Consider the following 112757-nt stretch of genomic DNA (forward strand, 5'->3'; position numbering starts at 1 on the left):
GCCTTTGCCGACGGCACCCCGATTCATATGATCAATCCCGAGGTTGCCCCCTAACACACCGACCGGATTGTCTGTTTCAGCGCAATTGCGGCGGGTGTTTCGGTTTGCCCGATGCGTGACAGCAGCCCGATGGGGCGTGATATGGCGGGTGCTGCCAGCGTACAGACCCCAACCCGATCTGTGTCGATGGCGGACTGGGGCAAAAGCGCCATCCCCGCGCCGCCCTGCACCAGATCAATCGCCGTCGTTGATCTTCCCACCTCATAGATCCAATGCAGCGGTAACCGCGCGCGTGCCATGGCTTCGTCAATCAGCAGCCGGTTCCCGGTGCCACGCGCAGGCAAGATCAACGGTATAACATTGAGTTCGCTCCAGCTCACGCCGACCCGTTTGTCCAGATCATGCCTTTTCGGGACGGCAAGAACGATTTGGTCGTCAAACAGAGGCTCGAACTCGGTAGTCGGTTCCAGCATCGGGATCGAACACAGGCCGAAATCGGCCTCTCCTGCAGCGACGGCCTCGGCCACGTCATTGGCGGACCCGTCCAGAAATCGAAGCCGCGCCTTCTGGCCCGCTTCCCGAAAGGCGTCTAGGGCGGGCGATATAACACGGGTCACAATCGTTGGAATGGTCGCTACGGTTACAACCGCGCCCCGCTGATGGGACAGCGCGACACTTTCGTCTCGCATCGCGCGCGTGGTTTCATTTGCGTCTTCTAGGATCGCCTCTGCCCGTGCCTGAAGACGTTTCGCGGCAAGTGTCGGCTTGACCGCCCGCGTTGTGCGTTCGAACAGCACGGAATCCAATGCCGCTTCAAGTTTTTGTACACGGCGCGTCACGGCAGATTGCGACAGGTTCAGCTTTTCTGCCGCCAGATGAAAAGACCCCGTCTCTTTGACAGCGAGAAAGGCCTCAAGATCGTTGAAATCATAATTGATGCGCATATCGCATCAATTCCAGAAAAACTGTCATTGGTCAAATTAAAGCGGGCACTTTAGTCAGGGATGAGCAAAGGACATCCCATGACCACATCCTATGACATCGCAGTAATCGGAGGCGGCAATGCAGCCCTGTGCGCCGCTATGACCGCTGCCGAAACAGGCGCCAAAGCACTGATCCTTGAGACCGCGCCAAAGGCCTATCGCGGCGGCAACTCCCGCCATACGCGCAATTTCCGCTGCATGCATACCGGCCCACTTGGCCCGCTGGTCGAGGATTACAGCGAAGAGGAATATCTGGCCGATCTGCTGAAAGTCACGGGCGGAAAAACGGACGAACATCTGGCACGGTTGGCCATCCGCACGTCCGAGGAATGCTTGCCATGGATGCAGGAACACGGGGTTCGCTTCCAACCTTCGTTGTCCGGCACACTGTCGCTTGCACGAACCAATGCGTTCTTCATGGGTGGGGGCAAAAGCCTTGTGAACGCCTATTACCGCACCGCTGAAAAACTGGGCGTCGATGTGCTCTATGAAGCTGCCGTTACCCACTTGGAACTCGACGGCGATCAGATCACGCGCGTGGACTATACGCATGAGGGGCAGATGCACAGCATCTCGCCCAAATCCGTGGTGGTTGCCTCGGGTGGATTTCAAGCGGACACCGATTGGCTGACCCGCGCATGGGGACCAGCAGCACAGAATTTTCTGATCCGCGGCACCCCTTACAATCGCGGCGCCGTCTTGGCGGATCTGCTGGAACAAGGCGTACAGTCCGTGGGCGATGCTGACCAATGCCACGCGGTCGCCATCGATGGGCGTGCGCCAAAATACGACGGCGGTATTGTCACGCGGCTGGATTGTGTGCCGTTCTCCGTCGTCGTGAACAAGCACGCCGAACGGTTCTATGATGAGGGCGAAGACGTCTGGCCCAAGCGCTATGCGATCTGGGGCCGCCTTGTTGCCGCGCAACCCGATCAGGTGGGCTATGTGATCATCGATGCCAAGTCGCTGGAGCTGTTCATGCCCTCGGTGTTTCCGCCTCTGAAAGCGGACACGCTGGAAGGGCTCGCTGACATGATGGACCTGCCCGCGGACAAGCTGCGCCAAACCGTGGACCGCTTCAATGCGGCCTGCGGCGACACTTCGAATTTCCACCCAACCGAACTGGATGGCGTGACCACTTCCGGGATCACCCCGCCCAAGACCAATTGGGCGCGCCCGATCACCGAGCCACCCTTCTATGGCTACACGCTGCGCACCGGCGTGACCTTCACCTACCTTGGTCTGAAGGTGGACGATAACGCACAATGTTCGACCAAGACCGGCCCGATCCGCAACCTTTGGGCGGCGGGCGAAACCATGGCCGGGTCGATCCTTGGTCAAGGGTATTTGGCGGGGTTTGGCATGACAATCGGAACCGTCTTCGGACGCATCGCAGGACGGGAGGCCGCAGCCCATGCAAACCAATGACCTAATCCAAGAAGCCCGTCGCCAGGCGGAAATCTGCAATGCCTGTCGCTATTGCGAAGGCTATTGTTCGGTGTTCCCGTCCATGCATGCGGGCCGGGCGTTTTCGGATGGCGACATCACGCAGCTAGCCAACCTGTGTCACAACTGCCGGGGGTGCTTCTATGCCTGCCAATACACGGCTCCGCATGAGTTTGACCTGAACCTGCCCAAAGCGCTGGCCGAGGTACGGCGCGACTCGTGGGAGGTCCACGCTTGGCCACAACCGCTGGCCCGGCGCTTCCACACACATGGCGGCGCGATCGCCCTGTCGTTGGTGGTTGGGTTTGCGCTGATCCTGTTCGCATTGCAGGCATTGGGCGGCGGCGGCGAAGGGTTCTATGCCGCGCTTTCTCACAACGCGATGGTGGCGATTTTCCTGCCGGCTTTCGTGCTGCCTCTGGTCAGCCTTGCCATTGGGTTGCGCCGCTATTGGCGCACTGTCGGGGGCGAACCAATCCGCCTGTCCCACCTCACCGCCAGCTTCGGCATGGCGGCCAGAATGAAAGACCTCGCGGCCGGACACGGGGACGGTTGCAACTTTGAAGACGAAGACCGCTTCAGCCACGCGCGCCGCCATGTGCATCAAGCAATCATGTATGGCTTTCTGCTGTGTTTTGCCGCCACGTCGATAGGGACTGTGATGCACTATGTCTTTGACATGCCCGCACCCTATCCGCTCTTCACTCTGCCCAAAATATTTGGCCTGTCAGGAGGAATCCTGCTGACCCTTGGATGCACAGGGATGGTAATGCTGAAACGAAAGTCGGACCCCGCCCTAGGCGACCCGAAGGCTTGGGGTGGAGATATCGGCTTTGTGCTTCTGCTGGGTTTTGTCGGCTTGTCTGGACTAGTACTATATGCACTTGGGGCGACGGTCCTGATGCCGACGATGTTGGCCCTGCACCTTGGCGCCGTTCTCACCTTCTTCCTGCTCACACCATTCACCAAGATGGCACATGGGTTCTATCGTTTGGCGGCACTGGTCCGGGATGCCCAGCGTCGTGAGATACGCTAATGCGCAAGTAGGTTGGTCACGGCTGCGATTGGCTTCATCCTGCGTCTCTGGCTTCACATGTGACAATACGCGCTGCAATCGGCTGGGTTGCCTAGATTGGGCAGCGATCGCCTAGTTCCGCAATTTGAACGTCGGCTTCCGATGTTTCGGTCTAGTTGGTTTCGCACTCTCAGCGATTGACAGATTTCCACCCTTGCAGCGTTTCGCTGCAATTCCAGCATTTGAAAATGCAGTCGTTGGCTAATCAGACGGCAAAGTCTGTTTTGTCCCGCGTTGTGTTGATTGACTTGTGCTGCCTTGAATGACGGCTCAACCGAAATAGCCCCTGTCTGATTGTTACTACTCCGTGCTCAATAAACAACAGCGCTGCGTTGAAAGCTAATGATCGTCGAGCCCCTGAGAGGCATTAGATTTCAGAAGTGTCGGGTGTTTGGTGCTGTTCATAATATTCAGTCGATACCACTACGAACTCCCGGTTTTCTGAATCAATAAAGAAGACAGGTTCTCTGTTCGCCACCGATAGAACATCTTCGGTCTGCCTTTTCAGAAATCCGGTCGAAATAGGCTTCTCTCGTGATGAAGGATTAAAACCAACTTTCAAAGTAATCATCTGGCGGGTCAGTGCTTCCGCATCGGTCCCTTCATCTTCGGCAATCTCGCAAAGGCGTTTGTGGAGCGCATCCGGTAAATCAATAGTCAAATCTGGCATTTTCTCATCCGCAGATAAACCGCATACTTCTCGACAGTGAGCATGCACGATCGAAATGCAAGGGTCTTTTATGTGTCGTGAGGCGTGCTGGGTGTGCCGCCCGTTTATCATTGAGCCTAGTTGAAGCATTGAACCAATTTCAACAATCAAAGCGATTTTACCAAGGGGCGGCGTTATTGACCGTGTCAATAATGGTCGTTTTTGTCTCTGTGTGACCTGCCACGGAAAATCAAGAGCTTGGCCGGGACAAAACCCTGAGACAAAACCCTTGCTCTTTTGGCACGTTTCTGTCCCTAGTTTCACTATGTTTATTGGTTACGCAAGAGTCTCTACTAATGAACAGAGCCTCGACAGCCAGCTTGATTCTTTGAACGCTGCGGGCGCTGAACGCATCTTTTCCGACCAAACAACCGGATCCGTGCGCTCCCGTCCTGAGTTGGATCGGATGCTCGACCAGGTCAGGGCTGGTGACGTAGTGGTTGTGACGAAGTATGATCGGCTTTCCCGTTCACTCAAAGATTTGCTCGACATCGTGGAAATGATCCGTGAACGCGGTGCCGGGTTTAAATCACTGGCCGAAGATATCGACACCACGACACCGGCTGGTCGTTTGGTCTTCCACGTTTTTGCCTCCATTTCTCAGTTCGAGCGCGAACGCATCTCGGAACGAACGAAGGAAGGACTTGCTGCGGCCAGAAAGCGTGGACGCATTGTGGGCAGACCTCCTGCCTTATCATCTGCTCAAAGGGCTGAGGTGCGCCGGATGCGTGACCAGGATGGTAGGCCGCTGCAAGAAATCGCAGAACTGTTCGAAGTCAGTGTGAAGACTGTGCGACGAGTTCCAGCAAAGTCCGATGCTATCGCTGCCTTGCAAGACAAGGTGGATAAGATCGGCCCAAGTCAGGAAAACTTCGATATGAAGGCCTACACTGACGAAATGTGGGGTGAATAGTCTTACGAACCTAGAGGCCCAAAGCTGCCACCCACCTGCTGGTCCAGATGCTGCAGTCGCAGCCCGCATTGTCGCCATTCGCCGCAGGCGCGAAGGTGCAACCCAATGTGGTGTTCACGTCGACAAAATATCCGTGGAGCGCACCTCTGAGGCGCGTGTTTTTCGTTTGATGGTCTCGCGGTTTCCAGCCGCTCGATTGAGAATCCAGTCAACACCGCGGAGATAGTCTTCAGTCGTTAGCGAATTGTTTGCTCCGCTGGAAGCTGAGAGCACAAACCCGTGCGCATAGTCGATCAGCAAGTGAACAAGAACATCACCACCATCGCTGTATTCAAGCTGGTCCGTGCTGGCCTTCAAGTTCGCCGCTACGTCTGACAAATCAGCGCTCATCAGCGTTACATCCTCAAGGAGCACGCGCAGAAGGTTGGCGTTCTTCAACGCGTATCCATAATAGGTCGCCATGATGCTTCGGGCCCGCTCAATCGGCGTGTCCCCATCCACACCATCCAGGACGCCAGCGAATGCGTGTTCCACCAGATCGGACAGAAGCTGCTTCTTGTTGCCAGCATGATAGGTCACCGCCATCGGGGTGACCTCAAGGCGATCCGCAAGCATGCGAAACGACAACGCGTCAACGCCCTCGTCTTGGACAATTGGCAAGGCAGTCTTCACGATCAGCTGTCTCGAAAGACGTTGATTGGCCTTCGACGGCCGCCCGGGTGAAGCGGCTTTCGTCACGCGGCTTTCAGCCTGTAGTTCAGATCCACCAGACCCGAAGGAAAGCTGTTGGCCGACACTAACTCCAGATGAACGTCGCCCTTGGTTTCGCCGAAAATGCGGATACCCGCACCGATCAGGATGGGAACCAGGGTGATCCGCATGTCTTCCACCAGCCCGGCCTTCAGGAACGAGCGAATAATCGCACCGCCATCCACATAGACGCGTTTGAAACCGCGCGCGTCAAAGCTCTTCATCAAGTCTTCAGGCGCCATGTCTGAAACTTCCACGTTGTCGCGTAGATCGTCCGGGATGTCGTCGGCGTTCATCGTCCGACTGAGAACCACAACCGGTTTGGAATAGGGCCAGGCTCCGAATCCCCGCACTGTCCGATAAGAGCCCGAGCCCATTACGATCACATCGACACTATCCTGAAAGGCGACAAACCCGTGATCTTCATCCGTAGTCGGTTGCTTTTCCAACCAGTCCAACCTGTGATCAGGCCGGGCGACAAAGCCGTCCAGGCTCATTGCCATCATGATATGTCCTGTGGGCATGTTCCGGGTCTCCAGTCTATTATTTATACGGCATATAATAAAAGTTAGAACGACGCTCAAGAGGGAGTCGTCAATTCTAGCTCTGAAGACAGACTGAAAAGCCTTGCATTCGGCCCCGAACTGCCGCAGGCCACCGGTCTGCTCTGCAGCGGTGCGGCCGTCGAACCTGCCGTTCTCTGCAAGTGCAAATTCTAGTGTTGCTCGAACTCACAGACTGCGGACAAAGCGCCGTTTCGCTGCAGTTGCACCGAGGTCTGGTTTTGACAGATATTGACTAAGGACCCGTGCAGAAAGTGACAACTAGGCGCGCAAGGATTTGAGGGCTCTCAGTTAAACCCCGAAATAAGAGCCCTAAAATTAGTCGGTAGAGTGCCTGACGCATATGAGTCCCGCCATTCACTCCTACTTGGTTCCCAGTTAGGAGACTTGGAGTTGGTCAGCCAAACAGCTCCTTGAAGCGGTCGATGCAACGGCGGAACCCCTCTTCGAAGCTACCGTTTCCGGGGTGATAAACACTTTCGAATGAAATTACCCCGGCATAGCCGTCTGCTCGCAGCGCTTGCGCCATCGGTTCGAATTGATCAGCCAATTGCCCCTCGCCCATCCGGCGGACTTCCAGCGTAGCACGTGGCGTATCGACTTGAACGTCCTTGATATGGATGTGACCAAGATAGCCATCTTTGACTTCGTCATACCCATCAGGAAAAGCCCGTTCGTGGCACCAGCAATTATTAGCCGGATCCCACAGCACTTTAAGAACACCTTTGGCGCCTAGATCGTCGATCAGTTTACGTCCAGTGTAGTTGGAATTGACCATTGTGCCATTGCCGGTCTCTACCACTAATGTCACACCGGCATCGCGCGCGACATCACATGCGGGCGCAATCAAAGGCAATATCTTGTCCCAGGCACCATGAGCGACATTCCATTTTTCGGCGCCGTTGTAGCCCCACAGGATCTGCTCCTTCTTCGGCGTCATTATGCGCACCAATGGGCTGCCAACCGTATGCGCCATGTCGATCACGCGTTTGAGTGCGTCCATATGCTTCGTATGGAGGTCGTCCCCGGGCGTATTCGCACTGGTCATGCCCGCAAATATGTGGCGAGACAGACAGGAAACTGGCTTACCACGATCACGCAGCAACTTGTCGATCTCGGCGATCTCTTCTTTCGAATGATCCCCGACCTCGGCGTCGCCAACAAATTGCAGTTCGGCATATTCGAGGCCGAACTCGTCCATCACATCAACCGCATGTTTGAGGTCGCGGCTGATGCCATCACAAATCACACCTAGTTTCATAGCCTAACCCTCCCGGTGCAACGCAGCACCCACAATTTCTTCAATCACTTTCGTGCAAGCCCAGTTGTCCCCGTCGGGGTATTTCGACTTACCCGCATGAAAGATCTGCATAGCGGTGGATGCCATTTGCATGGGCACTTCAAGCTCTTCGGCCAGCCCCATAGAAATCGTCAGGTCTTTATGCATCGTCCCAATCCCCGACCCAGTATTTTCGAAACGGCGGTCAATGATGTTTTCCAGAGCCGTGTTGGTGCAGCCGCACCCTGCCCCAGATGTCGAGAAAACCCTGTAGAGAGCGTCGCCACTAACACCGGCTTTTGCCGCCAATACCGAGGCTTCGAAGGTTGCAGAAAAAATCGAGCCAATCAGCGTTTGCAGACAGGCTTTTACTGTCTGCCCCATCCCTGCAGTTTCACCAACACGGTGGATGGTGCCGGAAACCGCCTCCATCACTGGTTGGAACTTATCAAGCACAGAAGTAGGCGCCGATGCCATCATGGTGAGCGTTCCGCCCTGTGCACCCGGAAACCCGCCCGAAACAGGGGTATCAATAAGAGAAACACCCGAACCTTCCATCGCGGCACCAATCTCACGCGCTTCCGAGGGTTTGATGGTCGCGGTCAATATTACCGCGCCTCCTTTTGGCATGTGATTTATCAAACCATCTTCGCCAAGAATGACCGACTTAGCCTGATTGCCATTCATCACCATGACATACACGGCGTCTGCATTGGCGCCGACATCGGCGACGCTGATCGCCTCTTGCCCACCCATATCGGTAAACGCCTTCATTCTTGGTTCTGACATGTCGAAACCCGTTGTCTGAAACCCATTTTTTAGGAGGTTCTTGGCGAGGCCGCTCCCCATATCTCCTAACCCAATGACACCTGCTTTCAGCATTACTGTCTTCCCATTGTTTTCCCAGATCGCTCTGGTTTGCAGTTTGGCACCCTAAATGAGTGTCGGTTTGCGCGGGGATTTCGAATGCCTGCCCCCAAGAGGGAAGGCACCGGGCGGGTCCGGAAGACACCCCGCTGCCCGTGTTCTTCGCCGTTCAGAAGAAGGCCGCCGGGATCCACAGCACCAATTGCGGAAACAAGCAGATCAGTATCAACACGACGACGTTGGCCAAAAGGAACGGGGCCGCGCCAAGGAAGATCTGCCCGATGCCCATCCGCGCGATCGCCGCCGCAACATTGAGACAATTGCCCACCGGAGGCGTACATGCTCCGACCGCCAGACCCGAGACCAGAACCACGCCGAAATGCACACCTGACACGCCGACTGACTGTGCTGCCGGCAACAACACCGGCGTCAACAACAGGATCGCTGGGCTTACATCAATAAAGGTGCCTGAGATTAGTACGAGCAGTGCAATTACCAGCATCAAACCAGTCGGCCCAAGCCCCAAACTGACAACATAGTCTGCCAGTTGGTCCGGGATGCGCTCTAGCGCGAGAACCCAGATGTAGAGTTGCGAGAAGGCGATAATCATCATGATCTTGGCAGATGTGATGATCGCATGGCGCATCAGATCCGGCATTTCTTTCAAAACCGAGGGTCCGGTTATGAACAGCCCAATCAAAAGCCCATACGCCACCGCTAAACCCGCCGTTTCAGTCGGCGAAGCAATGCCAAACACCACAGATCCGACAATCAGAAGCGGCATGACAAGAACCACCGCTGATCGCTTAAACTGACGGAAGCCCTCTTCGTACGTAAACGGTATGTCTTCTGTCGGGTAGTTCTGGCGTTTGGCCACAAACCAGACCAAGAACAACTGAAACACTCCCACCATGACGCCCGGAATAATTCCACCAAGGAACAGCTGCCCCACACTCTCTTGCGCAACAATGGCATAGAGGATCATTGGAACGGATGGAGGAATAATCATGCCCATCGTGGACGACGCCACGGTAATTCCAGCAGCAAAGCTTTTGGGATAGCCGCGCTTTTCCATTTCAGGGATCAAGACAGATCCGATAGAGGCCGTATCTGACGCCGAAGAACCTGATATCCCGCCAAAGATCATCGAGGCCATAACGTTCACCAGACCCAACCCACCCTTGAGTCGCCCAACAAAGAACATCGAGAAATCGAGCAGCCGTTGCGTGATGCCGCCGGAGTTCATCACCAGTCCCATCAAGATGAACAGTGGCAGCGACACCAACGCAAAACTGTCCATTCCGGCGAAGAATTTCTGTGGCAGAATACCGGCAAGCGCTGGTTGCTCAATCAGGAAATAGGCCATGGCTGAGAGGCCAAGCGCAAAGGCAATTGGCACACCAACAACAAGCAAAACAAGGAGGCTAATAAGCAGAATGAGCATGCCTTCAGTCCTCCGGCAACCAGACGATGTCGATGTTTTCACGCCCGCCGACTGTGAGGATTATCTTGATCACACAAAAGATAACGGCAAGACCGCAGCCAATCGGAATAGCCGACGTCACAAGCGATTTTGGTAAGTTAAACGGTTGCCAGGGGAAGGAGCCAGTCGTCGCGATCCAGTCCCATGCATACCAAATCATCGCGGCGTTCACTAAAGCGACAAGAGCCAAACCCAACACATAGAACATCATCTTTATGGGGCGCGGCATACTGTCGATAAAGAACGTGATCGCGATATGTTCGTGACGCGCGATCCCGACCGCGCCACCTATGGCACTGGTAAACAGGAATGACTTCCGCACCAGTTCGTCGCTTCCTATGATCCCATAGTTGAAACCAAACCTGAGCACCACGATCATGACCGTGAGGATCAGGAAGAAGCCAAACAGGCCGACCAACACCCACTCGAGAATGCGCGCAAGCCTTTGCTCGATTAATTTGAGAGTTTCCATGCCATCTATGACCTAGTTGTCGAAAGCTTGAACCTGGCCCCGCTGATCACCATGCAGGGCCAGGCCTTGGTGGCGGACCAGCCTGCTTAGTTGCAGGACTTGGCTGCCGCCATTGCAGCATCCAGGTCCGCTTGGGAGTAGTGTCCAGCGTCGATACCAGCCTGATAGACCGGCTGCACTGCCGATACGAAGGTGGCGATACCTTCGGGCGACAACGTATTGATCTCCATCTCAGCGCCCAACTTGTCCAGCAGGTCAAACTCAGCAGCCTGCGCCAGCTCATCATTGAGCTTCAACGCCTCGTCAGCGACCTCATTAACGATCTGTTGCAGATCCTCGGGTAATCCGTTGTACCAATCAGCATTGATCAGCAACGGGTCCGGGCCCGTCATGTGATTGGTGACGGACAGGTATTTCTGCACTTCATAGAACTTTGCGTTCCAAATATTTGCAGGCGGATTGTGCTGACCATCGATGACCCCGGTCTTGAAGGCTTGATAAAGCTCTGAGAATGCCATCGGCACGATATTCGATCCCATGGTTTCGGCCACAGAGATGAAAAAGTCGGTCTGTGGCTCGCGGATTTTCAATCCAGCCAAATCGCCAACCTCGTTGATCGGACGTACGTTGTTTGTGTACATGCGGAAACCTTGGCTGATGCCGGTTGCGGGAACATGCACTCCGTTGCCAGCAGCCGCTTCGACACTATCGGTGAATTCTGACCCGACTAGGCAGCGCATCTCGTCCCAGCCCGACGTCAGGAACGGTAGCAAGAAGATGTTGAATTGCGGGTTGGCATTAGCGAAGAAACCGCCGCGAGTCCCCTGTATCAAGCCAGTGGCCATCTGGTCATACATTTCCTGTTCTGTGCCGAGAACGTTGTCAAAGAAGTTCTGCACATCAATTCGGCCACCCGAGCGGGCCTCGACTTCCTTTTCAAAGAACACCATCGACTGCCCGCGCGACGAGCTTTCGGGCTGCGATTGGCCATACTTGAAGGTGAAATCAGCAGCACTTGCCGCAGCTGCCGACATGGCAATCCCAGCAAGTCCCGCGAACATCATTTTGGTAAGTTTCATGTTTTCCTCCCTAGACAGAGCTGTTTCGCTCGTTCTGTGGCAGCGATTGTCACCACGGCCCCCTGTGCCACAAGAATATTTGCGTCGACGGAATAGTATTGATGTGTTTTGATGTTGCCGCAGCGCAAAAAGAGAGGATTCTTGATGGATTTTGATGAAAAAAACGCACCATCCACAGTTTCTCCACCTGTCCTACGCCGCGCGCGATTCTCCGAGATCGCGCGTCTTGCTGGGGTTGGAACAGCAACGGTTGATCGGGTGCTGAACAACCGTCCCAATGTTAGGGCCGAGACGCGCCAACGCGTTCTTCAAGCCAAACATGCGATTGAAACTGGCGCCGATTTGAACCACCAAGTCCGGCCCTGGCGACTGAAGGTTTTTCTTCCCGAAGAGGCTGGGCCCTCGACTGAATTTCTTGCGGATTGCTTTCAGAACGTGAACACAGGTGGGCGGGCGATCATTGAATGCGTTTTCTCGACCAAACTGGAACCTACGGTCTTGGCGCGGCGGTTACGTGCATGCGCTGGACAGGGTATCGACGCGGTTGGGTTTCAGGCGCTTGACGATCCGCGCGTGCGCAGCGCTATCGAGGAGTTGGCGGGCTTCAACATCCCTTGCGTGCCAATCGTGTCGGGCATGGTCAGCCAACACCTGACCGGTTTCATCGGTATCGATAACATGTCTGCAGGCAAAACAGCCGGATTCCTGATGGGGCGGATGGTGCGGCAAGCCGGGCCCGTCGCGATCATCTCGGGCGGCGAGCTATATCGCGTCCACACGGACCGCGAAATGGGATTTAGGGCGGTCCTACGGAAAGACTTCCGGCATCTTGAAGTCGTCGGCACGTTTACCGGTCACGACGACAACGAGGGCAATCGCGAAACAGTGGCCGACATTCTGCGACGCCACCCTGATCTGGTCGGTATCTATAATGTGGGTGGCGCCATAACTGGCATTGTAGAGGCCTTAAAAGACCAGCAACTTGACGGGGAAGTCATGTTTATCGGTCATAACCTGACACCTACGACCTCGACTTATCTGTTGGACGGATCAATGGATGTCGTTGTGCATCAGAACATGCGCCGGGTCGCCGAGCAGACAGTACAGACGCTGATCGCTCGGCTTGAAAATCGATCATATGAAATGGAGATGATCCCGGTCGAGGTGATCACCCGTGAAAACATTCTGGGCGCCACTTTTGGCTAAACATTCTCAGATGTAATCAGGCGAAACTCAGGGGGATGAATTGCGCTGGGATCGATGGATTCCCCCAAAACACTCTGCGTCATGGATCTGACCACCAGATCGGCGACTTCGTAAATCGGGGTCGCAATCACGAGATCTACAAGGCCCTTCGTCAGAGCCTGTTGCGTCGCTGGGCTGTTCTCGTGACAAATATAAGTCACATCCTTTGCACGCCCGCTTTCTTCAAGAGCCTTGATCACACCGCGAACCCCACCGCCCACGTGGTAGAGCCCGCCCAGATCGGGGCGCGAAGATAGCAACTCGGACGCGGCCTCATAGGCGACGGCGCTGTCATCAAGATATACGATGCTTTCGCGCAGCCTTCTCTCTGGAGCGTACTCGCGCATGGCACTGCGGAATCCAGCCTCCAGCGCCTCATGGCCAAGATAGCGGTATGATCCCACTAATATCCCCACATCGCCGACCCCGTGTGACAACCGCGCCATGGCCCAACCGGCGGTACGCCCAGCCCTCTGGCTATCGATCCCGACATACCCCGCAACGCCGGGTGCTGTTAGCGGGCTGAGCAAGGCAAATACTGGGCCGCGCCGGTTTTCCGCCGCATTGATCGCCGCACTTACTTCGGGATGATCGATGGATACCACGGCAACCGCATCGTTGCGTTCGGTCATTCGGGCGATCTCGTGGCTGAGTTCACCAGGTGCCAGGCTTTCGACAAACGTGATTTCAGCCTTGGCGCGGATTGCCACCTGCGCGCGCGCGGCCAGATGGATTGCCTGCGCCAATTCTTGATAGAACCATTTGCTCTGCTTCTGAAGGACAAAGCCCAGTCGTTTGAGCGGCACAAGGTCTTGCAGACGCTGCCGCATCAACACGCGGCCATGATAGCCCAACGCCTCGGCCGCGGCCATCACACGAGCTGCTGTGTCCTGTGACACCCGTGCCCGTGCATTCAGCACCCGGTCGACGGTGGCAACTCCCACCCCTGCGTGCTGGGCGACATCAGCCAGTGTTACGCGTTTAGTATTCGGCATTGATAGATCTATCACGTCATATTTCCTTCTATTCTGAGGTTAATGATAAAAACTATCAAGCGACGATTGACGCTTAGGCTGCGTAACCGCACCATTTTGGACAAGCCAATACGGAGCGCGAAAATGCCACAGGACACCTTACCCCGTGACTACACCCTGACGGGCAAGAACCGGCACACCGGCTTTGACCTCGCCGACTGGTACACTACTCCCGTAGACCGAAAACGCCTTAAGACCCTGATGAAGCGGGACGATCAAACCGCATTGATCAACTATGCGATCTGGCTAGGCAGTATCATACTGCTCGGCTCACTTCTTGTGATCACTTGGGGAAGCTGGTGGGCCGTTCCCGTCGCTATCCTCTATGGCGTGTTCTACGGTTCGGGTGGCGATTCCCGCTGGCACGAAACCGGGCATGGTACCGTCTTCAAGACGCGGTGGCTGAACGATGTCTTTTATCAGCTCGCTTCGTTCATGTCGCTTCGCAACCCTCATGTTTGGCGATGGAGCCACACCCGACATCACTCTGAAACAGTGGTTGTGGGTCGCGATCCAGAGATTGCCTTTCCTCGCCCGCCCAGCCTTTGGCAATGGGCGTTGAACCTGATCTATGTTCCCACGCTGGTAGGCGAACTTCAAAAAATGGTTCGGATCTCTTTCGGCAGCCTGACCGAAGCCGAGAAGAGCTACACTCCTGAGATTGATAGGGGAAAGGCCGTCTGGGCATCGCGCGCGCAGCTTGCCATCTTGCTTGCCACCGTTGGACTGTCGCTGTCACTGCAAAGCTGGCTGCCGTTAATGCTGATCGGATTGCCAACCTTTTATGGCTCCTGGCTACACCACCTGATGGCGACCACCCAACATGCTGGGCTCGCCGAGGACCTGCCCGATCACCGGCTGAACTCTCGCACAGTACTGATGAATCCGTTTTTCCGCTTCATCTATTCCAACATGAACTACCACGTTGAGCATCACATGTTCCCCAACGTGCCCTTCTATGCGCTGCCCGCACTGCATGACGAAATCAAACACGACTGCCCACCACCCTATCCGTCTCTTTGGGCAGCATATCGAGAGATCATCCCCACTGTGATCCGCCAGCAAAAGGATTACGGCCACTTCGCCGCGCGCCCGCTGCCCGAGGGCGCGGGACCGACACCAGACACACAACGCCACCCAATGCCCATGGCTGCTGAGTAAGGAAACACCAATGAGCAACTGGATACGCGCCTGCGCCGCTGACGATATCGACAACGAAGATGTTATCCGTTTCGATCACGAAGGAAGGACCTTTGCGATCTATCGAAGCCCGGACGACCAATATTTCTGCACAGACGGGTTCTGCACCCACGAGGCCATTCATCTTGCCGACGGCTTGGTAATGGATCACATCATCGAATGCCCCGGTCATAATGGTCAGTTTGATTATCGCACCGGTGAGCCAAAACGCTCGCCGGTTTGTGAGGCCTTGCGCACATACCCGGTGAAACTCGAAAGTGGTGATGTCCTGGTCGAAATAGGAGAGGCTTGATGAAGCGCATCTACGATTGGGACGCAAAACTCTCTCGACGCAATTACACCGCCGCCGATCTGCGCGCGCTCAAGGGGCAGAAAAAGCTGACCCAAACAACCGCAAACACCGAAGAGGAGGCTGCGGCGGCTCGCGACGCTGGGATAGACCTGATCATGGGAAATGCCCAGAACACTTCAGACGTTCGCAAGGGCGCACCTGATATGTTCTTCACAGCAGCCCTCGGCCTACCCGATTTCCCCACCGAATCAGACATTCTCAAAGCGGCCTTCGCTGCAATGAAAGCTGGTGCCGACAGCGTCTATACCGCCCGCGGACCGCATATTGTCGAACTGCTTGCGCGCGAGGACATTCCGGTAATGTGTCACCTAGGTCTTGTGCCCCGCAAATCCACCTGGCGCGGGGGGCTTCGGGCAGTCGGTGGCACCGCAGAGGAAGCGCTAGAGCTGTGGCAGGAATTTCGCAGGATGGAAGACGCGGGCGCCTTTTCGGTTGAAGCGGAAGTGATCGTTGCAGAGGTTATGTCCGAGATCAGCAAACGCACCTCGCTGGTGACAAGTTCACTTGGATCAGGAGGTGGTGCCGATGTCATCTACCTGTTTCAGAATGATATCTGCGGCGAACAGCCTGAACGCCCCCGGCACGCGCGCGTGTTTGGAGATATCCATTCGCTGAACGAACAAATCAAAGCGGAACGCCGTTCGGCACTTGCCGCCTTTCACACAGCTGCCAATGAGGGCGGTTTTCCAGCCAAAAAGGAAGTGGTCGGAATGAAGGAGCGTGAGTATCGGAGCTTTCTCGACGCCATCAGCAAGGCATGAGTTAACACCGCAAATTCGAAAGCAAGCCCATGTATGATAACATCTTGATCCCTATCGCACCCGGCGACGCCGCTTCCTCGTCGCCTGCATTTGATGTCGCGCGCCGCCTGTTGCGTGACGGTGGAACGATCACGGCCATTACAGTCCTTGAAGTGCCCCCAGCCTATGTGGCCGACTATTTATCGCAGAGCCAATCGAACGACGTTCAGGCAAAAGAGAAGGCGCGGCTTGATGCCGAGCTGAGCGAGGTCGCCGGGGCAGAAGTCCGCGTACTCAAAGGGCACCCTGCGCGTGCAATTCTAGACGAAGCAGCCCGAATTGGCGCAGATTGCATCGCAATCACCGCACAGCGCTCAAGCGCCCGCGAGTTCCTACTTGGCTCAACCGCTGCACGGGTTGCCAGACGTGCGAGTTGCACAGTGGTCGTGGTGCGTTAGAAGCGAATGTCAATGCCACACCTGATTTCTTCTCGCTCCTTATTGGAGCGCCACCGAAAGTAAGGTGCCCTCAGATTGGCGCTCGCTCAATAACCATTCCGACCAACAATTATTCCGAGGGCTCAGCAAGCTTTGAAAAACCGATCAAATGCGAGACAGCGGATAGCCGCCACAAACGCCTCTTTCCAGACAAAGTAGCAGTTCTCACAAGTTACTCGCAACTTTTGCTCAAAGCGGCCATTCGACCACATTGCAGCTTCAGTTTCTTTGGGCTCTTCCGACACCTTCGCCGCGTGCTGACCGAAGGGCCGGTTCTCGCGAAAGGGTCAGCGGTGCTGCTTGAAAAAACAATCTATGTGGCCAAAAGGGTCAAAGTGCTGTCCATAGGGGTCAAACTATGTGGCCACTTACATAAATGCCCCATGCAGGGGCACCCTTCCGGTGCGACCCGAGCAGAGATCGATGCAATCGCAAGGCTGTTGCCAAACGGTTTCCCGCTGACGCTTTGCCTCTGATCCAAATCTGCGTGAGGGATTTGGTGGAGCCTAGCGGGGTCGAACCGCTGACCTCTTGCATGCCATGCAAGCGCTCTACCAACTGAGCTAAGGCCCCAACCTTTTCAGCGCCGCGTCACCTGCATTTGCGTGGTGACAGTGTGTCGCTGTCTGTGCGGCGGTATTTAGGCAAAGGCGCGGGGGGGTGCAACCCAAAAAACGCGCCTTCGCCGATTTTTTTATCCGGTGACGGAACCGGTGAACTTAGTCGTCGTCATTTGCCGGCATATCGGCAATTTCGTCCAGCGACACATCATCGTCGTCGTCATCATCAAGCACGTCATCGCCCAGATCCACGTCGGACGCGTCGTCGTCATCTTCCAGAACCGCATCGGCGTCATCGACCAGATCCTCGGCCAGCGATGCCTTGTCTTCCTTGTCGGCCACCATGGTGCGGGTGCCTTTACCGGTGTCCAGATTGATCACCTCGCCCGTATAGGGGCTGACGATCGGGTTGGCGTTCAGGTCATAGAAACGTTTGCCTGTCGTCGGGCAGACACGCTTTACGCCCCATTCTTCCTTGGGCATCGTTGTCCCCTTTCCGTTGTCATCTCTTCGTGCGAATTTGTCGCCAGTTGCCACATGTCGGCCCAGCTGTCAAAGGCTTTTGCCATGCAATGGCGGAAGGGCCGGTTTGACGCCGTGTCGAACAGTGGACCAAAGGTCTAAAGAAAGGATGTAGCCCGTGTTTGGGTCACGGATCAAGTCGTCTGAAAAGGTAAGTCTCTCAGGCACACCAGAGGTCGAGCTTCTGCTGCGGCCTTCGGCACGCGCACGCCGCTTGTCCTTGCGGGTGTCCCGTCTTGATGGTCGCGTGACCCTGTCGGTGCCCACCGGAACCCCGCGCCGCGAAGCTCTGCGCTTTGCCGAGGAGCGCGCCGATTGGATTCGTGGCCATCTGGCCGACATTCCGCAAGACATCTCACCTGAACTCGGCGACGAAATTCCCTTTCTCGGACAAAACCACCGCCTGGTTGCGGGCCCCGGGCGCAGCCTGCGCGCGGCGGATAGATGCATCTTTCTGCCCCCGTCGGCACAGACCAACCCCGGCCCGCGCCTGATGGCTTTTCTGAAACACCAAGCCCGCGGCCAATTGGATCAGGCCAGCCGCCATTACGCCACCCGGATCGGCCGCGACTTTGGCCGCCTCACCCTGCGCGATACCCGCTCTCGCTGGGGGTCGTGCTCGTCTGACGGCAACCTGATGTATTCCTGGCGGCTGATCATGGCCCCGCCCGAAGTGTTGCAATATGTCGCGGCACATGAGGTCTCGCATCTGGTGCATATGGACCATTCCCCAGACTTCTGGGCACAGGTCGAAGAGATCTTCCCCAACCATAAAGCTCCCCGAACCTGGCTGCGAGAAAACGGCCATTCTTTACACCGCTTCCGGTTCCGCGATTGACCCGCCTTCGTATTTGTGATCACATTTCACGCGCACCTCTTCTGAACCCGGATACCCGCCATGATCACCGCCGCGCCCCGCCCCCAACCTGATGTCGGAGCCGCCCACGAGCGTGTGTATCGCACCCTACGCACGCAGATCATGCATGGTGAACTGAACCCCGGCGAGGCGCTGACCATTCGCGGGATTGGCAAACAGTTTGACGTCTCAATGACCCCGGCCCGCGAAGCTGTGCGGCGGCTCGCAGCCGAAGGCGCGCTGACCCTCTCAAGCTCCGGTCGTGTGTCGGCCCCCGACCTGTCGCCGGAGCGGATTGAAGAACTTGCGGCCCTGCGGTCCCTGCTCGAACCAGAACTGGCCGCACGCGCCCTGCCCCGCGCCCATATGGCCCTTATCGACCGGTTGCGCACCATCAATGCGCGCGTGTCGGAATTTGTCGCGAAACAGGATGCCGTGGGCTATCTGCGCACCAATCTGGAATTTCACCGCACGCTTTATCTGCGCGCCCACGCGCCTGCGATGCTGGCCATGGCGGAAACGGTCTGGCTGCAGCTGGGCCCCACCATGCGCGCGCTTTATGCCCGCAAGCACCGACCCGACCTGCAAAAACACCACCGGATGATCCTTGCGGCCCTCTCGGCTGGCGATGAACCGGCCCTGCGGCTCGCCGTGCGCACGGATGTGACCCATAGCCTCAAGATGATCGGGGATTGATTTTGCGCAAGACACGGCCCCTATCCCTTATTTTCTAATCAAAAATATCCTGGGGTGAGGACGCAGTCCGAGGGGCAACGCCCCTACTTCCCCCCAAACAAAAAGCGCGCCCGGATGGACGCGCTTTCTGATACTCCTGATGATCCGGACTACGAGTGGATCGGGCCATCGCCGCAGGCCAGCGCCGCTTCGCGCACCGCTTCCGAAAACGTCGGGTGAGCGTGGCAGGTGCGGGCCAGATCTTCGGCAGAGCCGCCAAATTCCATCAGCACACAGGCTTCGTGGATCAGCTCGCCCGCCGCGGGGCCCATGATATGTACGCCCAGCACGCGATCGGTGGCCTTGTCGGCGAGGATTTTCACAAATCCTTCTCCCTGGAACACGGCTTTCGCGCGGCCATTGCCCATGAAGCTGAACTTGCCGACTTTATAATCGACACCTTCGGCTTTCAGCTGCTCTTCGGTCTTGCCAACCGCAGCGACCTCGGGTGCGGTGTAAACGACCCCCGGGATCACGTCATAGTTCACATGGCCCACCTTGCCCGCGATGGCCTCTGCCGCCGCCATGCCTTCATCCTCGGCCTTGTGCGCAAGCATCGGGCCTTCGGTCACGTCGCCAATGGCCCAGACGCCATTGATGGAGGTTTTCCAGTGATCAGTTGCAATTTGCCCGCGCTCGGTCATCTTGATGCCCAGTGCATCCAGACCCAGCCCTTCGGTGAAGGGGCGACGCCCGGTCGCGACCAGAACGCAATCCGCGTCCAGCGTCTCTTCCTTGTCGTTCTTCTTCAGCTTGTAATGCACCTTGGCCTTGGTCTTGGTCGCCTCGACCTTTTGCACGGCCGCGCCCATCACAAACTTCAGACCCTGTTTTTTCAGGCTACGGGCGAAGGTTTTCGACAGGTCGCCATCCATTTCCGGGGTGATCTGGTCCATGAACTCCACCACGGTCACGTCGGACCCAAGGCGCGCGTAGACCGAGCCCATTTCCAACCCGATGACACCCGCGCCGATCACGACCATCTTTTTCGGGATCTTGGGCAAGCTGAGCGCACCGGTGGAGGTCACGACGACCTTTTCGTCCACCTCAACACCCGGCAGCGCGGACGGTTCTGACCCGGAGGCGATCACGATGTTTTTCGCTTCGTGGATCTCGTCGCCCACCTTGACCTGACCGGCGGCGGGCACCGAGGCCCAGCCTTTGATCCAGTCGACCTTGTTCTTTTTGAACAGGAACTCAATGCCCTTGGTGTTCTGGCCGATGACGTCATCTTTATAGGCCAGCATCTCTTTCCAATCGACGGACGGGGATTTGCCCTTCAGGCCCATCTTGGCAAAATTGTGCTCGGCCTCATGCAGGCTGTGCGAGGCGTGCAGCAGCGCCTTGGACGGGATACAGCCCACGTTCAGGCAGGTGCCGCCCAGGGTCTCGCGCCCTTCAACACACGCGGTTTTCAGGCCCAGCTGGGCGCAACGGATCGCGCAGACATAGCCGCCGGGGCCGCCACCGATTACGATTACGTCATATGATGCCATTGGGATCTCCAGTTGATTTCATACATCATCAAATTGATAGGCCCACCCGAACGGGCGGACCAGACCGTGGGTCCGGGGTCAGACCGGGGTCAGCAGTTTCATCTTCACATGGGCCACACCATCGCGTTCCAGGTGCATGGCCAGTTCATCCGATTCGAGAAACGCACGCGCCTTATCGAGGTCGAAGACTTCAAACAGCGCCACCGCGTGGTTTTTGCTTTCCGGGTCCTGCCAGACATGCAGTTCGCGAATGCCCGCGGACTTTCGGTTGAACTTGTCTTGCTTGAACACGTCGTACCAGACGTTGAAATCCGCGACATCCGCCTGCCACAAGATATGAGTTGCCATGTTGCGTTCCTTTGTCCGAAGGGAATGGCCCTTCTTACCGGACTATTTCTGAACAGAAAATAAGGCCCGGAGAATGTCCCCGGGCCATGAATGCGTTACAGATCCATCAAAAGGCGACGCGGATCTTCCAGCGCCTCTTTTACGCGCACGAGGAAGGTCACGGCACCTTTGCCGTCCACGATGCGGTGATCATAGCTGAGCGCCAGATACATCATCGGGCGGATCACCACCTGGCCGTTGATCGCCATCGGGCGGTCCTGGATTTTGTGCATGCCCAGGATCCCCGATTGCGGCGGGTTCAGGATCGGCGAAGACATCAGAGAGCCATAGACACCACCGTTGGAGATGGTGAAGGTGCCGCCCTGCATCTCTTCCATGCTGAGTTTGCCATCACGGGCTTTGCGACCCTTTTCGGCAATCGCTTTTTCGATCTCGGCAAAGGACATGCTGTCGGCATCGTTGATCACCGGAACCACCAGACCGGTGGGCGTGCCCGCGGCGATGCCCATGTTCACGTAGTTCTTGTAAACAATGTCGGTGCCGTCAATCTCGGCGTTCACTTCCGGCACTTCTTTCAGCGCATGACAGCAGGCCTTGGTGAAGAAGGACATGAAGCCCAGACGTACGCCGTGCTTCTTCTCAAACAGGTCCTTGTATTCCTTGCGCAGCGCCATCGTCTCGGTCATGTCCACCTCGTTATAGGTGGTCAGCATGGCCGCGGTGTTCTGGCTGTCTTTCAGACGCTTGGCGATGGTCTGGCGCAGGCGGGTCATTTTCACGCGCTCTTCGCGCGATGCGTTATCCGCCGGCGCTTTGGCCGAAGCCGGGATGGCAGCAGGGGCCGGCGCAGCCGCCGGTTTCGGTGCCGCCATGGCCGCCTGGACATCATGCTTCATCACGCGGCCATCGCGGCCCGTTCCGTTCACCGAACCGCTGGCCAGACCGGCCTGGGCCATCATCACCTTGGCCGAGGGCGCATCTTCCACATCCTTTCCGGTCGACGCGGTGGACGACGCGGCGGCAGGTGCGGCAGGAGCAGCTGCGGGCGCAACGGCCCCATCTGCGCCACCACCGATCACGGCGAGCTTGGCAGAGGCATCCACGGTGGTGCCTTCGGGGGCGACGATCTCTGTCAACACACCGGCGGCAGGCGCGGGCACTTCAACAGACACTTTGTCCGTTTCCAGCTCACACAGCATTTCGTCGGCGGCGACGGTGTCCCCTACCTGTTTGAACCAGCTGGCAACCGTGGCTTCGGTCACGCTTTCGCCAAGGCTCGGCACCATCACGTCAACCGATGCAGCGGCATTGTTCGACCCGCCCGAGGCGGGGGCTGCGACGGGCTCCGCCTTTGGGGCTGCTGCCTCGCCAGCGCCTTCGCCGATTGTGGCCAGCAGGGCATCCACCCCAACGGTCTCACCTTCACCGGCGACAATCTCGCCCAAAACACCGGCCGAGGGCGCGGGCACTTCGACGGTGACTTTATCGGTTTCCAGCTCACACAGCATTTCGTCTGCAGCCACCGCGTCGCCCGGTTTCTTGAACCAGGTTGCAACGGTTGCTTCTGTCACGCTTTCGCCCAGAGTGGGCACCCTTACTTCGATGCTCATGGGTTATTTCCCTTCCAAGTTCAGCGCGTCGTTCACCAGCGCTTCCTGTTGTGCTTTATGTTGCGAGGCCAGCCCGGTTGCGGGCGAGGCCGAGGCCGGACGACCGGCATAGATCGGGCGGGTGTGCTTGGCGCCAATGCGCGTCTGCACCCATTCGATGTTGGGTTCGACAAAGGACCAGGCGCCCTGGTTCTTCGGCTCTTCCTGACACCAGACGATGTCGGCGTTCTTGAACCGCTCCATTTCACGGACCATCGACATGGCCGGGAAGGGATAGAACTGCTCCAGCCGCATCAGGTAGATGTCGGTGATCCCGCGCGCATCGCGCTCTTCCAGCAGGTCGTAATAGACCTTGCCCGAACACATCACCACGCGCTTGATCTTGTCATCCGCCACCAGTTTCGTGTCGGAATTGCCCTTCTGCGCGTCATCCCAAAGGACACGGTGGAAACTGGATCCATCGGTGAAATCTTCGGCGGTCGAGACACACATCTTGTGACGCAAAAGCGATTTCGGCGTCATCAGGATCAGTGGCTTACGATATCCACGGTGCATCTGGCGACGCAGGATGTGGAAATAGTTCGCAGGGGTCGAGCAGTTGGCGACAATCCAGTTGTCCCCGCCACACATCTGCAGGAACCGTTCCAGACGGGCCGAACTGTGTTCCGGCCCCTGCCCTTCGAAGCCATGCGGCAGAAGGACGGTCAGGCCTGACATGCGCAGCCATTTCGATTCGCCCGACGAGATGAACTGGTCGAACATGATCTGCGCGCCGTTGGCAAAATCACCAAACTGCGCTTCCCACATGACCAGCGCATTGGGTTCCGCCAGCGAGTAGCCATACTCAAAACCCAACACCGCGTATTCCGACAGCATCGAGTCGATCACTTCGTAATGCGCCTGACCTTCGCGAATGTTGTTCAGCGGATAGTAACGTTCTTCATTGTCCTGATTGATCAGGCCCGAATGACGCTGCGAAAACGTGCCGCGGGTACAGTCCTGACCGGCCAGTCGCACCGGGAAACCTTCGGTCAGAAGCGAGCCAAAGGCCAGCGCCTCGGCCGTGGCCCAGTCAAAGCCCTTGCCGGTTTCGAACATTTTCGCTTTGGTATCAAGCAGACGCCCAACCGTCTTGTGCAGCGGGTAACCTTCCGGCGCCGTCGACAAAGCCTTGCCAACCTCGGCGAAGGTTTCCGGTTTGATCGCCGTCTGACCGCGCTGATATTCCTCGGCTTTTTTATCGAGATGTGACCAACGGCCATCCAGCCAATCCGCCTTGTTCGGCTTGAACTCCTTGCCCGCTTCGAACTCTTCGTTCATGCGCGCCTGGAACGACGCCTTCATGTCCTCGATTTCGCCGGACGGGATCAGCCCTTCATTCACCAGACGGTCGGTATAGATCTGCAACGTGGTCGGCTGTTTCTTGATCTTCTTGTACATGACCGGGTTGGTGAACATGGGCTCGTCGCCCTCGTTGTGACCAAAGCGGCGGTAGCAGAAGATGTCCAGAACCACGTCCTTGTGGAACTTCTGGCGGAATTCGGTGGCAACGCGGGCGGCATGCACCACGGCCTCCGGATCATCGCCGTTTACGTGGAAGATCGGGGCCTCCACCATCAGGGCAATATCGGTCGGATAGGGGCTTGAGCGCGAGAAATGCGGCGCAGTGGTAAAGCCGATCTGGTTGTTCACCACGATGTGCATCGTACCGCCAGTCTTGTGGCCAACAAGGCCTGACAGGCCAAAACATTCTGCCACAACACCCTGACCGGCAAAGGCCGCGTCGCCGTGCAGCAGGATCGGCAGAACCTGTTCACGGTTCACATCCCCCAACTGCTCTTGCTTGGCGCGTGCCTTGCCCAGAACCACCGGGTTCACCGCCTCGAGGTGCGAGGGGTTGGCGGTCAGGCTGAGGTGCACATTGTTGCCGTCGAACTCACGATCCGAACTGGCGCCAAGGTGGTATTTCACGTCACCCGAACCATCCACCTCTTCGGGTTTAAAGCTGCCGCCCTGAAATTCGTTGAAGATCGCCTTGTAGGGTTTCTGCATCACATTGGCGAGCACCGACAGGCGGCCGCGGTGCGGCATGCCGATGATGATGTCTTTCACGCCCAGCGCACCGCCACGTTTGATGATCTGTTCCATGGCGGGGATCAGCGCCTCGCCCCCATCCAGACCAAACCGCTTGGTGCCCATGTATTTCACATGCAGGAATTTTTCGAACCCCTCGGCCTCGACCAGCTTGTTCAGGATCGCGCGTCGCCCTTCACGGGTGAACTGGATCTCCTTGCCCAGCCCCTCGATCCGCTCCTTCAGCCATGCGCTTTGTTCGGGATCCGAAATGTGCATGTATTGCAGCGCGAAGGTGCCGCAATAGGTGCGCTTCACGATCTCGACGATCTGGCGCATCGAGGCGATTTCCAGCCCCAGCACGTTGTCGATAAAGATCGGGCGGTCCATGTCGGCCTCGGTGAACCCGTAGGATGCCGGGTTCAGTTCCGGGTGGTTCGTCGCCTCGCGCATGCCAAGCGGGTCGAGGTCGGCAGCCAGATGGCCCCGGATCCGGTAGGCGCGGATGATCATCAGCGCGCGAATACTATCGAGCACCGCCTGTTTGATCGCCTGATCAGAAACTTCAACACCCTTCGCCGCGGCCTTTTCGGCAATCTTCTTGCCCGCGGCCTTACCTTCCTTGGCGGTGTCCTCATCGGGCCACATACCGTCCAAAGAATGCACCAAATCGCCAGTGGGTGTGGGCGGCCAATCGGTCCGCGCCCAACTGGGCCCTTCTGCCTCGGCAATGGCGTCACTGCCATCGTCCCCCATTTCGGCAAAAAACGCAGCCCAGGCTGCGTCGACCGCCGATGGGTCCTTGGCATATTGTGCGTAAAGCTGTTCCAGATACTCGGCGTTATGGCCTTGCATAAAGCTGGACGCGTGGAAGATATCGTTGGGGCTTTGATCCGTCATGGGTGTCGGTCTCAACTGAAATTGGAATGCAGGCGCCCGGACCATACCGGGCGCCTGCGTTTTAAATGATTACTTGCCAATGGCTTCCAGAACCGCCTCGCCCAGCGTGGCGGGGCTGTCGGCGACCACGATGCCAGCAGAGCGCATGGCTTCGATCTTGTCCTCGGCGCCACCTTTGCCGCCGGCCACAATCGCACCGGCATGGCCCATGCGACGGCCCGGAGGGGCGGTGCGGCCTGCGATGAAACCGGCAACCGGCTTCCAGCGGCCTTTTTTCTTCTGCTCGGCCAGGAATTCAGCAGCTTCTTCTTCTGCCGAGCCACCGATTTCACCGATCATGATGATCGATTGGGTCTCATCGTCGTCGAGGAACATGTCGAGGACGTCAATGTGCTCGGTGCCTTTGATCGGGTCGCCACCGATACCAACAGCAGTCGACTGACCCAGGCCAATGTCCGAGGTTTGCTTCACAGCTTCATAGGTCAGGGTGCCGGAACGGGACACAACACCAACCGAGCCACGCTTGTGGATGTGGCCGGGCATGATGCCGATTTTACACGCATCCGGGGTGATCACGCCGGGGCAGTTCGGGCCAATGAGGCGCGACTTGGACCCTTCCAGCGCGCGCTGCACGCCCATCATGTCCAGCACCGGAATGCCTTCGGTGATGCAGACAATCAGCTCCATCTCCGCGTCAATCGCTTCGAGGATTGAATCCGCGGCGAAGGGCGGCGGCACGTAGATCACCGATGCGTTGGCTTCGGTCTTGGCTTTCGCCTCGTGGACCGAGTTGAAAACGGGCAGGTTCAGATGCTCCATGCCACCTTTGCCCGGCGTCACGCCGCCGACCATTTTGGTGCCATAGGCAATCGCCTGTTCCGAGTGGAAGGTGCCCTGCGAGCCGGTGAAGCCCTGACAGATGACCTTGGTGTTTTCGTCAATAAGAACTGCCATTGTCTTAACCCTTCACCGCTTTCACGATTTTCTCTGCACCGTCCGACAGGTTGTCGGCTGCGATCACATCAACGTCGGAGTTATTGATGATGTCTTTACCGGCTTCCACATTGGTGCCTTCCAGACGCACAACCAGCGGCACCTGCAGGCCCACTTCTTTCACGGCCGCAACCACGCCCTCGGCGATCACGTCACAGCGCATGATGCCGCCGAAGATGTTCACAAGGATGCCCTTCACGTTGGGGTCCGAGGTGATGATCTTGAAGGCTTCGGTCACTTTCTCTTTGGTGGCACCACCGCCAACGTCAAGGAAGTTGGCAGGCTCTGCGCCATACAGCTTGATGATGTCCATGGTGGCCATCGCCAGACCCGCGCCGTTCACCATGCAGCCAATCTCACCGTCCAGAGCGATGTAGTTCAGGTCGTATTTCGACGCTTCCAGCTCTTTCGGGTCTTCTTCGGTTTCGTCGCGCAGGGCGGCGATATCCTGGTGGCGATAGATGGCGTTGCCGTCAAAGCCGACCTTGGCGTCGAGCACTTTCAGGTCGCCGCCATCGGTCACGATCAGCGGGTTGATCTCCAGCATCTCCATGTCTTTCTCAACGAAAGCCTTGTAGAGCTGACCCATCAGCTTCACGCATTGCTTGACCTGTGCGCCTTCGAGGCCCAGCGCAAAGGCGATGCGGCGGCCGTGGAAGCCCTGATACCCGGTGGCCGGATCGACCGAGAAAGACAGGATCTTTTCGGGGGTGGCCTCGGCCACTTCCTCAATGTCCATGCCGCCTTCGGTCGAGCAGACGAACGAAATGCGCGAGGTTTGACGGTCGACCAGCAGAGCGAGGTAAAGTTCACGCTCGATGCCGGACCCGGCTTCGATGTAAATACGGTTGACCTGCTTCCCTGCCGGGCCGGTCTGGTGGGTCACAAGCGTGCGGCCCAGCATCTTCTTGGCTTCTTCAGCAGCTTCTTCCACCGACTTGGTCAGGCGCACACCGCCCTTTTCGCCAGCGTCCGCTTCCTTGAAGGACCCTTTGCCGCGGCCACCTGCGTGGATTTGCGCTTTCACCACCCAAAGGGGGCCATCGAGTTCACCTGCGGCGGTCTTGGCGTCTTCTGCTCTCGTTACGGCGCGGCCCTCGGAAACGGGGGCACCGTAGGATTTCAGAAGGGCCTTCGCCTGGTATTCATGAATGTTCATGAAATCATCCTATCCAGTTGGTCGAGTGTGTTCTCGGTCAGAATGCACAACCGAACATGTAAAGAAACGGTTTTCCGTTTAAAAATTGGTTTTTTCGACCCTTTTAGCGTTTTTGTGATCACAGCACCAAAACGTGTGATCACAAAAATGGGGAAATACCGAATCTGACGCGTTCCACTCGCAATATGTCGCGGATCACCCCTGCGGTTTTGCCTTCCCTTCGCAACGTCAAAAGCAATGGGGGTTTGTCCGGTGGAAAAAAGGCCTGTCGCCCAAACAATCGTGGCAGGAATGCCAACCACCAGAACGCGATTGCGCCAATGGCTTGCAATTTACCGCAACTGTTCACACAGTCAACGCAGGCACGGCCCAACAAGAGGCTGGCCATCACGTTGAGCAGGTCATTCGCATGAAACACAACAGCTGGGCTGTCGTTTGTACATGCCACGAACCCACGCCACTGGTTGTGGCATTCGTGGCCCATTATCTCGCGCTTGGCGCATCAGAGATTCAGATATATCTGGATAAGCCACAGCCGCGCAGCCAGGCCCTTCTTGCGCATTTGCCCAAGGTGCGTTTCATCACATGCGATGACGATTATTGGTCAACCTTCAAATTTGGCCGACGCCCCAACGTGGTCACGAAACGTCAGTTGAAAAACGCTTTTCGGGCTTATAACACCACAGAATGCGATTGGTTGCTGCACGTAGATACAGACGAGTTTCTGACCACGCGGTTTCCCCTGGATCAGTCTCTGGCGCAAGTATCCCCCGAAATCCGACAGGTGCGCTTTAAAAACTTGGAACGCAGCCTGACCCCGGGCAAACAACAATCAATCTTTGACGGAGTTTTTCGCACTGCGCCACCACATGCCGAGATCCCGCATAGCTGGCTTGTGTCTCATGACCAGGAATTCACGGTACGCGGTTTTACCGGGCATGTGCAGGGCAAATCGATGTACCGCACGCGCAGCAATGTCACGCCTGGCATTCATTCCGGCTGGCCGTCGAGCGCGGACACTAGCCCATGGGAGCATGAGTTCTATCTGCCAACCGGGACGCTGTTGCATTTCGACGGAATGACCCGCCGCCACTGGACTTCAAAACTGTTAAGATTGGCGCAGCATAAAAGCAATTACCGATGGTTGAAAAGAAACATGCCCGAACGATACAACCAGGTCGCGGCCATTTTGCGGGCCCGCTCACCGGAAAGAGCGGCGCGGCATCTTCATGACCGGCTGAAAGTTCTGAATGCAGAAAAGCGGCATCATCTAAAGGCCCTGGGCCTGTTGGACGACACCCCATTTACGCCTGAAGATGCAATTTCAGCGCTGAATCTTCCCGAAAAAATCGACCTGTCGCCCGAAGCGTTTGATGCAGAAGTTGCCGCGATGCGCGAAGGTGCAGGTGACGCTGCGGTCAAAGAGTCCGACGAGAAAGCTGCCAATTAGCCTCACAAGCTGCAGCTCGTATCGTAAAGAGGGGGGGGCCCAATCCAGTAGGCCTAACACCCGTGCATGGACGAAAAAGGGCCGACACATCGTGCCGACCCCCTTGAATTTTGTATGTCGAGGGATCAGGCCAGCGACGGATCGATCTCTTTACAGGCGGCGACCAGGCCCTTCACGGCGTCAACCGACTTGTCGAACATAGCTTGTTCGTCTTTGTTCAGCTCGATGTCGACCACTTTTTCGATGCCATTGGCCCCGATCACGGTCGGCACGCCGACATAGAACCCGTCCAGGCCGTAAGCGCCGTCAACATACGCCGCGCAAGGCAGCAGGCGTTTCTGGTCATTGAGGTAAGCCTGCGCCATTTCAATCGCCGAAGCGGCCGGGGCATAGTAGGCCGAGCCGGTTTTCAGCAGGCCAACGATCTCGGCGCCACCGTCACGGGTGCGCTGCACGATCGCGTCCAGTTTTTCCTGGCTGGTCCAGCCCATTTTCACCAGATCCGGCAGCGGGATGCCGCCAACGGTCGAATAACGGGTCAGCGGCACCATGGTGTCGCCGTGGCCCCCCAGAACAAAGGCGGTCACGTCGCGCATCGACACGTCGAATTCCACCGACAGGAAGTGACGGAAGCGGGCCGAGTCCAGAACGCCAGCCATGCCGACAACTTTCTCGTGCGGCAGGCCCGAAAACTCGCGCAGGGCCCAAACCATGGCGTCCAGCGGGTTGGTGATACAGATCACAAAGGCGTTCGGCGCGTGTTGGGCAATGCCTTCGCCGACCGATTTCATGACTTTCAGGTTGATGCCCAGCAGGTCATCGCGCGACATGCCCGGCTTGCGCGGCACACCGGCGGTCACGATGCAAACGTCTGCGCCTGCAATGTCTTCATAGCTTGTGGTGCCCGACATGGCGGCGTCAAAGCCTTCCACCGGACCGCTTTCAGCGATGTCCAGGGCCTTGCCCTGCGGGATGCCGTCGGCGATGTCAAAAAGGACAACGTCGCCCATTTCTTTCAGTGCTGCGAGGTGCGCCAGGGTGCCACCAATCATACCCGAACCGATAAGGGCGATTTTGGGTCGTGCCATGAGAATGATCTCCATCCATTGAATTTTGACGCTATCCGTAGTCGCTCTGTCGCATTCGCGCAAGTGCGCTGCATCGCGGCATATCTTGCCGCTTGCGTGTTTCAACGCGAGGCGATAGCGCTAAAGTGACAAAAAACATGCGGTTTGCAGACATCTCATGCCGGAAATTCTGGATTTCACATTCTTTGCCTTTGCCATCCCGGCGGTGCTGTTTGCGGGGATTTCGAAAGGTGGATTTGGCTCCGGCGCGGCGTTTGCGGCCACCCCGCTGCTGGCGCTGATTCTGGAACCGGGCGCAGCGATTGGACTGATGCTACCGCTTTTGATGCTGATGGATGTGACCGCCCTGCGGCCCTATTGGGGCAAGTGGGATGGGTTGTCGGCCAAGGCGCTCATCCTGGGGGCAATACCCGGCGTGCTGCTGGGCGGTGTTTTGTACAGGATTGCCAACCCGGACGTATTTCGCGTGATGATCGGATTGATCGCTGTCGGGTTTGTCGGCTTTCAGATCACCCGAACACGAGGCTGGCTGCACCCGGCTGCGGCCCCTATGGGACAGAAACCGGGGCTGTTTTGGGGAATGATGGCCGGGCTGACCAGTTTCATCAGCCATGCGGGTGGCCCACCGGCGGCTGTATATCTACTGTCTCGGCGGCTCGACAAGCTGACCTTTCAAGCCACCACCGTGATTGTCTTTTGGGCCGTGAACGGGATGAAATTCATTCCCTATGCCTTTCTGGGCATTTTCACATGGCAAACCGCAAAGGCCGATCTGTATCTGGCGCCCTTTGCGGTGATTGGCATTTGGATGGGGGTCAGGCTGCATCATATGGTGCCGGAGCAGCTGTTTTTCCGCCTGACCTATGCCTTCCTGCTGGTCACAGGCGCCAAACTGATCTGGGACGGGTTGACCTGATCCAAAGGCCATCCCGTCAGTACCTCAGGTCGGTTCGCCCAACATGGCCGGGGTCGGTTCTTCGTCCAGCGTTTCAAAGCTGCGCCCTGCGGCCACAAGGCAGGTCACCCCTTGCGGATTGGTCACGGTAATGGTCCAGGTGCCACTTTCGTTAGATGCGAATACTTCGACCACCATATTGTTGGTGGCCAACCCAATGGATTGGCGCGTTTCACCATAGGTGTCGGTCAGGCGTTCCACCACGGCGGGGCGCGGGGCACAGTTTTGACGGGTCTGGGCCATGGCGTGCTGCATGGACACAAGGACACCGCCGGTGATCAGGGCAAATGCAAGGATTTGCTGTTTCATGGGTCTTCCCTTTCTTACTGGGGGCCATGCGCCGGGCCATCCGTATCACGGCGGCGCGTCTTCCCCGGTCCGATCAGGTGTCGAGCTGCTTCCCGTTTTGCGCACAATCGGAATGTGCTTTCGGCGGCCATCCGCGGGCCCTCCCGTCGCTCGACGGATAAGACAAGCCTGCGCTGCAAGCCCGAAGAACTGGTTAACGGCCCGTACCGGGGTGGGGCGCTGGCGGAATGATCCTTTCCGCTTCGGGCGACGCAGCGGAAAAATTCTGCATTGCAGCAAATCCCCCCTTGCGAAATGCTGCGCAATCGCGATGCTGTGCGCAAGAATATTGCGGAGAACCAGAATCATGTCGACCACCCAAGCCTCGCGCCCTTATCGTTCCGTCCTCTACATTCCCGGCTCGAAAGAGCGCGCCTTGGAAAAGGCCCGTGGCCTGGCCTGTGACGCGATCATCTTTGATCTGGAAGACGCGGTGGCCCCGGATGCCAAGGTCGACGCCCGCGCCACTCTGCGTGCGGAGCTGGACAAGGGCGGTTATGGCAACCGCGCCAAGATCGTACGGATCAACGGGTTCGACACCGAATGGGGCAAAGAGGATGTGGCCGCGATGATCGGGGCCGATATCGACGCGATCCTGATGCCGAAAGTGGGCAGCGCCGCGCAGCTTGACGAACTGGCCGCGCTCATTCCCGATGTGGACCTTTGGGCAATGATGGAAACGCCGCTGGGGATGCTGAATGCAGCCGAGATTGCCGCCCACCCGCGCCTGAAGGGGTTTGTCATGGGCACCAATGATCTGGCCAAGGAACTCAACACCCGGTTCCGGGCCGATCGCCTGCCGATGATGGGCGGGCTGCACCTGTGCCTGATCGCCGCCAAGGCCCATGGGGTTGTGATTGTCGATGGCGTTTACAACGCGTTCAAGGATGACGAAGGCCTGAAAGCGGAATGTGATCAGGGTCGCGATATGGGCATGGACGGCAAGACGCTGATCCACCCCGCACAGCTGGCGATTGCCAACACCGCCTTTGCCCCGTCCGAGGGCGAGATTGACCTCGCCCGCCGCCAGATCGCCGCCTTTGAAGAGGCCGAGACGTCGGGGCAAGGCGTGGCGGTTGTGGATGGTAAAATCGTCGAAAACCTGCATGTTGTGACGGCAAAAGGCATCCTGGCCAAAGCCGAGGCGATCAACGCGCTTGAGGGCTAAGGCCCAACCCGTTCGGAGACCCACCATGACCATCCTCATCCTCGGCCTCGCCCTGTGGTATATCGGCCATTTCTGGAAACGCGCCCTGCCCGACCGCCATGCCGCGATGGGCGATAAGGCCAAAGGCGTGTCCGCGCTGGTCGTGCTGGCCGGCGTGGTCCTGATGGTGATCGGATACAAGATGTCGGAGAGTTATGACCTCTTCGCCTATCCAAGCTTCTTCAATCACATCAACAACCTTGCCATCCTGATCGCGATCTATCTGATGAGCCCCGGCCCATCGAAAGGCGCGATCCTGTATAAAATGCGTCACCCGATGCTGACCGGCATGATCGTTTGGGCCGTCGCGCATATGATGGTGAACCCCGACCCGGCCTCTTACGTGCTGTTTGGCGGGCTGACCGTCTGGGCGGTGGCCGAGATGAAAGTGATCAACACGGCAGAGCCCAACTGGACCCCGCCCGCCAAGGGCAGCATCGCCAAGGACGCGATGTTCCTTGTGGCGTCGGTGATCCTGCTTGCCGTGATCGGATATATTCATGGGCTGGTTGGCCCGATGCCCTTCGGGGCCTGAACTCATTATCAGGAGATAAACCATGGCCAAAACCAATCCGGGCCGCTTCTTTGAAGACTACAAACTGGGGGACGTGATCGAGCACGCCGTGCCGCGCACCGTGGCCGAAGGCGAGCGCGCGCTGTATCACGCGCTCTACCCGGCCCGCCACGCGCTCTATTCGTCCGACGAGTTTGCCGGGGCCTGCGGGCTGGAAGGGTCGCCGCTGGATGATCTGATCGCGTTTCACGTGGTGTTTGGCAAAACCGTGCCGGATATTTCGCTGAACGCGGTGGCGAACCTGGGCTATGCCGAGGGGCGTTGGCTGAAACCGGTGTATCCGGGCGACACGCTGCGCTCGGCCTCGAAAGTGATTGGTCTCAAGCAGAACTCCAACGGGAAATCCGGCGTGGTCTGGGTCCACACGGTGGGGTTCAACCAGACCGGCGAAGCAGTGCTGGAATATGTGCGTTGGGTGATGGTGCGCAAAGGCGATCTGGATGCGCCCGCGCCCGAAACCGTGATCCCCGAGCTGAAATCGACGCTCGAGGTTGAGGATCTGGTGATCCCCGAGGGGCTGACATTTGAGGATTACAATTTCACCCTTGCGGGCGAGCCGCATCGCTGGGGCGATTATGAGATTGGCGAAAAGATCGACCATGTCGATGGCGTGACCGTCGAAGAGGCCGAGCACATGATGGCCACCCGCCTGTGGCAAAACACCGCCAAAGTGCATTTCGACGCCACCTTCCGCCCGGACGGTCAGCGCCTGATCTATGGCGGACATGTGATTTCGATGGCCCGCGCGCTATCGTTCAACGGGCTGGCCAACGCGCAGATGATTGTCGGCCTGAATGGCGGGGCCCACGCCAACCCCTGTTTTTCGGGTGATACGATCCGGGCTTGGTCCGAGGTTCTGGACAAGGCCGAAACCGGCGTTCCCGGCGTGGGTGCCATCCGCCTGCGTCTGGTCGCGGTGAAACATGGTGCGGAGGACTTTGCCCTGAAAGGCGAGGACGGCAAATACCTGCCCGAGGTGATGCTGGATCTCGACTACTGGGCCTTGATGCCGATGTAAGACCTGCCCCCCTGTCGCGTCGCCGGGATTTACGGCAGGGATTTCGGTGTACATCCGCATACAAACCAGAGTTATTCCCTCGGATTTAAACCCCCGCATTCTGTGATCACATTTTTCAAAATTGTGATCACAGAGGTGTTTTTTCGCATCTGTTAGCGCAAATTACGCATTTTTATCCCCTGTCAATGGGTGACTCTGTGCCGCAAAAGGGGCTATTCCTGTCGCTAAAGCGTTTTGGCAATCCCTGTTGGCATCCATTTTTGCAGGGCATGTTCGGAACCTAAGTCGAAACAGACAAGAGGAGGCCGCCATGGCCGATGTGAACAGAGGCAACCGCCCTCTTTCCCCACACTTGCAGATTTACCGTCCGCAGCTGACCTCCATCTCCTCCATTTTTGCCCGCATCACCGGCGTGGCTCTTCTGGGCGGGGCGGTGCTCGTGGCCTGGTGGTTCTTTGCCGCCGCAATGGGGGCCGGGTACTATGACTTCGTCAACGGATTGATGACCTCGTTCATCGGCGATCTGGTCATGTTCCTGGCGCTTTGGGCGCTGTGCTATCACGCGCTTTCGGGCCTGCGCCACCTGATCTGGGACATCGGCATCGGGCTTGAGGTCGAGACCGCCGAAAAGATGGGCATTGCCGTGATCATCGGGTCGGTTGTTCTGGCGATCCTTGTCGCCGTGATTGTGTAAGGAGCCTGACATGCAGTTTCTGACAGACCGCAAACGTGCCATTGGCAAAGGATCTTCCGGCTCCGGCACCGATCATTTCTGGGGGCAGGCGATTTCCGCGCTTGGCCTTTTGCTGTTGATGCCGCTTTTTGCGCTGACCTTCGGCCACGCGCTGGGGATGAGCTATGACGAGGCGATCGCCTATTACCAGCGCCCCTTCCCCGCCATTATCGCCGCGATGACCATCGTCACCGCCATGGTGCACTTCCGCCACGGCATCCAGGTTGTGATCGAGGACTATTCGCGCGGCGTGACCAAGAAGGTGCTGGTCGCCGGCTGCACCGCCATTTCCTACACCATCATCGCCACGGCCCTTTATGGCCTTGGCCGCATTGCATTCTAAGACCGGAGCACCCCAATGGCAGCTTACGAATACGAAACCCACGAATATGACGTGGTCGTGGTCGGTGCCGGTGGCGCCGGTCTGCGCGCAACCCTTGGCATGGCCGAACAGGGTCTGCGCACGGCCTGTGTGACCAAGGTGTTCCCGACCCGCTCGCACACCGTGGCCGCACAGGGCGGCATCGCCGCGTCCCTGTCCAACATGGGCCCGGACAACTGGCAGTGGCACATGTATGACACGGTGAAAGGCTCTGACTGGCTGGGCGACACCGACGCAATGGAATACCTGGCCCGCGAAGCGCCCAAGGCGGTTTACGAGCTGGAACATTACGGTGTGCCGTTCTCGCGCACCGAAGAAGGCAAGATCTATCAGCGCCCCTTTGGCGGCCACACCACCGAGTTTGGTGAAGGCCCCCCCGTACAGCGCACCTGTGCCGCCGCTGACCGCACCGGTCACGCGATCCTGCACACGCTTTACGGCCAATCGGTCAAGAACAACGCCGAGTTTTACATCGAGTATTTCGCCATTGACCTTCTGATGTCTGACGATGGTCAGTGTCAGGGTGTGGTGTGCTGGAAGCTCGACGATGGCACCTTCCACGTCTTTAAGGCGAAGATGGTTGTGCTGGCGACCGGCGGGTATGGCCGCGCCTATTTCTCGGCCACCTCGGCCCATACCTGCACCGGCGACGGTGGCGGGATGGTGATGCGCGCGGGCCTGCCGATGCAAGACCTTGAGTTCGTGCAGTTCCACCCGACCGGCATCTACGGCTCTGGCTGTCTGATCACCGAAGGGGCCCGCGGCGAAGGCGGCTACCTTGTGAACAGCGAAGGCGAACGGTTCATGGAGCGGTATGCGCCCCAGTATAAAGACCTCGCCCCGCGCGATTACGTATCGCGGTCCATGACCATGGAAATCCGCGAAGGGCGCGGCGTGGGTAAAGATGGCGATCACATCTTCCTGCACCTTGACCACCTGCCCGCCGACGCGCTGGCCGAACGCCTGCCGGGCATTTCGGAAAGCGCCAAGATTTTTGCAGGCGTGGACGTGAACAAGGAACCGATCCCGGTTCTGCCCACCGTGCACTACAATATGGGTGGCATTCCCACCAACTATTGGGGCGAAGTGCTGAACCCGACCGCAGACAACCCGACCGCTGTTGTGCCGGGTCTGATGGCAGCGGGCGAAGCGGGCTGTGCCTCGGTGCATGGTGCAAACCGCCTGGGGTCGAACTCGCTGATTGACCTCGTGGTGTTTGGCCGCGCGGCAGCGATCCGGGCTGGCAAAGTCGTCGACAAGGATGCCGCGCATCCCGAGCTGAACACCGGTGCCGTTGACAAGATCTTTGAACGGTTTGACGGTCTGCGCTATGCGCAGGGCGCGATCCCGACCGCCGACCTGCGTCTGGAAATGCAGAAGACCATGCAGCGTGACGCTGCTGTCTTCCGCACCGCCAAGACGATGAAGGAAGGCGTGGTCGCCATGACCGAGATCGCCGGCAAGATGGGTGACCTGAAGGTTACCGATACCTCGCTGGTCTGGAACTCGGACCTGATGGAAACGCTGGAACTGACCAACCTGATGCCCTCGGCCATCTCGACCATCGTGTCGGCAGAGGCCCGTCAGGAAAGCCGCGGCGCCCACGCGCATGAGGATTTCCCGACCCGCGACGATGAAAACTGGCGTGTTCACACCGTCTCGCGCATCGATGAAACCGGCACCAAGGTGGACCTGTCCTACCGCCCGGTGATCACCGACCCGCTGACCAACGAAGACGAAGGCGGCATCGCGTTGAAGAAGATCGCACCGAAGGCGCGGACGTTCTAAACATGTCGCAGCGTTTGGCCACAGATCAGCTTGAGACGTTGAAGGCACAAAATGTGCTTTCGACATTTCAGGACGTGACGATCGTGCCCACACAACGGTTCCATCAACGGATCCATTGTGGTGGGCCGATCTGGCCGGACTTCGAGAACCGCCACTTTGAACGTCAGTGCCGCAAAGGCGCGCCCGTGGACACCTGCCCAACGGCCCCCGACACGGTTCAGTTGCGCCGTGAAGAAGGGGTATGGGGTGGGTTTCTGGACCGTCAGTTTGGTCACCTTGTTGCCGAGCACCTTTCGCGCTTGCCGATTGCAAAATCGGCCTGGCCCGAGAAACGCTTTTTCTTCACCATCGAACCGGGCCTCGCTGTCTCCGATATTCCCAATTATGTTTGGGATCTTTTGGCGTGGTTTGGCGTGGAGCAGGATGCGGTTGATATCGTGACCCAGCCGATCCGTGTCGAGACCCTTCACGCCTGTGCCCAGGGGGAAACCCTGCCTGCGGAAACACCTGTTGATGGGTATCTCGACCTGCTGGAAACGATCACGTCACAGCAGGGGCTGAAGCCTGATCCCCATCAGATCACCTATGTCTCTCGCGAGGGGCAGTTGGCGAAAGGCGGTGGCGGACATCTTGGCGAAGACTATCTGATCAAGTGCCTTGTTGATCTGGGCGTGCATGTTCTGGATCCCGCGCGCGTGACCCCGAAACAGCAGATGCAGACCTATGCCGGGTCAAAGACGCTGATCTTCGCCGAAGGCTCAGCGCTGCATGGCCGCCAGCTTCTTGGGCGTTTGGATCAGGACATTCACGTGCTGCGTCGCCGGAAAAACAGGTGGATGGCCCAGCGTGTCCTGGCCCCAAGGGTTGCGAAGCTGGAATATCACGATACCGCAGATAGCGAACTGGCATTCTATCGCAAAGACGGCCACAAGAAAGTGGACTGCACCGCCGCACTCTACAATGTCCCGGTGCTTCTGGATCTGTTCGAAGATCTGGGTGTGCCCCTGCGCAGCGTCTGGGACCAGGCCGCTTATGAAAACACCGTTGCCGCCGAAGCACTGAACTGGCTGCAACAACACAACCTGCAGCCCGAACATATGCTGGAAAATCTGGATCGCTTATCTGGCGCGGGCATCACGATCATGGAAAAAACTTCCACACCTAGCTCGCCCTTCGCGGCGACAGGCACCCACTAGGGAAGGACCGATAATGGTACAATTCAAACTCCCCAAAAACTCGACCGTTCGCGTCGGCAAGACCTGGCCCAAGCCCGAAGGCGCCACCAATGTCCGCAAGTTCCAGATCTATCGCTGGAACCCGGATGATGGCGAAAACCCGCGGGTGGACAGCTATTTCGTCAATATGGACGAATGCGGCCCGATGGTTCTGGACGCGCTGATCAAGATCAAGAACGAGATTGATCCGACGCTCACCTTCCGCCGCTCTTGTCGCGAAGGGATCTGTGGGTCCTGTGCGATGAACATCGACGGGATCAACACGCTGGCCTGTATTTATGGCATGGACGAGATCAAGGGCGACGTGAAGATCTATCCGCTGCCGCATATGCCGGTGGTGAAAGACCTGATCCCGGATCTGACCCACTTCTACGCGCAGCACGCGTCGATCATGCCGTGGCTGGAAACCAAGACCAACCGCCCCGCGAAAGAGTGGAAGCAGTCGATTGAAGACCGCAAGAAGCTTGATGGTCTTTATGAATGCGTGATGTGCGCCAGCTGCTCGACCTCTTGCCCGAGCTACTGGTGGAACGGCGATCGCTACCTCGGCCCGGCCGCGCTGCTTCATGCCTATCGCTGGCTGATCGACAGTCGCGACGAGGCCACGGGCGAGCGTCTGGACAATCTGGAAGATCCGTTCAAGCTGTATCGCTGCCACACCATCATGAACTGCGCCAAAACCTGCCCGAAAGGCCTGAACCCGGCCAAGGCAATTGCGTCGATCAAGAAGATGATGGTGGAACGCCACCTGTAATCGGGCCTACCGAAATGGGTGACCTGACCTCTGCAATCCTGTTGGCCGCCCTTGCCGGGGCGGCCATTCCTTTGGGCGCCTGGCTGGCCCGCTTTGACCGACTGTTGCCCGGCCCGATCCGCCATCAGGCCAATCACTGGATCATGGCCTTCGGCGCGGGCGCTTTGCTGTCCGCCGTGGCGCTTGTCTTGATCCCGGAAGGGACCGAGCGCCTTCACGGGCTTGTCGCGTTGCTGCCCTTCCTGATGGGCGCCGTGATCGCTTTGTCGGTCGATGTGATCCTGTCGCGAAACGGTGGCTCGAAAGCGCAGCTTCTGGCAATGCTGATGGACTTCATTCCCGAAACCATCGCCTTGGGCGCGATCCTGACGGCAGATCCGAAAATGGCCCTGCTGCTGGCAGCAATGATCGGCGCGCAGAACCTGCCCGAAGGGTTCAATGCCGATCGCGAACTGGCGGATGGATCTGTCTCGCGCGCAAAACGGCTTGCCCTCTTCATCGCACTGATCCCGCTTGGCCCCATCGCCGCCCTTGCCGGGCTCAGCTTTTTCGCCGACAGCCCGACCATCCTCGGCGGGCTGATGCTCTTTTCCGCAGGCGGCATCCTCTACCTGATCTTTCAGGACATCGCCCCGCAGGTTCCGATCAAACACATCTGGTCCCCGCCCCTTGGCGCTATTCTTGGCTTTGTGTTGGGGCTGGCCGGGCATATCCTGACCGGATGACAGGATATTCGCGCACACCCCTCGCAAAGAAACTTGGCCTCAAGGACGGGCAACGCGTGGCATGGATCAATCGCCCCACTGCCCATGATCCCCTGACCACCAGCCGTGCGTTCAAGCTCGTGGACGACACCACGCCGGATCACCTCTCCGGTCCCTATGACGTGATCCATATGTTCACAGATGACCGCGCCACGTTTGAAACCGCCCTGCCCCTGCTCCTCGCAAACCTCGATCGCGACGGTATGATCTGGATCTCCTGGCCCAAGAAAGCATCCAAAGTCCCTACCGACATGAGCGAAGATGTGATCCGCAACGCGGCCCTGAAAACCACCTTGGTGGACGTGAAGGTCTGCGCGGTGGATGAGGTCTGGTCCGGCCTCAAACTCGTCATCCGCAAAGACCTCCGCGCCTCACACACAATGTGATGCCCCCATCTTTGGTCCCCAAATATCCCCGCCGGAGGCACAGGCTCATCCGCAGGATGAGCCCCCCCCCAAGCCGGTTGACCGTTAGGGAAAAACGGCACGGGAGAGTTCCCCCAAATCAGTTTAGTCCCGCGCCCGCAAAACCCGCGCAGGCCGCACTGACAAAGGCCGCCACGCATAGAAAAGCCCGGCCAGAATGGTGGCCACCACCCCGCCGGTGACAATGGCAATCGCCGACCAGGGCTCAAACACAAAATCCGCTTCCATGATGTAATGGGTCACCGCCCAGCCCGCGATGCCCCCGGCCAGCACGGCCACCACGCCCGCCGCCGCGCCAAGAACCGCTGAACGCAGGGCAAAGCTGGTCAGGATCTCGGCCCGCGTGGCCCCCAGCGTTTTCAGAACGGCCGCCTCATAGGTCCGCGCGCGTTCGCCCGCAGCAGCCGCCCCCATCAAGACAACAAATCCAGTGACCAACGTCGCCATCGCCCCATAGGTTACTGCCGCAGCAACTTGCCCCATCAACCCGGTCACGCGGGTGATCGCGTCCCGGACAGAGATCAGCGTGATATTTGGATATGCCTTTCCTATGTCGCGCAAAATCGCCGCCTCCGCCGCCTGATCGGCATAGATGGTGGCAAGCCAGGTATGCGGGGCACCGGCCACGGCGGACGGGTTCAGGGTCATCACAAACCCCATGCCCGCCTGACTAAAATCCACCTCGCGCAGGCTGGTGATCTCGCCGGTGATATCCCGTCCCAAAATATTCACGGTAACGCTGTCCCCCAGCCCAAGCCCCATCTCATCGGCTTCTTCGGCGGCAAAGGATATCTGCGGCGCGCCTTGGTAATCCTCTGGCCACCATTCCCCGGCCACCACATGGGTGCGGGTCGGTTGCGCAGAATAGGTCAGGCCCCGGTCGCCTTGCACCACCCAATGATTGCCTGCAACCTCTTTGGCGGCTCGATCATTGATCCGGGTGATCACTCCGCGCAGCATCGGAGCGGTGTCCAGCCGCGATACACCGGGGTCGCCCTTCAGCCGCGCCCGCACCCCATCGATCTGATCGGGCTGGATATCCACCACAAAAAAGCTGGGTGCCACGGCGGGCAGTTCACGAGAGATCGCGCCGCGCAGGTTGTTGTCGATCTGACCAACCGCCGCGAGGACAGCCAGGCCAAGCCCCAAAGACAGCACAACCGCCCCGGCTTCTCCGCCCGGGCCGCCCACAGCCGTCAACGCCATGCGCGACACGGGTTTGCCCCGGAACCACACACGATGCCCCAACCAGCGGGCCAGATGCCGGATCGCAAATCCGGTCAGGACAAGTGCTGCAAACGCCCCGGCCAGTCCGACAAAGGTCCAAAGCGCCAAATTCACCATGCCCGACAACACTGTTGCCGTGATCACCAACAACGCAAGCACCGCAAGGGTCAACACAATGAAGATCGGGCGGGGCAGTCGCCCCTGCCCTAATGCAGCATCGCGGAACAGGGCTGCGGGGCCAACCTCTTCTGTCTGTGCCAGCGGCCACAAGGTGAACAGCAGGGCCGCAAGGCCGCCGTAAAGCGCGGCTTCGGCCAGAGGTCCGGGATAGACCGAAATCGCGGCGTCAACCGGCAACGCCCCGGCGATCACCGGGGCCAGCAAGATCGGGATCGCGGCCCCCAGCGCCAGGCCAAGCAGCAGCCCCAACAGGGTCAGCACGGCGATTTGCATAAAATAGACAAGAAAGATCACACGCCTTGTGGCCCCAACCGCGCGAAAAATCGCAATCGTTTCGGTCTTGCCATCCAGATAGGCGCGCACAGCCGCAGAAATGCCAACCCCGCCCACGGCCAAACCCGCCAGTCCGACCAATACAAGGAACGAGGACAGTCGTTCGATAAAGCGACTGATGCCCGGCGCCCCTTCGCGGGCATCCTGCCAACGCGCGCCTTTGGCTTCGAGCGCCCCCATCACCCTGCGCTTTTCAAGGCTCAGATCCTGCCCCTCCGGCAATCGAATGCGATACTCGCTGTCGAACAACGTGCCTTGTGACAACAGCCCACTGCCCGTGAGCGCATCACGCGCCACCAGGGTTCGTGGGCCAAGTCCAAAGCCGCCGCTGGCATTGTCCGGTTCCGTGACAAGTTCCGCCATAAGGATCAGGTCAACCCCGCCCAGTTTGAACACATCCCCTGCCCGAAGACCCAATCGATCCATCAGCAGGTCATCCATCACCGCTCCGGGGAGGTCATTTTGACCTGCAAATGCCCGAGAGAGATCCATTGGCGGATCCAGCACCACCTGGCCGTAGAGCGGATAGTGATCGTCAACCGCCTTCACCTGGGTCAGGCCGCGTTCCTCGCCCAAAACAGCCATCGAGCGGAAGTCGGCAATGACGGACACAGCGTCCGCTTGCTCAGAGAGAACAGCCAGCTCATCTTCTTCGGCGAAACGATAGGTGAAGGAGACTGAGGCATCCCCCCCTAACAGCACCGCACCCTGATCTGCCAGCCCTTCCTGCAGGCTTTCGCGGACCGATCCGATGGCGGCAATGGCGGCAACACCCAGCGCCAGACAGGCCAGAAAGATGCGAAACCCCCGCAGCCCACCGCGCAGGTCACGACGAGCAAGGCGCGCAGCCAGCTGCAACGTCGCGATCATGCCAGCACCCCGTCGGTGATATGCGCCACACGGTCACACCGCGCAGCCAGTTCCGGGGCGTGGGTCACCATGATCAGGGTCGATCCATGACGGTCCCGCAGCCCAAACAGCAGGTCCATGATTGCCTCGCCCGTGGCACCATCAAGGTTCCCGGTGGGTTCATCCGCCAGCAGGATTTCGGGCCGAGGGGCCGCGGCGCGAGCAAGCGCCACGCGTTGCTGTTCCCCGCCTGACATCTGACTGGGGTAATGGTGCATCCGGTGGCCAAGTCCGACAGCGACCAATTCCTCTTGCGCGCGCTCAAAGGCATCTTTCGCCCCGGCCAATTCCAGCGGTGTCGCGACATTTTCCAAGGCGGTCATTGTCGGAATAAGGTGGAAAGATTGGAACACCACCCCCATATGATCTCTGCGAAACCGGGCCAGCTGATCTTCGCCCATCGCCCCCAGATCCTGCCCCAGCGCGGTGACGGTGCCCCCGGTGGCCCGTTCCAACCCGCCCATCAACATGAGGAGCGAGCTCTTGCCCGACCCCGAAGGCCCCGTCAGCCCCAAAGTCTCGCCTCGGTCGACGGACAGATCAATCCCCTTGAGGATTTCGGTGCGACCGGCATTATGGCCCAACGTCAGATGGGCGTCGGCAAGGGTAAGAACGGTATCGGTCATCAAGCACCTGTCGGGAGAAAAGCAATGAGTTTAAAGGCATATGGGGTGGGTATGGCGCAACGCAAGAGGGCGGGTTTCGCCAAATTCAGACATTTGGTGGCCACAGCCCTGATGGCGATCATGCCGCTTTCAGGGGTCATGGCGGAGCCCATCACAATGCTGGCGCTGGGGGATAGCCTGACTGCCGGCTACGGGTTGGACCAAGGACGGGGGTTTGTTCCCCAGCTGGAAGCCTGGCTTCGGAAAAACGGTAAAGATATCAATCTGGTAAACGGGGGGGTCTCTGGCGACACCACGGCCGGCGGATATGCCCGGCTTGGCTGGTCCCTGTCAGATGAGGTGGATATGGTCATGGTCAATCTGGGCGGCAACGATATGCTGCGCGGACTTCCGCCTTCGGAAACCCGCCGCAATCTGGCCGCCATCATGGCCGAGCTTGAGGGGCGCGATCTGCCCGTGATCTTGATACGCGTGCCCGGATCTTTGAATTTCGGGCCGGATGACAAAGCGGCCTATGACGCCATTTTCCCCGACCTGGCCCAGCAGCATCAGGCGCTGTTCATTCCGAACTTCTTCGCCGCCCTTGAGGAACAAGCAGAGGCCAAGGCGGCGATGCAGGATCTGATGCAACCCGATGGTTTGCACCCCACGGCCCGGGGCATTTCGTTGATTGTGGAACAGATTGGACCGCAGGTTTTGGACTGGATCAACAAAGCAGAGAATTCCCACTGATTCTCCTACAGATTGAGCCGACGCATTCACCGGCTCAGCAGCGCGTTCTTTGCAAAATAGCACCGTTGCTTACGGCACAACCTCTGTTTGTTTGCAAATTGCGATGCCGAATGAAAAACCCAATGAAAACCTATCCTTATTGATAGGTATGCCAAAGCAGGTCCATGTGACACAATTTTTCAGTAGTATTTAGATCAATTGCGTTAGGCATGGACCCCAAATTGAAAATTCTTGTTGCGGCTGAAAAATCTGAGCTTTCCAAACGCATAGCCGCCGCAGTCTCTGACCGGTCGGATGCCATTTATGTTCCCGCGAAAAACTTTGCAGAAATCAACGAGCTTACGCGCTCTGCGGAACCGACTGATCAACCCATTTCATTGGCTGTCTTGGATTACGAGCTGCCCGGCTTGGGTGGCTTAAAGGGGGTGGGTCAGATTGCCAGCAACCTGAACCGCGTTCCCCTTGCCCTGGTCCTCAGAGGCGCTTCCCTGGAATTTGCACAGCGCGCCTATCGCGCAGGGGCAAACAGCCTTATCGCCCATGACGTTTCAGCCGAAGATATGTCAATGGCCCTGCGCCTCGCAGAACGTGGGCTCTACGTGACCGTGCTGTCTGAGGTGATGCATAGCGAAACAAACCCGACCTTCTCGCAGCTGTCGGAACGTGAACTGCAGGTTCTGCGAGGACTGTGTGATGGGCTGCAAAACAAGGAAATCGCCCACGCGTTTTCCATTCAGGAAGTCACGGTGAAAATGCATATGCGCGCTGTGGTGCGCAAGCTGGGGGCGAAGAACCGCACCCACGCGGCCATGATTGCGCGCGATCAGAACCTGATCTGAGTGCAGTGTTCACCCGGCCTTCGCGCGTCACAACTCACTCTTCCGGCGGCTCGTCATCCCAGCGATCTGACAGGATGCGTTGGCTGTTGCCATCCGGATCGTCATATTGTTCGCTTTTCAGCGTCCAGAAAAACGCCGCCAACCCCGCCCCCCCCAACAGTAGGGAAATCGGGATCAGATAGACCAGGACATTCATGGATCAGCCTTTCTTCAGGCGCAGCGCATTCAGGCTGACTGTAATCGAAGACAGGGACATCGCCAAGGCGGCCGCCAAGGGGGTGGCCAGTCCGATCAGCGCAATCGGGATGGCCACGGCGTTATAGGCGGCGGCAATGCCGAAGTTTTCCTTGATCCGGCGGGTGGCGGATTTCGCCAGCACGGTTGAACGCCCCAGGGGCTCCATCGACTTGCCCAGCAACACGATGTCGGACACAACCCGCGCCGCTTCCAACGCAGAGGCCGGCGAGATCGACACATGCGCCGCGGCCAGCGCCGCTGTGTCGTTCAACCCATCGCCCACCATCAGCACCTTCTTGCCCGCCTTGCCCAGACGCGCCACGTATTCGGCCTTGTCTTCCGGCAGCTTGTCGGCCTGCCAATCGGTGATCCCAACCCGACCCGCCAGTTCACCAACCGCGGCGGGCACATCGCCCGAGACCAGTGTGATCCCCATGCCTTGCGCGGTGAGCGCGGCGATTGCCTCTTCCACACCCTCGCGCAGATTGTCGGTGAAGGTGAAGGCCACCGGGCGGGCGCCCGACACGGCCAGATAGGTGGCGGTTTGCCCCACGGCATTCGCGCCCAGCCATTCGGCACGGCCAAGGCGCACGGTTTTGTTGCCCCATTTGCCTTCGATGCCCTTGCCCGGCACTTCACTGACCTGGGTCACCTCGGCGGGGGTGATCCCCTTGGCGCGTGCGGCCTGGGTCAGGGAGGCGGCGAGCGGGTGGCTCGACCCCTCCGCCAGCGCCAGCGCGATTTGCAAATCCTGATCGCGATGTTTGTCGATCCCGTCCATCACCGGTTTGCCTTGTGTGAGCGTTCCGGTCTTGTCAAAGACCACGTGATCGACCTCGGCCAGACGTTCCATCGCGGTGGCGGATTTGAGCAGCATCCCCTGTTTAAAGAGCGTGCCAGATGCGGCTGTGGTCACCGCAGGCACCGCCAGCCCCAGTGCGCAGGGGCAGGTGATGATCAGGGTCGCCACGGCAATATTCATCGCCATGCGCCAATCCCCGCCCGTATACCAGACCCAGAAAAGGAACGCCGCCAGTGCCAGCAAATGCACCACGGGGGCGTAAACCGCGGCGGCCTTGTCGGCGAGCGAGGTGTAGCGATTGCGGGCGGTTTCCGCGATGGCGACAAGGTCGGCCATCCGGTGCAGCGAACTGTCTTTGCCCGCAGCGGTCACGCGAACGGTCAGCGGCCCGGTCAGGTTCACTTCACCTGTCGATACAATCGTATCAGGACCAGCCGCCACCGGCAGGCTCTCCCCGGTCAAGAGCGCGCGGTCCATCTCGCTTTCACCAGTCAGGACAATCCCGTCCACCGGCACCCGCGCACCGGGCACCACGCGCACCACGTCGCCGGGCGCGAGCTCCGACACCGCCACCTGCTCGTCGCCAGTATCCGTCACACGGGCCGCGCGCGGCACTTCGAGGGCCGCAAGTTCCTCGGCCGCAGAGCGCGCCACAGACCGGGTGCGATAATCAAGATACCGACCGGCGAGCAGGAAGAAGGTCAGCGACAGCGCCGCGTCAAAATAGGCATGGGCCCCCGACAGCATGGTTTCGTAGATCGACATCGCGACCGCCAGAATGATCGCCAGCGAAATCGGCACATCCATGTTCAGGCGGCCCACCCGAAGCGCCGACCAGGCAGAGCGGAAAAAGACCTGGCTGGAAAAAGCCACGGTCGGGATGGCAATCGCCGCCGAAATCCAATGGAACAGGTCCCGGGTCGCGTCAGAGGCCCCGGACCAGACCGCGACACTCAGCAGCATCACGTTCATCATCGCAAACCCCGCCACACCGAGGCGCATCAACAGGTCCTTGCCCTGTTTGTCGGTGGCGGTGGAGCGCAACTGGCTTGGATCCAGCTCATAGGCTTCGAACCCGATGCCGGTCAGATAGGCGGCTAGATCTTCGGCCTCAATCTCGGGATCGGCGTCAATGGTGGCGCGTTTCAGGGTCAGGTTCACCCGTGCTTGGCGCACGCCCGGTTGCTTGGCCAGCCCGGCCTCGACCCCTGCAATACAAGCGGCACAATAGATCTGCGGCAGGGACAGCAGGATGCGTTTCGCTTCCATCCCGTTGCCAGCATAGCCTTTGCCCGCTTGGGCAGAGGCAAGCGGGGCAGCGTCACAGGCGGGGCAGGCAGAAATCGGCGTGGACATAGGTAGGCCTTAACTCATTCTGGCTCAGTTCTTGGCGATATAGATCGGGATACGCTGTTGAAACGCGGTCCCGTCTTGCGCTTGAATATTCACGCGCAGGTTCCAGTTGCCATAATCCAGCTCGCCCACCGATGCGGTATAGGCCCCGGTCGAGGATTGGCTGAAGGTCGGTTCCTGATCATCTTTCACATGGGTGGCCCGGCCGAAAATCGCATAGATCGACTTCACCTCAACCGGGTTGCCCTCGGCATCCCGAATATTGAGCACAATAGTCTCGCCCTCTACGTCTGCATCCACATCCCAACCCAGTTCCAGCTGTGCGGCCTTGAGCCGGTCAAACTGCTGGCTGGCCACGTAGGAGTTGTCCGTTTCCAGTCCCGGGAAGGTGCCGATCGCCGAATAGGCCATGAATATGTTCACGCCGATGATCACGGCAAACGCTGACACGGTGATCGCAAGCACATGCTTTCCGGTCAGCTCAAATTCTTTCTTTTCCGTCTTGTCACTCATCTGTTCGCGCCTTTTCAGAGTGTGCCAAACGCGCGGGGACACGCGTTTGGCGGAGGTTTATCACAGTCCGGGTCTCGCAGCCCAGAGCCGGGGTGATCAGCGGCCGCGCCCGTTGAACACCGTGTCAAGATAGGCCCGGTCGCCGGTCACACCATCCACCACCCAAAGACGGATTTCGGTGCGATCTTTCTGGGCTTCTTCCGAACCGGGGGGTGCCACCACATAGACCCGTTGCTTGGCTTCGGTGTCCGGTTCGGCGACGACCACCAGTTTGTCTGACCCTTCCAGTTCGATCTTCAGATCAGATCCCAGCGGCAGGGCAAAGTAATACGGCCATTCCTCGCCATGGCGGTTGCGCACGCCCACGTCATAGGTGTTGCGAATGGCCCCGTCAGACAGGGTGACATAGGTGGGGTTGCGCACGGGCCGGATGGTGACGTCAACCGCCGGGCGCACAAACAGCGCCACGGTCAGACCGACCCCCACAAGCGTCCAGAGCGCGGTGTAAAGAATGGTCCGGGGCCGCAGCAGGTGCTTGACCACCGGCACTTTGGCCTGGCCTGCCCGCTCGTTTGCCTCGTCTTTCCAGGCGAGGTAATCGATCAGCCCACGTTCTTTGCCAACCTTGTCCATCATCTCGTCACAGGCATCGATGCAGAGGCCACAAGTGATGCATTCCATCTGCTGGCCGTCGCGAATGTCAATGCCCATCGGGCACACGGCGACACAGGCGTTACAATCGATACAATCGCCCAGATCCTCGCGGTTTTTGCCACGACCACGCGGTTCACCGCGCCAGTCGCGATAGGCGATGGTGATTGTGTCTTCATCCATCATCGCGGCCTGAATGCGCGGCCAGGGGCAGGCGTAGATGCACACCTGTTCACGGGCGATACCGCCAAAGAAGAACGTGGTCGCGGTCAGCACCAGGACCGTAGAATAGGCCACGGGGTGCGCCTGGCCGGTCACCAGATCGATCAGAAGTGTCGGCGCATCAGCGAAGTAGAACACCCACGCCCCGCCAGTGGCCACGGCGATCAGGATCCAGAGGATGTATTTCACCAACCGCTTGCGTGCTTTTTCGGCGTTCATCTTCTGTCGATGCAAGCGCAGGCGCGCGTTGCGGTCGCCTTCCACCCAGCGCTCGACCAGAATGAACAGATCGGTCCAGACCGTTTGCGGGCAGGCATAGCCACACCAGACCCGCCCTGCGGCAGAGGTGAACAGGAAGAGCCCAAGCCCCGCCATGATCAGAAGGCCGGCGATGAAATAAAACTCGTGCGGCCAGATCTCGATCCAGAAGAAGAAGAAGCGGCGGTTGGCCATATCGACCAGGATCGCCTGATCCGGCAGGTTGGGGCCACGGTCCCAACGGATCCATGGGGCAAGATAGTAAATCCCAAGGGTGATCCCCATGATCCACCACTTGAGGCTTCGGAAGGTGCCTTTCACCCGTTTGGGGAAGACTGGCTCGCGAGGTGCGTAAAGCTGCTCCGGTGCGTCTGACATTGACAGGGTCCTGTCTTAATAATCGAATGTGTCTGTGACCAAAGCGTTTTGCCTGTTTCACGCATCTTCACAATGCGGCAAAACGCTCAGAACCTATTGATTTCCTGCATTTTGGGAACGGGCCGAACGGTGACCCGATCCCCACAGGATCTAAGAACTATTCTACATTTTGGCCTTGATGTGGATCAAAATATTCGCGACTTCTTCACATGTGAAATCGCGTAAATTATTGATTTTAAAAGATCTTACATTTTGTCGCGGTGCCATCTCGTCGCAGCCAGTCAAAAGGCCGCACCCCAAGGGCTGCTTGGTTTTGGATCTTACCCTCGTCGTCGACGAGATTTTGGCATCAGGCGCGTTCGCAAAGGGGATGAGTCGTCCCTGGACCCTTGCAATTTTTCTCACACGCCCCATCTGCAAGGTCCCCGAATAAGAAAAGGCCCGGACCCATCTGGCCCGGACCTTTCTATTTGGAGGCACCGATCCCGGAGAAACGCGCGAACAGGATCAGGGATCGGTGCCATACCGGGGAGTGAGGCCCCGGATCTTGACCGGCCGATGGCTTATTCGCCACCGCCCAGTTGGTGTACATAGGCCGCAACAGCGTTGATCTGTGCGTCGGTCAGTTTGCCCGACCATGCCGGCATCACGCCTTTCGGACCAACCGAGACCGAATGGGTGATCTCTTCTTCCGAGCTGCCGTAAAGCCAGATGGCGTCGGCCAGGTTCGGCGCACCTTGCGACCGGTCCCCGGTGCCATCTTCACCGTGACAGGACGAACAATTGTCTTCGAACACCACGGCACCAGCGTCTGCCAGGGTGGCATCTGCGTCGGCTTTGGTGACGGGCGACAGGCTCATCACATAGTTCACGACCTGGCTGATTTCCTCATCCGAGAGGTAGTCATCGCCAAAGGCAGGCATTTCCGAGAAACGGGTATCGTCTTCGAAATCCGAGCTGCGGATACCGTATTGCACGGTGGTCTGGATCTCGTCGATCGCGCCACCCCACAGCCAGTCATTGTCCAGCAGGTTCGGATACCCCGAGCCCTCAGAGATGCCGTTGGCACCCGCGCCGTGACATTGCGAACAGAAGGTCGCAAAGGTGGCTTCTCCCGACTGCTTTGCGTAGTTGAACAGTTCCGACTTTTGATCGGCAACAAGCTCATGCATGTCTACTGCAGCCAGTTGGGTTTCCAGTTCTGCGTTCATATCGGTGAAACGCTGAATTTCATCCGCAACTTCAGCACGGGTTGAATAGCCCAGGTAACCGGCAGTCGCACCCTTTACCAACGGCCAGGCCGGGTAAGCGATGGTGTACCAGATGCCCCAGATGATGGTGGCGTAGAAGATCCAGACCCACCAACGCGGAAGGGGGTTGTTGAATTCTTCAATCCCATCCCACGAGTGGCCAGTCGTTTCGACCTCTTTCTTTTCAACAGGTTTTTTACTCATTTGCCGCAACTCCTTGAGCTGAGCGTCAGGACATCAGTCCTGATCACCGGCAGGTTTGTCTTCGTGGCGGAAGGGGATGTTCGCGATGTCCTTGTGCACCTTGTTCGACCCGGGGCGGAACGCAAAGATTGCGGCCCCGACGAAAAAGGCAAACATCGCGATCAGGAACCAGCTGTCAGCAAAGGCTCGCATCAGGCCATAGGTGTCCATCATCCCTACTCCTTACCGGCTTGCGTCAGGCGTGAAGGTCGAGAAGTCGACCAAGGTACCCAACATCTGCATGTAAGCGATCAGAGCGTCCATTTCAGACACGCCCGGCTTGCCATCGAAGTTGCGCGCTTGCGCCTTCGGATAGCGTGCCATCAGCGCGTCGACGTCCGAATTATCACCGTCCGGGTCTGCCTGGCTCAGCCAGTCAGCTTCGGCATTGGCGATCTGCTCGTCGGTGTAAGGCACACCAACGATCCGGTTCGTCTTCATCACATCCTGGATGTATTTCGGCTCGATCATCTTCTCTGCCAGGAAGGCATATTTCGGCATCACCGATTCCGGCACAACTGACTGCGGATCTTTCAGGTGATCCACATGCCATTCGTCCGAGTAGCGGCCACCAACACGGGCCAGGTCGGGACCTGTCCGTTTCGATCCCCACTGGAACGGGTGGTCGTACTGGCTTTCAGCTGCCAGCGAATAGTGACCATACCGTTCCACCTCGTCGCGCATCGGGCGGATCATCTGCGAGTGGCAGACATAGCAGCCTTCGCGGATATAGATGTTCCGACCTTCAAGCTCGAGCGGGGAGTAGGGGCGCATGCCGTCCACGTCCTCGATGGTGTTTTCGAGGTAGAAGAGCGGTGCGATCTCTACGATACCACCCACGGTGACAACCAGAAGGCTACCGACCAGAAGAAGCGTTGCGTTCTTTTCAAGAACAACGTGTTTGTCGAGAATTCCCATTGGTCCTTCCCTCCTTATTCAGCCGGAGCCGCTTGGGCGTCGGTGCTGGCTTCTGCAGCCGGCGAACGCTTCACGGTCATCCAAAGGTTGTAGCACATGATGAGTGCACCAGAGAGGAACAGAACCCCGCCCAGACCACGCACAACATACATCGGGAACTTGGCGGCCACGGTGTCGGCGAACGAGTTCACAAGGAAGCCCTGTGCGTCAACTTCGCGCCACATCAGGCCTTCGAGGATCCCGGTCACCCACATCGATGCGGCGTAAAGCACGATACCGATGGTGGCGAGCCAGAAGTGCCAGCTCACGAGTTTGTTGCTGTAAAGGCCAGCGCGGCCCCACAGACGGGGAACCAGGAAGTAGAGCATCCCGAAGGTGATCATACCGTTCCAACCAAGCGCACCAGAGTGCACGTGACCAATGGTCCAGTCGGTGTAGTGCGACAGCGAGTTCACGGCGCGGATCGACATCATCGGACCCTCAAAGGTCGACATGCCGTAGAAACCGATCGACACAACCATCATCCGGATCACCGGGTCGGTGCGCAGCTTGTCCCAAGCACCCGACAGGGTCATCAGGCCGTTGATCATGCCGCCCCAGCTGGGCATCCACAGGATGACCGAGAACACCATGCCAAGGGTCGAGGCCCAATCCGGCAGTGCGGTGTAGTGCAGGTGGTGCGGACCAGCCCAGATGTACAGGAAGATCAGCGCCCAGAAGTGGATGATCGACAGTTTGTACGAGAAGACCGGACGTTCAGCCTGTTTCGGCACGAAGTAGTACATCATGCCCAGGAAGCCTGCGGTCAGGAAGAAGCCCACAGCGTTGTGGCCATACCACCACTGGGTCATGGCGTCTTGCACACCCGAGAACAGCTGAACCGATTTAGAGCCGAAGATCGACACTGGAATGGCCAGGTTGTTCACCACGTGCAGCATGGCAATGGTGACAATGAACGACAGGTAGAACCAGTTGGCCACATAGATGTGCGGCTCTTTGCGCTTCATCAGCGTGCCAAGGAACACCAGCAGGTAAGCCACCCAAACGATGGTCAGCCACAGATCGGTGTACCATTCAGGTTCCGCATATTCTTTCCCGTGGGTCGCCCCCAACAGGTAACCGGTCGCGGCCAGCAAGATCACGATCTGGTAGCCCCAGAACACGAACCAGCCCAGGTTGCCGCCCCAAAGGCGCGCGCCCGAGGTGCGTTGCACCACGTAGAACGAGCTGGTGATCAGCGCGGTACCCCCAAAGGCGAAAATCACCGCCGAGGTGTGCAGCGGGCGCAGGCGCCCAAAGTTCAGATACCCTTCGGCCCAGCCGAAGTTCAGTTGCGGAAAGGCCAGCTGAAACGCGATGAACGTCCCAACCAAAAAGCCAACAGCGCCCCAGAAGGCGGTCAGCGCGACGCCCACACGTACGGGCCCATCCATATATCCTGTTTCAACGACCTTCGGTTCACCCACCTTTTTCAGCGAGTAAACAAAAAGGCCTGCCGCGATCAACGTCACCAGAATGGCGTGCACCTGGTAGGCTACGTCGCGGGCATAGCTAGCGGCAATGGCGGCCAAAAGTGCAACAAGGCCATACACTACCAATTTGAGGTAATCCCACATTTTGCGTCCCTTCGTCATTGTCATACAACGCCTCCTCACCCCGAAATTGGATTCGGAGACGCTTTTCGACTGTTCACGGTTTCGCACCTATCGCCTTTTGCCCACCTTGATCCATATCAAAACTGTCGCAGCAGGCCGGATTTAAAGGCCTTTGACCCATGTCAAAGCGTCGCAGGGGGGCACATGTGCAATCTGAATGGGTATCAGCCCCGGAGTGTTTCATGGATTACAAGACCATCACGACCGTCTTAACCGATAAAACCATTTGCAAATCAGCATTTACTGCCGCGATGTCGCTGGCGCAGCGCAATGACGCTCATCTCAATGCAATCTGCCTTGGGCTCGATCATTCACAGCAGGGATTCTACTATGCTGGCGCCTCCGCGATGGTCATTCAGGACAATTTGGCGCAGGCCCGCGAGGCCGCTCTTGAAATCGAAGATGCCGCCCGCAAGGACCTGTCCGGGGTGACCTGCGGCTGGTCGACCTCTGGGGTTACGTCACAAATGGTGGCTTTGAACGGGCTGATCGCCCACCACACCCGGTTTTCGGATCTGGTGGTTCTGCCCCGTCCTTATGGGGACGGGCGCGGCCATGAGATGGAGGCGATTGCCGAGGCAGCCCTGTTTGACGGGGCGGTGCCCATTCTGGTGATGCCTGACGGGGGAGAACTGCCTCCTACCATTGAAAATGTGGTGGTGGCCTGGAATGAAAGCACCGAGGCCTTGCGCGCCATTCGCCATGCGATGCCGATCCTCTCACGCGCCAAAAACGTGTCAATCGCGATCATCGATCCGCCCACGCACGGGCCGGAACGATCGGACCCCGGTGGGCTGCTGAGCCAGATGCTGGCGCGCCATGGGGTGCGCGCGGAGGTCGCGGTGATGGCCAAAACCCTGCCCCGCATTTCAGACATCCTGAATCGTCATGCGCGTGACAAGGATGCGGATCTGGTGGTGATGGGGGCCTATGGGCACTCGCGCTTCCGCGAGTCGATCCTTGGGGGGGCGACGCGGCATATGCTGGAAGTATCGGAGAAACCTGTTTTCCTTGCCCATTGAACTGGCCCGACATCGAACTGGTCCGCCATCCCGGTGGAGAGACCGCGAAATGTCCTCGCGCAAATGCGCGCGGCCGCTTCCGGTGGCTCACGCTGTGAGCCTGATTTTTAGTGGCCCCGCGATGCGGGGCATTTAAGGGGCGCTGCCCCTCGCGCTGCGCGCTCACCCCGAGGTATTTCCGGCAAGAGGAAATGAGCTTTGCAACCACTCAGCTGTCGATCAGTTCTTTTTCTGCCGATGCCTTGAAAGCGTTCCGGGAGAACCTAGAGACACATGTTTATCTCGAAACGTCCACGACATTGATTTTTCTCAGGGCGTTTCGGTCAGCAGATGCAATCAGAGCGGCCCGCCATCCACATCATCGCCGGTTTCGGCCAATAAGGCCTCGATATCCGGGATGATCACATGGCGTTTGCCTTCCAGCGTGATGATCCCCGCCTTTTTCAGCGCAGAGATCTGTCGGCTGACGGTTTCCAGCGTCAACCCCAGATAGTCGGCCATGGCTTCGCGGGTCAACGGCAGGTCCAGGCTCATCCCAGAACTGGCCGGGATCTTTTTCAACGAGGCATCCCGGCGGGCCAGAATGGCCAGCAGGCTGGCGATTTTTTCGCGCGCGGTTTTGCGCCCCAGCACAAGCATCCATTCGCGAGCACTGTCGAGTTCGTCCAGCGTCATTTGCAACAAGCGTGTGCCGATCGACGGGGTCGACGCCATCAACTCTTCAAACGGTTTCTTGCGGAAACAGCAAACGGTCAGATCCGACACGGCGACCACATCAAACGGAGCCTCGTTGCGACCCGGTCGGCCAATGAAATCAGACGGCAGGAGAAGCCCGACCATCTGGGTCCGCCCGTCTTCCATGGTCTGGCTGAGGGTCGCAATACCGCTCACGACCGAGGCCACGAACTCCATTTGGTCACCGGCCCAGAGGACCGGCTGGCCGGCCTCATAGCTGCGATAGTATTTGATATGGTCGAGCTGTTCGAGTTCGTCCGGTTCACACCGCGAGCAAACCGCCCGGTGGCGAATTGGGCAGGTGCCGCAATCGCGAGAGTTGAAGACGGCGTCTTTTATGGCTGTGTTCATGGCTAAAAGTTCACGGATGAAGGTTCCGCTTGATCCTGATCAAGGTTAGGGGCGCGTTCTGCTGTACACGCTACTGGAATGCAGACACTTACGCAACTCAGACGCCTCGGACTTTTTGACGCTCGTGTACCCCGTTACACCAGCTATCCGACGGCCCCGCATTTCAAACCGGGCTTCGGCCCGGATGTCGTTGCCAATTGGATCAAAGCGATCCCCGCAGGCGACACGGTTTCCCTTTATGTTCACATCCCGTTTTGCCGACGGTTGTGCTGGTTCTGCGCGTGTCGCACCCAGGGCACGGCCACGGCGGAACCCGTGCGCGCCTATCTGGACACGCTGAAGCAGGAACTTGCCACCTTGAAGGGGCTGGTCGCACCGGGCGTGAAGCTGGAGCATCTGCATTGGGGCGGCGGCACGCCGACCCTGCTGCAGCCCGAGATGATCACCGAACTGACGGATGCAATTCTCGATACAATCCCGCTCGCGGACGGGGCGCAATTCTCGGTCGAGATTGACCCGTCAGAGGTGGACGGGGCGCGGTTGGATGCGCTGGCCGAGGCTGGCATGAACCGCGCCTCGATCGGGGTGCAGGATTTTGATCCGATGATCCAAGAGGTGATTGGCCGCCCGCAAAGCTATGAGATCACCAAAGAAACCGTGGATGGGTTGCGCGCGCGCGGCATCACCAGCCTGAACATGGATATCCTTTACGGCCTGCCGCATCAGAACACCGCGCGGATCACAGATTCGGTCGAGAAACTGATCAGCCTCGGCCCGGATCGCGTGGCACTGTTTGGCTATGCCCACGTGCCGTGGATGGCGCGGCGCCAGAACCTGATCCCGACCGACGCCCTGCCGACCCCTGAAGGGCGGCTGGAACTGTTCAACACCGCGCGTGATCTGTTCCTGGAACACGGCTATGACGAGATCGGCATCGACCATTTCGCCAAGCCGGAAGACGGGTTGGCGACGGCCCAGAAGGCGGGCACGATTCGGCGCAATTTCCAAGGCTACACCGAGGACAGCTCGAAGGTGCTGATCGGTGTGGGGGCGAGCTCGATTTCGCGCTATCCGCAGGGGTATGCGCAGAACGAACCGGCCACTTCCAAATACCAGGCCGCGGCGCGGGCGGGCACGCTGACCACCGCAAAAGGGCATGCGTTCACGCATGAGGATCTGGTGCGCGGGCGGATCATCGAACTGCTGCTGTGTGATTTCGAGGTTGATTTTGCACAAGTCGCGGAAGAGTTGAACGACGACACGGCGCGCCTGATCGGTTTGTCTGACGGGTTGGATGAAACGATGCCAGACACAATCACGTTCGACGGCACGCGCATGGTGATCCGCAAAGAGGCCTATCCGTTAGCCCGGATCATCGCGCGGTATTTCGACGCCTATGAAATGAACGAAGCCGGCCACAGCCAAGCGGTGTGACCCGGACAGCCTGCCTTCTTTATGGGCGCATCCCCGATGGGTGCGCCCATTTTTGTGGGAGGCTTTTGGGAATGCCGGCTTTGTAATGATGGGGAGACAGAGGATGACTTGCAGCAGGCGTTGCAGATTGTGCGCGCCTGATTAACAAAACCAGAAAACTAGTTTTCTAGTTTTCTAGTTTTCTAGTTTTCTAGTTTTCTAGTTTTCTAGTTTTCTAGTTTTCTTCGAAATGCGCGCGGGCACGCCCGTCAAGCCCTGTTCAATACCCGCGCGCTTTGTCGACCAAATGCAACAGCGGCTCTCCCGCCTCGGACCTGCGAATGTTTTCGGCAATCATCTGACTGGCGGTGTCCGGTCGCGTTTCTGATGCGATATGCGGGGTCACGGTCACATTTGGATGCGCCCAATAGGGGTGGTCTTTGGGCAAGGGTTCAACCCGGAACACATCCAGCGTGGCATGGCCCACCTGCCCCGTCTTCAGCGCGGTCAGCAGCGCCTCATCCTCAATCAGCGGTCCGCGCCCGGGGTTCAGGATCCGTGCCCCTTTGGGCAGACACGACAGGGTCTGGTCGTTCAAAAGGTTCTCCGTGGCAGGTGTGTTGGGCAGCAAAAGCACTAGGATCTCGGCCTGTTTCAGCACCTCTGCCAACCCGTCCGCGCCGTGATGGCAGGCGACATTCGGGATCAATTTGGGTGATCTGCTCCAGCCCAGCACCTGAAAGTTCAGCCGCGCCAAGGCCATTGCACAGGCCGACCCCAACGCGCCCAGACCCAGGATGGCCACAGTTCGGTCGCGCGCCAGGGGCGGCACATGCACCTGCCAGGCGCGATCCGTGCGGCAAATATCCTGATCCATATCAAGGTGATAGCGCAGCACATGGCCTGTGACCCATTCCACCATCCCCTCGGTCAGCCCCTCATCCACCATCCGCGTGTAAGGCTGGGTCAGGGTTGGGTTGGTGATGATGCTTTCCACCCCGGCCCAGAGCCCCAGCACAGCTTTGCAGCGGGTATAAGGCGTCAGGTCCGACAGGTTGCCCGACGGTGCATAGACGATGTAATCCACTTGATCCGGTGCAAACCCCTGGCGCAGATCCGCCTTGATCCCAACATCAGCAAAAGCGTTTAGCAAAGCCGGTTCATAGACGGGCCACATTGCATCGCGCCCGGCAAATAAGACGTTCACGCTCATGATTTATCCTCGCAAAATCCGATGGGTCGCGATCAACGTTTCTGCCGCGCCCGGTGCACATGGGCAGACTGCACCAGACCAAAGCCGATGAGAAGCACCAACATGGAGGATCCGCCATAGCTGACCATGGGCAGGGGCACGCCGACCACCGGCGCCATGCCCATCACCATCGACATGTTCACGGCAAAGAACAGGAAAAAGGTCACTGCGATGCCAAGGATCAGAAGCGAGGAGAACCGGTCCCGGTTCTGCACCGCCGAGATCACACAGAAGATCAGGATCAGCACGTAAAGACCCAACAGGCCCGCCCCGCCGAGAAACCCGAACTCCTCGGCCAGCGTGGTAAAGATGAAATCCGTGTGTTTTTCCGGCAGGAAGTTCAGCCGCGATTGCGTGCCCTGCATAAAGCCCCGCCCGGTCCAGCCGCCGGATCCCAGCGCAATTTTCGACTGGGTAATGTGGTAACCCGCCCCCAGCGGGTCGGTGGACGGATCCAGAAACGTGTCGATCCGGCGGTACTGGTAATCTTTCAAAAGCTGCCAGGGGGTGCCGCGGGACAGGAAGACCGAGGTCACAAGGCCAACCCCCGCCCCAATCACGGCGGCGAAATACCACAGGCTGACCCCCGCCAGAAACATCACCGCCCCCCCGCCGGTCACCAGCAGGATCGAGGTGCCAAGGTCGGGCTGTTTCAAAACCAGCATGGTGGGCAAGGCAATCAGAATGAGCGGCAACAACACCCATAGGGGCCGCGAGGTCTTGGTCACCGGCAGCCAGTCATAATAGGCCGCAAGGATCATGATCAGGCTGATCTTCATCAGCTCCGAGGGCTGCAACCGCATGAACCCAAGGTCAATCCAGCGCTGCGCGCCCATGCCGGTGGTGCCGATCAGCTCCACCAGCACCAAAAGCACCAACGCCACAAGATAGGACAACCCGGCCATATTGCGCCAGAACCAGATCGGCACCATGGCAATGACAAACATCATCCCCATCCCAAGCGCAAAGCGTTTCATCTGCGCCGCCGACCACGGGTCCAGCCGCCCCCCCGCCACGGAGTAGAGCATCATGAACCCCACCCCGGCCACGGCGGTCAGCAACAAGACCAGAAACCAGTTCAGGTAAAGGACTTTGCGCAGCCCGGTCGGCACGTATTTGACGTTATATTCGAGATAGCTCATGCGCGGCCGCTCCCGCCCACCCCGTCATCGGGCGGTAGGGTCATCATCTCTTCGATCTCTTCCTGACGAGACCGGATCGTGCCGCGTTGCGAGGCGGGATAGGCTTCCAGAGGTGGGGTGCCGCCGTAGAGCGTCTGCAACATCACATCGCGCGCAATCGGCGCGGCTGCCTTGGACCCGCCGCCGCCATGCTCCACCACCACGGACACCGCATATCGCGGGGCCTCGGTGGGGGCGTAGCAGACAAACAACGCGTGGTCGCGCCGCTCCCAGGGCAGGTCTTCGTTGCGGGTCACCCCGCGGGCGCGCTCCGCCTTGGTGATATTGCGCACCTGGCTGGTGCCGGTCTTGCCCGCCATGCGATAGTCATCGCCGGTGATTTTCGACCGCCCCGCCGTGCCACGCCGCGCGTTGACCACATCATACATGCCCTTGCGGATCGCCTCGATGCTGGACGAGGAAATGCCCAGCGGTTCCTGTTCGGCAATCGGTTTTTCCACCCCGTTGATCGCATGGACCAGCCGGGGTTCCACCATCCGCCCGGTGGCAATCCGCGCGGTCATCACCGCAAGTTGCAACGGAGAGGCCAGCACAAAGCCCTGCCCGATCCCGGCATTCAGGCTGTCCCCCACCACCCAGTCGGCACCCCGGTTTTCCCGCTTCCACGCCTTGGTTGGGATAAGCCCCTGCGCCACGGCAGACAGCGGCAGATCATGTTTGATGCCCAGGCCCAGACGCCGGGCCATGGCGGCGATCTTGTCAATTCCGACCCGTTGGGCGATCTCGTAATAATAGATGTCACAGCTCTGCTCGAGGCTCTTGCCCAGATCCACCTTGCCGTGACCCGCCCGTTTCCAGCAGTGGAAGTTGCGGTTGTAGACCTTAACCTTGCCCCTGCAGGTCACGGTTTCATTCACGTCGATCACCCCGTCTTCCAAAGCGGCCAGCGCCGTGACCATCTTGAAGGTCGATCCGGGCGGATAGGTGCCCTGTGCCGGTTTGGCCGCCAGCGGGCGATAGGGATCTTCCAATAGCGCCTTGTAATCGGACGAGGAAATGCCGTGCACAAACTTGTTGGCGTCAAAGGTCGGGGCCGATCCCAGCGCCAGAATGTCACCGGTTTCCGTGTCCATCACCACGGCGGCAGCACTTTCGCCTGCCAGGCGCGCCTGCACGTAAGATTGCAGATTGGCGTCGATGGTCAGCTGCACATCATCGCCGGAAATGCCTTCTTCCCGGGTCAGCTCCCGCATCACCCGGCCCAGGGCGTTCACCTCAACCTGGCGCGACCCGGCAGAGCCCCGCAGGTTTTTCTCCATCTTTGCTTCCACCCCGGATTTACCGATCTGAAAGCGCGGGATTTGCAACAGGGGATCGGGGTCTTCCAGCTTGGACAGGTCATAATCCGATACCGGGCCGACATAGCCCAGGATATGGGCGAAATCGCCTTGTTGGGGGTAGATGCGCGACAGGCCGACCTCGGGGGTGACGCCGGGCAGCGCGGGCGTGTTCACCGCCACTTCCGCCACATCTTCCCAACTGGCGCGGTCCACCACGGTCACCGGCACAAAGGGGCTGCGGCGGTTCATTTCCTTCAACGCCGCGGCAATGTCTTCTTCGCTGAGCCAGACAATCTTGGACAGGTGGCGCAAAACGGCCTCGGGATCATCGGCATCTTCGCGCACCATGACGATGCGATAGTTCTGTTCATTCCCAGCAATCAGCACACCATTGCGGTCATGGACCTGCCCGCGCGACGGCGGGATCAGGCGAATATTGATGCGGTTTTCTTCGGCCAGCAGGCGGTATTCTTCCCCCTGATCGACCTGCATGAACCGCATCCGTCCGACCAGAAGCGCCGCAAAAGACACCTGCAAACCGCCCACAAATAGGCCGCGCCGGGTGATGGTCCGGCTGCTTTTGTCCTGATCTGTTGGCGTGCGCTTCATGCGTAATGCCCCGATATCTCATCTTCACCCGGCTGCAATTTGCGTATGCCGAACACGTAAACCGTGACCAGCGCGGCAAATGGATAGGCGGCGATGGTGGCCACCAGAAAGAGTGTGGCACGCCCCAGGCTAACCTGGTCCACCAGGAAAAGCCCCATCAGCAATCTTTGGCCCAGAAGCATCGCCAGCAATGTGCCCGCAACAATACCATATTCCACCAAAAAAGGCTGTTCGCGCAGGCCCGGTTCGCGGCGGCGCAGGAACTCGGTCCCCAAAACCACCATCAACGCCCAGACCCCGGGCGTGTTCAGAAGCAGCATATCGGCAAAGAAAAACAGCACGGCAATCAGGAACACCGGCGCATAATCCGGGCGGCGCACCACCCAGGCCATGACCAGCACCAGCAAAAGATCGGGGCCGGGAAAGCGCCCTGCCCCAAGGTCCAGCGGCAGGATCCGTGTGAAGAGCACAAACACCGCCACCGCCACCAGAACCGCGCGATAGACCCAACGAGAAAGCGTGATCCGGTCGATCATTGACCCGCCTCCGACGCCTGACCTTCTGTGGTGTCCTGCTGCAGCAACTCTTCAACCGGCGGGGTGGTTGGGGTTGTAACAATCAGCGCCCCGCTGTCCACCACCTGTTCACCCGGATGGCTGCGCAGAACCCGCAGAAACTCCAGCCGTTCGTAATCGGCCGAGAGGCGCACGCGCAGGCGACGATCCGCCCCCATCGCCACATGGCCCACCAAGAGACCCGCCGGAAAGACACCGCCATCGCCAGATGAAATCACCCGGTCGCCGGGGCGCACTTTTTCCGGGTTCTCCAGAAACTGCAGCGGTGGCGCGGCGGTGTTGTCACCTTCCAGCAGAGCGGTTTGCCCGGACGGTTGCACCGTGATCGGAATGCGCGAGTTGCTGTCGGTCAAAAGCACTACGCGGCTGGTCTGATTGCCCACGCCCGAGATACGGCCAACAAGCCCCAGCCCGTCGGTCGCGGCCCAGCCATCCACAATCCCGTCACGCTTGCCCACGTTCAAAAGCACCGATTGCCGGAAGGGTGACCCGCTATCCGCCAGCACCACGCCTGTCACAAAGGACAGTTGCGCATCGAGCCGCACATTGTTGAGATTCAAAAGCTGCGCGTTTTCCTGTTCAAGCTGAAGTGCGGCTTCCTTCCAGGCCTTCATCTGACGCAATTCGCGACGAAGCTCTTGGTTTTGTTCGTAAATCCGACTGTAACTTTGGAAATCCTCGACCATGCCCACAAGCGATGTGACCGGCACCAGCGCCCATTCAAAGCTGGGCACCACCCGGTCAATCAGCTGGGCGCGGAACCGTTCCACGCGCGGGCTGTCAATGCGCCAGACCAGAAAGACAAGGAATAGGCACAGCACAAGGATGCCCACGAAGAGCCGCCGGAGCGGCGCCACGTAATCCACGTTTTGCTGTTTGTTTCCCGCCAATGGGGCCTCCCGTCACGAATGTTGTGAAACGATTGGCTATCTTATCGCGTCAAACCGCGATCAGCTGTCATAGTCGATCACGTGGCGCAATTGCTTTTCAAATTCCAGCGCCTTGCCGGTGCCAAGTGCCACGCAATTCAGGCTTTCATCCGCCACGGAAATTGACAGGCCGGTCTGTTCGCGCAGGGCCAGATCCAATTCTCCCAGCAGCGCACCACCCCCGGTCAGCATGACGCCCCGGTCCACGATATCAGCCGCCAGGTCGGGCGGGGTGGCCTCCAGCGCGGTCATCACCGCTTCGCAAATCTGCTGCACCGGTTCGGCCAGCGCTTCGGCAACCTGCGCCTGGTTGATCTCGGTCTCTTTCGGCACACCGTTCAGAAGGTCGCGGCCGCGGATTTGCAAGCTGGCGCCACGCCCGTCATCGGGCATCCGGGCGGTGCCAATCTCGGTCTTGATGCGTTCGGCGGTTGCCTCACCCACCAGAATGTTCTGGTTGCGGCGCAGATAGGAAATGATCGCATCATCCATCCGGTCGCCGCCCACGCGCACCGAGCGCGCGTAGACGATGTCGCCCAGCGACAGAACCGCCACCTCGGTGGTGCCGCCGCCAATGTCCACAACCATGTTGCCGGTCGGGTCGGTGATCGGCATGCCCGCGCCAATCGCGGCCGCAATCGGTTCGGCCACAAGGCCGGCCCGGCGCGCACCGGCCGACAGAACCGACTGACGAATCGCGCGTTTTTCCACCGGGGTGGCACCATGGGGCACACAGACGATGATTTTCGGTTTCGAGAAAGTGGTGCGTTTGTGGACCTTGCGGATGAAGTGTTTGATCATCTCTTCCGCACTGTCAAAATCGGCAATCACCCCTTCGCGCATCGGGCGGATCGCGTCGATCGAACCGGGGGTCCGGCCCAGCATCAGCTTGGCATCTTCGCCCACCGCCAGCACTTTTTTCACGCCATCCTTGACGTGATAGGCGACCACCGAGGGTTCGTTCAAAATGACGCCTTTGCCTTTGACATAGACCAGCGTGTTCGCCGTTCCCAAGTCAATGGCCATATCCGATGAAAACAATCCCGCGAAACCCGCCATGTGATGCCAACCCTCATGCAAAATCAAAATGGTCCGCGACTCCCCCGGGGTGCAGACCTAAGCGTTATAAGCGCCGCGGGTCTTTGGTGAAACCCCTAAAGACCCGGCCTTGGCAGCTTCTCGCCACCTTCTTTTCGGTACTTGGATTTTTGCGATGTTGGCATGAAAAAAGAGCCGCCTTTTCGTGGCGGCTCTTGCAGTTTTTCAATGTTCGCTACGAAAGCTCAGACCGCCTCGGGTTTGGTCTTTTCGCGGCGCACCAACAGGTTGTTGAGCGCATTGACATAGGCCTTGGCCGAGGCAACCACCGTATCGGTATGCGCCGACTGGCCGGTGACGATCTTGCCGTTCTCTTCCATTCGCACGGTCACGGTGGCCTGCGCGTCAGTGCCTTCGGTCACGGCGTGCACCTGGTAAAGCTTCAGCTTGGCCTCATGCGGGAACATCATCTTGATCGCGTTGAAGGTCGCATCCACCGGGCCGTCCCCCTGTGCGGTGACCTGCTTGTCGACCCCGTCGATCTCCATCGTCAGGTCGGCCGATTGCGGCGCTTCGGTGCCACAGATCACACGCAGGAATTTCACCTGAAGGCGGTCGTTCCGCGCATCGGTTCCGTCGGTCATCAGCGCGATAATGTCCTCGTCAAACACCTCTTTCTTGGTGTCGGCCAGATCTTTGAAACGCACAAACACGTCTTTCAACTGATTGTCACCCACGTCAAAGCCAAGGTCGTTCAGCTTTGCCTTCAACGCCGCCCGGCCCGAATGTTTGCCCAGCGGCAGCGAGGTGCCAGCAAGGCCGATATCTTCGGGGCGCATAATCTCGAAGTTTTCCGGGTTCTTCAGCATCCCGTCCTGATGAATGCCGCTTTCATGGGCAAAGGCATTCTTACCGACGATCGCCTTGTTGAACTGCACCGAAAAGCCAGACACCTGCGCCACGCGACGCGAGATGTTCATGATCTTGGTGGTGTCGATCTGGGTCGAATAGGGCATGATGTCATTGCGCACTTTCATCGCCATGACCACCTCTTCCAATGCGGTGTTGCCCGCGCGCTCGCCCAGCCCGTTGATGGTGCATTCGATCTGGCGCGCCCCGGCTTCGACTGCGGCCAAAGAGTTCGCGGTGGCCATGCCCAGATCGTTGTGACAATGGGTGGCAAAGATGATCTCATCCGCGCCGGGCACCTTCTCGATCAACATGCGAATGAGGTCGGCACTTTCGCGCGGCGCGGTGTATCCCACCGTGTCGGGGATGTTGATGGTGGTGGCCCCCGCCTTGATCGCAATTTCGATCACACGGCACAGGTAATCATGCTCGGTCCGCGTGGCATCCATTGGCGACCATTGCACGTCATCGACGAGGTTGCGCGCATGGCTGACGGTTTCATGGATCAGATCGGCCATCTCGTCTTGGGTCAGGTTCGGGATCGCACGGTGCAGCGGCGAGGTGCCGATAAAAGTGTGGATGCGCGGTTTGGCGGCCTGACGCACGGCTTCGGCACAGCGGTCGATATCCTTGAAATTGGCGCGCGACAGCCCGCAGATGGTCGAATTTTTCGACCGCTGGGCAATCTCGGACACGGCGGCGAAATCGCCTTCCGAGGCAATCGGGAAACCCGCTTCGATGATATCGACGCCCATCTCGTCCAGCATCTCGGCAATCTCGAGCTTTTCGTCATGGGTCATGGTCGCGCCGGGCGATTGCTCGCCATCGCGGAGCGTGGTGTCAAAGATCAATACGTGATCGGATGTGGTCATGGTCTCGGTCTCTTCGTCTGAATAGGCGTATCTCTGTGATTTGGCCTATGAATGCGCGGGCGTTGCCCGTGAATTATCCCGGTTTGTGGCGAATTACCAGTTTCACGACCATGAAAAGGCGGTGAAAATACGATTGGCGTCAGGGCCTGTTGGAACCGGGATGGGGATATGGGGCGCGGTCAGTCTTATCCTCTGAGCGGACGCGCCGAAATGGCACGCTCAGAGGCGTGATAGCAGCAGAAGACCAGCCAGCGCGAAGGGCGCCGGGGAAGAAGCCGAAACGGCAATATGTGTCTGCGTAACCATGCGGGTGACTATAGGGCAGATTTTCGCAAGGGAAAGGGGTTTTTTTCTAAGAAGGGTTTGAAAGCGGATATCTCATCCTATTCCAGGTGCGAAAAATGGAATCAGGGGCGGTGTCCGCTTCGCTTCACCGCGCTCATGGTGGCTCACGTTGTGAGCCTGCTTTTTATCTGGGCGCCACTGCGTGTCGCAATGGGGGCTTTGCCCCCGCCCCACCCTTCGGGCGTGGTCTCCCCCAGGATATTGAAAACCAGAAAAGGAGGAACCGCCCCTTCTTTATTTCCTGGTCATAAATATCCCGGGGTGAGAGCGAAGCTCGAGGGGCAGCGCCCCTCACTCGCGACGCGCAGCGGCGCAAATGCCGAGCGAAGCGAGGCCACCCCCAAGCCAGAGCAAGCCCCGAAGGGGCGTGGCGCTGGCGCGGGAGGTTTGCTGGATAGGCGGATCTTGGTTGAGATCAGTTCGCAGCTGCATCTGAAGCGGCGGGGGCTGCCGTTTGATCTTCTGTCTGCGCTGCAGCATCGGGGGGCTGTGTTTCCGGTCGCTGCACACTGCCTTGCAGGAAATCTTCTTCCCAGATGCCGTCTTCGCGGGTGCCATCGGCGCGGATCACAGCCCCTTTGCCGTGGCGTTTGCCATCTTCAAACCCGCCTTCATAGCGATCACCATTGGCGTAGGTGGCCACGCCTTGCCCGTGAAACCTCCCGGCGCGCCACTCGCCTTCATAGGTAAACCCGTCCGGCGTTTTCAAAACGCCTTTGCCTTCACGCAGGCCCGCGAAGAAGCTGCCCTGGTAGGTGCTGCCATCCGCGAGCGTCGACTGCCCTTCGCCCTGTGGTTTGCCAGCCTGCCATTCGCCGGTGTAACTGGCACCATCCGCCGTGGTCAGCGTGCCGGTCCCCTCGTAGAGCGCGTTGACGAACTCTCCGTCATAAACGGCACCGCTGGCATAGCGCGCGACCCCTTTGCCCTCGATCACACCTGCCACCCAATCCCCGTCATAAGAACTGTTGTCGGGATAACGGATCATGCCCTTGCCATCGGCCAACCCCGCACGAAACTGGCCTTGGTAAACAGATCCATCGGGATAGGTGACAACGCCCTGCCCTTCGATCACGCCCGCCTGCCAGTCGCCTTCGTATTTATAGCCATCGGCGCCGGTGAACGTGCCTTTGCCATGGCGTTTATCCTCAGCAAAATCGCCTTCATAGGTGTCGCCATTTGCGTAGGTTACTTTGCCTTTTCCTTCGCGCGCCCCCGCGTTGAACGGACCTTCATAGATGTCACCATTGACCTGGGTCAGCTTGCCCACCCCATGCATCTGCCCCTTGGACCAACTGCCTTCGTAGACCATCCCGTCGCCTGCGGTCAGCTTGCCTTCGCCGTCCCGCTCGTCATCGCGCATACCACCTTCGTAAACCGACCCGTCTGGATAGGTCGCGACACCACGCCCGGTTTTCACACCGACAACCCAGTCACCTTCGTAAACATAGCCGTTCGGGCTTTCCATCCGCCCCTTGCCGTGATGCAGCGCATTGCGAAAGCCGCCTTCGTATTTCACCCCATTGGCATAAATCGCAAGGCCCGATCCGTTGATCTTGCCATCCACCCAATCGCCTTCATAGGTGCCACCATCGGCAAAGGTGATGCGGCCAAACCCTTCCGGCTTGCCCTTTGCAAAATTGCCTTCGTAGACCGATCCGTTGGGAAAGCGCGCAACCCCCTGGCCGACGATCTCGCCCTCGACAAATTCGCCCGTGTATTCATAGCCCGACGGCAGGCGATAGGTGCCCATGCCATGTTGCAGCCCGCCCTTGAAGGTGCCTTCATACACAGCGCCGTCTTCGTATTGCTTGACCTCGACATCCTGCGCCACAGCGGCACTGTTTGCCGCCAAGGCCAATACGCCCGTCATCGCCGTTGCACAAAGAAGGTTCCGCATCCCCAGCCCTTTCATGGTCCCAAGCCGTTCAAAAGAAAGGCAAGATCGCGCCGGATGGTGCCCGGTGCGTTTCGCGCAATGGTAAAGGAGCACCGATGACGGGGCAATGCCCCCCCGCCCGACTTACGCCGCTTTTCCCTGCCGGGGCTTCCCCTTCGGCGAAATACTGCTACATCTGTGCCGAAAGACACAATTTACGGCAAAGAAGACGCGCGATGAGTGAGAAGTTCCGCCAGCCTAAATTCCGCCTGACCCTGGCCCAGCTGAACCCAACCGTGGGGGCAATTGCCGCCAATGCGGACAAGGCGCGCGCCGCCTGGGCTGCTGCAAAAAAAGCGGGCAGCCAGATGGTTGCCCTGCCCGAAGCCTTCATCACCGGCTATCAGACCCAGGACCTGGTCATGCGCCCGCAGTTTCATCAAGATGCGATGGAGGCCGTGGAAGCCCTGGCGCGCGACTGTGCCGATGGTCCGGCCATTGGGATTGGCGCGCCCTATCATGACGGGCGCAACCTGTTTAACGCCTGGTGGGTTTTGGAAGGTGGCGAGGTAAAAGCCCGCGTGCTGAAGCAACGCCTGCCCAATGAAACCGTGTTTGACGAAGTGCGCCATTTCACCTCTGCCAACCCGCAAGGCCCCTACTCCATTGGCCCACTGCGCATTGGCACACCGATCTGCGAAGATGCCTGGCACGCGGATGATGTCTGCGAAACGCTGGCGGAAAGCGGGGCAGAGTTCCTGTTGATCCCCAACGGGTCGCCCTATTACCGCAACAAATACGACGTGCGGCTTAATCACATGGTCGGACGCGTGGTCGAAACCGGCCTGCCGCTGATTTACCTCAACATGGTGGGCGGTCAGGATGATCAGGTGTTTGACGGAGGCAGTTTTGCGCTGAACCCCGGTGGCGAGCTTGCCCTGCGCATGGCGGTTTTCGACGAAGAGATCCGCCATATCGACCTGACCAACACCGACGATGGGTGGCGCATTACGGCAGGCGAAGTTGCCCCTCAGCCCGATGAATGGGAACAGGATTACCGCGCCATGGTCGAGAGTTTGCGCGACTATATGGGCAAGACCGGCTTCAAAAAGGTGCTGCTGGGCCTCTCTGGCGGGATCGACAGTGCGATTGTCGCGACCATTGCGGCGGATGCTTTGGGACCGGAAAATGTGCGCTGCGTGATGCTGCCGTCTGAATACACCTCGCAAGGGTCATTGGATGACGCCAAGGACATCGCCCAGCGCCTTGGTTGCCAGTATGATTTTGTGCCGATCAAGGAAGGGCGCGACGCGATCACCAACACGCTGGCGCCGTTTTTTGAGGGGACAGAACCCGACGTGACCGAGGAAAACATCCAGTCCCGCCTGCGTGGGCTTTTGTTGATGGCGCTCTCGAACAAGACCGGGGCGATGCTTTTGACCACCGGCAACAAATCCGAAGTCGCCGTTGGGTATGCGACGATTTATGGTGATATGTCAGGCGGTTACAACCCAATCAAGGACCTTTACAAAACCCGCGTCTTTGAACAATGCCGCTGGCGCAACGCCAATCACCGACCGTGGATGAAGGCCCCGGCGGGCGAGGTGATCCCCGTTTCGATCATCGACAAACCGCCCTCTGCCGAACTGCGCCCCGACCAGAAGGACGAGGACAGCCTGCCGCCCTATGACGTGCTCGACGCGATCCTGATCGGGCTGGTGGATGAAGCAAAATCCGTGGCCGAGCTGGTTGCTGCAGGATTTGACCGGGCGACCGTCAAGAAGGTGGAGCACCTGATATACATCAGCGAATACAAACGGTTCCAGTCCGCACCGGGCACCCGTCTCACCAAAGGCGCGTTCTGGCTGGATCGCCGCTATCCGATTGTGAGCCGCTGGCGGGATATGAGCTAAGGCGCACCTCCTCCCGCAATACCACCAAATAATCCTGGCCCGGCGCTTAAAAACTCCGGGCCGGTGCTTATCCCATGATCAGCTGATAACTGTGCGGGACATAGTGAAACCCGCCGTTACGTTCCTCGACATATCCAAGCGCCGGGAAGGGCATGTGATAGCCGATGAACGGCATCTTCTCGGCGGCCATCATCGACAGCAGATCGCGGCGCGTGGCCGCGGCCGCCGCCTTGTCCATATCGAACTTAACTTCCCAATCAGGATGGGCCAGCGACCAGACATAATGGTTGGCAAAATCCGCCGCAATCAACAGCGACTGACCGCCGCTGTCCAGCCGATAGGTCATATGGCCGGGCGTATGGCCAAAGGCCGCAACCGCCTCGATGCCCGAAACAACTGCGTCGCCCGGGTTGATCATGCTCATCTGGTCGGCCAAAGGGGCGACACCCTGATCGAACCGCTCATTGCCCGCCTTGGCCCAGTGGTCGTATTCCGTGGCCCCGGTCACATAACGCGCATTGGGGAAGGTGGCCCCACCGGCGGCCATCAATCCGCCGATATGGTCGGGGTGCATGTGGGTGATCACCACCACGTCCACCTGGTCCGGCGCATAGCCCGCCGCCCCCACTGCCGCGACAATCCCCTCCGGGTTCAGACCGGTGTCAAACAACACCAGCTCCGCCCCGGTGTTGACCAGCGTCGGTGTAAAGAAAAACTGCGCGGCATCACTGGGAATATGCGCCGCCGTTGAGGCCGCCGCAAACTCTTCGGCCCCCACATTCATGCCAAAAATCGACTGCGGATCACCCACAGTGCGCATCCCGGCCAGCAAGGTGATCACTTCGAACTCTCCCAGTTGAAAGCGGCGGTGGTCGATGGTGGCAATCGGGATTTGTGGTGCCTTGGCCTGCACCGGACCAGCAGGCAGCGCGGCAAAAGGCGCGGCACCCGCCGCCATCAGCAGATGACGACGGGACAAGGTCGGGGTGGGGCGAAGATCTGTGATCATACGAGGCATGGAAATCTCCCTTCTGACTGGACCGGTTGGACCGGTTCGGTCATGGTTTGGCGAAAATGAATGCAGCCACTATACTCGATCCAGACCCGGTTTCGGCGGGTGTCACGCAGTTTTGAAAGGGATCCGCGAAAAATGACCCAAACCAAAACCCAACCCACCGATGCCTCGGTCGACGCCTTTCTGAACGCGGTGGAACCCGCGCGCCGGCGCGAAGACGGGTTGGTGCTGCTGGATCTGTTCAAACGCGTAACCGGCTTCAAACCCGTCATGTGGGGGCCGTCCATTGTCGGATTCGGTCGGTATCACTACCGCTACAAAACCGGACGCGAAGGCGATTTCCTCGCCACCGGGTTTTCCCCGCGCAAATCCGCCCTGTCGCTTTACATTATGCCCGGCTACCAGGATTACGGCACGCTCCTCACCCGTCTAGGCAAACACAAAACCGGCGCGTCCTGCCTCTACATCAACACACTCGCCGATGTGGATCTGTCGGTGCTCGAAGAGCTGATCCGCCAGGGCCTTGCCGACCTCAACAAGATCTGGCCTGTGCAACCACACTGACCCCTATTTTCTGGTTACAAATATCCCGGGGTGAGCGGTGAAACCGCGAGGGGCAGCGCCCCTTTCAGGCTCACGCAGTGAGCCACCAACAGCGCGCTTAAGCGTAAGCGAAAGCGCCCCCTGCCCTTGAGGAACCCGCTAAAATCCCCCGGTCCGCAAAAACGCACCGACCAACACAAACAGCACCGACAACAGCGTCACAGCCCGAATATGCCAGCCCATCAGCGGCAAGGTTTCAGCGGACAGGGTTGGGATCACCCGAAACCGCGCATTTACGGCAAACCCAGCTGTGGTCGCCAGGATCATCAGTTTCAGCGCAATCCCCGTGGTCAGCATATCGGTAAAACTGAACCACAGCCCCAGATCCGGTTCCAGGTCATGCGCAAGCCACAACCCGGACAACACCTGCGCCAACAGGGCCGGCATCCCCACCCGCTCATAGCCTTGCTCAAACCGCAGCAAAATCCCCGGATCGCGGGCCTTCAAGGCGCGTGGCAACACCGTCGTCGCCAGCACGATATGGCCGCCGGTCCACACCGCCGCCCCCAGAAGATGCACCACCATCGCCAGAAAAAACATGTCCGCTCTCGCTTTGCCTGATTGCCCTCCCCCACGCTAACCCGCCTGCGATCCTCCGCCTTGACCAATGACAAGCGCGCGCGTCCTGCGGCGAAATCACGCTTCTGGTGGACAAAACCCGCCCAATGTGAAAACAGGTCGGGGCCAAGGAGAACTGAGTATGACCACCACCCGTTTCGCCCCCTCGCCCACCGGCTATATCCACGTGGGCAACCTGCGCACCGCGCTTTTCAACTACCTCATCGCCCGCAAATCGGGCGGGCAGTTCATTCTGCGTCTGGATGACACCGACCCGGAACGGTCGAAGCAGGAATATGCTGACGCGATCATGCAGGATCTGGAATGGCTGGGCCTGACCTGGGATCGGGTGGAAAAGCAATCGGATCGGTTGGAACGCTACGAGGCCGCCGCGCAAGAACTGCGCGACATGGGCCGTTTCTATGAGTGTTTCGAGACCCCGACCGAGCTCGACCTGAAGCGCAAGAAACAGCTCAATATGGGCAAGCCGCCGGTCTATGACCGCTCGGCGCTGGCCCTGTCCGAAGAGGATAAATCCAAGCTGCGCGAGGAGCGTGGCCAGGGCCATTGGCGGTTCAAGCTGGATCATGAACGGATCAACTGGGCGGATGGAATTCTTGGCGACATTTCAATCGACGCGGCATCCGTGTCTGACCCTGTGCTCATTCGCGGCGACGGGCAGTTCCTTTATACGCTCGCTTCGGTCTGTGACGATGTGGATTTCGGCATCACCCATGTGGTGCGCGGGTCCGACCACGTCACCAACACCGGCACGCAGATCCAGATCATCCAGGCGCTTGGCGGCACCGTTCCCAGCTTTGCCCACCATTCGCTTTTGACAGGCCCGCAGGGCGAAGCCCTGTCGAAACGCCTTGGCACACTGGCCCTGCGTGATCTACGCGAACAGGGCGTGGAACCGGCAGCCCTTCTGTCGCTGATGGCGCGTCTTGGATCCTCGCAACCGGTCGAGCTGATGTCATCCCTGGATGAGATTGCGGACGGGTTTGACTTGTCGACCTTCGGATCTGCCCCCACCAAGTTTGACGTGCAGGACCTGTTCCCGCTCACCGCGCGCCATCTGGCTGCGCTGCCTTACGGTGCCGTGGCCGAGACCGTGACCGGGCTGGGCGTACCCGCAGATCAGGGCGAAGCCTTCTGGAACGTGGCAAAGGAAAACATCACCGTGCTGAAAGATCTGGCCGGCTGGTGGGAGCTGTGTTCAACCGGTGCCGACCCGGTGATCGACGAGGAAGACAAAGAGTTCGTCGCAGAAGCGCTGGCACTGCTGCCCGACGGCCCGTTTGATGGCGAGACCTGGGGCAATTGGACCAAAGAGGTGAAAGCCGCCACGGGCCGCAAGGGGCGCGGGCTTTTCATGCCGCTCAGAAAAGCGCTGACAGGGATGAGCCACGGCCCGGACATGTCGGCACTGCTTCCCCTTCTGCAGGTGATCCGCGCAAAGGGTTAAACCCTTTCACAGAAACAGAAAAGCCGCCCCAGCCGGGCGGCTTTTTTCGTAGCGGCATCTGGATGTCAGATCAGTCGCGCCAATAGTTATTGGCCTGCGCCACGGTCTGGAAATTGGTCGCCACCACCCCGGATACCTGTGTCAGGCTGTCGGCGTTTGTGGCGTAATCCACCCGCATCCGGGTGCGCGCATCATCATCGGGCTGGGTCTTTTTCACCGCCATGCGCGACAGTTTGATCGCCAGATCATACCCTTCTTCCGGGGTGGCGGTGATGAGGGTGGGTAGCCAGGACATGCCGATCTCCTTTTGAACACGATTGTTAAGCCTGACCCTGACGATCTCTTTTGCCAGGGTCAAGGCACGCGATCGAACCCGCATGAATACACATCCCCTGTGCATCCCGCCCACTGGCGCATGGTCCTTTTTTCCTGCAAGCTGGGGTGTGCGGAACAGGAGGCCCTCATGGCAAGCGATGTGGATAAAGCAGGCGACACCCCGCAGGCGAAGTTTCTGACCGGCAGCCTGATGCGGCATATCGCGGTGATGGCGCTGACCTCTTCCGTCGGCCTCATGGCGATCTTCCTTGTCGACCTCGTGGACATGATTTTTATCTCGTGGCTTGGCCGTGATGAGCTGGCCGCAGCGGTGGGGTATGCGGGCGCAATCCTGTTCTTCACCTCGTCTTTCGGCATTGGCATGTCGATTGCGGCGGGCGCACTGGTGGCGCGCGCTTTGGGCGAAGGCGACCCGCACAAGGCCCGTCGTCGCGCGGCCACCGCCATGCTTTATGGCGCCGTGCTGGGGGCCGCCTTTGCGGCAATCGTCTGGTTCAACATTCGGCCTCTTGCGGCGTTGATGGGGGCCTCTGGCGTCACTTTGGATCTGGCGGAACATTATTTGCAGATCATCCTGCCCTCGCTGCCGATCCTGATCATTGCCATGGTCGGCGGGGCGATCCTGCGTGCCCATGGGGACGCGCGGCGGGCGATGATGGCGACCATTGCCGGGGGGGCGGTGAACGCGGTGCTCGACCCGATCCTGATCTTTGGGCTGAACCTCGACCTGACCGGGGCGGCCATGGCGTCGGTGGCGGCTCGGATCACCATTGCGATCATGTCGATCTGGCCAATTTACAAATATCATGGCGGGCTGGACAAACCTACAAAAGACGAATTCCAGCTGGACCTGCCAGAGCTGATGACCATCGCCATACCCGCAATCCTCACGCAGTTTGCCACCCCCATCGGGCAGGCCTATGTGACCCGCTCGATGTCCAGCTTCGGAGAGGACGCAGTGGCCGGCATGGCGATCACCGGCCGGTTGGTCCCGGTGGCCTTTGGGGTGATCTTTGCGCTCTCTGGCGCCATTGGTCCGATCATCGGCCAGAACTACGGGGCCGGCAAACTGGACCGTGTGCGGCAGGCCTTTCGTGAGGGGATGATCTTTACCGCAATTGTCACGGTGGTCGTCGCGGCGATCCTGTTTGCCTTGCGCGCACCGATTGCGGATCTGTTCAACGCGCAGGGCGTCGCGCGCGAACTGGTTTACCTGTTCTGCGGTCCGCTGGCGCTGATGTGGTTTTTCAACGGGGCGATTTTCGTCACCAATGCGGGCTTCAACAATCTGGGCCACCCGTTCCGCTCAACCATGATCAACTGGGGCCGTCAGACCGTGGGCACCGTGCCTTTCGTGATCCTTGGCGCGCAGCTTTGGGGCGCGCCGGGGGTGATGATCGGCTGGGCCATGGGCGGGCTGGTCTTTGCGGTGATTGCGCTGGTGATGTTCCAGCGCATGTTGATGCGCGAGACCTGCACGGTGGCCCCTGAATTTACCCGGCAACGCCGCCAACTGGCGCTATTCAACTTCCGCCGCTAGGTCTTTCAACCAGCCATCCACCAGATCCTTTTCCAAGTCTGAGGTGACCTGCGCACGCGGATAGATCGGATCTGCCCGGTCATTTCGAATCGGCGCGTGCCAGCCATCGGTGGTCTGAAAGAAATGATCCACACCCGTCCGGCCAAACACGTCCAGATAGCCCTGAACCACCACGTCGAGGTAGGACAGCAGCACCGGGTTGTCGCGCGTGGGGTCATGATGCGCACCGGATTCTATGGCGTAAACCGCAAGATCCACCTCGCCCGCCTGATGCGCCACATTGCCGTTCAGCGGCACCCGTGCATAGGCCCGTTCGCGCAGGTCAAGCGCGTCCCAATCCGCACCGGGCACCGAAGCGATAAGGCCATCAATTTCGCCCCCCTCAACGGGCACCGCGGTCAGGTAACACACGGCCCGGAGCGGCGAGGCCCGCCACGCCCTGCGCCAACCGCTCAGCCGGGCGGGCTGGGCGTTTTCATACGAATGCGTGCGCCGGTTCACCAGCGAGCCATAGCCGAAGAAAAACGGATCTCTCATCCCGCCAACCTGCCGCGCCGCGCCCGTCAACGCAAGGGATTGCCACACCGCCCCGACAACGCTACCAAATTAGAAAAGGGCAAACTTGGAGACGACCCAGATGAAATACACCGAAGAACATGAATGGCTGCGCGAAGAAGATGGGCTGATGGTGGTGGGCATCACCACACATGCCGCCGAACAGCTGGGTGACGTGGTCTTTGTGGAACTGCCGGAAGAGGGCGACACCGTGTCCAAGGATGACGAAATCGTCGTGATCGAAAGTGTGAAAGCCGCCTCTGACATCCTCGCGCCGCTGGATGGCGAGATTGTCGAAGTGAACGAGGCGCTTGCTGACAATCCCGGTGCGGTGAATGACGACCCCGAAGGCGAGGCATGGTTCTTCAAGCTCAAGGTGTCGGATATGTCGCCGATGGACGATTATATGGATGAAGCCGGGTACAAGGATTTCATCAGCGGCTGATCGGCATCCCATCACGATCATTTCTACCCGCGCGGCCCGCCCGTGCGGGTCATTTTTTGGGGGGCGGGGGCGTTTCATTGCCACCTGCCCCTTGAAGCCCATGTTGACCGCACCACATATGCATTAAACCGAATGTGATTAAGAGGCCCTGATGACCGATTCTCTGAAAATGACTTGCCTGGAGTGTAGCGCAGTCAATCGCGTGCCCGCAGGCAAGCTGGGCGCGGGGCCGAAATGCGGCACCTGTGGCGCAAAGATGAACGATGGCAAGGTGCGTGCCCTGGACCCGGCGACGCTGGCCAAAGCCATGAAAAACGACGATGTGCCGCTATTGGTGGATTTCTGGGCGCCATGGTGCGGGCCATGCCGAATGATGGCCCCTGCCTTCGAACAGGCCGCCCGCGCGCTGGCTCCACAGGCGCGTCTGGCGAAGATCAACACCGAAGACCATCCCAAAGTCTCGCAGAAACATGGCATCCGCGGCATTCCGGCGTTGATCCTGTTTCAGGGTGGGCGCGAGGTGAAACGCCAGGCCGGCGCCATTCCGGCCCCCGCGATCGAAAAGTTTGTACGCCAGAGCGCAAAACTGCCCGCTTGATCCGGGGATCAGGGGTAACCTCCAGTTTCAACGTTAATACCTGATAAAAACAATCGACTTCTTCTTTACCTCTTCCGAAATCCGGCCTAGACCCATGAAAAATGGAAGAGTCCCATGCCACGTCACGCCGCACGCATCGCCACGCTGATCCTCGCCTTTGCGCCAATGCTGGCTGTTGCAGGGCCCTTGACCCCGCTTGGGGAACCGCATCTGTCAATCCTCCAACCCAACCCAGACGATGCCGCCAAACGCGCCAAGGTCATGGCGTTGACGGATGATTTCACGATGGCCGAACCGTTTGAGGCCAACCCCGGCGGGGCCAGCACCAAATCCCCGCCATTTGGCCGCCACCCCTTTTCGCACCCTTCGCCAAAACTGACCGGGGAAACCAAGCTTGACTTCACCCTTGGCGAAGCGCTGTTTGAAAAGCTCTGGGTGGTGGCCCCATCCTCCACCATTTCATCGGACGGGTTGGGGCCGCTTTACAATGCCCGCGCCTGTTCGGCCTGTCACATTCAGGACGGGCGCGGCCTACCACCCGAAGGGCCGGAAGATCCGACGCCGGGGCTGATGTTGCGCCTGTCGGTGCCGGGTCAGGTCGAAAACGCCCCGTTCAAACCCCACCCGATTTATGGCGCACAACTGCAGGATCGCGCGATCACCGGCCACGCGGCTGAGGCGAAGATGGCGGTCCGTTACGAACCCCTGCCGGTCGGGATGGGCGATGGTACGGTGGTGGAGCTGCGCAAGCCGATCTATGAGATCACCAACCTGGCCCATGGCGCTGCGGGTGATAATCTGATGACTTCCCCCCGCATCGCCCCGCAGATGATTGGGCTGGGCCTTCTGGAAGCAATTCCCGAGGCGGATATTCTGGCCCTGGCCGACCCCGAGGATGCCGATGGGGACGGGATTTCCGGCACGCCACAACGGGTTTGGTCGCGAGAGTACGACCAATGGATGCTGGGCCGCTTTGGCCACAAAGCGGGCAACCCAACCGTGCGCCAGCAATCGGCCGATGCGGCCAATGGCGATATTGGCCTGTCCAACCCGCTCTTCCCCGCCGCATGGGGCGACTGCACCAAAGCGCAGATAGATTGCCGCGCCGAACGGAATGGAAACACGCCCGAACAGGGCAATTTCGAGCTCGGCCCACAGGCGCTGGACCTGATCACGCTTTACACGGCCAATCTGGCTGTCCCTGCGCGCCGGGATCTGGACATGCCGGACGTGCTGCGGGGCAAAGAGCTGTTTTACACAGCAGGTTGCACCGCCTGCCACCAGCCAAAATTCGTGACCCATCGGCTGCAGAATGATCCCGCCCGCACATTCCAACTGATCTGGCCCTATAGCGACATGTTGTTGCATGACATGGGAGAGGGGCTGGCGGATCATCGCCCGGAATGGCAGGCTGATGGCACCGAATGGCGCACGGCGCCGCTATGGGGAATTGGCATGACAAAACAGGTCTCTGGCCGCGAGGCGTATTTGCATGACGGTCGGGCGCGCAGCCTGCTGGAAGCGATACTCTGGCATGGCGGCGAAGCCGAACCCGCCCGCGAAGCTGTACGCCATATGCCCGCCCCGGACCGCGCCGCACTGATCGCCTTCCTGAGGTCCCTATGAAACAGCTATGTGCCATCGCCCTTTCCGCAGCCTGCCTGTTGCCATCATCCGGCACAGCGCAGGACGCCGCCCAACCAGATCATGCTGCCCTGCGTGAGCGGGTGTTGGATGTTCTGGAGAACCAGTTCGACGGGTTTCGTGACCACGCGGGCAAATTGGCCGCATCCTCGGTGGCCTATTGCGCAGATCAGGGAGATCTTGCCGAGGTAAAGGCAGAGTTCCGCGCCACATGGCTGGCCTGGGCCCCGCTGGATGCCTATCAGTTTGGGCCGATGGAAACGCTCGGTGCCGCGCTGACGGTGAATTTCTTCCCCGACAAGAAGGGCTTTGTGGGCCGGGCCTTGACACAGCTGCGCAAGCTGCCCGTCGAAGATCAGGCCAACCCGGATGTGATCGCCCGATACTCGGCCGCGGCACAGGGCCTGCCTGCACTGGAGCGGCTGATCCATGACAGCGATGCCCCCTGCCCGCTTTTGACCGGGATCAGCGCCCATCTGTCGACCACCGCGACGGCGCTGTATGACGGCTGGTTCGCGGATCAGGGTTGGGCCGAACTGGTGCGCGCGGCCGGGCCGGACAACCCGGTTTACCTAAGCAACGAAGAATTCACCCGGCAGATCATTACCGCGCTTGGCTTTTCCATCCTGCGGATGCGCGACCATCGGCTGGGCCGTCCTTTGGGCAGCTATGAACGCGCCTTTCCGAAACGGGCCGAGGCCTGGCGCTCGGGCCTGACCAACGAGATCATTGCGGCCCAGCTTTCCGGGCTTGACCAGATTGTCACGCAGGGGTTTGGCGACGCTCTGTCCCCCGACACGCGGGTTTGGGTGGAAGGGGTGATCGGTGATATACAACATCGACTGGACAAGATTGATGCGCCCTTGAAAGACGCGGTCGAGGATCTGTCGCTGCGGGTTCGGATCGAAGGGGTGCAGGCCAAGATGACCTATCTGCAATTGCAGTTGGATGAAAAGGTCGCGCCCGAACTGGCGGTACAATCCGGGTTCAGCGCAGGCGACGGGGATTGACCCCCCAACCAATGCGCCGAGAGAAAGATGACACGATGATGCAACGACGACGATTTCTGACAACGCTCGCTGCGGGCATGACCGGCACTTTGGCGGGCGCGCCCGCGTGGGCAGCGGTGGGGGCGCCTGACTTCATCACTGCGGCCAATCGCCCCGACAAATCCAGCTGGCTGGTGGGGTTGACGCAGGCAGGCGATGTCACCTTCCAGATCCCGATCCCCGGCCGCGGCCACGCCGCCGCCACCCACCCGACACGTGCCGAAGCGGTGTGTTTTGCCCGCCGTCCCGGCCGGTTTGCTGTGGTTCTGAACTGCGCCACTGGCCACGAGCTTTCGCGCCTCAAATGCCCGCCTGGGCGTCATTTCTATGGCCACGGCGCGTTTTCTGCTGATGGAACACGGCTGTTCACCACCGAAAACGATTATGACGAGCTGACCGGCGTGATCGGCATCTGGGACGTGGAAAACCACTATGCTCGGATCGGAGAGGTCCCGTCCGGGGGCATCGGCCCGCATGAGATCCTGCGCCGCGCGGATGGTGGATTTGTTGTGGCCAATGGGGGCATCCAGACCCATCCCGACATGGCCCGAACCAAGCTGAACCTGCCGAATATGCGCCCCATGCTCACCTATCTGGATGCTGACGGGCAGATTGAAGAGAGCGTGGCACTAACCGGTGAGATGCATAAGAACTCGATCCGGCATATCGCGCTTGCCAGCGACGGCACGGTGCTGGTGGCGCTGCAATGGCAGGGCAATCCGCTGGACCGTGTGCCGATGGTGGCGCGGCATCAGAGGGGCACGGATCTGGAGCTTCTTGCTCATCCCGACGAGGTGCTTTTGAAAAACTACGCGGGGTCAATCGCCGTGGATCGCATGACCGGAGGATTTTCCGTGACCGGCCCCAAGGGGGGCGCGATCTTACACTTCGAGGCAGACGGCACGCCAAAAGGGGCAACCCATCATGACACCGCGTCCGGGGCCGCACCCGGGGCGCGGCGCGGTTTGGTCTTCACCAGTGACACAGGATTGGTCCATCGGACAGAGGGCGCCGAAACCCTGATCCCGGTGGACGGCGACTGGTCCTGGGACAACCACCTGATCGCGGTGTGATCCCGGCGTCGGGGGGCCTGATCAGTCGAGGAACTCCCAGCTTCCTGCCCCATCAAAGCGGCGGATGCGCAGCCCGTCCAGCGCGTCGGGGTCCGCCATATTCAGATTGACCGCAAACCGATCCTGATCTGCTTTGGCACCTGGCCCCCAATGGGTCACGCAGCCACAGGTTTTGCAGGCATGGAAATCAATCAGGTGGTCACCCCAGGAATAGCTGGTCACGTGATTTTCCCCGGTCAGGATACGCCCCTTATTCGGCGGGCAATGCGCCCATGTGGCGGCATATCTGCGGCAGATCGAGCAATTGCAGCGCACCGCAAATTCCGGGCGGCTCACTTCGAAGGTGACCTTGCCACAGTGGCAGCTTCCCTGGATCAGATCGCTCATCCCGATGCCCTTTCACATTTCCGCAATTCCACCACAGTCCCAAAACGGGGATGGTTTCGCAAGCTTTCCCCTTAAGTCACCCAAAGGGATCCGCGATGAATGGTGAAATTTAGGAACAACATTTACCGGAGGACCCCATGTCCCTTTTGCAATTGCTTCAACAGGCCCAGGGCGGCCGGGGCCTGAAAACATTGGCCGAACAGGCGGGGATAGACCCGTCAAAAGCAGACGAATTGACCGCAGTGTTGGCCCCGGTGATCGGGCGTGCCACCAAGGCACAGGCCGAAGGGGGCGGGCTGTCAGGTATTGTCGGCGCGCTTCAGGGGCTGGACCAGGCCCGCAATTACGACCAACCCGATCACGCCTTGTCCGAGACAGGGCTTGCCCAGGGGCAGAACTTTCTCAATGGGATCCTTGGTGCAGAGGGAGCAAATCGACTGACCGAACAGGCCGCAGAACGCACCGGGATTGACGCCAGCCAGGTTGCCACTTTCCTGCCCGCGCTTGCCGCCATGGCGCAGGGCGGGTTGCAAAAGACCATGCCCGATGATGCGCTGTCGGCCATGCTGCCATCTTCGGGAGGTGCCAGCGGTGTGATGGATCTGTTGGGCGGATTGCTGAACTCGGGATCCTCTGACAGTTCGAATGGTGGCCTTGGCATGTTGACCGCCTTTCTGGATGCAGATGGCGATGGGTCCATTGCCGATGACATTCTGGAAAAGATCCGCAGCTGATCGCGGGTTTCGGTCAATCGCTGTTCGCCGCAGGGTGACACAGGGGCGTGACAGCGCATCCTTATCCACAAATGCAAAAGCCCCGACCTGAAGGCCGGGGCTTTTCTTTTTCACCTATCGGCAATTACGCGTTGTCGGCGTTTTTGCGGATGGTTTCGTTTTTCGGGTCATAGGGGCTGTCGACGGTGACTTCCGCATCCCACAGGTTGCCCATGATCTTGACCTTGAGCTTCTGGCCCGGAACGGCAAGCTCCGGCGGCAGGTAGCCCATGCCGATCGATTTCTCAAACGCAACCGAGTAGCCGCCCGACGTCAGACGACCCACTTTCTGACCATCGAGGAACAGCGCCTCGCGGCCCCACGGATCCGCATCATCCGGCCCGTCGATCAGCAGGGTGCAGCATTTGAAGCGCACGCCCTTCTCGACCATGGCGTCCTTGCCGTGGAAATCCTTGTCCAGGTCGACAAAGCGCGGCAGGTCGGCCTCCAGCGGGGTTGCGTCGCGGCCCAGTTCGGTGCCGAAGGCACGATAAGATTTCTCCTGACGCAGCCAGTTTTGCGCACGTGCCCCCACCAGCTTCATGCCGTGTTTCTCACCCGCTTTCTCAAGCAGATCAAAGAGATAGTTCTGCATCTCGATCGGGTGGTGAAGTTCCCAACCCAGCTCGCCGGTGTAAGCCACACGGATCGCATTCACCGGGCACATGCCCAGTTCGATCTGCTTGGCCGAAAGCCAGGGGAAACGTTTGTTGGTCAGCGCGGTGGCGGGATCGGCGTCCACGATGATCTCGTTCAGCACGTCACGCGACTTGGGTCCTGCGATGGCAAAAACGCCCCACTGCGTGGTCACATCCTGGATCTCGATATAACCGAATTCGTCCATTTTATCTTCTGCGGCTTTGCGCAAGAAGTCGGCGTCATATTCGGTCCAGGCCCCGGCGGAGACGAGATAGTAGTTGTTCTCGCCATTGCGCACGATGGTGTATTCGGTGCGGGTGGTGCCGGCCTCGGTCAGGGCGTAGGTCAGGTTGATCCGGCCAATTTTCGGCAGCTTGTTACAGGTGAACCAGTCGAGGAACTGGGTGGCACCCGGGCCTTTGACCACGTGTTTGGTGAAGGCGGTGGCATCGATCAGGCCGACGCCCTCGCGGATCGCCTTGGCTTCTTCCACGGCGTATTTCCACCATTCGCCGCGACGGAACGACCGGCTTTCTTCGTCGAAGTTTTCCGGCGCATCCAGCGGACCGTAATAGTTCGGACGTTCCCAGCCGTTGACCCAGCCAAATTGCGCGCCGCGCTCTTTTTGACGGTCATAGGCGGGCGAGCAGCGCAGCGGGCGACAGGCCGGGCGCTCTTCGTCCGGGTGGTGCAGAATGTAGACATGCTCGTAGCATTCTTCGTTCTTGCGTGCCGCAAACTCGGTGGTCATCCAGTTCGAGCTGTAACGCTTGGGGTCAAGCGACGCCATGTCGATCTCGGCTTCGCCATCGACCATCATCTGGGCGAGGTAATAGCCGGTGCCGCCAGCGGCCGTGATCCCGAAGGAGAAGCCTTCGGCCAGCCACATGTTGCGCAGACCCGGTGCCGGACCCACCAGCGGGTTGCCGTCGGGGGTGTAGCAGATCGGGCCGTTGAAGTCGTCTTTCAGGCCAGATTCAGCACAGGACGGCACGCGTTCCGCCATTGCCATATACTGATCGGCGATCCGGTCCAGATCGAGCGGGAACAGGTCAGCACGGAAGCTGTCCGGCACGCCATGTTCAAACCGGGCCGGTGCGCCGCGCTCGTAGATGCCAAGGATCCAGCCGCCGCGCTCTTCACGAGCATAGCTTTCGTTATCGGCGTCGCGCACAACCGGGTGCTCCGGGTTGCCCGCTTCGCGCCATTTCACCAGCTCGGGGTCCTGGTCCATGACAATAAAGGTGTGTTCCACCGGGATCGCAGGCATCTTGATGCCCAGCATTTTCGCGGTGCGTTGCGCGTGGTTGCCCGAGGCGGTCACGACGTGTTCGGCGGTGATCACGACCTTCTCGTCGCTTTCGATCAGGTTGCCACCCTTTTCCACCATCTTGGTGCAGGTCACTTCCCAATGGGTGCCGTTCCAGTGGAAGTCATCGGCCTGCATCTTGCGCACGATCTCAACGCCGCGCTGACGGGCGCCCTTGGCCATGGCCTGGGTCACGTCGGCGGGGTTAATGTAACCGTCTTCGGTGTGATAGAGCGCACCTTTGAGGTCCGAGGTTTCGATCAGCGGCCAACGTTCCTTGATCTGGTCCGGGGTCAAAAACTCATAATTGATGCCCACGGTATCGGCGGTCGAGGCGTAAAGCTGGTATTCGTCCATCCGCTCGTCGGTTTGCGCCATCCGCAGGTTGCCCACCACGGCAAAACCGGCATTCAGCCCGGTTTCTTCTTCCAGTTCCTTGTAGAACTTCACGGAATAGTCGTGGATGTGGGTGGTGGCATAGCTCATGTTGAAGAGCGGCAGCAGGCCAGCAGCGTGCCAGGTCGAGCCGGAGGTTAGCTCGTCACGCTCGATCAGCATGACATCATCCCAGCCCGCTTTGGCCAGGTGATAGGCGATCGAGGTGCCAACGGCCCCCCCACCAACGACAAGCGCTTTGACTTGAGTTTTCATGGACGACTCCCTTTGGGAAAAACAGTTGGCACAGTTTTGGAGGAATTGCGGGGAAATCTCAAAACCTGCCCGACCGAAAAAAGCGCGAAAACGACAAGAATTGACGCTGAGGGATGGAATTGCCCCAGCGCGAAGGGGAGCAGCCGGGGAAAGGGGCGCTGCCCCTCGCGAGACAAGCTCGCTCACCCCGAGGTGTTTTCGGCAAGAGGAAAGCCCATCCGTACAAGGGATCAGGCGCGCAAGGGATCAGGGGGCCAGGCTGTGAGTCACCGGCAGGGCCACGCCGATCAGCTCTGCCAGTTCCGCGCGTTTCGGGTGATCTGGCAGAAGGAAGCTGTAACAGAGGTAATCTTCGACAATCGCTGCCTGGGCTTCGAAGTTGAAAGAGAGGAAGTCCGACTGGCCTTTGTTGGCCCAGAAATAGGGGTCATCGGGGCCAAAGCTTTCGGCGGCGGAATGCAGGGTGGTAAATCCGGTGCGGACGCGGTTCTGGTGTTGCCAGACATGGACCAGCTCATGCGCCATCAGAAGCGACTGCCCCATTGGCAGGCTGTCGGGCCAGCCGGCGAACATGTCAGGACGATAGGAGCTGCGCGCCAGGAAGATCTGGTTGCCCAGCACAAAACCTGCCGGAAACTGCCAGCCCCGCCCCGGTTGGTAAGCGCGTTCGCACAGATTGTCTGGGGGCGTCCAGTCAGGCGGCGGCAAGGCAGGCGGGCGTCCGGCATCTGATGGCGCGCGGTTGGGCAGCGGGGCTATCCCCACACCAATGCGCACCCGCACGGGACCGGGGTCGAGCGTGTCGCCAAAAATGGCCGCCGCCACGTCGCGTTCATTTTCGGTCAGCGGACGGGCACAACCCGCGACAAAGGCCAACAGACAAAGGATCAGCAGTATCGGTTTACAGATCGTGGCGCGCATGGCGAACCTTTCGTCCCATGATCACCAGCCCGACCAGAAGCCCAATCCCGCCCGCCAGATAGGATGTGTTATGCAAGAGCGCTGCGCGGCCAAATCCGATGGGATCGCTGGCCTCGGCTGGAACGGGAATATGGGCCATGGGCGGATCCACCAGCAGGCTGAGCATCCCCAGCCCAAAGGTCAGCCCCACCACAAGCACCGCCACCTGAACAAATCCGCGCCAGCCCTCATGCCGATCCGGGATGGCAAAAGACAGCAGCGCAATCGGCAGGCCGATGACCACCCCCATCCACCAGCTGGCCCACCATCCGACCAGCCCGGCCCCGATGCGGGGCGGAAAATACTCTGGGATCCTGAACTGGGCAAACTTGAAACTGTGGAAGTAATCCGGCCCGACCGTATAGCTGATCTGATTGTGTAGAATGCCATACCCCCCTGCCAGCAGGCAGGCCAACCCCAACATCGGCACCAGTTGAAACACTCTCAGCATGTGTCAGTTCTAACGGATTGCCGGGATAAAAAAAGGGGGCGTTTGCCCCCTTCTCATTTGCGCGCTCGGCCCAGGGTCACAGCATCCCCGGCACAACCTGATCGGGCGGGCGGTGACCATCTTCGAACGTCTTGATGTTCAAAAGCACCTTCTCGCCCATCTCAAGCCGTCCTTCGATGGTGGCCGAAGCCATATGCGGCAGCGAGACCACATTGGGCAGCTCACGCAGGTCCGGGTTGATCTCTTCGCCGTTCTCGTAAACGTCAAGTCCCGCCCCGGCAATCTCGCCCACGCGCAGCATTCGGGTCAGCGCGTTTTCATCAATCACTTCGCCGCGCGAGGTGTTCACGATCACCGCGTCCGGTTTCAAAAGCTTCAGACGGCGCGCATTCATCAGGTGGAAGGTCGACGGCGTGTGCGGGCAATTGACCGAAATCACATCCATACGCGACACCATCTGGTCAAGGCTTTCCCAATAGGTCGCGTCATATCTGCCTTCGATATCCGGGTGCAGGCGTTTGCGGTTATGATAATGGATCTGCATGCCAAAGGCCTTTGCACGTTCTGCCACGGCCTGACCAACGCGTCCCATGCCGATGATTCCCACGCGGCGGCCCTGAATACGGTTGCCCAGAAGCGCGGTTGGCGACCATCCAGCCCATTTGCCGCTGTCCATTTCCCGAATGCCTTCGGGGATGCGACGGGTGACGGCCAGGATCAGCGCAATGGTCATATCCGCCGTGTCATCCGCCGACACGCCGGGGGTATTGGACACCAAAATGCCGCGCTGGCGCGCGGTGCCCACATCAATATGATCCACACCCGCCCCGTAATTGGCGATCAGCCGCAGGCGTTCGCCGGCACCAGCCAGCATATTGGCGTCGATCCGATCATTGATCGTCGGCACCAGCACGTCACACCCTTTCATCGCATCAACCAGTTCCGCCCGCGACATGGGGGCATCGCTGTCGCGCAGTTTGACGTCAAAAAGCTCTTTCATCCGGGTCTCGACAACCTCGGGCAACCGTCGCGTGACAACAACACTCAGACGTTCAGCAGCCATTGCGGCACTCCCTTTACTTCCCTTTTGCGCGTCTCCCTGCCAAACTGCCTGCAAATGAGGTGAGGTACAAGCAGCAACAGTGACGCATGCGCAATAATATTGCGCAGAACGGGGGCTGCAATAGACAAAAAGAACTCTGATGCGATTTTTTGCTGTTTTGCTTTTGGTGGTATCGAGCCTGGGGTTCGGCGCCGCTTTGGCCGGTGACACGACAGGAGAGATCCGCCGTGGCAAGGTCACCAATCTTCCCATCCCACGCTTTGTGTCGCTGAAGACCGGCGAGGGCAATGTGCGCCGGGGTCCCAGCCTGCGCCATCGTATCGATTGGGTGTTCAAACTGCGTGGAATGCCGCTGGAGGTGGTGGGCGAATTTGGCCATTGGCGGCAGGTGCGCGACCGCGATGGTGTCGGCGGCTGGGTGCATTATTCGCTTCTGTCGGGCGCACGTCACGTGATTGTGGAAACCGACCTGACCCCGCTTTACTCCCGCGCTGACGACACATCACAGATCAATGCCTATCTGGAAACCGGCGTTGTGGCCCGGGTCGAGAAATGCGGGCCTGTCTGGTGCCGGTTGCAGGCCGACGGCATTCGCGGCTGGACCGTAAAACCCAACATCTGGGGTGTGCGCGACAGCGAGGTGATCAACTAGATGGAGACGTTGACCAGCCCCCGTCAGGCCCGCGCCACCGGTTCGCGCCGGGTGATCTTGCATGCCGATGAGACCTGGCACGCCAGCATCGAGGCCAAGGAACATTCGATCTTTGACCTGATCGAAAAGGCCCTGGCATCGAAATCCCTGCCCCTGCAATTGGTCCGGTTGGACAGCCGCATCGCCGAGACGGTGCTGGAAGATCCGGATGCCGCCCATATCATGATGGGGGCGGAGGCGCGGTTTGGGCCACGTATCCTGCATCTGTCGCGCGCGCCGATCTGGGGGTTCTGGCATCTGGATGAACTGGGCAGTGGCTGGCAATCCTCGATGCGGCTGGGGGATTTCAACCCAAGCACCATCGACGATGAGCGGGCCACATATTTCTTCAACGGGGTCACCGGATACATGCTGCGTGAAAACGTCTCGCTGGTGGCGCAAGAAGAACGCATGCATGGCAGCCTGCAAGGGGCGAAGGCCACGGTGTTCTGTCAGGCCGCGACGGATTGGGACGTGCAAAGCCACTACCTGTCGACCGAGGACATGATCCGCGTCACCGCCGAATTTGACAAACAGGCGCTGGTCTACGTGAAGATCGCCCCAGACGCCGGCAAAGAAGAGCGCCGCCGGATCATGGGGATCACGCAGGATTATCAGAATGTGCGCCTGTCGGAGGCGTCGGTGCATGACCTGGTGGAGGCCTCTGATCTGGTTGTGACGCAAAACGGCGCGCCGGGGTTTGAGGCCCTGATGCAGAAATGCCCCGTGGTGACCTGCGCCAAGTCGTCTTACTGGCACGCGTCACTGACCGCCAAGACCCCGGCGGATCTGCGTGAAGCTTTGGAATATGGCACGTTGGCCATGCTGGATTTTCCCTATGAAAAACACTTCTATTGGACGCTGGTGCGCCATGGGCTGGAACCCGCCAAAGACGTGTTTGCCAAACGGTTTCTCGCGCGGTTTTATGACAAGGTGATGTGGCGCTAAGCCCCCTTTTCTTGCTGCGCCCCGCTTGCAACCCACCCCGCAACAGGCTAGCCCGGACCTATGCCCGACACCCCGTCCCACTCGATAAATCAGCACTCCACCCGCATGAACCTTTCGGCGGGTATCGCCTCGGCCAGTGTCGCGATCACGCTGGTTGCGCTGAAACTCTGGGCGCTGGGGGAAACCAATGCGCTGTCCGTGGCGGCGTCGCTGGCAGATTCGGCGATGGATCTGATGGTGTCTCTGGGGGCTTTGGCCGCAATCTGGTACGCCGCCCGCCCCGCCGATGAGGATCACACCTTTGGCCATACCGCGGCCGAGGATCTGGCCGCCCTTGGCCAGTCGCTGTTCATCCTCGTATCCGCTGGCATCATCGCCTGGGCCGCCGTGGTGCGGCTGATGTCGGGGGAACCCGCCCCGATCCTGTCGCATCAAAAGGGCATGGTGGTGATGGGGGTCTCGATCGGGTTGACCATCGCGCTGGTGCTGTGGCAGCGCCATGTGGCCGCCCGCACGGGATCAGCCGTGGTCAAGGCGGATAGCCTGCATTACCTGGGCGACCTCATCCCCAATATCGGCGCCATCCTGTCGCTTTGGGCGGCGGATCTGTTTGCGATGGAGGCGGTCGACAGCGTGGTGGCGATCGGGGCTGCGATCCTGCTGGCCGTGGGCGCCGTGCGGATCTTCAAAACCGCTTGGGACGGGCTGATGGACCGGGCCGCACCAGACGAGATGATCCGTGGCATTGAAGAGATTGCCCGCAGCCATCCGGGTGTACAGGGGTTTCATGACCTGAAGACACGCCGATCGGGGTCGGTGATCTTCGTGAACATGCACATCGAGCTTGACGGGACGCAATCGCTGGATGATGCCCACGCCATTGGTGCCAGCCTGCGCCGCGCCATCCTGCGCGCCTATCCGATGAGTGATGTGATGTTGCACAAAGATCCGGTGGGGGTGGTGCCGCATCCGGAAGACCCTTCACGCGGCGCGCATCGCCGGTAACCGACACTCCCGCGCCTTTTCTCCCTTCGGTTGACAGGCTTGGGCGTGGCTCAAACCTTCGGTTCGAGCCTGTGCCTCCGGCGGGGATATTGCTGGACCAAAGATGGAATGCGACTTTCTGCGCATCTTTGGTCGATCAGTATCCCGGGGTGAATTGCTCCCGCAGGGACAAGAGGGGCAGGGCCCCTTCCTAAAGCGTTTCGAGATAAACTTGAATCACAAGTTGATTTCGGACCGCCTGTAACATCAATAGGTTTCGAGCGTTTCGCCTCATAATTGTGTCTCAACAATGAGGCGAAACGCTTTGATCAGGCCAGGCCGCGCCCTTTCAGTAGCGCCTCGACGCCGGGCATCTTGCTCCGGAAAGCGAGGTAGAGCTCTTTTGCGTCTGCCGATCCACCACGTGACAGAATGTGATGTTCCAGCTTCTTCGCGGTCTCTGCATCAAAGGCGCTGCCCGCGTCTTTGAACGCATCAAACGCATCGGCATCCATCACTTCGGACCACATGTAGCTGTAATAGCCAGAGCTGTAGCCGTCGCCGGAAAACACGTGGGCGAAATGCGGGGTGGCGTGGCGAATCCGGATCGCATCGGGCATGCCGATCCGTGCAAGGGTTTGGTTCTGTGCAGCCATCGGGTCTGCCGGCGCGCCCCCGTCGTGGAAGTCCAGATCCACCAGCGCCGAGGCGGTGTATTCGACCGTCTGGAACCCGGTATTGTAGGTGTTAGCCGCGAGCAGACGTTTCAGCAGATCCGCAGGGATCACCTCGCCGGTTTCCGCGTGAGTGGCGAATTTTTTAAGCACTTCGGGCACCTCCAGCCAATGCTCATAAAGCTGGCTGGGCAGCTCAACAAAATCGCGCGCGACAGAGGTGCCCGACAGGCTTTCATAGGTCACATCTGACAGCATGTGATGCAGCGCGTGGCCAAACTCATGAAAGAGCGTGCGCGCATCATCCCAGCTGAGCAAGGCGGGCTGGCCGTCGGCGGGTTTGGCGAAATTGCAGACATTGGTAACGATGGGGCGAATGTCCCCGGCCAGCTTTTGCTGGCTGCGCATCGCCCCGCACCAGGCGCCCGACCGCTTCGATCCGCGCGCAAAATAATCCGCCACGAACACCGCCATCAAACGCCCGCCACGCGTGACCTCCCACGCGCGCGCATCGGGGTGATAGAGCGGCACGTCGATCTCAGCAAATTCCAGCCTGAACAGGCGATTGGCGCAGTCAAACGCCGCTTCGATCATCCGTTCGAGCTGGAAATAGGGTTTCAGTTCGGCCTCATCCAGATCGTGCTCTTCGCGGCGGCGCGCCTCGGAATAATAATGCCAATCCCAGGCTTCGAGCGCGCCATTATACCCATCCGCGTGCAGCCGCTCGGTCAGCACCTCCTGATCTGCCAGGGCGGCCGCGCGGGCCGGTTCCCAGACCGCCATCAGCATTTCGCGCACCGCCTTGGGCGACCCGGCCATTTCGGTTTCCAGCTTGAAATCCGCGAAACTGTCATAGCCCAACAGCTTGGCGCGCTCTTCGCGTAGCGCGAGCGTTTCAGCCGCAATGGGCCGGTTGTCCGCCGCGCCTTCCCCCTCGCCCCGCGCGGCCCACGCCGCAAAGGCGCGTTGGCGCAGGTCCCGGCGCGGCGAAAAGGCCAGAAACGGTGTGATCAACGAGCGTGAGGTGGTGATGACCGGACCATCCAGTCCCTTTTCGCGGCCTGCGGCGCGCGCGGCGTCCACGACAAAGCCCGGTAAACCCTCCAGATCCTCCTCGGCCAGTTCCATGTACCAATCCCGTTCGGCGGCCAGCAGGTTTTGGGTGAACTCCGTCCCCAGCACCGACAGCCGCTGCATGATCTCTTTCAGGCGGTCGGCATCCGCACCGTCCAGCTGCGCGCCGGACCGGACAAATTCCCGGCGGGTCAGCATCAACAGCCGCATTTGTTCGTCCGACAACCCAAGGTCATCACGCCGCGCCCACAGGACTTCGATCCGCGCAAACAGCGCTTTGTTTGACGACACTTCTGACCCGAAGGCCGCCAGTTGCGGTCCAAAAACCCGCATCAGTTCTTCGCGTTTTTCCGTGCTGTCGGCGCCTGCGACAGAATAAAACACCCCCAGAACCCGATTCAGAGCCTCTTCTGCGCGCTCCAGCGCCTCGATGGTATTGGCAAAGGTCGGTGCCTCTGGCGTGTCCGCAATCGCCGCCACATTTGCCCGCGCCTCGGCAAGCGCCGCATCAAACGCCGGTTCGAAATGTGCGTCTTCGATCAGGTCAAACGGGGGCAGGCCATGTGGGGTGGTCCAGCTTGCGAGCAATGGATTGGTCATGCAGATCTCCTTTGCATGAAAGCTATGAACCACCGCCCCAAACGTCCAGCCTTCCCCCCAATTTTCTGGTTTAAAATATCCTGGGGTGAGCCTCGAAGAGGCGAGGGGCAACGCCCCTAGCCGAGCGAAGCGAGGCCACCGGCAGCGCGCTTGAGCCTATGCGAAAGCGCCCCTTGCCCTAATGCTCCACATGCCCCTTGGATCGCAGCCGTTTTTCCAGACGCCGCAGCCCGAGCGAGAGGCTGACCGTCATCATCAGATAGACAAAGGCCACCACATTATAGGTCTCGAAATAACGGAAATTGCCGGCTGCCGTGACCTTGCCCAACTGGGTGATATCCGCAACCCCCAGCACCGACACCAGCGAACTGTCCTTCACCATTGCCACAAAATCATTGCCAAGCGGCGGCAGGATCATGCGAAAGGCCTGCGGCCAGATGATGTGGCGAAAGCGGTGCCAACCGTTCAGCCCCAGCGCCTTCGCGGCTTCGATCTGGCCGATATCCACCGCTTGCAGCCCCGCGCGAAACACCTCGGCGATAAAGGCGGAATAGCCGATGGTCAGGGCGACAATGGCGCGCCACAGCAGCGAAAACTCTCGGGTGCGGATGGGATCAAGCCCCACCAGATCCCCCACCCAGTTGCGTGCGGCCACCAGCGCCGGTGCAAAGACAAAGGCCACGTAAAGAAGCAGGACAATGATCGGGATGCCGCGGATGATCTCGATATAAAACCGCGCGACCTGACGCAGCAGCTGAAACCGCGACATGCTGGCCACCGCAAGCAAAAGCCCGATGACGCTCGCCGAGACGAAGCCCACAAGGGTCACAAACACCGTGATGCCGATCCCCTTGCCCAGGGTTCGCAGAACCTGCAGGTAGATGTCGTCAATGATGATGCGATAGAGGAACAGCCCGGCCAGCCCGATGGCAAAGACCAACCACCAGGGGAAATCTTCATCCTGCTTAGGAGAGGGGATCATCGGGATTTGGCGCCTTTAATAGAAGACGGGGGCCGAAGCCCCCGCCCGTTATTGCTTACTGGCCGATCTTGTAGTCGAGGAACCATTTCTTGTTCAAGGCATCCAAAGTCCCATCTGCGTCCATCGATGCAATCGCGGCATTTACCGGCGCAACCAGGTCGGATCCTTTGGGAAAGATAAAGCCGAAATCTTCTGCACCCAGCGCTTCGCCAATGATTTTCAGCTTGCCTTCAGAGGCCTGTACATACCCGTTGGCCGCCGTGCTGTCAGACAGCACAAGATCCACGTCCCTCGCGCGCAGGGCCTGAACGGTTGCCCCAAAGGTTTCAAACAACTTGATGCGCGGGTTGGCCTCGTTTCCGTCCAGCACATCATAAACGCCCACGTAAAACGGCGTGGTGCCCGGCTGGGCGGCCATCAGGAAATCCTCTTCGGCGGCAAACCCCTTCGCGTCAGAAAACCGCTCTTCATCCGCGCGCACGATCATCAGCATTTCAGAGCGCATATAGGCGTCCGAGAAATCGACCTTCTCGGCCCGGTCTTCGCGGATGGTGATCCCATTCATCGCCAGGTCATACTGGCCTTCGGAAATGGCCGGGATCATCGCATCCCAGCTGGTGTTTTCATAGTCCACGGTGATGTTGATGCGTTTGGCAATTTCGGCAATTGCATCATATTCCCAGCCAATGGCGTCGCCGGTTTTCGGATCAATGAACTGCAGCGGGGGATAGGTGTTTTCGCTGACCACGACCACGGTTTTACCCCCCAGATCCGGCAGGTCAGCCGCCGTTGCCGCAGATGTGAACAGGGCCATGGCCATGGCACCGATGGTTGCAAGATGTTTCATATGATCCCCCGGAACTTGGAATGAGTTGGACCCGCTGAGCCTATGGCGAAGCGGCTGAGTTTGACAAGGGCTTTGGCAGAAGGGCTGTTATTGTGAGAGGCCTCCAGCCTCTCCGCGCAGAGTTCTGCCCAACCTTCGGAACGACAGGTTGCAAGTGGTTGCAGGGAAACCTGTCCCCCAGACATCTTTCAAATCCCAGGAATTTTCCGCCCGACAAATAGGGACATCAGTCGAGATCACGACGGTAGGAGGAAAAGACACGCCCGCCCATTTCCTTTTGGCCCGTCGGATGAAACCCGCATTTCTCCAACACGTGCATAGAGGCCGGATTGTCGTCGAGCACGCGCGCCTCAAGCGCCCAAAGACCACGCTTGCGCGCCTGCTCCAATCCAAGGATCACCGCGGCACTCGCCACGCCCTGCCCCACATAGGCCTCACCGACTCGATACCCCAGCTGCGCCACGCTATCGCCTTCTCCGGTGATGTTCAGACGGCCCAGGATCTCGCCTTGTCGCTTGATCAGAAACATCGCTTCGCCCTCTGCCACCTGATCACGGATGATCCGGGTCAGTGATGACAGCTCCCAATAGGTATCGGGGCGCGGGCCGACCCAATGTTCAAACCAGGCGCGGTTTTGCACCTCGAACGCAAAAAGCGCCGGGGCATCCGCCTCGGACAAGGGGTCTAACGTGATGTCAGCCACAGGTTTCACATCCATCGCGTTTGGAAATGCGGATCATCCGGGTTTCGGCATACATCGCATCGTAAATCAGCATCCGCCCCCGCAGGCCCTGCCCTGCATCGGTGATTTCCTTGATTGCCTCAACCGCCATCATTGCCCCGATCACGCCGGGCAGCGGGCCAACCACGCCGGCCTCGGAACAGTTGGGCGCAAGCCCCGGGGCGGGGGCCTCGGGGAAGATGCATTGGTAACACGGGGCCCCGGAGGCGGGATCAAAGGTCGAGATCTGCCCTTCCCATTGCGACAGCGCCCCGCCAATCACCGGCTTGCCCAGCTTTGCGCAGACCCGGTTCACCAGATAGCGGGTGGCGAAATTGTCAGATCCTTCCAGCACAAGATCAAAATCGGCAATCAGATCCTCGGCAATCTCTTCGGTCAGACGGCGGTTGAAGGGCAACACATCAATTGCCGGGTTCTGGGCGCGCATAAACTTCTCGGCGGAAAAGACTTTGGGCGTGCCGATGTCCGCATCCCGATGCACCACCTGGCGCTGCAGGTTGGAATTGTCGACCACGTCGTCGTCGATGACACCAATCGTGCCCACACCTGCCGCCGCCAGATACATCAGAACGGGCGAGCCAAGCCCACCGGCCCCAACCACCAACACGCGCGCCTGCTTCAAGGCCACCTGCCCCGGCCCCCCAATTTCACGCAGCACAATGTGGCGCGCATATCGGTCCAGTTCCGTGTCGGAAAACGGCCCGTCCTGCGCGGGTTTAGGGGCCTCGGGCGCGCGCGATTTGATCCAGCGCACGGCCCCGCCGTAAAGCCCCGCCAGCGCCACGACCCCAAAGCCCACCGCCCAGCTCGTGAAAGATCCGCCCAAAGCAGCAACCAGCGTGTTGTCCGCGGGCAAAACCAGATGGGTCAACAGAACCACCGTGGCCAACAGCGCGGTCATCACCCAACGCCGCGCAACAGACAGCCTGACATAGGCGCCGCCCAGCCAAATCAGTGCCGCACAGAATAGAACCCAGCTCATGTCATCCTCATGTTCTACGGATCAATCTCGGCCGGTCGAGCCAAATCCACCCGTTCCCCGCCGCGTGTCCGACAAGGCGTCAACCACCGCATAACGCGCCTGCAGAACCGGGGCGATCACCGCCTGCGCAATGCGATCACCGTGGCCTATCACAAACGGCGCGTCGCCGTAATTGATCAAGATCACACCCAGCGGCCCGCGATAATCACAGTCAATCGTGCCGGGCGTGTTGGGCAGGGAAATTCCGTGTTTGATCGCAAGGCCTGAACGCGGCCGCAGCTGCATCTCATACCCCTCCGGGATTTCCACCCGGATCCCGGTTGGGACAATCGCCCGCGCCATCGGGGCCAGCACCCGCCCGCCTGCCCGATCCTCGGGTTTGAGGTTCGCGCGGACATCCGCCCCTGCCGCCCCCGCGGTTTCGTAAGACGGAAGCGCAACACCCCGGTCGGCCCAGTCCTCCCAAAGCAGTTTGATCACCGGCTGGTTCATCCGCGCGCCCTCTTTTTCTTGCTGAAAATACCTTCGCCAAAGGCAAGAAATCTACTGCCCCAACGCATCCGCAATCCGCAGCGCCAAGGCCCGTGCGACCTCGTCCTTGCCCATGCGCGGCCAGTCCTCGGCACCCCCGTCGGAAATCAGAGTGACCGCGTTTTCCGCGCCGCCCATGATCCCGGTGTCCGGGCTGACATCATTGGCGACGATCCAGTCACACCCCTTGCGTTTGCGTTTCGCGGTGGCATTGGCGATCACATCATCGGTTTCGGCAGCAAATCCCACCACCAGATCGGGGCGACCCTTGCCCATCTGGCTGACGGTTTTCAGGATATCGGGGTTTTCCGCAAATTCCAGCACGGGGAGCGATCCTTTGCCGTCTTTCTTGATCTTGCTGTCGCTGGCCGAGGCCACGCGCCAATCGGCCACGGCGGCGGCGAAGACGGCGGCGTCTGCGGGCAGTGCGGCCTCGGTGGCCTCCAGCATCTCGCGCGCCGATTGCACCTTCACCACGCGCACGCCTGCGGGGGGCGGCACGTCAGCGGGGCCGGTCACAAAGGTCACCTCAGCCCCCAACGCGGCCAGCGCCTTGGCAATCGCCGTCCCCTGCGCGCCGGACGACCGGTTCGCGATGTAGCGCACTGGATCAATCGGTTCGTGCGTGGGCCCGGATGTGACCAGCACATGTTTGCCCTTCAGCGGCCCATCCATAAGCGCCGCCTCAATGGCCGCAACAATCTCCAACGGTTCCGACATGCGCCCCGGCCCATATTCGCCACAAGCCATCGGGCCGTCGTTTGGACCAACAAACAACACGCCATCGTCTTTGAGCATCGCCACATTGCGCTGGCAGGCGGGGTGCTCCCACATCCGGACATTCATCGCAGGCGCCACAAGCACACGCTTGTCGGTCGCCATCAAAAGCGTCGACGCGAGGTCATTCGCGAGCCCCCCGGCCATCTTGCCCAACAGGTCCGCCGTGGCCGGGGCCACCACCACCAGATCGGCGGCACGGCTCAGTTCGATATGGCCCATTTCGGCCTCATCGGTGAGGTCAAACAGCTCGGTATAGACCTTGCGCGCCGACAATCCCGAGGCCGACAAAGGCGTCACAAATTCCTGCCCCGCCTTCGTGATCACTGGCGTCACCTCCGCCCCGCGTTCGCGCAGGCGGCGGATCAGATCGAGCGATTTGAAGGCAGCGATGCCGCCCCCGATGATCAGGAGGATATGTTTGCCCGCAAGCATGGCGCACCTTTCGTTACCCTATCCATTCTTCATGGATGTTGCGAAAGTGATAGGCGGTTGCGCCCGCAGGTTCAATGGCAAGCGCTCAATCCGAGGTCTTGCCGAACTCCAGACACGGGTCAGGCCGGTCGACCGCAGGGGCATCAATCACAAGGTCAAACCCACCGTCTGGCGTGCCGCCATCTTCGCCCTGTCCGATACTGAACACGGTCAGATCGGGGCGGACACGGGCCAGATAGCGGGGCACCCCCCAATCCTTGCGCGCGTGCCCATTGCCGGTGATCACCACAACCGGCCCGCCGGTTGCGTCAAAGGCGTCGAGAGCGGCCTTGGCCAGCGTGGCATCGCGCAGGCGTTGGATCTCGATCATGCCGCCCAGGGCGTCGCGCGGCATCGCCTCGCAATGGGCCGCGAACTGCAGATCCAGCCGGACGTCTTGTTCCTCGCTGGGCAAAGGGTCTGCCAGCCCATAGGCCATCGCGTCCCCGTCAAAATGCGCTTCAACACCCTCCGCGTAAACCATCCGCGCCACATCGCGCGGCACGGCAGCGCCATAGATCGGCACATCCACGGCGGTGAACACCGGCAGATACATCTCGTAATCCGGCCAGCCCGACGCATCCCATGTCGCACGGTATCCCTCGGGATCCTTGGCAAGCTCTGCCGCCTGATCCGGCGTCAACATCTCGGCGACAATGGCCGAGGGGGCCACGGCGCGAACATATGCCTCTTGCCGGGTGTGATGGTCCGGGTTGTCATGTACTTCACCCAAGATCACCACATCCGCGCTGCCCAGCCCCTTTGGCATCGGTAACTCATCCGCCAAGGCCAGACCGGGCAACAACGCCAAAGCGCAGGGGACAACATAGCTCAAAACTCTCATACGCGGCCTCATTCCTGGCACCTTTCCGCATCAAAATCATCGCATCGTTGCTGGCGCCCTGTTTTGCTGGCACCCTGCGGTGACGAATGCTATTTGGGGGCATGTCGATCACACTCCCCCCTCTCACGTTGGTATTGGGTGGCGCCGCCTCGGGCAAGTCACACTATGCGGAGCATCTTGTCGCGGCCACCGCACGCCCGATGCTCTATATCGCCACCGCGCAGGCGTTTGATGCCGAGATGGCGCGCAAGATTGCCCTGCACCAAGACCGGCGCGGGGCCGGCTGGCGCACGATTGAGGCCCCCGGGGACGTGGCCCCGGCCCTGGCGAAGGCACGCGCCGACGAGGTGGTGCTGTTTGACTGCGCCACCATGTGGCTGTCGAACCAGATCTTTGCCGACGCGGATCTTGCCCAAGAAGAAACCGCCCTTTTTGACGCCTTCACCGCCTGCGCGGCCCCCGTAGTGGTCGTGTCAAACGAGGTCGGCGCGGGCATCGTGCCGGAAAACCGTCTGGCCCGGCACTTCCGTCAGGCCCAGGGCGAGCTGAACCAGCGCCTCGCAAGCCGCGCCGATCTGGTGGTCACCGTGATGGCGGGCCTGCCGCTCGCCCTGAAGGGCAGATTGCCAGACGGTCTGACATGAGCGTGACCAGCTGGTGGTGGGTGCGCCACGGGCCGACACACGCGAAAAACATGGTGGGCTGGCGCGACCTGCCTGCCGATCTGTCCGACACCGCCACCCTTGCGCGTCTGTCAAACCACCTGCCGCAAGACGCCGCGGTGATCTCGTCCGACCTGATCCGGTCCGTCGACACCGCATCCGCCATTCAGAAAGACCGCCTGCGCCTGCCCCATCACCCGGACCTGCGCGAGTTTGATTTCGGCCAGTGGGACGGAATGCACTGGTCCGACATGTCCGCCCGCGACCCGGACCATGCCCGCCGTTTCTGGGAAGAGCCGGGGGATGTGAAAGCCCCCGATGGCGAAAGCTGGAACCAACTGGCCGCGCGTGTGGGCGGCGTGGTGAGCGCGCTCAACGGTCAGCATCGCCACATCATTGCGGTCGCCCATTTCGGCGTGATCCTGACCCAGATCGCCATGGCCGGACAGATAACGCCCTATCAGGCACTGGGCCACAGGATCGACAACCTATCGGTGACCCGCGCCGATTGGGATGGCAAAGCCTGGTCCATTGGGGTGATCAATCACCTGCCCTGATGGGGGGCTTCACAGATTACCATTTGCCCAATGGCACCAGCGCGTTACCCTGTCCGTATGACTTATGACCTTTTCATCGGTGATCGCACCTTTTCCAGCTGGTCCCTGCGCGGCTGGCTGATGTTTGAGAAATTCAACCTTCCCGTGAACACCACGCGGGTGGGGCTTTATTCCGGCACATTGAAAGAAGATTTGGCAGATCTGGCCCCGGCCCGCTTTGTGCCCGCCATGCGCTGCCCGGATGGGACCGTGGTGGGCGATACGCTCGCCATGGCGGAAACCTTGCATGAACGCCACCCGTCCGCCGGGCTGTGGCCCAAAACCCCCACCGCCCGCGCGCTGGCCCGCTGGTTGGTGGCCGAAATGCACTCCGGTTTCACCGCCCTACGGGGCGATTGCCCAATGCAACTGTTGGGGGTGGTCGCAGATTTCACCGCCTCTGACGCCGTGAACGCCGACCTTGCGCGGCTGGAAGATCTCTGGTCGCTGGCCCGCGACCGCCATGGCGCCGAGGGGCCTTGGCTGTTCGGAGAGTACTCGCTGGCCGATGTCTTCTTTGCCCCGGTTGCTGCACGGATTGCGGGCTTTGGTTTGTCGGTGGGACAAGACGCGCAGGCTTATGTCGATCTGCACCTGAATGACCTCGCCTTCCGCCGCTGGCGCGCCCTTGGCCTGACCAAAACCTATGATCCATTGCCTTATATCGACGGCCGCCCGCTGGCGGTCTGGCCCGGCCCCACACCGCACCCGGCCCGCGCCTGCGACGGCCCCTCGATCAACGACACTTGCCCCTATTCCGGCGATCCGGTCACAGATTTCCTAGAGATGGATGGCAAGATCTGGGGCTTTTGCAACCCGACCTGCCGCGACAAGACGGTGAACGACCCGGACGCCTGGCCCGCCTTTATGCAAATGGTCGCGCGCGGATAACCGGCACAGCCCATCTTTGGTCCTGAAATATCCCGGAGTGAATTGGTCCTGGCCCCGGCCGGGACCAAGAGAGGCAGCGCCTCTTTTGTCAGTTCATTTTGTCACCCGATCGCCATCTTCACCCATTCCTTCACGCCCGTTAACCTTTTCTTCACCAAGATTACGATAGCGTATCTCCAACCGTCACAGGGTTGGAAACACAATGGTCGCCCACGCCTATACCGTCGCCTTCGAAGGCATCCGCGCCCGCCCGGTCGAGGTGCAATGCGCGCTGACCCCCGGTCTGCCCGGCTTTTCCATCGTCGGCCTGCCTGACAAAGCGGTTTCCGAGGCCAAGGAACGGGTGCGCGCCGCCCTTGCCGCCCTGTCCATCGCGCTACCTGCCCAGAAAGTCACCATCAACCTCTCGCCCGCGGACCTGCCCAAGATCGGGTCGCATTTCGACCTGCCCATTGCGCTGGCCCTGCTGGCCGCGATTGACATATTGCCGAAAGACGAAGTGGCCGGGACGATCTCACTGGGGGAGCTTTCGCTCGATGGCGGGCTGTTGCCGGTGATCGGCGCGCTCCCCGCAGCCATGGCCGCGGCCGACGAAGACCGCGCGTTGATTTGCCCCCGCGCCTGTGGGCCAGAGGCGGCATGGGTCGCCGCCGCGCGGGTGCTGGCCCCCGCGACGCTCGCCTCGGTGATCCAACACTTCACCGGCCAATCCCCCCTGCCCCCGGCAGACCCCGGCACGGTTGCAGGACCCGAGCACGGCAAAGACCTGCGCGATGTGCGGGGACAAGCGCGGGCCAAACGCGCGTTGGAAATTGCCGCCGCCGGGCGACATCACATGCTGATGGTGGGCAGTCCGGGGTCAGGCAAATCGATGATCGCCGCCCGCCTGCCCACGATCCTGCCACCTCTGTCCCCGACCGAGGCGCTGGAAACTTCGATGGTGCATTCGCTTGCGGGTGTTTTGGAAAACGGCGGCATATCTCGCACCCGCCCGTTTCGTGAACCCCATCACACCGCGTCGATGGCGGCGATTGTCGGCGGCGGACGCGGCGCTGGTCCGGGCGAGGTGAGCCTGGCCCATAACGGGGTTCTATTTCTTGATGAACTGCCCGAGTTCAACCGCCAGACGCTTGAGACCCTGCGCCAGCCGATCGAGACCGGAGAGGTGATGGTCGCGCGCGCCAATGCCCATATTTCCTACCCCTGTAAATTCCTGCTGATCGCCGCCGCGAACCCCTGCAAATGCGGTCATTTGGGCGATGCAAACATGGCGTGCCCCAAGGCACCCGGCTGCGGAGACACCTATCTGGGCCGCCTGTCCGGCCCGCTTTTGGATCGGTTTGACCTGCGGGTCGACGTGCCCCGCGTGGAGATGCGTGATCTCGATCTGCCCCCCGACGGCGAAGGATCGGCCGAGGTCGCGGCCCGTGTGATGCAGGCCCGAGAACGACAGGCCGACCGCTATGACGGGATCAAACATGTCCGTGTGAATGCCGATATCGAGGGCGATCTGCTGACCAAAGTGGCGACACCGGATGATGCCGGGCGCGATCTTCTGGTCAAGGCCGCCGACCGGTTTGGCCTGTCTGCGCGCGGCTATCACCGGATCTTGCGTGTTGCCCGCACCATTGCCGATCTGGCGGGATCTGATCAGGTGCGGCGCGAACATGTCGCAGAGGCCGCCAGCTACCGGCTCAATATCGCGGCAACATCCTAACGCTCGACATTCCCCCGGACAAATGCCGCCACCCGTTGCAGGGCCTCTTTTGCTTCGGGCAGAAGACGGGCGAAAAACACCCAGACATGAGGGGGATCGGGCCAAAGATCCACCGTCACATCAGCCCCTGCCGCCCTCAGATTGCCTGCCATACGCAGCGTGTCGTCACGAAGGATTTCAGTCTCGGACACCTGCAGAAACACGGGCGGCAACGGCGATTTGAACGGCGCAAATAGCGGCGATATTCTGGGATCTTTCGGATCCCCGCCGTTTAAAATCCAGCGCCCCATCTGCTCTTTCCGCTCTGATGGCAACACTGGATCGATCTGGGCATTGTCACGGATCGAGGCCCCGGAAAATGTCGCGTCCACGAAAGGTGAGAAGGCAAACACGGAGTTCGGCAAGACGCCTTTCCGGTTAAGATGCGCCAAAAGGGCAAGCGCCAGGCCACCCCCGGCACTGTCCCCCCCGATCACGATCTGCCCAGGTTCATATCCCTGGTCCAGCAGAGCATGAAAAGCAGCGAGCGTGTCGTCAAACGCGGCTGGAAAGGGGTGTTCCGGCGCTTTGCGATAGTCCGGCGCGCACACCGTCATCTGGGTCAACCGGGCAAGCCGGGCCAGCAGATGTGTGTAGGCTTTGGGAGACCCGGCAACATAACCACCTCCGTGCAGGAACAACAGCACATGGCCCGGGTGTGGCGGATGGGTCGCGGCCCGGTTGGTGACCCAAAGACAGGGGATATTCCCCAACTGGCCGATTCGCGTGTTGGTCTGCGGCGGTGGTCGGAACAGCAACTGCGTTCCGACCTCAAACGGCCAACGCACACGCACCGGATGCCCGGCACTGCGCAGGAGGGGCTTGGCCCCAAGGCGCAGCGCACGGTTCAGCCAGATCAGGCGCCCGCTGGCCATGGGTCAGCCAATCCTGGCTTCGATGGCTTTCCAGATCAGGTCCGCGGTGTTGGTGCCGTCAAACCGCTCCAGCTCTTGAATGCCGGTGGGAGAGGTCACGTTGATCTCGGTCAGGTAGTCGCCAATCACATCGATGCCCACAAAGATCTGGCCTTTTTCGCGCAAAAGCGGCCCGATGGCGGCACAGATTTCACGGTCGCGCGCGGTCAGGCCGATCTTTTCCGGACGTCCGCCCACATGCATATTTGACCTGGTTTCACCCGCAGCGGGCACGCGGTTGATGGCCCCGACCGGCTCGCCGTCGACCAAAATGATGCGCTTGTCGCCGTTGGAGACATCCGGGAGGAATTTCTGGGCAATCAGCGGCTCGCGATTGATGCCGACAAACAGTTCGTGCAACGAAGCAAGATTTCGGTCGCCTTCATCCAGACGAAACACCCCCGCGCCGCCATTGCCGTAAAGCGGTTTCAGAATGATATCCCCATGGGTGTCCTTAAAGGATTTGAGTGTATCGAAATCACGGGCGATCATGGTGGGGGGGGTGAGGTCGGGGAACTGCAACACCAACAGCTTTTCCGGATAGTTGCGCACCCAGAAAGGGTCATTCACCACAAGGGTCTCAGGATGGATCATGTCAAGCAGATGGGTTGAGGTGATATACCCCATGTCGAAAGGCGGATCCTGACGCAGCCAGACCACATCCCAATCCGCCAGATCGATATCTTCAACGGGGCCCATGGTGACATGGTTTCCAACTTCGCGGCGCAAAGTGATCCGATGTCCACGAGCCATAACCTGGCCCTCGCGGAAACTCAGATGATCTGGCGTGTAGAAAAACAGCTCATGCCCGCGCTCTTGCGCCTCAAAGGCGATGCGAAAGGTGCTGTCGGCGTTGATGTCCACCCGATCAATCGGGTCCATCTGAAGGGCGACTTTCAAAGACATACGCGGGCTCCTCATGTATTTGTCTCTACATGGAGCAGCGCCTTCGGAAGTTCAATCCTTGTCACTCACCGAAGTTGCGCAAGCGGATCTCAGTTGCACGATCAGCAATGGGCAAACGCATTTTCGATGATTTTGCGTTCCCCGGCCTGATTGACCAGGGCCACATCGAATCGCATCGGGGTCAGAAGTCCTTTGGGCTGTTTCGCCGCAAATTCACTGGCTGCGCCGAAAATACGGTGCATCTGACGGCGGGTGATCCGCTCTGCAGCGCGTGCAAAGTCCCTGGCCTTTTTCACTTCGATGAAAATAAACCCCTCGCCATCTTTGGCGACAATATCGATTTCGCCACCACGACCGCGCCAGCGACGTGCGGCAATATCATGTCCATTTCGCACATACTCCGCCTCGACGCTGTCTTCGGCTGCGAGACCGGCCAAATAAGAGGTTTTACCGGACATCACCCGTTCTCCAGATCCAGGGCAGCCTGATAGACCTTGCGGCGCGGCAGGCCCAAAGCTTCGGCGACAAATGCCACCGCATCTTTTTTCGACATGTCTGTCATTGCTTTTTTCAAAGCGTCTTCCATCGTGTCTTCCCCAACCGCTTGCACTTCATAGCCAATGACCAACACAACCTCGCCTTTCAACTGTCGCTCGCTCAACGCATCAGACAGGTCGAGGACACTGCCCCGGATCACCTCTTCATAGCGTTTTGTCAGCTCTCGACAGATGGCAGCCGGACGGGTTTCGGCTTTAAGAGAACAGAGTTCGCTTAACAGCCGGTTAATCCGTTTCGGGCTTTCATAGAGAACGATGGTGGCCTCAATTGCCAACACCTCGGTCAGCCATGTTTTGCGCGCCCCCTTGGCCGCAGGGGGGAACCCGGCAAACAGGAACCGGTCCGAGGGCAGGGAGGATAGGCTGAGGGCCGACAACACGGCAGACGCCCCAGGGGCGGCGGTTACGGTCCCGCCATCTTCGGCCACATCGCGGGCAAGGGCATATCCGGGGTCGGCAACAAGTGGCGTACCGGCTTCGCTCACATATGCCACAGATTGCCCCTCGGATATCAGTTTGCGGATCCCGTCCCGCCCGTTCTGACCGGAGTGATCATGATAGGGGATCAATTTCCGCCCGCCCACCGGAATGCCGTGGATATCCATGAGCTTGCGCGCCGTGCGCGTATCCTCGGCGGCGATCACATCGGCGGACGCCAATATATCAAGGGCGCGCAGCGTAATATCGCGGGCATTTCCGATGGGAGTGGCGACCAAGTACAAACCAGGTTCCAGCTTTACGTCACGGAGAGAGTTTTCGGGTTTCACACTGGACCTATTCTACGAGGTGATTATTATGGCTTTGTCTGCAAGGGGCGGCACAGGCCGCCCTCATTGTATCCGGGAGAGGATGTTTTATGTTCGCTGTTTTCCAGCGCGCCCGCAAGTCAGCCGGGGCCGCGATTTCAATTGCTTCGCTTGTTTTTTTGACCGCCTGTAATGTTCAACCGACCGGCGGGGGCGGCCAGAAGATCAACCCGTCGAAACCGGTGCCGGTGGCGCTGCTGGTGCCGGGGGGGTCCGGGTCGGCCACCGACTCGCTTTTGGCAACATCACTGGAAAACGCAGCGCGTTTGGCAATGTCGGAACTTTCGGGTGTCAAGATCGACCTGCGTGTCTACAACACGGCCGGGGATCCCAGCCGGTCGGCACAGGTGGCTGTGCAGGCGGTCCAGGATGGGGCCAAGATCCTGCTGGGACCGGTTTTTGCGAAGAACGCCAATGCAGCGGGTTTGGCTGTGGCCAACCGCAATGTGAACGTGCTGAGCTTCTCGAACAACCCGTCCATTGCGGGGGGGAATGTCTTTGTGCTGGGCAACACGTTTGACAACACGGCCCGTCGACTGGTCAGCTTTGCCAAACGCCAGGGCAAAGGCCGCATCATGGTGGCCCACGGCAATGACGGGGCAGAGACCGATGGCAGCAAGGCCATCCAACGGGCCATTGCAAGCAGCGGCGCCACTTTGGCTGGGGTCAGCAGCTTTGAACTGTCGCAAAATGGTATCGTGAATGCGATCCCTGAAATGAGCCGTCAGGTGAAAAGCTCTGGGGCGCAATCTTTGTTCCTGACCTCTGGCACCTCGGGCGCCCTGCCCTTCCTGGCGGCGCTTTTGCCGGAAAATGGCGTTTCGCCAGGGTCGGTTCAGCTGATCGGCCTGCAACGCTGGGATATTCCCGCCAATGCGGTCAATCTGCCCGGCCTGCAGGGCGGTTGGTTCGCCATTCCCGATCCGGCCCTGACCGGGCAATTCCGCAGCCGGTATCAAGCCCGTTATGGTGCCCCGCCGCACCCGATCGCAGGCCTTGCCTATGACGGGATTGCCGCCATCGGTGCCCTTGCCAAATCGGGCAAGGCCAACGCCCTGACCACCACAGCGTTGACTCAGGCGCAGGGTTTCGCCGGTGTGAACGGCATCTTCCGCCTGCGCGGAAATGGCACCAATGAGCGCGGCCTTGCGGTGGCACAAATCCAAAACAACCAGGTTGTGGTCATTGACCCCGCTCCGAGAAGCTTCTCCGGTGCCGGATTCTGATCCGGCCCCCCTGCCCGCCGCATTTCCATATGCTCAGGCCGACGAGTTGATCTGCCCCCCTGCTGACATCTTTGATGCGGCAGGCGTGTGGGCGGCTTTGTCACTGGAGCTTGATGAGGCGAAAGATGCAGCAGGGCGGCGCAGGGTGACCGTCGCCGCCTTGCGCACAGCGATGAAATCCGGGCGAAAGGCCATTGCCGACGCTTTGGTCGAAACACCCTTTTCGGCCTACCCTGCCACGGCCTCTTATGCGTTCCTGACAGATGGAGTTGTGCGCACGGTGTTTCGCGTGGCCACCGAGGTGCTTCATCCACTGAACACCCCAACCTCGTCCGAACGGATCGCAGTTTGCGCCGTCGGAGGGTACGGGCGCGGTGAAATGGCACCGCAATCTGATGTCGATCTTCTGTTCCTGACTCCCTACAAGATCACCGCATGGGCAGAAAGCGTGATCGAAAGCATGCTTTACATGCTGTGGGACCTGCGCCTGAAAGTCGGCCATTCCTCGCGCACAATCGATGACTGCCTGCGCCTTGGGCGCGAAGATTTCACCATCCGCACTGCCCTGCTGGAACAACGCGCCATTGGGGGGGACGCCGATCTGGCGGCGGAGTTGACCGATCGCCTGTGGAGCGACCTTTTCCAGGGCACCCTTCCTGAGTTTATCGAGGCCAAGTTGGCCGAACGCGATGCCCGCCACAAGAAACAGGGCGGACAACGCTATGTGGTGGAACCGAATGTCAAAGAGGGCAAAGGGGGGCTTCGTGACCTGCAGACGCTGTATTGGGTCGCCAAGTACCAACACCGGGTGAAGGACGTGTCCGACCTGGTTGGTTTGGGCGTTTTCACGGAAGAGGAATATGACACGTTCCGAAAAGCGGATGAATTTCTCTGGGCCACCCGCTGCCAGCTGCATTTGCTGACAAACCGCCCCACCGAACAGATCACTTTTGATCTGCAGGTGGAAATCGCCGACCGGCTTGGGTTCAAAGACAAAGACGGGCGGCGGGGGGTCGAACATTTCATGCAGACCTATTTCCGTCACGCCACCCAGGTGGGCGAACTGACCCGCATTTTCCTGACCGCGCTGGAAGCCCAGCACCTGAAAAAAGCACCCGCCCTGATGCGCCTTTTGAAGCGGCGCAAAAAGGTCAAACCTGGGTTCCTCGTCAACCAGGGGCGGCTGGATGTGGCAAAGCCGATCAGCTTTCTGTCTGACAAGCTCAATCTGTTGCGCCTGTTCGAAGAGGGGCTGCGCACCGGCATGTTGATCCACCCGGATGCGATGCGCCTTGTGTCGGCCAACCTTCACCTGATCGACGACGACATGCGCCGCGACAAAGAAGCGGTTCGGATCTTTCTTGATCTTTTGCTGAAGCACGGCAACCCCGAACGCGCGCTGCGCCGGATGAACGAGCTGGGCGTGCTGGCCGCCTTTCTTCCCGAATTTGAACCGATTGTGGCGATGATGCAGTTCAACATGTATCACTCCTATACGGTCGACGAACACACGATCCAGGTGATCTCGAACTTTGCGCAGATCGAACGGCACGAGCTGGAGGACGAGCTGCCGATCAGTTCGGAAATCATCGACAAAGGGGTCAATCGCAAGACCCTGATGGTGGCGATGCTGTTGCATGATATCGGCAAGGGGCGTCCGCAGGACCATTCGGTTCTGGGCGCGCAGATCGCCCGCAAGGTGGCCCCTCGGCTGGGGCTGACGCCGAAGGAATGTGAAACGGTTGAATGGCTGGTGCGCTACCACCTTCTGATGTCGGATATGGCGCAGAAACGCGATATTGCCGACCCGCGCACGGTACGTGATTTTGCCAAGGCGGTGCGCTCGGTCCGCCGGTTGGACCTTCTGACCGTGCTGACGGTCTGTGACATTCGCGGGGTCGGGCCGGATTGCTGGAACAACTGGAAAGCCACGCTGATCCGCACGCTGTACAACCAGACCCGCCGCGCCCTTGAAAACGGCATGGAGGATCTGAACCGCGAAAACCGCGGTGCCGAGGCCAAGCGCGCCTTGCGACAAGAGCTGGCGGACTGGAGCAAAAAAGAGCTGCGCGCCGAAACCGCGCGCCATTACGACAGCTATTGGCAGGGCCTGCATGTCACCGCGCACAAGGTCTTTGCCCATATGCTGCGCGATATCAAAGACAACGAGATCCGGATCCGCCTGTACACTGATGAAGAGCGTGACGTGACCCGCGTCTATATCGTGCTTGCGGATCATCCGGGGATCTTCTCGCGCTTGGCCGGGGCCATCACGCTGGGGGGCGCCAATATTGTGGATGCGCGCACCTATACGTCGAAAGACGGCTATGCCACAGCGTGTTTCTGGGTGCAGGATGCCGATGGCAACCCTTACGACGCCGGCAAGCGGGATCGTCTGACCAGGATGATCGATAAAACTCTTGCGGGCGAATTGGTGGCGGGCGAGGCCATCGCCGACCGCACCACAATCAAGAAACGCGAACGCGCCTTCAAGGTGCCGACCACCATCACCTTCGACAATGACGGGTCGGAAATTTATACAATCATCGAGGTCGACACACGCGACCGGCCCGGTCTGTTGTATGACCTGACCCGCACCCTGGCCGACAGCAATGTCTATATCGCAAGCGCCGTGATTGCGACCTATGGCGAACAGGTGGTCGACAGCTTTTATGTCAAGGACATGTTCGGATTGAAGTTCTACTCGGAACATAAGCAACGGACCCTGGAGAACCGGTTGCGCAAAGCAATTGAGAAAGCTGCGGAAAGAGCGCAGGTATGAAACCCATCCGCCTGATTTCGGGTGTCCTGACCGTGGGGTTCTGGACACTGATGAGCCGCGTACTGGGGCTGGTGCGCGAGGTGTTCCTGCTCGCTTTTATTGGCCCCGGCCCAGTGATGGACGCGTTTGTCGCCGCCTTCCGCCTGCCCAACATGTTCCGCCGCTTCTTTGCCGAGGGCGCGTTCAACGCGGCCTTTGTGCCGATGTTTTCAAAACGCTACGAGGCGGGCGAAGATCCGCAGGGCTTTGCCCGCGAAGCGATGAGCGGCCTGGCCTTCGTGCTGATGATCCTGACCGGGCTGGCCCTTGTGTTCATGCCCGCGCTGGTCTGGGCCACGGCGGGTGGTTTCGCTGGCACCGAGAGCTTTGATCTGACCGTGGGATATGGCCGGATCATGTTTCCCTACATCCTGTTCATTTCGCTCGCGGCCCTTGCCTCTGGCGTGCTGAATGCGACCGGTCATTTTGCCGCCGCAGCGGCCGCGCCGGTGTTTCTGAACATTCTGGTGATCGCCGCGATGCTCGCCGGCAGCACCCTGGGCGGCGACGTGATCACCTGGGTGGTCTGGATGGTGCCCTTGGCGGGCGTGGTACAGTTGGGCATCGTCTGGGTCGCGGCGCATCGTGCAGGCGTGTCACTTGTGCCCGGCCGCCCCCGCTGGACGCCCGAGATGAAACAGCTGGTGACCATCGCGATCCCCGCCGCCCTGTCGGGGGGCGTCATGCAGATCAACCTTTTGGTTGGGCAGCAGGTGGCGTCAAACTTTGAAAAAGCCGTGGGGTGGCTTTATGCCGCTGACCGTTTGTATCAATTGCCGCTGGGTGTGGTGGGGATCGCCGTGGGCATTGTCCTGCTTCCCGACCTCGCACGGCGCCTGAAGGCCGAGGACCATGACGGGGCGCGCAACGCCTTTTCACGCGCCGGAGAGATCTCGCTCGCCCTGACCATCCCCGCAGCTGTGGCGCTGATCGTGATGCCCTTGCCGCTTGTGTCGGTGTTGTTCGAACGCGGGCAGACCGGAGCAGATGACAGTGCGGCGATTGCCATGGCGGTGGCGATTTACGGGTTGGGCCTGCCCTCGTTTGTGCTGCAGAAATTCCTGCAACCGCTGTTTTACGCGCGCGAAGACACGCGCACGCCGTTTCGCTACGCGCTTTGGTCGATGGCGGTGAATGCGGCGCTTGCGATCGGGCTGGCCCCGGTGCTGGGCTGGATCGCACCGGCGATTGCCACCACGGTGGCGGGCTGGTTCATGGCCGCGCTTTTGCTGATCGGTGGGCGGCGCTTTGGCGAGGTGGCCCGGTTTGACGCCCGCTTCCGCCGCCGCATCTGGCGCATTTCCTTCGCCTCCATCGGCATGGGTGCTGTGCTGTGGGGCGCGGTCTTGCTGATGGGCCCCGCGCTGGCGACCCCCGGCTGGCGCTATCTGGCCCTGCTCATCCTGATCCTTGTGGGGATGGTGAGTTACTTTGCGATTGGCCGTGCCCTTGGCGCGTTTTATCCACACGAGTTGAAGGCTGCGTTCCGGCGCAGCGGCTAATGGGACCACCTGGCATGGGCGGAAAGGGGCGCTGCCCCTCGGCCCCACTCTGCGAGCGGGACCCCACCCCGGGATATTTAGGGACCAAAGATGGCAGCAGGTCGGACGCAGCGTCTTCTGTCTGAGCTCTGGTTTCGCGGATGCGTCCCCCGTGCTCAATGGCTCCGGCTCAATGGCTCCGGGCGGGTTGAGGCCGCACGAAGCTGTTGCCATCTTTGGTCCCCAAATATCCCCGCCGGAGGCAAACACCTGAAGCTGCGCGGCCTTATCTTTGCCGAAGGCGCATCAGTACCCGCTGCCAGCCTCCCGGGCTGACAAGAAACGACAGACCAAACCCCGCGACAAAGCCCGCCACTTCGGCCACCCAATCAATGCCGCCGCCAAAGATCAGGCCAAAGACCAGTTGGATACCAAGCAGGAAGGCGATCAGGCGAAAGGCCTGCAACTGGTTGCCGCCGGTCATGGCGAGGTTGGTCCAGATCAGGAAGGTGTAGGCACCGATGAGGCCGTAGACAGCGGGATAGCCGCCATAAAGTACAATCGGGCTGTCCCAGACCGCCCAATAGGCCAGCGCCCCCGCGATGGATGAGCCGAAGAAGATGGTTAGGAAAGCTGGGGCTGAGAAGATCTCTCCGACCATCTTGCCAAGTGCCAGCAGGAAGACCAGCACAAACAGGAGGTGCATGAAGCTGAGATGCAGGAAGGGATACGTCACAAACCGCGCCATATCCGTCAGGGGAAACTGCCCGCTTTCTATCATCCAGCTGAACAATGGCGCGCGAAAGCCCCAGTTTTCGATCGCAGTGATGCGCCAACCCAGCGCCTCTGGGCCACCAATAAAGCCGGAGGCACCGGCGGCAAAGACGATCTCGATGCCGACCAGAAAGACGGTCAAGGCAATCACCACGGGGGGCAGCGGGTTGACCGCCGGGTCGGGACGCGTGTCGTTGGGGTTCATGCTCATCTGCCGCGCTCTTTCTGTTCTCATGCCTGTTTGATCCGCTCTGACGCCCAAAGGAAGGGGCCAAACCGGGGCCTTGCTTGACGAGGCCTTATCGCATGGGTAAGCGAGGTGACACGGAAAATCCAGAACCCTTCCATACGGAGAACCTTCATGACCACACATACGCCGCGCATTTTTTCGGGGGTCAAACCCTCGGGCGGGCTGACGCTGGGCAATTACCTTGGCGCCATCAAACGTTTTGTCGACATGCAGGGGCCGCAGTTTGAAACCATCTATTGTGTGGTGGATCTGCATGCGATCACCGTGTGGCAAGACCCGGGCGAACTGACCGATGCGACACGCGAAGTGGCGGCGGGCTATCTGGCGGCCGGGATTGATCCGGCGCAGTCGATCCTCTTTAACCAATCGCAGGTGTCGGCGCATGCCGAACTGGCGTGGTTGTTCAATTGCGTGGCGCGCGTGGGCTGGATGAACCGGATGACCCAGTTCAAGGACAAGGCGGGCAAAAACGCCGAGAAGGTCTCGCTGGGCCTTTATGCCTACCCGTCGCTGATGGCGGCCGACATTCTGCTGTATCAC

The 112757-nt window shown here is 59.6% G+C and carries 108 protein-coding genes and 1 tRNA gene (2 of these 109 cut by a window edge); 48 read left to right on the plus strand and 61 right to left on the minus strand.

Features of this window, described 5'->3' with window-relative positions; translation table 11 throughout:
- Window positions 1–54, plus strand: partial view of a D-2-hydroxyacid dehydrogenase family protein gene (locus tag ACP15V_RS02525; protein WP_424942105.1) — the final stretch only. 921 nt of this gene lie to the left of the window's left edge; only the last 54 of its 975 coding nucleotides appear in the window; its start codon lies beyond the left edge, outside the window; it ends in the stop codon at window positions 52–54.
- Here ACP15V_RS02525 and ACP15V_RS02530 read toward each other — a convergent pair.
- Complete coding sequence (locus tag ACP15V_RS02530; protein ID WP_424942106.1) at window positions 51–944, minus strand: LysR family transcriptional regulator; 894 nt, start codon at window positions 942–944, stop codon at window positions 51–53. The two genes, ACP15V_RS02525 and ACP15V_RS02530, sit on opposite strands and share 4 nt — an antisense overlap.
- Before the next feature lie 78 nt (window positions 945–1022).
- Here ACP15V_RS02530 and tcuA point away from each other — a divergent pair, with 78 nt between their 5' ends.
- Window positions 1023–2411 carry an FAD-dependent tricarballylate dehydrogenase TcuA gene (gene tcuA, locus ACP15V_RS02535; protein WP_424942107.1) on the plus strand — a complete coding sequence of 463 codons (1389 nt, stop codon included), beginning with the start codon at window positions 1023–1025 and terminating at the stop codon, window positions 2409–2411.
- A complete protein-coding gene (gene tcuB, locus ACP15V_RS02540) occupies window positions 2398–3465 on the plus strand; it encodes a tricarballylate utilization 4Fe-4S protein TcuB (RefSeq protein WP_424942108.1) in 1068 nt (355 codons plus the stop codon). The genes tcuA and tcuB overlap by 14 nt, the downstream gene beginning before the upstream one ends.
- A 406-nt stretch (window positions 3466–3871) precedes the next feature.
- Here the strand turns inward: tcuB and ACP15V_RS02545 are convergent, their stop codons facing one another.
- Window positions 3872–4174: a hypothetical protein gene (locus tag ACP15V_RS02545; RefSeq protein WP_424942109.1), complete on the minus strand. Its 303-nt coding sequence runs from the start codon at window positions 4172–4174 to the stop codon at window positions 3872–3874.
- A gap of 304 nt (window positions 4175–4478) precedes the next feature.
- On the opposite strand from ACP15V_RS02545, the gene ACP15V_RS02550 reads away from it, so the two are divergent.
- Window positions 4479–5126 carry a recombinase family protein gene (locus tag ACP15V_RS02550; protein ID WP_424942110.1) on the plus strand — a complete coding sequence of 216 codons (648 nt, stop codon included), beginning with the start codon at window positions 4479–4481 and terminating at the stop codon, window positions 5124–5126.
- 114 nt (window positions 5127–5240) lie between these two features.
- On the opposite strand, the gene ACP15V_RS02555 is transcribed toward ACP15V_RS02550, so the two are convergent.
- The 7 genes from ACP15V_RS02555 to ACP15V_RS02585 form a co-directional block, all read right to left on the minus strand.
- Entirely contained in the window at window positions 5241–5864 is a 624-nt protein-coding gene (locus tag ACP15V_RS02555) for a TetR/AcrR family transcriptional regulator (RefSeq protein WP_424942111.1), read from the minus strand.
- On the minus strand, window positions 5861–6400 hold the full coding sequence (locus ACP15V_RS02560; RefSeq protein WP_424942112.1) for a dihydrofolate reductase family protein: 540 nt from the start codon (window positions 6398–6400) through the stop codon (window positions 5861–5863). Before ACP15V_RS02560 ends, ACP15V_RS02555 begins: the two co-directional genes overlap by 4 nt.
- Before the next feature lie 436 nt (window positions 6401–6836).
- Window positions 6837–7700: a sugar phosphate isomerase/epimerase family protein gene (locus ACP15V_RS02565; RefSeq protein ID WP_424942113.1), complete on the minus strand. Its 864-nt coding sequence runs from the start codon at window positions 7698–7700 to the stop codon at window positions 6837–6839.
- Window positions 7701–7703: 3 nt separating this feature from the next.
- Window positions 7704–8600 carry an NAD(P)-dependent oxidoreductase gene (locus ACP15V_RS02570; RefSeq protein WP_424942114.1) on the minus strand — a complete coding sequence of 299 codons (897 nt, stop codon included), beginning with the start codon at window positions 8598–8600 and terminating at the stop codon, window positions 7704–7706.
- A gap of 154 nt (window positions 8601–8754) precedes the next feature.
- Window positions 8755–10029 carry a TRAP transporter large permease gene (locus ACP15V_RS02575; protein WP_424942115.1) on the minus strand — a complete coding sequence of 425 codons (1275 nt, stop codon included), beginning with the start codon at window positions 10027–10029 and terminating at the stop codon, window positions 8755–8757.
- 4 nt (window positions 10030–10033) lie between these two features.
- The gene (locus ACP15V_RS02580) at window positions 10034–10540 is read right to left on the minus strand and encodes a TRAP transporter small permease (RefSeq protein WP_424942116.1); all 507 of its coding nucleotides are present in this window, start codon (window positions 10538–10540) and stop codon (window positions 10034–10036) included.
- An 86-nt stretch (window positions 10541–10626) separates the two neighbouring features.
- Entirely contained in the window at window positions 10627–11619 is a 993-nt protein-coding gene (locus ACP15V_RS02585; protein WP_424942117.1) for a TRAP transporter substrate-binding protein, read from the minus strand.
- Window positions 11620–11763: 144 nt separating this feature from the next.
- On the opposite strand from ACP15V_RS02585, the gene ACP15V_RS02590 reads away from it, so the two are divergent.
- Window positions 11764–12825 carry a LacI family DNA-binding transcriptional regulator gene (locus tag ACP15V_RS02590; RefSeq protein ID WP_424942118.1) on the plus strand — a complete coding sequence of 354 codons (1062 nt, stop codon included), beginning with the start codon at window positions 11764–11766 and terminating at the stop codon, window positions 12823–12825.
- Here the strand turns inward: ACP15V_RS02590 and ACP15V_RS02595 are convergent.
- Window positions 12822–13859: a LacI family DNA-binding transcriptional regulator gene (locus tag ACP15V_RS02595; RefSeq protein ID WP_424942119.1), complete on the minus strand. Its 1038-nt coding sequence runs from the start codon at window positions 13857–13859 to the stop codon at window positions 12822–12824. The two genes, ACP15V_RS02590 and ACP15V_RS02595, sit on opposite strands and share 4 nt — an antisense overlap.
- 123 nt (window positions 13860–13982) lie before the next feature.
- Between ACP15V_RS02595 and ACP15V_RS02600 the strand changes: the two genes are divergently transcribed.
- Genes ACP15V_RS02600 through ACP15V_RS02615 form a run of 4 tightly spaced genes read left to right on the plus strand, consistent with a single transcriptional unit; the run spans window position 13983 to window position 16648 of the window.
- Complete coding sequence (locus tag ACP15V_RS02600) at window positions 13983–15059, plus strand: fatty acid desaturase (protein WP_424942120.1); 1077 nt, start codon at window positions 13983–13985, stop codon at window positions 15057–15059.
- Window positions 15060–15069: 10 nt separating this feature from the next.
- Window positions 15070–15390: a MocE family 2Fe-2S type ferredoxin gene (locus tag ACP15V_RS02605; protein WP_424942121.1), complete on the plus strand. Its 321-nt coding sequence runs from the start codon at window positions 15070–15072 to the stop codon at window positions 15388–15390.
- Window positions 15390–16211 (plus strand): 3-methyl-2-oxobutanoate hydroxymethyltransferase, encoded by an 822-nt coding sequence (locus ACP15V_RS02610; protein WP_424942713.1) that lies wholly within the window; start codon window positions 15390–15392, stop codon window positions 16209–16211. The genes ACP15V_RS02605 and ACP15V_RS02610 overlap by 1 nt, the downstream gene beginning before the upstream one ends.
- A gap of 29 nt (window positions 16212–16240) precedes the next feature.
- A complete protein-coding gene (locus ACP15V_RS02615) occupies window positions 16241–16648 on the plus strand; it encodes a universal stress protein (RefSeq protein WP_424942122.1) in 408 nt (135 codons plus the stop codon).
- A gap of 536 nt (window positions 16649–17184) precedes the next feature.
- Here the strand turns inward: ACP15V_RS02615 and ACP15V_RS02620 are convergent.
- Window positions 17185–17260, minus strand: a tRNA-Ala gene (locus tag ACP15V_RS02620).
- Between the two features lie 146 nt (window positions 17261–17406).
- Window positions 17407–17730 (minus strand): TIGR02300 family protein, encoded by a 324-nt coding sequence (locus tag ACP15V_RS02625; protein WP_424942123.1) that lies wholly within the window; start codon window positions 17728–17730, stop codon window positions 17407–17409.
- Between the two features lie 157 nt (window positions 17731–17887).
- Here ACP15V_RS02625 and ACP15V_RS02630 point away from each other — a divergent pair, with 157 nt between their 5' ends.
- Window positions 17888–18607, plus strand: a complete 720-nt coding sequence (locus ACP15V_RS02630; RefSeq protein WP_424942124.1) for a M48 family metallopeptidase — start codon at window positions 17888–17890, stop codon at window positions 18605–18607.
- 60 nt (window positions 18608–18667) lie between these two features.
- The gene (locus ACP15V_RS02635; protein ID WP_424942125.1) at window positions 18668–19321 is read left to right on the plus strand and encodes a GntR family transcriptional regulator; all 654 of its coding nucleotides are present in this window, start codon (window positions 18668–18670) and stop codon (window positions 19319–19321) included.
- Window positions 19322–19470: 149 nt separating this feature from the next.
- Here the strand turns inward: ACP15V_RS02635 and lpdA are convergent, their stop codons facing one another.
- The 6 genes from lpdA to sucC form a co-directional block, all read right to left on the minus strand.
- On the minus strand, window positions 19471–20856 hold the full coding sequence (gene lpdA / locus ACP15V_RS02640; RefSeq protein WP_424942126.1) for a dihydrolipoyl dehydrogenase: 1386 nt from the start codon (window positions 20854–20856) through the stop codon (window positions 19471–19473).
- Window positions 20857–20934: 78 nt separating this feature from the next.
- Complete coding sequence (locus tag ACP15V_RS02645) at window positions 20935–21204, minus strand: hypothetical protein (protein ID WP_424942127.1); 270 nt, start codon at window positions 21202–21204, stop codon at window positions 20935–20937.
- Window positions 21205–21299: 95 nt separating this feature from the next.
- A complete protein-coding gene (gene odhB, locus ACP15V_RS02650) occupies window positions 21300–22814 on the minus strand; it encodes a 2-oxoglutarate dehydrogenase complex dihydrolipoyllysine-residue succinyltransferase (protein ID WP_424942128.1) in 1515 nt (504 codons plus the stop codon).
- Between the two features lie 3 nt (window positions 22815–22817).
- Complete coding sequence (locus tag ACP15V_RS02655) at window positions 22818–25787, minus strand: 2-oxoglutarate dehydrogenase E1 component (RefSeq protein WP_424942129.1); 2970 nt, start codon at window positions 25785–25787, stop codon at window positions 22818–22820.
- Between the two features lie 69 nt (window positions 25788–25856).
- Window positions 25857–26741 carry a succinate--CoA ligase subunit alpha gene (sucD, locus tag ACP15V_RS02660; RefSeq protein ID WP_173485322.1) on the minus strand — a complete coding sequence of 295 codons (885 nt, stop codon included), beginning with the start codon at window positions 26739–26741 and terminating at the stop codon, window positions 25857–25859.
- A gap of 4 nt (window positions 26742–26745) precedes the next feature.
- Window positions 26746–27939 carry an ADP-forming succinate--CoA ligase subunit beta gene (gene sucC, locus ACP15V_RS02665; protein WP_424942130.1) on the minus strand — a complete coding sequence of 398 codons (1194 nt, stop codon included), beginning with the start codon at window positions 27937–27939 and terminating at the stop codon, window positions 26746–26748.
- A gap of 409 nt (window positions 27940–28348) precedes the next feature.
- Between sucC and ACP15V_RS02670 the strand changes: the two genes are divergently transcribed.
- On the plus strand, window positions 28349–29389 hold the full coding sequence (locus ACP15V_RS02670) for a glycosyltransferase family 2 protein (RefSeq protein ID WP_424942131.1): 1041 nt from the start codon (window positions 28349–28351) through the stop codon (window positions 29387–29389).
- A gap of 125 nt (window positions 29390–29514) precedes the next feature.
- On the opposite strand, the gene mdh is transcribed toward ACP15V_RS02670, so the two are convergent.
- The gene (gene mdh, locus ACP15V_RS02675) at window positions 29515–30477 is read right to left on the minus strand and encodes a malate dehydrogenase (protein ID WP_424942132.1); all 963 of its coding nucleotides are present in this window, start codon (window positions 30475–30477) and stop codon (window positions 29515–29517) included.
- Between the two features lie 157 nt (window positions 30478–30634).
- Here mdh and ACP15V_RS02680 point away from each other — a divergent pair, with 157 nt between their 5' ends.
- Window positions 30635–31393 (plus strand): sulfite exporter TauE/SafE family protein, encoded by a 759-nt coding sequence (locus ACP15V_RS02680; protein ID WP_424942133.1) that lies wholly within the window; start codon window positions 30635–30637, stop codon window positions 31391–31393.
- A gap of 24 nt (window positions 31394–31417) precedes the next feature.
- On the opposite strand, the gene ACP15V_RS02685 is transcribed toward ACP15V_RS02680, so the two are convergent.
- Complete coding sequence (locus tag ACP15V_RS02685) at window positions 31418–31741, minus strand: hypothetical protein (RefSeq protein WP_424942134.1); 324 nt, start codon at window positions 31739–31741, stop codon at window positions 31418–31420.
- A 346-nt stretch (window positions 31742–32087) separates the two neighbouring features.
- On the opposite strand from ACP15V_RS02685, the gene ACP15V_RS02690 reads away from it, so the two are divergent.
- The 10 genes from ACP15V_RS02690 to ACP15V_RS02735 all read left to right on the plus strand — a co-directional run bounded on the left by ACP15V_RS02690 (window position 32088) and on the right by ACP15V_RS02735 (window position 40621).
- Window positions 32088–32948, plus strand: a complete 861-nt coding sequence (locus tag ACP15V_RS02690) for an HpcH/HpaI aldolase/citrate lyase family protein (RefSeq protein WP_424942135.1) — start codon at window positions 32088–32090, stop codon at window positions 32946–32948.
- A 25-nt stretch (window positions 32949–32973) separates the two neighbouring features.
- Window positions 32974–33522, plus strand: coding sequence for an NnrU family protein (locus ACP15V_RS02695; protein ID WP_424942136.1), 549 nt, complete (start codon window positions 32974–32976; stop codon window positions 33520–33522).
- 22 nt (window positions 33523–33544) lie between these two features.
- Window positions 33545–34579: a MaoC family dehydratase gene (locus ACP15V_RS02700; RefSeq protein ID WP_424942137.1), complete on the plus strand. Its 1035-nt coding sequence runs from the start codon at window positions 33545–33547 to the stop codon at window positions 34577–34579.
- Between the two features lie 310 nt (window positions 34580–34889).
- Entirely contained in the window at window positions 34890–35273 is a 384-nt protein-coding gene (gene sdhC, locus ACP15V_RS02705; protein WP_424942138.1) for a succinate dehydrogenase, cytochrome b556 subunit, read from the plus strand.
- A gap of 10 nt (window positions 35274–35283) precedes the next feature.
- Window positions 35284–35655, plus strand: a complete 372-nt coding sequence (sdhD, locus tag ACP15V_RS02710) for a succinate dehydrogenase, hydrophobic membrane anchor protein (RefSeq protein ID WP_424942139.1) — start codon at window positions 35284–35286, stop codon at window positions 35653–35655.
- A 15-nt stretch (window positions 35656–35670) separates the two neighbouring features.
- A complete protein-coding gene (gene sdhA / locus ACP15V_RS02715; RefSeq protein WP_424942140.1) occupies window positions 35671–37482 on the plus strand; it encodes a succinate dehydrogenase flavoprotein subunit in 1812 nt (603 codons plus the stop codon).
- 2 nt (window positions 37483–37484) lie between these two features.
- Window positions 37485–38678, plus strand: coding sequence for a glycosyltransferase 61 family protein (locus ACP15V_RS02720; RefSeq protein WP_424942141.1), 1194 nt, complete (start codon window positions 37485–37487; stop codon window positions 38676–38678).
- 13 nt (window positions 38679–38691) lie between these two features.
- A complete protein-coding gene (locus ACP15V_RS02725; RefSeq protein WP_055188506.1) occupies window positions 38692–39471 on the plus strand; it encodes a succinate dehydrogenase iron-sulfur subunit in 780 nt (259 codons plus the stop codon).
- 14 nt (window positions 39472–39485) lie between these two features.
- Window positions 39486–40196 carry a ZIP family metal transporter gene (locus ACP15V_RS02730; protein ID WP_424942142.1) on the plus strand — a complete coding sequence of 237 codons (711 nt, stop codon included), beginning with the start codon at window positions 39486–39488 and terminating at the stop codon, window positions 40194–40196.
- Window positions 40197–40252: 56 nt separating this feature from the next.
- Complete coding sequence (locus tag ACP15V_RS02735; protein WP_424942143.1) at window positions 40253–40621, plus strand: hypothetical protein; 369 nt, start codon at window positions 40253–40255, stop codon at window positions 40619–40621.
- Window positions 40622–40744: 123 nt separating this feature from the next.
- On the opposite strand, the gene ACP15V_RS02740 is transcribed toward ACP15V_RS02735, so the two are convergent.
- Window positions 40745–43270, minus strand: a complete 2526-nt coding sequence (locus ACP15V_RS02740) for an ABC transporter permease (RefSeq protein ID WP_424942144.1) — start codon at window positions 43268–43270, stop codon at window positions 40745–40747.
- Complete coding sequence (locus tag ACP15V_RS02745) at window positions 43267–43935, minus strand: ABC transporter ATP-binding protein (RefSeq protein ID WP_424942145.1); 669 nt, start codon at window positions 43933–43935, stop codon at window positions 43267–43269. Before ACP15V_RS02745 ends, ACP15V_RS02740 begins: the two co-directional genes overlap by 4 nt.
- A 24-nt stretch (window positions 43936–43959) precedes the next feature.
- On the opposite strand from ACP15V_RS02745, the gene ACP15V_RS02750 reads away from it, so the two are divergent.
- Both ACP15V_RS02750 and ACP15V_RS02755 read left to right on the plus strand, forming a co-directional pair.
- Window positions 43960–44667, plus strand: a complete 708-nt coding sequence (locus ACP15V_RS02750; protein WP_424942146.1) for an arylesterase — start codon at window positions 43960–43962, stop codon at window positions 44665–44667.
- Window positions 44668–44888: 221 nt separating this feature from the next.
- Window positions 44889–45506 (plus strand): DNA-binding response regulator, encoded by a 618-nt coding sequence (locus tag ACP15V_RS02755; RefSeq protein WP_424942147.1) that lies wholly within the window; start codon window positions 44889–44891, stop codon window positions 45504–45506.
- Between the two features lie 34 nt (window positions 45507–45540).
- Here the strand turns inward: ACP15V_RS02755 and ccoS are convergent, their stop codons facing one another.
- The 8 genes from ccoS to ccoN form a co-directional block, all read right to left on the minus strand.
- Complete coding sequence (ccoS, locus tag ACP15V_RS02760) at window positions 45541–45702, minus strand: cbb3-type cytochrome oxidase assembly protein CcoS (RefSeq protein ID WP_424942148.1); 162 nt, start codon at window positions 45700–45702, stop codon at window positions 45541–45543.
- A gap of 3 nt (window positions 45703–45705) precedes the next feature.
- Complete coding sequence (locus ACP15V_RS02765; RefSeq protein ID WP_424942149.1) at window positions 45706–47901, minus strand: heavy metal translocating P-type ATPase; 2196 nt, start codon at window positions 47899–47901, stop codon at window positions 45706–45708.
- 24 nt (window positions 47902–47925) lie between these two features.
- Complete coding sequence (locus ACP15V_RS02770) at window positions 47926–48411, minus strand: FixH family protein (protein WP_424942150.1); 486 nt, start codon at window positions 48409–48411, stop codon at window positions 47926–47928.
- Window positions 48412–48507: 96 nt separating this feature from the next.
- On the minus strand, window positions 48508–49920 hold the full coding sequence (gene ccoG / locus ACP15V_RS02775; protein ID WP_424942151.1) for a cytochrome c oxidase accessory protein CcoG: 1413 nt from the start codon (window positions 49918–49920) through the stop codon (window positions 48508–48510).
- A 563-nt stretch (window positions 49921–50483) separates the two neighbouring features.
- A complete protein-coding gene (gene ccoP, locus ACP15V_RS02780) occupies window positions 50484–51374 on the minus strand; it encodes a cytochrome-c oxidase, cbb3-type subunit III (protein WP_424942152.1) in 891 nt (296 codons plus the stop codon).
- A 33-nt stretch (window positions 51375–51407) separates the two neighbouring features.
- Complete coding sequence (locus ACP15V_RS02785; protein WP_424942153.1) at window positions 51408–51587, minus strand: cbb3-type cytochrome c oxidase subunit 3; 180 nt, start codon at window positions 51585–51587, stop codon at window positions 51408–51410.
- 9 nt (window positions 51588–51596) lie between these two features.
- On the minus strand, window positions 51597–52331 hold the full coding sequence (ccoO, locus tag ACP15V_RS02790) for a cytochrome-c oxidase, cbb3-type subunit II (protein WP_424942154.1): 735 nt from the start codon (window positions 52329–52331) through the stop codon (window positions 51597–51599).
- A 14-nt stretch (window positions 52332–52345) separates the two neighbouring features.
- Window positions 52346–53947: a cytochrome-c oxidase, cbb3-type subunit I gene (ccoN, locus tag ACP15V_RS02795; protein ID WP_424942714.1), complete on the minus strand. Its 1602-nt coding sequence runs from the start codon at window positions 53945–53947 to the stop codon at window positions 52346–52348.
- A gap of 221 nt (window positions 53948–54168) precedes the next feature.
- Here ccoN and ACP15V_RS02800 point away from each other — a divergent pair, with 221 nt between their 5' ends.
- Window positions 54169–55008, plus strand: a complete 840-nt coding sequence (locus ACP15V_RS02800; protein ID WP_424942155.1) for a universal stress protein — start codon at window positions 54169–54171, stop codon at window positions 55006–55008.
- A 336-nt stretch (window positions 55009–55344) separates the two neighbouring features.
- Here ACP15V_RS02800 and fnrL read toward each other — a convergent pair whose 3' ends face one another.
- On the minus strand, window positions 55345–56094 hold the full coding sequence (fnrL, locus tag ACP15V_RS02805) for a transcriptional regulator FnrL (RefSeq protein ID WP_424942156.1): 750 nt from the start codon (window positions 56092–56094) through the stop codon (window positions 55345–55347).
- 78 nt (window positions 56095–56172) lie between these two features.
- Between fnrL and hemN the strand changes: the two genes are divergently transcribed.
- Window positions 56173–57528 carry an oxygen-independent coproporphyrinogen III oxidase gene (gene hemN, locus ACP15V_RS02810; RefSeq protein WP_424942157.1) on the plus strand — a complete coding sequence of 452 codons (1356 nt, stop codon included), beginning with the start codon at window positions 56173–56175 and terminating at the stop codon, window positions 57526–57528.
- A 259-nt stretch (window positions 57529–57787) separates the two neighbouring features.
- Here hemN and ACP15V_RS02815 read toward each other — a convergent pair whose 3' ends face one another.
- From ACP15V_RS02815 to ACP15V_RS02850, 8 genes are all read right to left on the minus strand, one after another.
- Window positions 57788–58720 (minus strand): 2-hydroxyacid dehydrogenase, encoded by a 933-nt coding sequence (locus ACP15V_RS02815; protein WP_424942158.1) that lies wholly within the window; start codon window positions 58718–58720, stop codon window positions 57788–57790.
- Window positions 58721–58752: 32 nt separating this feature from the next.
- Window positions 58753–59901 carry a rod shape-determining protein RodA gene (gene rodA, locus ACP15V_RS02820; RefSeq protein ID WP_424942159.1) on the minus strand — a complete coding sequence of 383 codons (1149 nt, stop codon included), beginning with the start codon at window positions 59899–59901 and terminating at the stop codon, window positions 58753–58755.
- Window positions 59898–61850: a penicillin-binding protein 2 gene (gene mrdA, locus ACP15V_RS02825; RefSeq protein WP_424942160.1), complete on the minus strand. Its 1953-nt coding sequence runs from the start codon at window positions 61848–61850 to the stop codon at window positions 59898–59900. The genes rodA and mrdA overlap by 4 nt, the downstream gene beginning before the upstream one ends.
- Window positions 61847–62386, minus strand: a complete 540-nt coding sequence (locus tag ACP15V_RS02830; RefSeq protein ID WP_424942161.1) for a rod shape-determining protein MreD — start codon at window positions 62384–62386, stop codon at window positions 61847–61849. Before ACP15V_RS02830 ends, mrdA begins: the two co-directional genes overlap by 4 nt.
- Complete coding sequence (gene mreC / locus ACP15V_RS02835; protein WP_424942162.1) at window positions 62383–63315, minus strand: rod shape-determining protein MreC; 933 nt, start codon at window positions 63313–63315, stop codon at window positions 62383–62385. Before mreC ends, ACP15V_RS02830 begins: the two co-directional genes overlap by 4 nt.
- Before the next feature lie 60 nt (window positions 63316–63375).
- Window positions 63376–64413, minus strand: coding sequence for a rod shape-determining protein (locus ACP15V_RS02840; protein WP_424942163.1), 1038 nt, complete (start codon window positions 64411–64413; stop codon window positions 63376–63378).
- 224 nt (window positions 64414–64637) lie between these two features.
- Complete coding sequence (locus ACP15V_RS02845) at window positions 64638–66173, minus strand: 2-isopropylmalate synthase (RefSeq protein ID WP_424942164.1); 1536 nt, start codon at window positions 66171–66173, stop codon at window positions 64638–64640.
- A gap of 760 nt (window positions 66174–66933) precedes the next feature.
- Window positions 66934–68418: a 2-isopropylmalate synthase gene (locus ACP15V_RS02850; protein WP_424942165.1), complete on the minus strand. Its 1485-nt coding sequence runs from the start codon at window positions 68416–68418 to the stop codon at window positions 66934–66936.
- 215 nt (window positions 68419–68633) lie between these two features.
- Here ACP15V_RS02850 and ACP15V_RS02855 point away from each other — a divergent pair, with 215 nt between their 5' ends.
- Window positions 68634–70310, plus strand: coding sequence for an NAD+ synthase (locus ACP15V_RS02855; RefSeq protein WP_424942166.1), 1677 nt, complete (start codon window positions 68634–68636; stop codon window positions 70308–70310).
- Between the two features lie 67 nt (window positions 70311–70377).
- Here ACP15V_RS02855 and ACP15V_RS02860 read toward each other — a convergent pair whose 3' ends face one another.
- Window positions 70378–71328, minus strand: coding sequence for an MBL fold metallo-hydrolase (locus ACP15V_RS02860; protein WP_424942167.1), 951 nt, complete (start codon window positions 71326–71328; stop codon window positions 70378–70380).
- 132 nt (window positions 71329–71460) lie between these two features.
- Here ACP15V_RS02860 and ACP15V_RS02865 point away from each other — a divergent pair, with 132 nt between their 5' ends.
- Window positions 71461–71889 (plus strand): DUF1801 domain-containing protein, encoded by a 429-nt coding sequence (locus ACP15V_RS02865; RefSeq protein WP_424942168.1) that lies wholly within the window; start codon window positions 71461–71463, stop codon window positions 71887–71889.
- A gap of 138 nt (window positions 71890–72027) precedes the next feature.
- On the opposite strand, the gene ACP15V_RS02870 is transcribed toward ACP15V_RS02865, so the two are convergent.
- Window positions 72028–72468: a hypothetical protein gene (locus ACP15V_RS02870; protein WP_424942169.1), complete on the minus strand. Its 441-nt coding sequence runs from the start codon at window positions 72466–72468 to the stop codon at window positions 72028–72030.
- Window positions 72469–72628: 160 nt separating this feature from the next.
- On the opposite strand from ACP15V_RS02870, the gene gltX reads away from it, so the two are divergent.
- Complete coding sequence (gltX, locus tag ACP15V_RS02875; protein ID WP_424942170.1) at window positions 72629–73954, plus strand: glutamate--tRNA ligase; 1326 nt, start codon at window positions 72629–72631, stop codon at window positions 73952–73954.
- A 70-nt stretch (window positions 73955–74024) separates the two neighbouring features.
- On the opposite strand, the gene ACP15V_RS02880 is transcribed toward gltX, so the two are convergent.
- A complete protein-coding gene (locus tag ACP15V_RS02880) occupies window positions 74025–74249 on the minus strand; it encodes a hexameric tyrosine-coordinated heme protein (protein WP_424942171.1) in 225 nt (74 codons plus the stop codon).
- A 168-nt stretch (window positions 74250–74417) separates the two neighbouring features.
- On the opposite strand from ACP15V_RS02880, the gene ACP15V_RS02885 reads away from it, so the two are divergent.
- A complete protein-coding gene (locus ACP15V_RS02885; protein WP_424942172.1) occupies window positions 74418–75830 on the plus strand; it encodes an MATE family efflux transporter in 1413 nt (470 codons plus the stop codon).
- Here ACP15V_RS02885 and ACP15V_RS02890 read toward each other — a convergent pair.
- Window positions 75810–76367: a gamma-glutamylcyclotransferase family protein gene (locus tag ACP15V_RS02890; RefSeq protein WP_424942173.1), complete on the minus strand. Its 558-nt coding sequence runs from the start codon at window positions 76365–76367 to the stop codon at window positions 75810–75812. The genes ACP15V_RS02885 and ACP15V_RS02890 overlap by 21 nt on opposite strands.
- Before the next feature lie 100 nt (window positions 76368–76467).
- Between ACP15V_RS02890 and gcvH the strand changes: the two genes are divergently transcribed.
- The 5 genes from gcvH to ACP15V_RS02915 all read left to right on the plus strand — a co-directional run bounded on the left by gcvH (window position 76468) and on the right by ACP15V_RS02915 (window position 81194).
- A complete protein-coding gene (gene gcvH, locus ACP15V_RS02895) occupies window positions 76468–76830 on the plus strand; it encodes a glycine cleavage system protein GcvH (protein ID WP_424942174.1) in 363 nt (120 codons plus the stop codon).
- 151 nt (window positions 76831–76981) lie between these two features.
- Complete coding sequence (gene trxC / locus ACP15V_RS02900; RefSeq protein WP_424942175.1) at window positions 76982–77428, plus strand: thioredoxin TrxC; 447 nt, start codon at window positions 76982–76984, stop codon at window positions 77426–77428.
- Window positions 77429–77542: 114 nt separating this feature from the next.
- Window positions 77543–79054: a di-heme oxidoredictase family protein gene (locus ACP15V_RS02905; RefSeq protein WP_424942176.1), complete on the plus strand. Its 1512-nt coding sequence runs from the start codon at window positions 77543–77545 to the stop codon at window positions 79052–79054.
- Window positions 79051–80082 carry an imelysin family protein gene (locus tag ACP15V_RS02910; RefSeq protein WP_424942177.1) on the plus strand — a complete coding sequence of 344 codons (1032 nt, stop codon included), beginning with the start codon at window positions 79051–79053 and terminating at the stop codon, window positions 80080–80082. Before ACP15V_RS02905 ends, ACP15V_RS02910 begins: the two co-directional genes overlap by 4 nt.
- An 11-nt stretch (window positions 80083–80093) precedes the next feature.
- Entirely contained in the window at window positions 80094–81194 is a 1101-nt protein-coding gene (locus ACP15V_RS02915) for a DUF1513 domain-containing protein (protein WP_424942178.1), read from the plus strand.
- Window positions 81195–81215: 21 nt separating this feature from the next.
- Here the strand turns inward: ACP15V_RS02915 and ACP15V_RS02920 are convergent, their stop codons facing one another.
- A complete protein-coding gene (locus ACP15V_RS02920; protein ID WP_424942179.1) occupies window positions 81216–81581 on the minus strand; it encodes a GFA family protein in 366 nt (121 codons plus the stop codon).
- Between the two features lie 137 nt (window positions 81582–81718).
- On the opposite strand from ACP15V_RS02920, the gene ACP15V_RS02925 reads away from it, so the two are divergent.
- Window positions 81719–82315, plus strand: coding sequence for a DUF937 domain-containing protein (locus tag ACP15V_RS02925; protein ID WP_424942180.1), 597 nt, complete (start codon window positions 81719–81721; stop codon window positions 82313–82315).
- 124 nt (window positions 82316–82439) lie between these two features.
- Here ACP15V_RS02925 and ACP15V_RS02930 read toward each other — a convergent pair whose 3' ends face one another.
- From ACP15V_RS02930 to ACP15V_RS02945, 4 genes are all read right to left on the minus strand, one after another.
- Window positions 82440–84953 carry a GcvT family protein gene (locus ACP15V_RS02930; RefSeq protein ID WP_424942181.1) on the minus strand — a complete coding sequence of 838 codons (2514 nt, stop codon included), beginning with the start codon at window positions 84951–84953 and terminating at the stop codon, window positions 82440–82442.
- Window positions 84954–85199: 246 nt separating this feature from the next.
- On the minus strand, window positions 85200–85874 hold the full coding sequence (locus tag ACP15V_RS02935; protein ID WP_424942182.1) for a hypothetical protein: 675 nt from the start codon (window positions 85872–85874) through the stop codon (window positions 85200–85202).
- Window positions 85855–86364, minus strand: a complete 510-nt coding sequence (locus tag ACP15V_RS02940) for a hypothetical protein (protein ID WP_424942183.1) — start codon at window positions 86362–86364, stop codon at window positions 85855–85857. The genes ACP15V_RS02935 and ACP15V_RS02940 overlap by 20 nt, the downstream gene beginning before the upstream one ends.
- Window positions 86365–86440: 76 nt before the next feature.
- Window positions 86441–87427, minus strand: a complete 987-nt coding sequence (locus ACP15V_RS02945; protein WP_424942184.1) for a 2-hydroxyacid dehydrogenase — start codon at window positions 87425–87427, stop codon at window positions 86441–86443.
- 139 nt (window positions 87428–87566) lie between these two features.
- Here ACP15V_RS02945 and ACP15V_RS02950 point away from each other — a divergent pair, with 139 nt between their 5' ends.
- Genes ACP15V_RS02950 through ACP15V_RS02960 form a run of 3 tightly spaced genes read left to right on the plus strand, consistent with a single transcriptional unit; the run spans window position 87567 to window position 90071 of the window.
- On the plus strand, window positions 87567–88079 hold the full coding sequence (locus tag ACP15V_RS02950) for an SH3 domain-containing protein (RefSeq protein ID WP_424942185.1): 513 nt from the start codon (window positions 87567–87569) through the stop codon (window positions 88077–88079).
- Window positions 88080–89066, plus strand: a complete 987-nt coding sequence (locus ACP15V_RS02955) for a hypothetical protein (RefSeq protein ID WP_424942186.1) — start codon at window positions 88080–88082, stop codon at window positions 89064–89066. It begins immediately after the preceding gene.
- Window positions 89067–89126: 60 nt separating this feature from the next.
- The gene (locus ACP15V_RS02960; protein ID WP_424942187.1) at window positions 89127–90071 is read left to right on the plus strand and encodes a cation diffusion facilitator family transporter; all 945 of its coding nucleotides are present in this window, start codon (window positions 89127–89129) and stop codon (window positions 90069–90071) included.
- A gap of 308 nt (window positions 90072–90379) precedes the next feature.
- Here the strand turns inward: ACP15V_RS02960 and ACP15V_RS02965 are convergent, their stop codons facing one another.
- The 8 genes from ACP15V_RS02965 to ACP15V_RS03000 all read right to left on the minus strand — a co-directional run bounded on the left by ACP15V_RS02965 (window position 90380) and on the right by ACP15V_RS03000 (window position 98577).
- On the minus strand, window positions 90380–92398 hold the full coding sequence (locus ACP15V_RS02965; protein ID WP_424942188.1) for a M3 family metallopeptidase: 2019 nt from the start codon (window positions 92396–92398) through the stop codon (window positions 90380–90382).
- 178 nt (window positions 92399–92576) lie between these two features.
- Window positions 92577–93380, minus strand: coding sequence for an amino acid ABC transporter permease (locus ACP15V_RS02970; RefSeq protein WP_424942189.1), 804 nt, complete (start codon window positions 93378–93380; stop codon window positions 92577–92579).
- A 55-nt stretch (window positions 93381–93435) separates the two neighbouring features.
- Window positions 93436–94227 (minus strand): transporter substrate-binding domain-containing protein, encoded by a 792-nt coding sequence (locus ACP15V_RS02975; RefSeq protein WP_424942190.1) that lies wholly within the window; start codon window positions 94225–94227, stop codon window positions 93436–93438.
- Window positions 94228–94453: 226 nt separating this feature from the next.
- A complete protein-coding gene (locus ACP15V_RS02980) occupies window positions 94454–94945 on the minus strand; it encodes a GNAT family N-acetyltransferase (protein WP_424942191.1) in 492 nt (163 codons plus the stop codon).
- Window positions 94923–95951 (minus strand): molybdopterin-synthase adenylyltransferase MoeB, encoded by a 1029-nt coding sequence (gene moeB / locus ACP15V_RS02985; protein ID WP_424942192.1) that lies wholly within the window; start codon window positions 95949–95951, stop codon window positions 94923–94925. The genes ACP15V_RS02980 and moeB overlap by 23 nt, the downstream gene beginning before the upstream one ends.
- Window positions 95952–95972: 21 nt before the next feature.
- A complete protein-coding gene (gene dut / locus ACP15V_RS02990; RefSeq protein ID WP_424942193.1) occupies window positions 95973–96443 on the minus strand; it encodes a dUTP diphosphatase in 471 nt (156 codons plus the stop codon).
- Window positions 96444–96494: 51 nt separating this feature from the next.
- Window positions 96495–97694 (minus strand): bifunctional phosphopantothenoylcysteine decarboxylase/phosphopantothenate--cysteine ligase CoaBC, encoded by a 1200-nt coding sequence (coaBC, locus tag ACP15V_RS02995; protein WP_424942194.1) that lies wholly within the window; start codon window positions 97692–97694, stop codon window positions 96495–96497.
- Between the two features lie 85 nt (window positions 97695–97779).
- On the minus strand, window positions 97780–98577 hold the full coding sequence (locus ACP15V_RS03000) for a ChaN family lipoprotein (RefSeq protein WP_424942195.1): 798 nt from the start codon (window positions 98575–98577) through the stop codon (window positions 97780–97782).
- Between the two features lie 101 nt (window positions 98578–98678).
- Between ACP15V_RS03000 and cobU the strand changes: the two genes are divergently transcribed.
- The 4 genes from cobU (at window position 98679) to ACP15V_RS03020 (ending at window position 102443) form a co-directional block, all read left to right on the plus strand.
- Window positions 98679–99221, plus strand: coding sequence for a bifunctional adenosylcobinamide kinase/adenosylcobinamide-phosphate guanylyltransferase (gene cobU / locus ACP15V_RS03005; RefSeq protein ID WP_424942196.1), 543 nt, complete (start codon window positions 98679–98681; stop codon window positions 99219–99221).
- Window positions 99218–99796 (plus strand): histidine phosphatase family protein, encoded by a 579-nt coding sequence (locus ACP15V_RS03010; RefSeq protein WP_424942197.1) that lies wholly within the window; start codon window positions 99218–99220, stop codon window positions 99794–99796. Before cobU ends, ACP15V_RS03010 begins: the two co-directional genes overlap by 4 nt.
- A gap of 57 nt (window positions 99797–99853) precedes the next feature.
- Window positions 99854–100726 (plus strand): glutathione S-transferase, encoded by an 873-nt coding sequence (locus tag ACP15V_RS03015; RefSeq protein ID WP_424942198.1) that lies wholly within the window; start codon window positions 99854–99856, stop codon window positions 100724–100726.
- A 202-nt stretch (window positions 100727–100928) separates the two neighbouring features.
- Window positions 100929–102443, plus strand: a complete 1515-nt coding sequence (locus ACP15V_RS03020; protein WP_424942199.1) for a YifB family Mg chelatase-like AAA ATPase — start codon at window positions 100929–100931, stop codon at window positions 102441–102443.
- Here the strand turns inward: ACP15V_RS03020 and ACP15V_RS03025 are convergent.
- From ACP15V_RS03025 to rsmI, 4 genes are all read right to left on the minus strand, one after another.
- On the minus strand, window positions 102440–103357 hold the full coding sequence (locus ACP15V_RS03025) for an alpha/beta hydrolase (RefSeq protein WP_424942200.1): 918 nt from the start codon (window positions 103355–103357) through the stop codon (window positions 102440–102442). The two genes, ACP15V_RS03020 and ACP15V_RS03025, sit on opposite strands and share 4 nt — an antisense overlap.
- Window positions 103358–103360: 3 nt before the next feature.
- Complete coding sequence (gene gshB / locus ACP15V_RS03030) at window positions 103361–104302, minus strand: glutathione synthase (protein ID WP_424942201.1); 942 nt, start codon at window positions 104300–104302, stop codon at window positions 103361–103363.
- A 101-nt stretch (window positions 104303–104403) separates the two neighbouring features.
- Window positions 104404–104760 (minus strand): YraN family protein, encoded by a 357-nt coding sequence (locus ACP15V_RS03035; RefSeq protein WP_424942202.1) that lies wholly within the window; start codon window positions 104758–104760, stop codon window positions 104404–104406.
- Entirely contained in the window at window positions 104760–105575 is an 816-nt protein-coding gene (gene rsmI / locus ACP15V_RS03040) for a 16S rRNA (cytidine(1402)-2'-O)-methyltransferase (protein ID WP_424942203.1), read from the minus strand. The genes ACP15V_RS03035 and rsmI overlap by 1 nt, the downstream gene beginning before the upstream one ends.
- A 140-nt stretch (window positions 105576–105715) precedes the next feature.
- Here rsmI and ACP15V_RS03045 point away from each other — a divergent pair, with 140 nt between their 5' ends.
- Genes ACP15V_RS03045 through murJ form a run of 3 tightly spaced genes read left to right on the plus strand, consistent with a single transcriptional unit; the run spans window position 105716 to window position 111214 of the window.
- Window positions 105716–106891, plus strand: a complete 1176-nt coding sequence (locus ACP15V_RS03045; protein WP_424942204.1) for a penicillin-binding protein activator — start codon at window positions 105716–105718, stop codon at window positions 106889–106891.
- Entirely contained in the window at window positions 106851–109673 is a 2823-nt protein-coding gene (locus ACP15V_RS03050) for a [protein-PII] uridylyltransferase (protein ID WP_424942205.1), read from the plus strand. The genes ACP15V_RS03045 and ACP15V_RS03050 overlap by 41 nt, the downstream gene beginning before the upstream one ends.
- Window positions 109670–111214, plus strand: a complete 1545-nt coding sequence (gene murJ / locus ACP15V_RS03055; RefSeq protein WP_424942206.1) for a murein biosynthesis integral membrane protein MurJ — start codon at window positions 109670–109672, stop codon at window positions 111212–111214. Before ACP15V_RS03050 ends, murJ begins: the two co-directional genes overlap by 4 nt.
- Before the next feature lie 265 nt (window positions 111215–111479).
- Here murJ and ACP15V_RS03060 read toward each other — a convergent pair whose 3' ends face one another.
- Entirely contained in the window at window positions 111480–112178 is a 699-nt protein-coding gene (locus ACP15V_RS03060) for a rhomboid family intramembrane serine protease (protein ID WP_424942207.1), read from the minus strand.
- A gap of 150 nt (window positions 112179–112328) precedes the next feature.
- Here ACP15V_RS03060 and trpS point away from each other — a divergent pair, with 150 nt between their 5' ends.
- Window positions 112329–112757, plus strand: partial view of a tryptophan--tRNA ligase gene (gene trpS / locus ACP15V_RS03065; RefSeq protein ID WP_424942208.1) — the beginning only. It continues 597 nt past the right edge of the window; the window shows 429 of its 1026 coding nt (coding positions 1–429); its start codon is at window positions 112329–112331; its stop codon lies beyond the right edge, outside the window.

Origin of the sequence: Aliiroseovarius crassostreae, assembly GCF_049803815.1 — a bacterium.
GTDB lineage: Bacteria > Pseudomonadota > Alphaproteobacteria > Rhodobacterales > Rhodobacteraceae > Aliiroseovarius > Aliiroseovarius crassostreae_A.

Bases quoted from the DNA above. Each gene is read 5' to 3' on its own strand.
- ACP15V_RS02530 (WP_424942106.1), bottom strand. From the start codon at position 944: ATGCGCATCAATTATGATTTCAACGATCTTGAGGCCTTTCTCGCTGTC.
- tcuA (WP_424942107.1), top strand. From the start codon at position 1,023: ATGACCACATCCTATGACATCGCAGTAATCGGAGGCGGCAATGCAGCC.
- tcuB (WP_424942108.1), top strand. From the start codon at position 2,398: ATGCAAACCAATGACCTAATCCAAGAAGCCCGTCGCCAGGCGGAAATC.
- ACP15V_RS02545 (WP_424942109.1), bottom strand. From the start codon at position 4,174: ATGCCAGATTTGACTATTGATTTACCGGATGCGCTCCACAAACGCCTT.
- ACP15V_RS02550 (WP_424942110.1), top strand. From the start codon at position 4,479: ATGTTTATTGGTTACGCAAGAGTCTCTACTAATGAACAGAGCCTCGAC.
- ACP15V_RS02560 (WP_424942112.1), bottom strand. From the start codon at position 6,400: ATGCCCACAGGACATATCATGATGGCAATGAGCCTGGACGGCTTTGTC.
- ACP15V_RS02565 (WP_424942113.1), bottom strand. From the start codon at position 7,700: ATGAAACTAGGTGTGATTTGTGATGGCATCAGCCGCGACCTCAAACAT.
- ACP15V_RS02570 (WP_424942114.1), bottom strand. From the start codon at position 8,600: ATGCTGAAAGCAGGTGTCATTGGGTTAGGAGATATGGGGAGCGGCCTC.
- ACP15V_RS02575 (WP_424942115.1), bottom strand. From the start codon at position 10,029: ATGCTCATTCTGCTTATTAGCCTCCTTGTTTTGCTTGTTGTTGGTGTG.
- ACP15V_RS02580 (WP_424942116.1), bottom strand. From the start codon at position 10,540: ATGGAAACTCTCAAATTAATCGAGCAAAGGCTTGCGCGCATTCTCGAG.
- ACP15V_RS02585 (WP_424942117.1), bottom strand. From the start codon at position 11,619: ATGAAACTTACCAAAATGATGTTCGCGGGACTTGCTGGGATTGCCATG.
- ACP15V_RS02590 (WP_424942118.1), top strand. From the start codon at position 11,764: ATGGATTTTGATGAAAAAAACGCACCATCCACAGTTTCTCCACCTGTC.
- ACP15V_RS02595 (WP_424942119.1), bottom strand. From the start codon at position 13,859: ATGCCGAATACTAAACGCGTAACACTGGCTGATGTCGCCCAGCACGCA.
- ACP15V_RS02600 (WP_424942120.1), top strand. From the start codon at position 13,983: ATGCCACAGGACACCTTACCCCGTGACTACACCCTGACGGGCAAGAAC.
- ACP15V_RS02605 (WP_424942121.1), top strand. From the start codon at position 15,070: ATGAGCAACTGGATACGCGCCTGCGCCGCTGACGATATCGACAACGAA.
- ACP15V_RS02610 (WP_424942713.1), top strand. From the start codon at position 15,390: ATGAAGCGCATCTACGATTGGGACGCAAAACTCTCTCGACGCAATTAC.
- ACP15V_RS02615 (WP_424942122.1), top strand. From the start codon at position 16,241: ATGTATGATAACATCTTGATCCCTATCGCACCCGGCGACGCCGCTTCC.
- ACP15V_RS02625 (WP_424942123.1), bottom strand. From the start codon at position 17,730: ATGCCCAAGGAAGAATGGGGCGTAAAGCGTGTCTGCCCGACGACAGGC.
- ACP15V_RS02635 (WP_424942125.1), top strand. From the start codon at position 18,668: ATGATCACCGCCGCGCCCCGCCCCCAACCTGATGTCGGAGCCGCCCAC.
- lpdA (WP_424942126.1), bottom strand. From the start codon at position 20,856: ATGGCATCATATGACGTAATCGTAATCGGTGGCGGCCCCGGCGGCTAT.
- ACP15V_RS02645 (WP_424942127.1), bottom strand. From the start codon at position 21,204: ATGGCAACTCATATCTTGTGGCAGGCGGATGTCGCGGATTTCAACGTC.
- odhB (WP_424942128.1), bottom strand. From the start codon at position 22,814: ATGAGCATCGAAGTAAGGGTGCCCACTCTGGGCGAAAGCGTGACAGAA.
- ACP15V_RS02655 (WP_424942129.1), bottom strand. From the start codon at position 25,787: ATGACGGATCAAAGCCCCAACGATATCTTCCACGCGTCCAGCTTTATG.
- sucD (WP_173485322.1), bottom strand. From the start codon at position 26,741: ATGGCAGTTCTTATTGACGAAAACACCAAGGTCATCTGTCAGGGCTTC.
- sucC (WP_424942130.1), bottom strand. From the start codon at position 27,939: ATGAACATTCATGAATACCAGGCGAAGGCCCTTCTGAAATCCTACGGT.
- ACP15V_RS02670 (WP_424942131.1), top strand. From the start codon at position 28,349: ATGAAACACAACAGCTGGGCTGTCGTTTGTACATGCCACGAACCCACG.
- mdh (WP_424942132.1), bottom strand. From the start codon at position 30,477: ATGGCACGACCCAAAATCGCCCTTATCGGTTCGGGTATGATTGGTGGC.
- ACP15V_RS02680 (WP_424942133.1), top strand. From the start codon at position 30,635: ATGCCGGAAATTCTGGATTTCACATTCTTTGCCTTTGCCATCCCGGCG.
- ACP15V_RS02685 (WP_424942134.1), bottom strand. From the start codon at position 31,741: ATGAAACAGCAAATCCTTGCATTTGCCCTGATCACCGGCGGTGTCCTT.
- ACP15V_RS02690 (WP_424942135.1), top strand. From the start codon at position 32,088: ATGTCGACCACCCAAGCCTCGCGCCCTTATCGTTCCGTCCTCTACATT.
- ACP15V_RS02695 (WP_424942136.1), top strand. From the start codon at position 32,974: ATGACCATCCTCATCCTCGGCCTCGCCCTGTGGTATATCGGCCATTTC.
- ACP15V_RS02700 (WP_424942137.1), top strand. From the start codon at position 33,545: ATGGCCAAAACCAATCCGGGCCGCTTCTTTGAAGACTACAAACTGGGG.
- sdhC (WP_424942138.1), top strand. From the start codon at position 34,890: ATGGCCGATGTGAACAGAGGCAACCGCCCTCTTTCCCCACACTTGCAG.
- sdhD (WP_424942139.1), top strand. From the start codon at position 35,284: ATGCAGTTTCTGACAGACCGCAAACGTGCCATTGGCAAAGGATCTTCC.
- sdhA (WP_424942140.1), top strand. From the start codon at position 35,671: ATGGCAGCTTACGAATACGAAACCCACGAATATGACGTGGTCGTGGTC.
- ACP15V_RS02720 (WP_424942141.1), top strand. From the start codon at position 37,485: ATGTCGCAGCGTTTGGCCACAGATCAGCTTGAGACGTTGAAGGCACAA.
- ACP15V_RS02725 (WP_055188506.1), top strand. From the start codon at position 38,692: ATGGTACAATTCAAACTCCCCAAAAACTCGACCGTTCGCGTCGGCAAG.
- ACP15V_RS02730 (WP_424942142.1), top strand. From the start codon at position 39,486: ATGGGTGACCTGACCTCTGCAATCCTGTTGGCCGCCCTTGCCGGGGCG.
- ACP15V_RS02740 (WP_424942144.1), bottom strand. From the start codon at position 43,270: ATGATCGCGACGTTGCAGCTGGCTGCGCGCCTTGCTCGTCGTGACCTG.
- ACP15V_RS02745 (WP_424942145.1), bottom strand. From the start codon at position 43,935: ATGACCGATACCGTTCTTACCCTTGCCGACGCCCATCTGACGTTGGGC.
- ACP15V_RS02750 (WP_424942146.1), top strand. From the start codon at position 43,960: ATGAGTTTAAAGGCATATGGGGTGGGTATGGCGCAACGCAAGAGGGCG.
- ccoS (WP_424942148.1), bottom strand. From the start codon at position 45,702: ATGAATGTCCTGGTCTATCTGATCCCGATTTCCCTACTGTTGGGGGGG.
- ACP15V_RS02765 (WP_424942149.1), bottom strand. From the start codon at position 47,901: ATGTCCACGCCGATTTCTGCCTGCCCCGCCTGTGACGCTGCCCCGCTT.
- ACP15V_RS02770 (WP_424942150.1), bottom strand. From the start codon at position 48,411: ATGAGTGACAAGACGGAAAAGAAAGAATTTGAGCTGACCGGAAAGCAT.
- ccoG (WP_424942151.1), bottom strand. From the start codon at position 49,920: ATGTCAGACGCACCGGAGCAGCTTTACGCACCTCGCGAGCCAGTCTTC.
- ccoP (WP_424942152.1), bottom strand. From the start codon at position 51,374: ATGAGTAAAAAACCTGTTGAAAAGAAAGAGGTCGAAACGACTGGCCAC.
- ACP15V_RS02785 (WP_424942153.1), bottom strand. From the start codon at position 51,587: ATGATGGACACCTATGGCCTGATGCGAGCCTTTGCTGACAGCTGGTTC.
- ccoO (WP_424942154.1), bottom strand. From the start codon at position 52,331: ATGGGAATTCTCGACAAACACGTTGTTCTTGAAAAGAACGCAACGCTT.
- ccoN (WP_424942714.1), bottom strand. From the start codon at position 53,947: ATGTGGGATTACCTCAAATTGGTAGTGTATGGCCTTGTTGCACTTTTG.
- ACP15V_RS02800 (WP_424942155.1), top strand. From the start codon at position 54,169: ATGGATTACAAGACCATCACGACCGTCTTAACCGATAAAACCATTTGC.
- fnrL (WP_424942156.1), bottom strand. From the start codon at position 56,094: ATGAACACAGCCATAAAAGACGCCGTCTTCAACTCTCGCGATTGCGGC.
- hemN (WP_424942157.1), top strand. From the start codon at position 56,173: ATGCAGACACTTACGCAACTCAGACGCCTCGGACTTTTTGACGCTCGT.
- ACP15V_RS02815 (WP_424942158.1), bottom strand. From the start codon at position 58,720: ATGAGCGTGAACGTCTTATTTGCCGGGCGCGATGCAATGTGGCCCGTC.
- rodA (WP_424942159.1), bottom strand. From the start codon at position 59,901: ATGAGCTATCTCGAATATAACGTCAAATACGTGCCGACCGGGCTGCGC.
- mrdA (WP_424942160.1), bottom strand. From the start codon at position 61,850: ATGAAGCGCACGCCAACAGATCAGGACAAAAGCAGCCGGACCATCACC.
- ACP15V_RS02830 (WP_424942161.1), bottom strand. From the start codon at position 62,386: ATGATCGACCGGATCACGCTTTCTCGTTGGGTCTATCGCGCGGTTCTG.
- ACP15V_RS02840 (WP_424942163.1), bottom strand. From the start codon at position 64,413: ATGGCGGGTTTCGCGGGATTGTTTTCATCGGATATGGCCATTGACTTG.
- ACP15V_RS02845 (WP_424942164.1), bottom strand. From the start codon at position 66,173: ATGACCACATCCGATCACGTATTGATCTTTGACACCACGCTCCGCGAT.
- ACP15V_RS02850 (WP_424942165.1), bottom strand. From the start codon at position 68,418: ATGCGGAACCTTCTTTGTGCAACGGCGATGACGGGCGTATTGGCCTTG.
- ACP15V_RS02855 (WP_424942166.1), top strand. From the start codon at position 68,634: ATGAGTGAGAAGTTCCGCCAGCCTAAATTCCGCCTGACCCTGGCCCAG.
- ACP15V_RS02860 (WP_424942167.1), bottom strand. From the start codon at position 71,328: ATGCCTCGTATGATCACAGATCTTCGCCCCACCCCGACCTTGTCCCGT.
- ACP15V_RS02865 (WP_424942168.1), top strand. From the start codon at position 71,461: ATGACCCAAACCAAAACCCAACCCACCGATGCCTCGGTCGACGCCTTT.
- ACP15V_RS02870 (WP_424942169.1), bottom strand. From the start codon at position 72,468: ATGTTTTTTCTGGCGATGGTGGTGCATCTTCTGGGGGCGGCGGTGTGG.
- gltX (WP_424942170.1), top strand. From the start codon at position 72,629: ATGACCACCACCCGTTTCGCCCCCTCGCCCACCGGCTATATCCACGTG.
- ACP15V_RS02880 (WP_424942171.1), bottom strand. From the start codon at position 74,249: ATGTCCTGGCTACCCACCCTCATCACCGCCACCCCGGAAGAAGGGTAT.
- ACP15V_RS02885 (WP_424942172.1), top strand. From the start codon at position 74,418: ATGGCAAGCGATGTGGATAAAGCAGGCGACACCCCGCAGGCGAAGTTT.
- ACP15V_RS02890 (WP_424942173.1), bottom strand. From the start codon at position 76,367: ATGAGAGATCCGTTTTTCTTCGGCTATGGCTCGCTGGTGAACCGGCGC.
- gcvH (WP_424942174.1), top strand. From the start codon at position 76,468: ATGAAATACACCGAAGAACATGAATGGCTGCGCGAAGAAGATGGGCTG.
- trxC (WP_424942175.1), top strand. From the start codon at position 76,982: ATGACCGATTCTCTGAAAATGACTTGCCTGGAGTGTAGCGCAGTCAAT.
- ACP15V_RS02905 (WP_424942176.1), top strand. From the start codon at position 77,543: ATGCCACGTCACGCCGCACGCATCGCCACGCTGATCCTCGCCTTTGCG.
- ACP15V_RS02910 (WP_424942177.1), top strand. From the start codon at position 79,051: ATGAAACAGCTATGTGCCATCGCCCTTTCCGCAGCCTGCCTGTTGCCA.
- ACP15V_RS02915 (WP_424942178.1), top strand. From the start codon at position 80,094: ATGCGCCGAGAGAAAGATGACACGATGATGCAACGACGACGATTTCTG.
- ACP15V_RS02920 (WP_424942179.1), bottom strand. From the start codon at position 81,581: ATGAGCGATCTGATCCAGGGAAGCTGCCACTGTGGCAAGGTCACCTTC.
- ACP15V_RS02925 (WP_424942180.1), top strand. From the start codon at position 81,719: ATGTCCCTTTTGCAATTGCTTCAACAGGCCCAGGGCGGCCGGGGCCTG.
- ACP15V_RS02930 (WP_424942181.1), bottom strand. From the start codon at position 84,953: ATGAAAACTCAAGTCAAAGCGCTTGTCGTTGGTGGGGGGGCCGTTGGC.
- ACP15V_RS02935 (WP_424942182.1), bottom strand. From the start codon at position 85,874: ATGCGCGCCACGATCTGTAAACCGATACTGCTGATCCTTTGTCTGTTG.
- ACP15V_RS02940 (WP_424942183.1), bottom strand. From the start codon at position 86,364: ATGCTGAGAGTGTTTCAACTGGTGCCGATGTTGGGGTTGGCCTGCCTG.
- ACP15V_RS02945 (WP_424942184.1), bottom strand. From the start codon at position 87,427: ATGGCTGCTGAACGTCTGAGTGTTGTTGTCACGCGACGGTTGCCCGAG.
- ACP15V_RS02950 (WP_424942185.1), top strand. From the start codon at position 87,567: ATGCGATTTTTTGCTGTTTTGCTTTTGGTGGTATCGAGCCTGGGGTTC.
- ACP15V_RS02955 (WP_424942186.1), top strand. From the start codon at position 88,080: ATGGAGACGTTGACCAGCCCCCGTCAGGCCCGCGCCACCGGTTCGCGC.
- ACP15V_RS02960 (WP_424942187.1), top strand. From the start codon at position 89,127: ATGCCCGACACCCCGTCCCACTCGATAAATCAGCACTCCACCCGCATG.
- ACP15V_RS02965 (WP_424942188.1), bottom strand. From the start codon at position 92,398: ATGACCAATCCATTGCTCGCAAGCTGGACCACCCCACATGGCCTGCCC.
- ACP15V_RS02970 (WP_424942189.1), bottom strand. From the start codon at position 93,380: ATGATCCCCTCTCCTAAGCAGGATGAAGATTTCCCCTGGTGGTTGGTC.
- ACP15V_RS02975 (WP_424942190.1), bottom strand. From the start codon at position 94,227: ATGAAACATCTTGCAACCATCGGTGCCATGGCCATGGCCCTGTTCACA.
- ACP15V_RS02980 (WP_424942191.1), bottom strand. From the start codon at position 94,945: ATGGATGTGAAACCTGTGGCTGACATCACGTTAGACCCCTTGTCCGAG.
- moeB (WP_424942192.1), bottom strand. From the start codon at position 95,951: ATGAGCTGGGTTCTATTCTGTGCGGCACTGATTTGGCTGGGCGGCGCC.
- dut (WP_424942193.1), bottom strand. From the start codon at position 96,443: ATGAACCAGCCGGTGATCAAACTGCTTTGGGAGGACTGGGCCGACCGG.
- coaBC (WP_424942194.1), bottom strand. From the start codon at position 97,694: ATGCTTGCGGGCAAACATATCCTCCTGATCATCGGGGGCGGCATCGCT.
- ACP15V_RS03000 (WP_424942195.1), bottom strand. From the start codon at position 98,577: ATGAGAGTTTTGAGCTATGTTGTCCCCTGCGCTTTGGCGTTGTTGCCC.
- cobU (WP_424942196.1), top strand. From the start codon at position 98,679: ATGTCGATCACACTCCCCCCTCTCACGTTGGTATTGGGTGGCGCCGCC.
- ACP15V_RS03010 (WP_424942197.1), top strand. From the start codon at position 99,218: ATGAGCGTGACCAGCTGGTGGTGGGTGCGCCACGGGCCGACACACGCG.
- ACP15V_RS03015 (WP_424942198.1), top strand. From the start codon at position 99,854: ATGACTTATGACCTTTTCATCGGTGATCGCACCTTTTCCAGCTGGTCC.
- ACP15V_RS03020 (WP_424942199.1), top strand. From the start codon at position 100,929: ATGGTCGCCCACGCCTATACCGTCGCCTTCGAAGGCATCCGCGCCCGC.
- ACP15V_RS03025 (WP_424942200.1), bottom strand. From the start codon at position 103,357: ATGGCCAGCGGGCGCCTGATCTGGCTGAACCGTGCGCTGCGCCTTGGG.
- gshB (WP_424942201.1), bottom strand. From the start codon at position 104,302: ATGTCTTTGAAAGTCGCCCTTCAGATGGACCCGATTGATCGGGTGGAC.
- ACP15V_RS03035 (WP_424942202.1), bottom strand. From the start codon at position 104,760: ATGTCCGGTAAAACCTCTTATTTGGCCGGTCTCGCAGCCGAAGACAGC.
- ACP15V_RS03045 (WP_424942204.1), top strand. From the start codon at position 105,716: ATGTTCGCTGTTTTCCAGCGCGCCCGCAAGTCAGCCGGGGCCGCGATT.
- murJ (WP_424942206.1), top strand. From the start codon at position 109,670: ATGAAACCCATCCGCCTGATTTCGGGTGTCCTGACCGTGGGGTTCTGG.
- ACP15V_RS03060 (WP_424942207.1), bottom strand. From the start codon at position 112,178: ATGAGCATGAACCCCAACGACACGCGTCCCGACCCGGCGGTCAACCCG.